Genomic DNA, 84083 nt, shown 5'->3' on the forward strand with positions numbered 1-84083 from the left:
GGGGGGCGGGGGGGGCGGGGGGGGGACGGGGCCGCCGCGGGCCCCCCCCCCCGGCGCCGCCCCCCGGCGGGGGGCGGCGAGCCACGCGAGCGTGGCCCAGGTGGCGAGCAGGAAGACGCCGCCCAGCGCACTCGCGGCCAGGACGATCCGCAGGAGCCGAGGGGCGGCGGAGAGGGTGCGCTCGTCGATCCGCCGGGACAGGGCGCGGTACCAGTACACGAGGTATCCGGTCATCCCGTTGGCGCGGACCTCGTCGCCGTGGCGGGAGTACGTGGCCCACCAGCGCATCATCGAACGGACATTGCGGTCACCGACGTTGAGGTAGTGCGTCTCGTAGTCGACGCGTGCCGAGAGCACCGCCCCGATGCCGGCCGGCACCACGGCGAGCAGGAGCAGCGGCAGCATCAGCGGATGCAGCGCCGTGATCACCCCGCTCGCGGCGAGCATCCGGATCATGGCGGACAGGAAGCGCTGGGCGTCCTGCACCATCAACCGGGTCCGGGTGACGCCGACTTCGGCCGCCTCCTGCCGGTCGGCGAACCCGTCCTCCGCGTACGCCGAGGACTCCACCCGGCACACGGCCTCGACCAGCGCGATATCGGCCTCGCTGGTCAGCAGCGGAGTGACCCGGCCATCCGCGTACGAGGACAGGGCGCCGCTGATCCGGCCGACCGCCGCGGCCGCGGTCACCGCGAGGAGCGCGGGCAGCGCGGCGTGCAGACGTTCGGACACGAGCCCCGTGCCGAGGACATGGCGCATCGCCTGAGCGGTGAACGCGAGCACCACCGCGGCCGAGACACCGGTCAGGACCTGGCTGAGGACGAGCAGCACCACACCGGTCCTGTCGACGGCCCAGGCGCTGCGCGCGGTGTGCCCGAGTACCGCGCGGAATCGAACGCGCTCGATTCCGGACTCCGTCGAGTCCTTGGCGGGCAAGGCCTCGAACGTGCGGGCGCCGCCGCACAGCCGTCCACGGTCGTGCGGACGTGGCCGAATCGCCGAGCCTTGAGACCCCTGTGACGGATGGGGTTTTCAACGGATGGTTTTCAACAGCCCGGTCGAGAGTTCACCCCACCCACCGATACCTCCGCTCCGGCCGCCCCGTCCCCCCGTACTTGAGGGTCACCTCCGCCCGGCCCGTATCCGTGAAGAACTCCAGGTAGCGGCGGGCGCTGACCCGGGACAGGGAGCCGGCCTGGGCGCATTCCGTGGCGGAGAGGCCCGACGGGTGGGTGCGCAGGACGCGTTCGACCAGTTCCGCGGTGTGGGCCGCGAGGCCCTTGGGGAGTTCGCGGGAGCCGGGCGGGCGGGTGCCGAAGATCTGGTCCACGTCCTCCTGACGGGCCTCGTCCAGGGTGTCGAGGCGGGTGCGCAGGGCCGCCACATGCCGCAACTGCTCCTGCAGCGCGGCCTGGTTGAAGGGCTTGATCAGATAGTGCAGGGCGCCGGCGCGCAGCGCGGAGCGGATCACCTCCGCGTCCCGCGCGGCCGTGATGAAGAGTGCGTCGACCGGGGGGCGGGAGGGGTCCTGTTCCTCCGCGGCGCGCAGCTCCCGTAGGACCGAAATGCCGTCCATGTCCGGCAAGTACACGTCCAGAAGGACCAGGTCGGGGCGCAGGCGCTCGGCCGCGCGCAGGGCGTCCGCGCCGTTGTGGGCGACTCCCACCACGGTGAAGCCCTCCATCGCGGCGACATGGCGGCCGTGCAGCTTGGCCACCATGAAGTCGTCGTCGACGACCAGGACCGTTGTCGTTGCGGGGGTCTGCGCACTCATCGGCGCAGGTTAAGCACGCGACCACAAGGACCACAACGTTCGTTGCTTGCGGAAGAGAGACAGCTTGTTAACGCGCAGGCAACATGTGGGCCACCTCACAAGGCTTTAACGCCCGCTTACACAACACCCGCTCACCAAACACCCACTGACACAACCGACAGGTGGTGGCACACGTGCGTCTGCGCACTCCCCTCGCCCTGCTCGGGGCCGCGCTCCTCGTCCTCGGGGCCCCGCCGCTGCTCTCGGCGGGCAGCGATGCCGACGACGGCACCAAGATCCCCAGGCTGCGCTTCATGGTCCCCAACACCCCGGGCGGCGGCTACGACGTCACCGCACGTACCGCCGCCAAGGACGCCGAGGACGCCGGACTCACGCACGGCATCGAGGTGTTCAACATGCCCGGCGCCGGCGGCACCGTGGGCCTCGCCCGGATCGCCGAGGACAAGGGCAACGGACGGCTCGCGATGTCCATGGGCCTCGGTGTGGTCGGCGCCGCGCGCTCCAACGACTCCCCGAAGACCCTCGCCGACACCACCCCGATCGCCCGGCTCACGGAGGAGCAGGACGTCGTGGTGGTCGCCGAGGACTCCCCGTACAAGACGATCGACGACCTGGTCGGCGCCTGGAAGAAGGACCCGGGCAAGCTCCCGGTCGGCGGCGGTTCGTCGCCGGGCGGGCCCGACCATCTCGCGCCCATGCTGATGGCGCGCGCCGCCGGGATCGCGCCCAAGGACGTCAACTACATCCCGTTCGACGGCGGCGGCGAGCTGCTCGCCTCGATCCTCGGCAACAAGGTCGCCTTCGGTGTCTCGGGCGTCGGCGAGTACCTGGATCAGATCAAGTCCGGTGAGCTGCGGCTGCTCGCCGTGACCGGACCCGAGCGGGTCCCGGGCCTCGACGGCCCCACGCTCATGGAGTCCGGATACGACGTGAACTTCACCAACTGGCGCGGCATCGTCGCCCCGCCCGGCCTCGACGAGGACGAACGGACCAAGCTCATCGAGTTCTTCGAGGAGCTCCATGACTCGCCGGAGTGGAAGAAGTCGCTCGAGACGAACGGCTGGACCGACGCCTTCGTGACGGGGGAGAAGTTCGGCGACTTCCTGGAGAGCGAGGACAAGCGCGTGGTGTCCGTACTGAAGGAGCTGGGGCTGTGACCGCCACCGTCGAACCTCCCAAGCCGGAGGAATCCCGCAAGTCCTGGCTGCGAGGGCTACGCGAGTATTCAGAACTCGGCGTCAGCGTCCTTCTGCTGGCGCTCGGCATCCTGGTCCTCACCGACGCGCTGACGATGGAGGTGGACATCGAGCAGCGCGGCCCGATCGGGCCGAAGACCGTGCCGATCGTGGTCGGCATCGGGCTGCTCGTGATCGCCGTCCTGCTCGCGATCGACGTGCTGCGCGGCGGCCGCGGCGAGGCCGAGGGCGGCGAGGACATCGACCTGTCCGAACCGGCCGACATGCGCACGGTGTTGCTGCTCAGCGGCGTCTTCCTCGGCTTCGCGGTCCTCATCGGCCCGCTCGGCTTCCCGATCGCGGGCGCGCTGCTCTTCTGGGGCGCAGCCTTCGCGCTCGGCTCACGGCGGCTCGACCGCGATCCGCTCATCGCGGCGGTGCTCTCCGTCGTCACGTACGCCGTCTTCAACAACCTGCTCGGGGTCCCGCTGCCCGGTGGCCCGCTGATCGGAGCGCTGTGACATGAACGCTCTCAACTCCCTGATGGACGGCTTCGGTACGGCACTGACGCCCATCAATCTGCTCTGGGCCGCGATAGGTGTGCTGCTCGGCACGGCGATCGGCGTGCTGCCCGGCATCGGCCCCGCGATGGCGGTGGCGCTGCTGCTTCCCGTGACGTACGGGCTCGACCCGACGGGCGCGTTCATCATGTTCGCGGGCATCTACTACGGGGCGATGTTCGGCGGTTCGACCACCTCGATCCTGCTCAACACCCCCGGTGAGAGTGCCGCCGTGGTGGCCGCCATCGAGGGCAATCCGATGGCCAAGTCCGGCCGGGGCGCGCAGGCGCTCGCGGCCGCGGCGATCGGGCACTTCGCGGGCGGCATGGTCGGCACGATCCTGCTCGTCGCGCTCGCGCCGAAGATCGCGGACCTCGCGGTGGACATCGGTGCGCCCGACTACTTCGCCATCATGGTGCTTGCGTTCATCGCGGTGACGAGCGTGCTCGGTTCGTCCCGTATCCGCGGGCTCGCCTCGCTGCTCATCGGTCTCACCATCGGCCTGGTCGGCCTCGACCAGATGACCGGCCAGCAGCGTCTGACCGGCGGCTCGCTGCAGCTCGCCGACGGCGTGGACGTGGTGATCGTCGCGGTCGGTCTCTTCGCGATCGGCGAGGCCCTGTGGGTGGCCGCCCATCTGCGCCGCGGCGGTGCCGAGGCGATTCCGGTCGGCCGGCCGTGGCTCGGCAAGGCGGACGTCAAGCGGTCCTGGAAGTCCTGGCTGCGCGGCCCGCTGATCGGCTTCCCGTTCGGCGCGATCCCGGCCGGCGGCGCGGAGATCCCGACGTTCCTCTCGTACGTCACCGAGAAGCGGCTGTCCAAGCACAAGGACGAGTTCGGCAAGGGCGCGATCGAAGGCGTCGCCGGCCCCGAGTCCGCGGCCTCCGCTTCGGCGGCGGGCACCCTGGTCTCGATGCTGACCCTCGGTCTGCCCACCACGGCGGTCGCGGCCGTGATGCTGGCCGCCTTCCAGCAGTACGGGATCCAGCCGGGCCCGCTCCTGTTCGACCGCGAACCGGAGCTGGTGTGGGGCCTGATCGCCTCCCTGTTCGTCGGCATGGTGCTGCTGCTCTGCCTCAACCTGCCGCTCGCCCCCCTGTGGGCCAAGCTGCTGCGCATCCCGCGCCCGTACCTCTACGCGGGGATCCTCTTCTTCGCGGGAGTCGGTGCGTACGCGGTGGCCGGTGAGGCGATCGACCTGGTGATCCTGCTGGCCATCGGCCTGCTGGGCTTCGGTATGCGCCGCTACGGGCTGCCGGTGCTGCCCGCGGTCATCGGTGTGATCCTCGGCCCGGCCGCCGAACAGCAGCTCCGCCGCGCGCTGCAGATCAGCGACGGCAGCGTGACAGGCCTGGTCGACACACCGTTCTCCGTCACGGTCTACGTGATCATCCTGCTGCTGCTCGCCTGGCCGCTCCTGAAGAAGCTGGTGCTCCGGAAGGGGCGCGGGCCCGCGCAGGACCGTGAGGATGCCGCGGTCTGAGCTGAGCTACGGGTCGGCCCTGTGGTGAGCTACGGATCCGACCTGAGCTGAGCCACGGGTTCGACCCGAGCTGATACGCGACGGGGTGCGAGGGCTGCTCAGTCCTCGCACCCCGTCGGCGTCTGTCTGGAGGCGCTCACCGGGCTCAGGCCTCGGGCCACCAGGTCTTGTGGATGTCCTCGCGCACTTCCGGACGCGGGCCCACCCTGCGCTGGGCTTCCTCGGAGCGCTCACGCTCACGGCGGATCGCGGGCTTCGGGATCGGCTTGCGGATCGTCTGGCGGCGCATGATGGCCTCCTAGCGTCGAGTCGCCCGGGTGCTGAGTACCGTTCGTTCACTCGGTTAGACCCGGGCGAGGAGCCTTTCTCATCGCCGCCCGGTTTGTCAGTGGTGCTTGTCACGCTCCTGACGGGTTTCTTCCCTCCTGGACCAGGGTTCGACCCTCATGTTTCAGCATGTGGGACGACGCGTGAATTCCTTGCGCCGCAAGGGCGTTGGAGCACGGCCTTTTGGCCAGGGGAATTGTCGGTGGCGGCTGCGACGATCCCGGTATGAGCGACGAACACACACCGGCCGCCACGGTCGGCTGGGACGCGGAGGCCGCGGCCTTCGATCCGGAACCCGACCACGGCCTGCACGACCCGGCGGTCCGCGCGGCCTGGCACGAGCGGCTCGCGTCCTGGCTGCCGCGCTCGGCATCCGACGTGCTCGACCTCGGCTGCGGTACGGGAAGCCTGGCGCTGCTCGCGCGGGAGCAGGGCCACCGGGTGGTGGGCGTGGATCTGTCGCCGCGCATGGTCGAGCTTGCCCGCACGAAGCTGGGGGCCGGGGCCGAGGTGCTGCTCGGCGACGCGGCCCGGCCACCGGTCGGTGCCAGGACCTTCGATGTCGTACTTGCCCGTCATGTGCTGTGGACGTTCCCGGACCCGTCGGCGGTTCTGGCGCACTGGTGCTCCTTGCTGCGGCCCGGCGGGCGTCTGGTCCTGGTCGAAGAGGGCCGGGGCGCGGAGGGACTGCCCGTCGAGGAGATCACCCGGGCCCTCGCCCCGCTCGTGACCCGCGTGCACACGGAGGACCTGTCGCCGGACGCACGCCTGTGGGGCCGGCCGGTCGACGGCCCGCGGTACGCCGTGGTGGCGCGACAGGGGCCGCCACGTCACCGTGAGGTCGTCGACGTCCATCTCCTCGTGCGGCGGGGCGACGAGGTGCTGCTCGCCCGGCGGGCCGGCACCGGCTATGCGGACGGACTGTGGAACCTGCCGTCCGGTCACGTCGAGGACGGTGAGGACGTCCGGGCCGCGGTCCTGCGCGAGGCGTACGAGGAGGTGGGCCTCCGACTGGAGCCGTCCGACGTACAGATGGCGTTGGTGATGCAGCACCGGGGTCCCGGCGGAGCCCCGCGCGTCGGCTGGTTCTTCGAGACGTCGGCCGGCGGCACCCCGGTCAACCGCGAACCGGACAAGTGCGACGCCCTCGCCTGGTATCCGCTGTCGGACCTGCCGGACGGCATGGTCGCGTACGCCCGCGCGGGAGTCGAGGCCCACCGCGCGGGGGAGCGCTTCGTCCTGCACTGGCACGAGGACGGTGACGCGATCGCGTACGAGAGCGATCGCGACCGGTCGGTGCCGCTGCCGCGCACGACCGGGGGACAGGTCCACCACATCGAGCTGTGGGTGCCGGATCTGGCCGCGGCCTCGGCATCCTGGGGCTGGCTGCTCGGCGAGCTGGGCTACTCCCCGTACCAGTCCTGGGAGTTGGGCCGCAGCTGGCGCCTCGGGGACACCTACGTGGTCGTCGAGCAGTCCGCGGACCTGTCCGGCAGCCGCCATCACCGCACCGCGCCCGGCCTGAACCACCTGGCGTTCCATGTACGGGACCGGGCAGCCCTCGACGCCCTGGTGGCGCGCGCCGCCTCCCACGGATGGTCCCTGCTGTACGCGGAGGACCATCCGTACGCGGGCGGTGAACAGCACTGCGCCGCGTACCTGGAGGACGGCCTCGGGTACGAGGTCGAGCTGGTGGCGCGCGACGGCGCGGGCGGGGCCGACGGAGTCCGCTGACGCGACAGCGTCAGCGAGCAGTGCCGCCGGCCCGCTGACGCCACGGCCTCAGTCGAGCAGCGTCGCCAACCCGCTGACCTGCGCGACCACTTCGAGCTCGTCCAGGGCGCGCACGGCCTCCGCCGCCGCCGCCGGATCGCGGTCCGTGAGGCCGCTCTCCTCGAACTCGTCCTCGTCCAGGCGCAGCACCGTCGAGCCGTCCGCCGAGACCCACAGGTCCAGGTCGAGGTCCTCGACGACGAGTTCGCCGGAGTCGAGGACCGCCGGGCGGGTCACGTCGCAGTACCAGCCCTTCAGCCAGCCCTGCGCCGTACGCACCTCCTTGACCGAGTACCAGCGGTTGCGCCAGTAGTGCTCGGTGAAGACATCACCCGGCTCGAAGCGTACGAAGCCGAAATCCCGCACCCCGTCGCTCGCCCACGGCGCACGGACCGTCACCTGCGTGCCGTCGTCCGCGAGCAGGAGCGCGGGGTAGCGGATCTTCGTACGGCCCGCCTTGGTCAGGTGGACCTTGAGCATGTCGTCCTTGAGGGGATCATCCGAGGTCGCGGACATAACGCACCTCCGTCGCGCAGATTTCGTAACCGAACCATTTGTTGACCGCCAGCATCGGGCCGTTGTCCGAGTCGTTGCCCGTGAACGCCTCGGTGTAGCCGGCCGCCCGGGCCCGGAGCAGCGAGTCGGTCTTGACGAGCTTCGCCAGGCCCCGGCCGCGGAACGCTCTTGCGGTGCCCGTCATCCCGGACCCGTAGCGCGTGCGGCCGTCCGTACGGGCCGCCGTGAACGCGGCCGGTGTCCCGTCGACCAGGGCCACCGTGCTCAGCTCGTGGTCGAGCAGCGGATGGCGCCAGGTCGAGTCCAGCCACTCCTCGAAGTCGTCGAGCTCGGCGTCGAGATCGCCGGGCTCGTCCGCCGTGCACTCCGCGTCGAGCTCGAACATCGGCCGCGGGTCGTCCGCCCAGGCCGACACCGGTACGAGCTCGACGTCCGCCGGGAGCTCCGGCTGCGGCGGCAGCGAGCCGTTCGCCAGGTCCAGGCGCAGAAAGTGCGCCGAGCGGCTGGCGCGATAACCGCGGCGCTCGGCGAAGGAACGGTTCGTCACCTCGTCGAGCACCCACGCATGGACCCTGTCGGCCCCGGCGCCCGCGACATACTCCTCCGCCGTACGCAGCACGAGGGCGCCCACCCCGTGCCCGCGGTGCTCCGGATGCACGTAGACATTCGCGAAGGCCTGCCCGGGAGTGCTTGCCTCGTGAGCGATCCCGGCCTCGGCTCGCGCCACGATCTCACCGCCCCGTTCGGCGACGAAGAGCTGATAGCGACTCGCGGGCACGGCGTGGGAGGTGTCCCACAGGGTCGCCTCGGGCGTGGTCACCATGAACGGGAGGGCGGCGCGGAGTACTTCGGCGGATGCCGAGGCGTCCTCGGGGCGGAAAGCACGGACGATGACGGTCATGGTCACGGACGTTACGTGGCACGCGGGAGGCGCGCCTCCCAATTACGGCGCGGTAGGTATACGGGACTTCGCCCTAGGTATGCGGAGCGTGGACCGCCGCAACGGGCCCCGTACCCGTACGGGGACGCGTCCTGCCTGCCACAATCGGGCCCGTGACTTTGAAGCTCCGTATCGACCAGGGCGCAGCCGAGGCGCCGTATGAGCAAGTGCGCGCCCAGATCTCCGCGCAGGCACGTTCGGGAGCGCTGCCGGTGGGCTACAAGCTGCCGACCGTACGCGGTCTCGCCGAGACGCTCTCCCTCGCCGCGAACACGGTCGCCAAGGCGTACAAGGCCCTCGAGGCCGATGGCGTGATCGAGACCCGCGGACGCAACGGCACCTTCGTCGCGGCCGCCGGCGGAGCGGCCGAGCAGAAGGCCGCCGAAGCGGCCGCCGCCTACGCGGCCCAGGCCCGACGGCTCGGACTCGACCGGGAGGCGGCGCTCGGGGCGGGCCAGGGCGCGGTGCGGGCGGCGGATTCCTGAGGTCTCCCCCCCTGCGGGACGTCCTTACAGGTACAGCCCCGCATCCGCCCCGCCCCGCGGCTCGGGCACCGAGGTCGGAGACACCCCGCGCCGCAGCGCGTACAGCTCGGCGAGCGTCGCGCCCTCGCGGCCGACGGCCGACGCGGCGTCCGGGAAGTCCGCACCCAGCCAGTCCAGGGACTCGCGCCGGGTCAGAGCGCCGACCTCGATCCGGGCGAGACAGCGGCCGGGCCGGACGACCGCCGGGTGCAGCCGCTCCAGGTCCTCGTTGGTGGTGACGCCGACGAGGACATTGCGGCCCTGGCCGAGCAGTCCGTCCGTGAGATTCAGCAGCCGGGACAGGGCCTGGCCCGCGGTGTGCTTGGCCTCGCCGCGGATCAGCTCGTCGCAGTCCTCGAGCAGCAGCAGCCGCCAGCGGCCCTTGCCCGCGCCGTCCTCCTCGCCGATCGCGATGTCCATCAGGTAGCCGACATCGTTGAACAGACGCTCGGGGTCGAGCACGCAGTCCACCTGGCACCAGTCCCGCCACGAGCGGGCGAGCGTGCGCAGCGCCGAGGTCTTGCCCGTACCGGGCGGACCGTGCAGGAGAAGCAGCCGGCCCGCGATGTCCTCGGGCGTGGTCTTCATCAGCCGGTCCATCGCATCGGACACCGAGGCCGTGTAGTTGGGCCGCACCTCGTCCCATGTACCGGCGGAGATCTGCCGCGTCGTGCGGTACGGGCCACGGCGGGGCGATACGTACCAGAAGCCCATCGTGACGTTGTCCGGCTGGGGTTCGGGCTCGTCCGCCGCGTCGTCGGTGACCTGCTTGAGGACACGTTCGGCGAGTTCGGCCGAGGTGGCGGTCACCGTCACGTCGGCGCCGCGGCTCCAGCGCGAGATGAGGAGCGTCCAGCCGTCGCCCTCCGCGAGGGTCGCCGAGCGGTCGTCGTCACGGACCGCGCGCAGCACCTTCGCGCCGGACGGCACCAGATCCAGGCCTGCCTTGACGCGCTCGATGGACACAGCGTGCGAGTACGGCTGCTCGCCCACGGCGAACCGGGCGAGGAACAGCGCGTCCACGACATCCGACGGTGAGTCGTTGTCGTCCATGTTCAGCCTGATCGGCAGGGCCTGCCGGGGGTCCTTTTCGGGCATGCGGTACATGATCCGTCACGAGGGGCCCCTGCGCACGGAATTTCCGGCGCCGTCCCACCGGCCCGGTGCTCTGAACGGGTGTGTTACACACCCGTGGCACCGGAGCCTGTCATTCCGTCAACCGGCCCGATTACCCTTGCCCGTTGATGGGACGTCATGGGTGGAAATCGGGGGCACGGCGGTGGCGGCTCACCGCGTTGCTCGGCGTGGGTCTGGCGGCACTGGCGCTGGTCCTGACGCTCAGCAACCTGCCCGACGGCAAGGGTTCGACCGCCGGTACGACGACCGACGGCGACAAGGTGTGGGGTTCTCCCACGATCCCCACCGAACGGCCCGAGGCCGAGCTCGGCTGGGGTTTCACGCACACCGAGCACAGCGCGGACGAGGGGGAGGACGGCGCGGTCGAGCGCGCCGAGAAGACCCTCACCGGACCGCGCCTGCCGCAGCTGCAGCACATCATGGGCTGGGGCTCGGACAACCCCGAACCCTCGCCGGGCCGTTACCGGTTCGGTGAGATGGACGCGCGCATGGACTTCATCCGCGCCACCGGCAGCACCCCCGTGGTGACCCTGTGCTGCGCCCCGGACTGGATGAAGGGCGGCAAGGCCGGTGTCGACAACACCGACTGGGACCGGCTCGAGACCCCGCCCGACCCCCGGCACTTCAAGGACTTCGCCAAGCTCGCCGCGACCGTGGCCAAGCGCTATCCGGATGTACGGCACTTCATCGTCTGGAACGAGTTCAAGGGGTTCTGGAACGACGCCGAGGAACGCTGGGACTACGAGGGCTACACCCAGCTGTACAACCTGGTGTACCGCGAGCTGAAGAAGGTCAACAAGGACATTCTCGTCGGTGGCCCGTACCTGGTGATGGACAGTCTCAACCCGCGCCAGAGCGAGAACGCCTCCGACGAGCTCAAGGGTGACTGGGGCAGCGCGGACCAGCGGGTGCTCGACGCCTTCGACTACTGGAACGAGCACAAGACCGGTGCCGACTTCGTGGTCGTGGACGGCTCCAGCTACACCGCCGACGACGAGCTGATCCCCGACGAGTTCGCCGCCACCGATAAGTTCACCGACGTGAGCGAGTGGGTGCGGGAGCGTTCCGACGGGCTGCCGCTGTGGTGGGCCGAGTACTACGTCGAGCCGGGCGACCACAACGACAACCGCGACGACTGGGCCGAGCCGCACCGCGTCGCCGTGCAGGCCGCCGGCCTGATCGCGATGGCGCGGGGCGGCACGACCACGGCGTTCTACTGGAACCCGCAAAAGCGCGGCAAGGACTGCGCCGGCTGTCTGTGGACCTCCACCGAACTGGACGACGGCGGCGCCGAGTTGCCGATGCTCGGCCTGCTCGAGCGCTTCCACAAGGAGTTCCCGCCCGGCACGTCGTACGAGGACGTCACCGTCTCGCCCGAGGGCTCGGCGGTCCGCGTCCTCGCCGACGACAAGGCGCTCCTGGTGGTGAACACCGTCGACCGCCCCACGCAGGTGACGGTCGCACAGCTGTGGCCACAGCTAGGGCCTGTCTCCTTGATCCCCGCGGGCGCGCGGGGGATCAAGGAGACAGGTCCTAGGCCAGCGTCAGGAACCGCTGCACCAGTGAGGCGAGCAGCACCGCGAGCAGCGGCAGCGAGAACCAGTACGTCGACTGCAGCCACTGCAGCTGCCGTACGCTCGGCGGCGACGCCACCCGTACCACCTCGCGGACAGCGAGCAGGGCGATCAGCGCGATCGCCGCGAGCGCACCCACCACCGACCAGGGCGTCCAGGTGACCTGGGGGCCGATCGGACCCGGATCCGCCTTCTTGACCTCGTCGTCCGGCTGCTGGCGCAGCGTGTACAGCGTGGCGTCCGCGTTGCTGTACGCGCGTTTCAGTTCGGGCCGGTCGTCGAGGTTGTGCATCAGTCGCTTGTCCCAGTTGCGGGGATAGCCGCCGTCCAGGTTGAGCGTGGTGGTCTGGCCGCGGTTCACCATCAGATACGAGTTGGGCCCGGCGTCCCTGAGCGACTTGATCAGCGAGCCCACGAGGACCGGGTCGAGCGGCGCGAGGGTGGGCTTGTACTCGACCTTCTCCATGTCCCGCTTGCCCCAAGGGGCCGCCGGCGTCACGTTGTTGACCTCGTCGTCGGTGAGCCAGAGCAGCCGTACCGTCGGATCCGAGTGGTCGTACACGTACTCCATCGCCGCGACCTCGCCCGGCCTGACCCGCTCGAAGGGCTCATTGCCCCAGCGGGCGATCAGGAACCCGCCGACCAGGAGCAGGCCCGCCATCAGGGCCGCGAGCGGCGCGAGCGAGACCCGGTCGCGGTCGCGTTCCTGCGCGGTGATGCCGGTGCGCGGGAACAGGGCGAGACCGGCGAGCAGCGCCGCACCCGGCAGCGCGAACATGAACACGCGCAGCGCCATCTCGCCGCCGTACGACTGCATGCCGAACCCGAGGAACGGCACGAAGGTCAGGATCACCAGCGAACGTTCCGCGTACTGGTATCCGCGCCGGCGCCACCAGCCCCATACGGCGAGCGCCATGACGAGGCCGGCCAGGCCCACCCGCGAGTAGAGGACGAGCTGATGGATCGAGCTGCCGCCCTCGATCCGCCCGCCGACGGACGAGGTGACATTGCCGCCCACGCCGCCGACGCCGCCGAACAGCTCCTCGAAGTGCCCCGACCAGTAGGGCTCGGCGAGGAAGCCGATCCAGACCACGACGAGGATGCCGAAGAGGATCGGCAGGCCGCGCAGCTCGGAGCGGCCGAAGACGACCAGGGCGGCGATCACCCCGAGCATCACGAACGGGGTGAGCTGATGCGCCGGCACCGTGGCCGCGAACAGCGCTATCAGGACGAGGACCAGCGTCGCCCGCTGCCCGCGCGTGGTCTCGAGCACCTCGGCCTCGCCGGGGCGCCGCTTGGCCCAGAGCACTCTCGGCGCGCGGAACCAGACCAGCAGGATCGCCACGAAGGCGATGTAGAGCAGATAAGTGAAGCCCTGGGGCGAGAAGTAGTCCTGGCCCACCCAGCCGCTGAGCACGAAGATCCACACGCCCGCCCACTTGGCCCGCCAGCTCGCCCGCATGGAGCGGATGAGCAGGAACATCGGGGCGAGATAGGCGAGTTGGACGACCATCGGCCACCAGCGGATGACCTCGCGCATATCGCTCACGCCGCAGGCCTCGGCGATGAACGTGGCCGCGGCGAAGAAGCCCGGCCAGCTCCAGCGCGCGTCGAGGTCGGGGACGGCGGAGCCGGTGCGGTCGATGTACTCCATGAAGCCCAGGTGCTGCCACGCCGTCGCGAACCGCGGCTCAGCCTCGATGACCGCGGGCAGTGCGTGCAGCGAGACGAGCGTGCCCAGCAACGCGAGGGTGAGCAGCAGCCGGTGCGGCCGCTCGTGCCAGAGCAGCGACGCGAAGGTGACCACGAGCAGCGCCGCGCCGAAGAGGGTCGCTGGCGGCAGCACGGAGATCAGCCCGAGCCCGTTCATGGCGTCGAGATCCGCGTCGTCCATGCCGAGTACCGGCACCCAGTACAGGCCGAGCGCGACGATCAGGAGCAGCCCGAGCCCGTACGAGCGGGAGACGGGTGCCGGCGCGGCCACGGCGCCGCGCGGCGGCTCGGGCGGCTCGGCGGCGGGGCTCGACGGCGTCAGCGCCCGCGCCCGCGGTACGGCCGAGGAACTCGCCACCACCGACGGGAACTTGGACCGCTGCTCCCGCGCCACCGGCGTCCGCTCGGCGCCCGGTTCCTCGCTCGCCTCCCGCGACGGCTCGGACGCGGCGGGGGGCGCCGCGGGCGGGGGTGGTGTGGGCGGCGGGGGGGGCGGGCGCGGGGGGGGGGCCGCCGGGGGCGGCCGCGGCCAGGTGGGGCGGTGGTCGCCGGGGTCGGACGGGGGCGTGGGCGGTGCGTCGCTGTCGCGCGGTGCGTCGTCGGGCTCGTCGTCCGCTCCGTCGCGGGGGTCGGCCGCCTCGTCGGTGGGCGGGGCGTCGGCAGGTGACGTGTCGACAGGCGAGGCGCCGGACGGCGGTTCGGTGGTGGGTGACGTGCCGGACGGCGGTTCGTCTGCGGGTGACGTGCTGGAAGACGCCCCGTCGGCAGGCGACTTGAGGGTCGGGGCCTCGTCGGCAGGTCGCTCGAAGGCGGTCCGGGGATCGGCGGGTCGCTTGTCCAGGGGCCGTTCGTCCGCGGGCTCATCCTTCGAGGACGCTTCCTTCGAGGCCGTCTCCTTCGAGGACGCCTCCTTCGAGACTGCTCCCTCCGAGGGCTTGGCGCCCTCGGACGCGTCGACTCGTACCGTGACGGCATTCCCATCCCGTACGGCCGGAACACTCCCACCTCGTACGGCTGGAACGTCCCCATCCCGTACGGCCGGAGCGTCCCCGTCCCGTACGGCCGGAACCTCCCCACCCCGTACGACCGGAGCGTCCACCACCGCGTCCTCGGCCATGTGCTCGTCCTCCGTCCGATCGGTCCCGGCCGGGGGTTCCTCCGTACCGCCCCCGTCACCGGCCACCGCCTTCGCCGCCCACGAGGGGCCGCCGCCCGCGTCCACGGGCGTGGGCCGCATGCGCTGATGCGGGGCGCGCGGTGCCTCGGGCACGACGATCGGCAGACCACCCGCGGGCGTCCCCGGGCCGGGACGTACGTCCGGGCGGCGGTCCAAGTGGTCGAAGTCCACCGGGAGTCCGAGCTGCAGTGTCTCCGCGTCGAGCGCCGCACGCAGCGCCCAGGTGGGCCGCCGCACCAGCGGGCCCAGCATCATCGTGGTCTCGCCGGACGGCGCACCGGCACCGGAGAGGTCACCGACGGCCGTCACCGGTTCGGGCGCCCGCACGGGCGGGGCGCCGCGCACGACCCCGTACAGCCTGACGGCGGAGATCGAACCGATCACCGCGAGGCTGCAGACTTCCGCGACACCGGCGCCGGTGAGCCCCATGCGCGGAAGGAGCACCAGCGTGACACCGAGCACCAGGACGCACAGCGCGCCCTGCAGATAGGCGAGTGGTGAGGTGCGGCTCTGGGCGCGCAGGACCGCGAAGTAGGTCTCGATGATCACGCGGAGCAGCGCACCGACCGCGAACCAGCGCAGTAGGGGAGTGGCCGCGTCGGCGTACCCGCTGCCGAAGACCGCCAGGATGTAGGGCGCCCCGAAGAACAGGATCGCGCAGACCGGCAGCATGATCCGCGCCATTCGCTTCAGCGCGGCACGGCAGTTGGCGGCCAGCTGGGTCGGATCATGGGCGCCCTCGACGGTCAGCGAGGCGCCCATGTTGATGGCGAGCAGATTGACTGTGCCGCCTATCGTCGTGGCGATGTAGAAGTACGCGTTGTCCGCCGAGCTGACCTGCGCCGCGACGATCACCGGGATCAGGTAGACGACAGCGAGCGAGAACAGCGAGCCGGTGTAGTCGCCGGCCAGGAAGCGCCCCATCTCGCGCAGCGACGGTGGCTGGACGGTGTCCTTGGTGGCCTGCGTGTGCTTGGGCACAAGGCGCCGGAACACCAGCCAGCCGAGCGGCAGCACCGACACCGCGATGGCCGCGACCCAGGAGACGAACACGCCGGCCGTCGGGATCGCCGCCGCGAACGCGACCAGGAGCACCAGCTTGACGATGGAGAACACGGTGTTGCCCACCGGCACCCACAGCGCACTGCGCAGCCCCGTGAGCACCCCGTCCTGCAGCGTGAGCAGCGACCACGCGACGACGGCGACCAGGAAGCCCAGACCCGGCCACGGCCCGTCGAGGAAGGCGAACGAGGGCCCCCACAGGTCGAGCGTCAGCAGGAAGATCCCCGCGGCGAACGCCACCGCCAGCGAACTGCCCGCGTACGTACGGAGGATGAGCTTGCCGGTCGTGCGGCCCGCGACCGGGATGAACCGCGCCATGGCTCCGGTGAGCGTGAGCGCGGCGAGTCCGGCGATCAGTTTCATCGCCGCGATCGCCGCCGAGCCCTGGCCGACCGCCGCGTCCGAGTAGTAGCGGGCGGCGGCCAGCCAGAAGCCCAGGCCGAGCACGGCGGAGATCCCGGTGTTCAGCATCAGCGCATAGGCGTTGCGGAACAGCGGACTGCCGCCGCCCGAGGGCAGCTTGAGTCTGCGCCCGTCGGGCTGCCGCGGTCGCCCGGGCGTCCGGTTCACCTCGGAGGCCGCCTGGGCGGTGGACGTGTCAGACACGGGTGAGGCCGGCCTTTCGGCGGAGCTTGCGGGTTCTTCGGACGAGGGCGTACCCCTTGGTCAACGCACGGTCCTTCGCGAAGGTCCGGGCCACACCCCGGCCCTCCACGGAGCGCGCGAATTCCTCGGCCGTGGTGCCGCGGCGCACGGTGAGCCGCCGCAGCGCGTACGGGCCCTGCGGGCGGCGCGCAAGGCGGTTGCCGACCGCGAGTGCCTGCCCGTAGCCGCTGGCGCGCACGAGCCTGCGTACCGCGGCATCCGAGTAGCCGTAGGGATACGCGAACGAGTCCGGCCTGCTGCCCGTCTCGTCGCCGACGATCTCGCGGCAGCGAAGCAGCTCGAACCGCAGGGCGTCCTCGGCCAGTTGGTCGAGCTGGGGATGGGTGTGGCTGTGCCCGCCTATCTCGATGCCCGCCTGCGCGAGGGCCCTGACCTGCTGCCAGTCCAGCATGGTGTCGAGCGCGCCGCCGGTGTCGTACGAGCCGCGCAGCCAGCCGGTCGTGACGAACACCGTGGCCGTGAAGTCATGCCGGGCCAGGACGGGCAACGCATGCCCGTGCACACCTGCGTAGCCGTCGTCGAAGGTGATGAGGACGGGTTTGGGCGGCAGCGGTTTCCCCTCGCGCCAGGCGAGGGCGAGCCGCGCCGTGCTGACGGGGGTGAAACCGCCTGCCGCCAGGACGTCCATCTGCTCCGCGAACGCCTCCGGTGCGACGGACAGATCGCGGGTCGCGGGCGCGGGTGCGTGCGCGACCGCGTGATACATCAGTATCGGTACAGCCTGGCTGTTCATCCCGCGGCCCCCTGACCGTCCGCGTCCCCACGTCTCATGCCGCGGCCTCCTCCCCGCCGCCGTCACGCGGCGTGGGCGTGGAGATCTCGGCCCCGCGGAAGGACCCTTCCCCAAGCTCTCGGCTTCGCTCGAGCAGGGGATACCCCATTCCCCTGCGGGCCCGAACGCTCCCGAGTACGTACCCACCGGCGGCCGCGGCCACTCCGGCCACAATCGCCCCCGCCCGCCCGGCGCCCCCGCGCCGGCCGAGCACCGCGTCGCGCAGCCCGCGCGCGACGCCCGCGGGCAGGACGCGGGTGGTGTAGCGACGCTCGGACTCGAGTCCCTTGTCGCTGCCCACACTTCGCGCCACCAGAGCTTTCGACAAGCCCTCCGCGTACGTACGGGTGCGGAAGTAGCCAAAGCGCTCGCGGACTTCGGGCACCCGGTGGTGGATCACCGCGCGGTCGTCGATGAGCAGCACGGCCTCGGGCATCGCCCGCGTGAGGCGGATGCACAGCTCCGTCTCCTCGCAGCCGAGCGGCCGTTTGTCGCCGTCGCGGCCGATGCCGGTCGCGAAACCGCCCGCGACCGAGAAGGCCTCCCGCCGGAACGAGGCATTGCCGCCCAGGACGTTGCGCACCCGCACCAGACCCTCGGGCAGCCCCTTGTACGTGCAGCCCACGACCCAGTCGAACTCGGCCGGAAACCAGTCGGGCCTGCGCCCCGACGCCCAGATGGGCATGGTGCGCCCGCCGACCGCCATCACGTCCGGATCGTCGTACGCCTCGGCGAAGTGCAGCAGCCACTCGCGCTCGGCCACCGCGTCGTCGTCGAGGAAGGCGATCACCTCGCCGTGCGACGCGGCGATGCCGGTGTTGCGGCCCGCGGACAGGCCGCGGGGGCCCGCGTTCGCGAGCACCCGCACCTCCACAGCGTCCTTGGGGGACTCCTTGTACTCCTTGGTGAGCCGGTCGAGGAGCGCCTCGTTGTGATCCACCACGAGAAGCGTCTCCAGGGCCGGCCTGGACTGCGCGCGCACCGAGGCGACCGCTGCGAGGATGTCCTCCCAGCGGTCCTCGGTGTATACGCAGATCACCACGGAGATGCGTGGTTCGCTCAAGACCGTTCGCCCTTCTCGGAGCGGTCACCGCCGTGCCCGCGCACCTCGTTCAGGCCGACGAACTGGGCTCGCCTGCGCCGCTGTTGGCGGTCGGCGCGCTCCTTGAGGATCACCTTGAGCACCCTGATGCCGTCACGGACGGCGCGCAGGTTGCTCGCGCCGTGGATCCGTACGTACTCGTGGCTGGGGATCTCCTGGACCTTCAGGCCCGCCTTGACGACCCGTATGTTCATCAGGGTCTCCACCTCGAAGCCGGTGCAGTCGAGGTCGATCTTGTCCAGGCAGTAGCGCCAGAAGGCGTTGTAGCCGTAGCAGAGATCGGTGTAGCGGGCGCCGAACTTGCGGTTGACCACCGCGCACAGCGCCCAGTTGCCGAGCTTGCGGATCGGCGTCATGTCGTCGGTGCCGCCGCCGTTGGCGAAGCGCGAGCCCTTGGCGAAGTCGGCTCCGGAGACGAGCGCGGAGACATAGGACAGGATCTCGTGGCCGTCGGCCGAACCGTCCGCGTCGACCATCACGATGATGTCGCCGGTGCAGGCCGCGAAGCCGGTGATGAGGGCATCCCCCTTGCCCTTGCCGCGCTGTGTGACGACCTTGACGTCCGGCCAGAGTTTCTGGGCCACGGCGACGGTGTCATCCGTGGAATTGCCGTCGACCAGAACCACTTCATGGATCCAGTCGGGCAGCGTTTCGAAGACGTACGGGAGATTCTCCGCCTCATTCATGGCGGGGATCACCACACTCACCGGCGGTGCTATCGCGAGGTGAGTGGAGACCGGACGGTACTGGTCGGGTATGCGTCCGGCCCTTGTCGAGTGGCCGTTCTCGGACGGCGCGATTAATGGATCGTCACCCGGTACTGCCGGGCGCAGAAATGCACTCATGAGTCAGGTCCCTCTCGTCCGGTGGACGGCCCGCCCCCGGGCAGTCCGGATGAGTTTCCGGTTCGAAAGGGGGGTTCTCATCGTGAGGCATGACGGATCGAGCTCCCGGCACACCGGATGAGCTGGCTTGTGCTGCCGCGCGGCGCGTGATTCGGCAGTGTTGCGTTCACCGAGCACGGCACCCCCCTACCGCGCCCCGTACCGGTACCCATCGCGGCCCCTGGCCCTCCCCTGGTGCCGTAGTGCGTGATGGTCCGATGCGGGTGGATGTAAGACGGTATTGATGTTTGGGTCTGTATGGCAAGACCTGGAACGTGGTCCTACATTTTTTCCACTATTGCCGGAGTTTTCCGCTCCGCCCCTGTGTGAGCTGCGATCGGAAGCGTCCGGCTCTTTTGAGCAATTTGTCGGCCGATTCGAACCATTCCGGCCGGCTGTGCACGGTGTTGCGCAGCGCGCGGACGGGGGCGCGGCGCGCCCGATGTCCGTACGCCACCGGGTGACGACGGGTCACCCAGCCCTCGGACACGGTGAGTTCCCGTGTCTTGAGGGAGTCCTTGTATTCCTTCTGGCCCCGCCCGAGGTCGAGATACGCGATCCCTTCGGCGGCCGCGGCCTCGGCCATCCGCAAATGCAGCAGTAGGCCGGGCGAGTACTTCGCGAAGTCCGGGTCGTACGCGGGGAACCAGCACGCGAGCACACGCTCGGAGCGCAGTCCGAAGTGCGCGGCGACGGGCCGGCCGGCCGCGTACAGCACGGAGAGCTGAGCGGCGAAGGCGGCGGAGCGGGTGTGGAAGAGCCGCTCGACGAGCTCGTTGATCCATGGCTTGGCGAAGCGGTCGCTGCGGCCAGTCCTGCGGTACTGCGCCGACTTCCACTCCTTGAGCGTGCGCAGCGCTGCGGGATCGCGCTCGTCGTGCACATAACGCACCGCGGGGTGGTCGCGGTCGAGCTTGCGGCCCTTGGCGAGCGTCCGGCCCGTGAACTTCGGCGAGCGAGACCGAAGTTCGGCCAGATACGCCTCGTACCCCTGGTCGATGTCCATCACCGGTGAGGCGAAGTACCCCGTTCGGGTCGCTTCGAACGCGGGCTGCGGCTCCACCAGGTGGTCGTACTCCCAGACCGACAGGGAGCAGGCCTTCAGCAACTCCTGGGCGTCCCAGGTGAATCCGGGTGCGTGCACCACGCCCTGGCAGTCGGAGAGCCCGAGGCCCACCGCGCGGCCCACGCCGGCGGCCGTCCTCTCGTACGGGAAGAAGGCGACGGGTTCACCGGCCTCACGGGCCACGGCGATACGCACCCCGCGTCGGGAACGGCCCACCGCGAGCGCGAAGTCGGGGGACAGGAACGGATTGCCCAGACCCGGCAGACCGTGCAGATGCGCCTTGGACTGCATCGCGGTCCATGCCGCCCGGTCGGCGCTGGTCAGTTCGCCGGGGCGGTACACGCTGATGTCCATTTCTGTGGATCCGCCCTACGTCTCGGAGCTCTTCGTCGTACGTCGCAGATGTACGGGGTGCTTCCGGGTGAGCAGTGCGATTGCCCCGATCACGAGGGACAGTCCGCACACCGCGACCATGCCGCCACGCACCGACCACATGTGCATGGCCAGCATCGCTTGTGCCACAAGGAGGTTGAGTGCCGCTCCACCCATAAGGGACGCCACGATGCGCCCCCACGGTTGCAGCCCGTTCAAAGCGAGGGCGATGGCTCCGGATGGGGCGCCGAGCAGCAGCGCGAGAGTGAGTGGTCCGCGTAACGGAGAGTCGAGATCGCCGAAGGCGAGAATCGCGCCGAACACCACCACCGCGGTGGCCGCGCCGGCGAACAGCAGGGCCAAGTCGCCCGAGCGCGGGCGCTCCTGGGCCGCTCTGCCGTCTCCTGATGAGTTGTCGCTGTCGTTACTGATCGTCTGCATTGGCGACTTTGCCCCCCAGCGCGCCGGATGCCGGGCTTCACTTTGGACCGCGTCCCGACGGCCCGTCAAGACAGCGCGGGAGGTTGTGGTCTGTCTGTGTGTGAACCTCTCTGCGCGGAAAATTCATGGCATGCACACTCCCCGTGACAAATGAGGGCTGGTACGACAGTTGTGGCAGAGATCCTGCTAAGGGAGGTTCCATGAGACCAGCCCGTATCACGGCCTATGTCACGTCACTCCTCCTCGCTCTCGGGCTCGCCCTCACCGGTGCGGGTCCCGCGGCCGGTGCACAGGCGGCGGCGGAGCACTACGTGGCCCTCGGCGACTCCTACTCCTCGGGTGTCGGGGCCGGCAGTTACGACAGCGCGAGCGGCAACTGCAAGCGCAGCACGCGCGCCTATCCGCGGCTGTGGGCGAACGAGAACGCCCCGGCTTCCTTCCACTTCGACGCATGTTCGGGCGCCACCACGGACAATGTCCTCAACTCGCAACTCGGCCACCTGAGTTCGACGACCACCCTCGTCTCGATCTCGATCGGCGGCAACGACGCGGGCTTCGCCGATGTGATGACCACCTGCGTCCTGCAGTCGGAGAGCTCCTGCATCAACCGCATCAACCAGGCCAAGGCGTACGTCGACACGACCCTGCCGGGCCGGCTCGACAGCACCTACAACGCCATCCGCTCCCGGGCGTCCGCGGCCCACGTCGTGGTGCTCGGCTATCCCCGCTTCTACAAGCTGGGCGGCTCCTGCCTCGCCGGTCTCACGGAGAACGAGCGGGCCGCCATCAACTCCGCCGCCGACCATCTGAACGCCGCCACCGCAAAGCGCGCCGCCGACCACGGCTTCACCTGGGCATCCGTGGTGCCCGCCTTCACCGGCCATGAGATCTGCTCCGGCAGTCCCTGGCTGCACAGCGTGAAGTGGACCAACATCGGCGAGTCCTACCACCCGACGGCCTCCGGGCAGTCGGGCGGCTATCTCCCCACGTTCAGGGCCGTCGCGTAAGGCCCGACCGCTGCTCAGCGTTGGGTGTGTACGTGCCCCCGCCGCCGCTGTCGGTCGGGGGCACGTCCTCGCACGTGATCGTGTACGAGACCGTGTCCGACTGCGCGGTCACGGGCTTACGGACTTCGACCTTGAGCGTCCCCTCGTAAGCGCCCTCGGAGGGGTGGGCCACCTCGACGTGGTTGATCTCCTGTGTCTTGGTGTCGGAGAACTCGAGGCTCTTCCAGCCGGCGTCCGTGGTGCCGCCGGGCTCGGCCACCCACCGGTATTGGACGGTCACGGGCACGCTGCCCACGGTGAACGTCGCGGTGAAGTGCGGATAGTCGGCGTCGGCCGGCGGACAGGTGCCGGTGTAGTCGTCGTTGGTGCGCTCCAGGGTCACGGTCACGGAGTGGTCGGGGGGCGGGGTGGTCGTCTTGTCGCCGCCACCGCCGCTGCCGTTGTCGCCCCCGTTGTCGCCCCCGTCGCCCCCGCCGGTGTCGTCGCTCGACGGCTCTTCGGTGCCGGGGCCGCCGCTGCCCGCACTGTCGGTGGAGCCTCCGTCGCTTCCCTGTGAGGTGCCGCCCTGCGAACCCCCGCTCGAACCCCCGCCGTTGTCCCGGTTCAGCAGGGTGTACGCGAGTCCGCCGAGCGCGAGCAGCAGCGCGGCGATCCCGGCCACCAGTACGAGGGCCGCGCGGCGCGGACGGCCGCCGGACGGGGCCGTGGTCATGCCGGCGCTCGTCGTGGCGGCGGAGGAGGCCAGCGGGACGGAGGCGTACGGAGTGGTCGGCTCGCGCAACGGCGGCGGGGGACTGGGCGCCGCGACCGTCGGCATGTACGGGATCTGGGAGCCCGTGGTGGGCCGGCCGCCGGCGCCGACGATCCGCAGATCCCGTTCCGCGTCGGCCGCGGAGAGCCGTTCGGCCGGATCCTTGCGGAGCAGTCCCTGGATGACCGGGGCCAGGGCTCCGGCCCGCCGAGGCGGCGGCAGCTCCTCGTCGACCACGGCACGCAGCGTCGACAGCGGGGTGTCCTGACGGAACGGCGAGTGGCCCTCCACGGCCGCGTACAGGAGCACGCCCAGGGACCAGAGGTCCGACTCGGGGCCCGGTGTGCGGCCCAACGCCCGTTCGGGCGCGAGGAATTCGGGCGAGCCGATCACTTCGCCGGTAATGGTGAGCGCGGAACTGCCCTCGACCATCGCGATACCGAAGTCGGTGAGGACCACCCGGCCGTCGTTGGAGAGCAGCACATTGCCGGGCTTCACATCGCGGTGCAGTACTCCCGCCTCGTGCGCGGCACGCAGCGCGCCGAGGATGTCGGCGCCGATGTGCGCGGCGCGCTGCGGCGGCATCGGGCCCTCGGCGTCCAGGACGTCGGAGAGCGAGAGCCCCCGGACCAGCTCCATCACGATCCAGGGGCGGTGGTCCTGCATCGCCACGTCATAGACGGTGACGACCCCGCGGTGCGAGATCCGGGCCGCGGCCCAGGCCTCGCGCTCGAGCCGCGCGTACATCCGCTCGACGTCCCGCGTGGGCAGTCCGGCGGGTGCGCGGACCTCCTTGACGGCCACCTCGCGGTGCAGCACCTCGTCGCGCGCCCGCCACACCGTGCCCATGCCGCCTTCGCCGAGCCGGCCGAGCAGCCGGTAGCGGCCGGCGATCAGCGGCTGTTCCCCTGCGCCGCCTGCTGTAGCGCCCGGCACATCACTCATGGGTGACCCCCCATCCGCAGCCGAGCCAATCCACCCCAAACTAGCTCAACCAAGCGCAGTTGCCGCCCCCTTGAGCATCAATCCACACACGAGGGCGAAGACCGGCAGACACTCATGAAGGCCGCACGGTGTGCGACGGCAGTGAGACGCCGCGCCCCGGAGCGCCGGTTCCGCGGCGAACGCGGGGGGCGACCGCGTGGGCGAACGCGAGGGCGACCGCGCCCCGGAGCGCAGCCGCCGCCCGCGCCGGTTCACGCGCCGCCGAGCCGGTCGAGCACCGCACGCGCGTGCCGCGCGCCGACCGGCGAGAACCCCGGATCCAGGTCCAGGGCCGCCGTCAGGGAGCGCCGGGCCTCGGCATCCTTGCCGAGCGCGGCCTCGATGACCCCGCGGTGGTAGCGCAGCTCCGCGTCGGGCAGTCCCGTGGCCGTGGCCCTGCGGGCGTGGGCAAGCGCCTCGTCCGAGCGGCCGTCGGCGTGCAGCGCCCACGCGAGAGCGTCCGCGGTGTGCACGGTGCGGCGGCGCTGCCACTCGGCGAGCGCCGCGGACACGGCCGCCTTCCCGTCGCCGCGGGCGGCGGCCATGTGCGCCGTTTCGAGGTCCATGTTCACCCCGCGCACACGCTCCTGCGCGACCTGCTCCGCGGCCAGCGCGTACTGTTCGCGCGCCGCCTCCTTGCGCCCGGTCACCTCGTACAGCTCCCCGAGCAGTTCCACCGCCCCGGTCAGCGGGGTCTTCCGTACGAGCTCGCGCAGATCCCGTACCGCGGCGTCGAGCTGGCCGAGTGCCGCCTTCGCCCGTGCCCGCCCCTCCAGGGCCGGCGGATGGCCGGGGGCGGCCGTGAGCGCGGTGGCGTAGTGGCGCAGGGCGGTGCGGTAGTCGCCCTGGTGGCGGGCGAGTTGGCCGAGCTCCGTCGCCACGTACGCGCGGTCCGCCGGTGAGGTCGCCGAGGCGAGCGCGCGGGTGAGGACTTCGCGTGCCCGCCCGGTCTCGCCGCGCAGTTCGAGGACGTACGCGTACCGCGTGAAGACCGGGATGCCGGGCTTGCGGGAGTCCGCCTCCCGCGCCGCCTTCCAGGCCGCCGGGTAGCGCCCGAGTTCGACGAGTGCGTCGATGTGCAGGGCCAGCGCCCGCTCGTTGTACGGATTGGCGGCCAGCGTCTCCCGTACGAGACGCAGGGCGCCCGTGAAGTCATGGCGTGCGGCCGCGAGAGCCGCCTGGCCGGCGAGGGCCACGTCATAGCCGGGCCGCAGTTCGAGGGAGCGGGCCAGGGCCTGTTGGGCGAGCGGGTAGCGGGTCGGGTCGCCCTTGACGCGGGCCTGTTCCACGTAGCCCGTGCCGAGCGCGGCCCAGCCGGCGAAGTCCTTGGGCTGCGTGGCCAGTTGGGCCTTGAGCGCGGTCACGGACCGGTCGAGGTCGTCCCCGCCGAGCCGTGCCGGATCCGCCACCGCTGTCCGCGCGGGCGCGGGGGACGGTGAGGAGTCGACGGTCAGCGAGCCGACCGTGAGGGCGCAGGCGAGCACGACCACCGCGCCCACCGACTTGCCGAACTTACTGGGAGCCATGGCCCCGTCCCTTCAGGAAAGACAGTGGTGGGCGTGGCCCGCTCGGGGGGAGCACGAGCGGGCCACGCCGGTCGAGGAGGGGGCAGATCACCCCGCGGCGCATCCGCCACCAGGCGAGCCCGAGCCCGACGAGCAGCACACCCGCACCAGCCGCGGCGGCCGAGGCGATGAGCACCGCAGAGTCGTCGCCGCCGGCCGAACCGGCCGGTGTCGTCCCGCCGTTTAGGGCGGTGCGCGGCGAGGAGCCGGCGCTCTTGTCGGCCGTGTCTCCGCGCGAGCCCGAGGTGGGCAGCGCCACGTACGGGAAGGAGTCGCCGAACTTCATGTCGTTGGCGTCGACCGCGTCGCCCAGATCGTTCTTCTGGCCGACCAGTTCGCCCTCGACGACCTGCAGCGAGATGTCCACCACGTCGTCGGCGAGCCGACGCCCGTTGGGGTAGCCCGCGTTGTCGCCGTCGAGCACCCCGAGCCGCTTGGGATCGGCGGACGGCGGGATCGAGGTGTTGAGGCGCAGGGCTTCGGCGGGCCGCACGTTCGGCGGCATGTTGAGGCCCTTGACGCCGGTCAGGAACACCGACACCAGGTCGTTGCGGGGCTCGGCCGGAGCCTTGATCTTGTAGATCGACTCGATCAGCCCGGGCAGTTCGGGCTTGGTGACGTATGGCAGGAAGTCCGCGTCGTTCCAGGGCGAGGACGCGTTGAACTTGTCCTTGTCCTTCATCGGCACGACGACCTCGTTGACCAGCGGCATCCCGAGCCGGGACACCTGGGTCCACTTGCCGCTCGCGTTCTTTCGGCTGGTCGTCGACCACACCGAGACCACCGGCTGCTTCTTGGACCGCACGAGCTTCGCGGTCGGCACCTGCAGGGCGACCGTGTTGACGTTGTAGCCCTTGAGCGTGTCCCGGCCGACCTCCGAGAGATCACCGCCGTACAGGAGGTCGAAGACCCTCAGGTCCAGGAAGAACGGGTCGTCCGCCTGGCCCACGTACGAGGTCGATCCGTCGCCGAGCTGCCGGGTCGCCTGGTCGCGCAGCTTCTTGTAGTTCGGCATCGACGCCTTGCCGACGTTCGACGGCGCGATCGGCAGATCGTCCGCGATCTTCGTCGTCGACACGATCTTCTGCTTGTCCAGCTTCAGTACGTCGATGTCGTACGTCTGGTTCACGTTCAGGTCGGGATCGTCGAGCGAGGTCACCGGGCCCGTGTTGTACAGGAAGGTGTCGCCGTTCCTGATCTTGGTGTTGAAGGTCCAGCGGTACAGCAGATCGCCCTGTGCGTCGCCGTCGCTGTCTATGTGGATGTCGTAGCGGCCGTCCTCGGGGAACGGGTAGAAGTTCGGGCCGCCCGCGGGCTCCTCGAACGGCACCCAGTTCGCCACGAGCGTGGTGGTGTCCGGCCTGTCGGGGCTCACGAACGCGTACACGTCCGTGTTGTCGTACTCGGGCTGCCCCGAGATCAGCGGCGCCTCACGGTGGCTGGAGGCCCGGGCCTGCCCCGGTTCGAGCAGGCTCACACCGGCGGCCGCGAGTCCCCCGGCCGCCAACGCACCACAGAGCAGAGCGGCCAGGGACCTGGGCCCCGGCACGCTCCCGGTGAGTGCTGTCATCGCGTCCGTCCTCTTGGTCGGGCCCCGTGCCGAGCGGTGCGGGGCGTTCCGTCGGAGGCCATTCGGGGCCCGGGGCGCGGCGGATTGGCCCGGGACACATCCGTGACAAAACCGGGCGGCGCCCGAGGGAGGAGGTGGAAGTCCCTGCGCGGGAAAGCCATCCGCTCCCCGCCCGGTGACGAATCAGCGGGACGGGACGACGCCGGACGAGGCCTGGGGGAGCACATGGCGACGAGCACGCGAGGCAGGGACCGCATGGGGGCGGACGCGTTGCTGCCGAAGGTGGCGCAGGGCGACCAGGCAGCTTTCGAGGACCTGTACGGCCTGGTGTCGGGCCAGGTCTACGGCCTCGTGCGGCGGGTGCTGCGCGACCCGGCCCAGTCCGAGGAGGTGGCTCAGGAGGTGCTGCTCGAACTGTGGCGCAGCGCCGGGCGGTTCGATCCCGAGCGGGGCAGCGCACTCGCCTGGATCCTCACCCTCGCCCATCGCCGCGCCGTCGACCGGGTGCGTGCCGCACGGGCAGCGAGCGACCGCGAGGAGCGGGTGGCCCGCCGTGCGCAGACGCCCGCGTTCGACCACGTCGCCGAAGAGGTCGAGGCCGGTCTCGAACGCGAGTGGGTACGCCGCTGCCTCGACCGGCTGACCGCACTGCAGCGCCAGTCCGTGACGCTCGCCTACTACGACGGCTATACGTACCGCGAGGTCGCCCACCGTCTGTCCGTGCCGCTGGGCACGGTGAAGACCCGTATGCGGGACGGGCTGACGCGGCTGCGGGAGTGCCTGGGCGGAGACGTCGCATGAACCTGTTCGCCGGGCCGCGTTCGCTGGCCGGCCCCTACGCCCTGGACGCGCTGGACGGCCGCGAACTGCGCCGGTTCGAGCGTCATCTGGCCCGCTGCGCCGCCTGCCGGGAGCAGGTGCGCGCCCTGCGGACGGACACGCTCCGGCTCGCCCGGGCCGCCTCGGGCACGGCTCCGGAAGGAATGCGGGACCGGGTCCTGACCGCCGTACGCACCATGGAACAGGAACCTTCGCCGCAGCGGCCCGCACCGCGGTTCACCCTGCGCCCGGCACCCGTCGCCGCCGCGGCCGCGACGCTCGCCCTGATCGCCGCCGCTCTGCTGGGAGTCCAGCTCACTCGCACACAGGAGCGCCTCGACCGCGAACAGGCGCAGGCGCGTGCGATCGCACAGGTACTTGCGGCGCCGGATGCCCGTACGACGGGTGAACGATTTCCGGACGGCAGCGCGGTCGCGGTCGTGTCCTCACCGGAGCTCGGCCGGGCGGTGGTGACCGTCAGCGGACTCGGCGCACCACCACGTGGCAAAGATCACCAACTGTGGCTGACGGGAGCGGGAAACCCCCGGTCACTGGGGCTGCTCGACGGCGACGAACCCCTGGTCGCAAGGGACTTCCAAGGCCGTGCCACCGCACTCGCGGTCACCACCGAACCCGACGGCGGATCCTCTGTGCCGACCGGCAGGACGCTCGTGCAACTCGCCCTGGAATCAGACGTATTCGGGGAGTAATCGTCAACCTCCTTATCGTGCAGGTGAATCATGCGACCGGGATACACGAGTGTCATGAGGGGGCGATAGGGTTAACCTGCCCGGGCCGGGTGCCCTCGTATGGGTGGGGAGTGACATGGAACAGATAACAGTGCGCAGCAGGGCGCGAGTCCCTGCCATCACGTGTGGGAGCAGCGCGACCAGCTCGCGCCTCGACCGCCATCTCGCCGTGCTGGGCGGTCCCGCCGTCCCGCAGCGTGAGGTGGCCGAGGCGACGTCGCTGATGCGTGAGCTCACCTCGCGTGAGGTGCCGCGCGAGCGATCGAGCCGGGGTGCCAGGGTGCGCCGTGTCTCGCTGTTCGCGCCGCTGCGCAGGCTGACCCGCTCGCTCTTCGGCGGCCACTGAGCCGGCGGGCGTCCGGCGCGATCCGTCCCCGGGCTCTTGGAGCGGGGATGCCCACTGCCCGCGTCCGCGCGGGCAGTAGTCCACCTTTCGGCGCGGACCTGAGGTCCGTGCACTCGGCACGGGCCCCGGTCCGTGCACCGGCCCGCGCTCAGGCGATCACACCCTCCCGGCGCAGCGCTGCGATCTCGGCGTCCGACTTCCCCACGGCACGCAGCAGCGCCTCGGTGTGCTCCCCGAGCGCGGGCACGTCACCCAGCGCGGCCTGTGACCCCGGCAGGGTGATGGGCGGCAGCAGGGTCCGCAACGGCCCCACCGGTGACCCCACCTCCCGCCAGCGGTCACGTGCCGCGGGCTGCGGGTGCTCCGCCACCTCGGCGACGTCCCGCAGCCGCGCGCAGGCGATTCCCGCCGCATCGAGCCGCGCGATCGCCTCGTCCGCCGTCAGCTTCCCCAGCGCCTCGCCCACGAGCGCGTCCGTAGCGCCGCGGCGCGCGGTCCGCTCCGCATTCGTCGCGTACGCCGGATCGGTGCCCAGCTCCGGCTGGCGCAGGACCTGTTCGGCGAGGCGCCGCCACTCCCGGTCGTTCTGCACCGAGAGCAGCACGCGGGCGCCGTCCGCCGTCGGATAGGCGTCGTACGGAGCGATGACGGCGTGTGCGAGGCCCGTGCGCGCCGGGGGCGTGCCGCCGTGCATCGTGTGATGCAGCGGATGCCCCATCCACTCCGCGAGCGCCTCCAGCATCGAGATCTCCACCGGACCCCCACGCCCCGTGGTGCCCCGCCGCACCAAGGCGGCGAGCACACCCGAGAACGCGTACATGCCGGCCGCGATATCGGCCGCCGGAATCCCCGACTTGACGGGCTGCTCCGGGGTGCCGGTGACCGAGACGAGACCGGCCTCGCACTGGACGAGCATGTCGTACGCGCGCTTGTCCGCGTACGGGCCGCCGGCGCCGTATCCCGAGATGTCCACCGCGATCAGGCGGGGGTGCCCGGCGCAGAGCGCCGCCGCGTCGAGGCCGAGCCGGGCCGCCGCGCCCTGGGCGAGGTTCTGCACGAACACATCGGCCCCGGCCACGAGTCGGCGTACGACGGCGAGGCCGCGCGGGTCCTTGAGGTTCACCGCGAGGGACTCCTTGCCGCGGTTGGCCCACACGAAATGCGAGGCGAGACCGTGCGCGGCGGTGTCGTAACCGCGGGCGAAATCGCCGCCGTCGGGCCGCTCGACCTTGATCACGCGGGCGCCCAGGTCGGCGAGCTGACGGGTGGCGAAGGGGGCGGCGACGGCCTGTTCGACGGCGACGACCGTGATGCCGTCCAGGGGGAGGGGTGCGGCCTCGGGTCCAGGCGCGTTCAAGGGCGGGGATGCGGAGAACATGAGGCCGATCCTGAACCCCGCGTAACACCTTTGTCATCCAAGGATGTTGACGAGGCAACCTTTCGGGTCCATGGTCCTAGCTGATCACTTGCCTGTTACACCCATCCTCGTCCCCCGGAGGTACGCGTGTGTGACCTGCACGACCAGCATGAGCACGAGACCCTGGCCGGAACCGGCCAGCCCGTCCTCAGCCGCAGAAGGATCATGCAGCTGCTCGGCGCCGCGGGCGTGACGGCCGCCGCGATGACCGCCGAGGCGGACCCGGCGATGGCCGCGGCCGACAGCGGCCCGGCCGAAGCCGCCGCGTACACGGCACCCGACGGCCTGGCCGAGGACAGCCCCGCGAAGCAGGCGGCGCTCGACTGGATCGACGCCAACGCCTCCCGTGTCACCGGACTCAACTCCGAGATCTGGGAGAACGCGGAGCTGTCCCTGCGTGAATGGAAGTCCTCGCTCGCGCAGGCCGAGTTCCTCGAACGCGCCGGATTCGAGGTCGAGTTCGGCACCGCGGGTTTCCCCACGGCGTTCACCGCGACCTTCCGGCAGGGCAAGGGCGGTCCGGTGCTCGGCTTCAGCGGCGAGTACGACGCGCTGCCCGGACTGTCGCAGAAGAAGGGTGTCGGCCACCATGACCCCCTGGAGTACATCCACGACCCGTTCGCGCCCACTTACGGGCCCGGCCACGGCTGTGGGCACAGCGCGCTCGGCACGGCCGCAGCGGCCGCCGCGGCCGCGGTCGCCCGGGCCGCGCGGGAGCAGAAGGTGCCGGTCACGGTGAAGTTCTTCGGCTCGACCGCCGAGGAGACGCTGATCGGCAAGACGTACGCGGTCAGCAAGGGGGTGTACGAGGGCCTCGACGCCTTCCTCGACTGGCACCCCTCGACCGCCAACGCCACCGGCTGGGGCACGACCACCGCGATGACCGCGGTCACCTTCACCTTCCTCGGTGTCGCGGGCCATGGCGGCACCCCGCTCGGCAACAAGTCCGCGCTCGACGCGGCCGTGATGATGGCAACGATGTCCGAGTTCCTGCGCGAGGAGAACCTCGCGCCCAGTGGCCGGCTGCACTGGGTGATCAACAACGGTGGTGACATCCCCAATGTCACCCCGGAGATCGCCGAGATCTCCTACTACGTACGCGAAGGCAGCCCCGCGCGGGTCCAGGTGCTGCTCGACAAGGTGATCGCGGTGGCCGAGGCGGCCGCGAAGGCCTCACAGACCAAGGTCCAGCACAAGATCACCTCGGCCTGCTGGAACCAGCTCCCCAACAAGGCGTTCGCGGAACTGCTGCACGAGAACATGCGGCAGATCGGCCCGCCGGAGTTCGGCGCGGACGCGCACAAGCTGGCCAAGGAGCTGCAGGAGTCGCTCGGACTGCCCGCGAAGGGCATGCACGCCGAGATCGCCGAACTGACCCCGCCCAACCCGGTGTTCATGGGCGGCGGGTCCACCGATGTCGCCGATATCAGCTGGAACGTGCCGACCGTGTCGATGGGCGCCGCCCTCGCCCCGATCGGCACCAAGATGCACACCTGGTCCACGGCGTCCTGCGCGGCCGCGGCGCCCGGACAGGCGGCGGTCGTCGCCGCGGCCAAGTACCTGGCGGCCACCGCGGTCGATCTGGTCACGCAGCCGGAACGCCTCAAGGCGGTCAAGGACGAGTTCGCCGAGCGCACCGAGGGCGTCAAGTGGAAGACGGCGCTGCCGGACGGCTATGAGCCGCCGATGTACGAGCCGCCGTCCTGGTTCCTCAAGCGCACCGGCCAGAAGTGGCCGCCGTCGAACATCACCTGGCCGCCGAAGCGGGTGGTCTCGCAGGAGAAGTTCGCGTCGCTCGGCCCTGAGCCGGCGCCGCAGAAGTAGCGCGTCGGGGGCGGGGCGTGCGATGCGCCCCGCCCTGGTCGTGCCGGCCCTGGTCGTCCCCGCCCCGGTCGTGCCGGCCCTGGTCGTCCCCGCCCCGATCGTGCCGGCACTGATCGTCCCCGCCCCGGTCGTCCCAGCCCTCGGCGGCCTAGGGTGGCCCACGTGTCCGAGTCCGCCGCCTCCGTGCTGCTGCCCGTGAACGCCACGCTCGGCGTCGTACTCGCCGTCCTGCTCATGGTGGCCGTCGCGGTCGCCGCGTACGCGCGGCTCTCGCCGGACGACAGCCGGATCCGGGCACGGGAGATCGCCGTCGCCGGGGTGCGGGCGACCGTTCAACTGGCGGCCGTCTCGCTGCTCATCGGCTGGGTGGTGCGGTCGGTGCCGCTGCTGCTCGCCTTCGTTGTGCTGATGTTCTCGGTGGCGGTACGCACGGCGGGGCGCCGTATCACCGACAACTCCACGTGGTGGTGGGCGGCCGCCCCGATCGCGGCCGGTGTCGTGCCGGTCGTCGTGGCCCTGCTGCTGACCGGACTCGTCCCGCTCAAGGGCATCGCCCTGATCCCCATCACGGGCATCCTCATCGGCGGCGCGCTCACCGCCACGGTGCTCGGCGGCCGCCGTGCCCTGGACGAACTCCACACCCCCCGCGGCGAGGTGGAGGCCGCCATGGCCCTGGGCATGCCCCACGCCGCCGCCCGCCTCGCGAACGCCCGCCCCGCCGCCCCCGACGCCCTGCTGCCCGGGCTCGACCAGACCCGCACCGTCGGCCTGGTCACCCTGCCCGGCGCGTTCGTCGGGATGCTGCTCGGTGGTGCGTCACCGGTCCAGGCGGGGGCGGTGCAGCTGTTCGTCCTGGTCGCGCTGCTCGCCGTACAGGCGGTGGCGGTGGCGGTGGTGCTCGACCTGGTGGCGCGGGCGAAGCTGCACCGGGACGACGACACCCGCGAAGGCCTGTCCGGCGGATCGGACGGAGTCTAGGCCGGACTACGCCAACGAGCGGGTGAGCCAGACCAGTTCGCCGGCCTTCTCCTCCGTGACCACGCGGTCGCGCTCGAAGTCGAGCTTCTCCAGGACGCGCAGCGAGGGTGTGTTCCAGGTGGCGACCGTCGACCAGAGCCGCTTCCGGCCGGTCGCGACGGCGGCGTCGAGCACCGCGCGGGCCGCCTCGGTGGCGTAGCCGTTGCCGTGCACGCGCTGGAACAACTCGTAGGCGATTTCCGGCTCTTCGAGAGTGGAGCGGCCGATGATCAGTCCGCAGTAGCCGATGAAGTCGCCCTCCTCGCGCCGCTGGATGGGCAGCAGGGCGATCCCCGTGGTCCGCGTCGCGGTCAGCATGTCCACGATGTCGCTGCGGACGGACTCCACCGTGAGCGTCTTCCCCGTGCCGCGCTCCGCGACGAGCGCCCGGAGCTCGTCGGCGTCCGACTCGTGCCAAGGCCGCAGGAGCAGCCGTTCGGTCTCCAGGTGGTACGGCATCGCCTCGTACGTCGTCATGCGCCCACTGTGCCCCACGGGTCCGGCCCCCTGCCCCGCGGGTCCGCCCCTCTCCCAGGGGCCCGGCGCCGCTCAGAGCAGGGCGAACTGACCGCCCGGGCCCTCCTCGTGGTGGTCGAGTACGGAGGCCGGGCGGCGGGACGTCTCGGGGACGGGCAGTACTCCGGCCTTGCGCAGGGCCCTCGCACCGAGCGGGGCCGCCTCGGTGGCCGCCGCCAACTCGTCCTGCCGGGAGCGCAGTTCGGCGAGCAGGGCGAGGACCGTGATCAGTTCGAGCAGCTCCGAGGTGCGTTCCTGCGGCCACGCGCGCGGCCCGATCGCCTCGAGCTCCCCGGGCTCGGCGGTCCGCGTGCGGCGCGCGAACCACAGCTCGAGCACCCGGACACCGCTGACGTGGAAATCCCAGGCCTGAGCCGGTACGGGGGAGATCCGGCCGTCCCCGATGTGCAGGGCCTCCTCGTCGCGGTCGTAGAGCAGCTCGGCGGGACGGGGCGGGAGTGCGGCGCGGACGTAGGGGCGGCGGCCGCCCGGCAGCTTGGGGCGCTCGCCGGTGCGCAGGTGGAGCCAGAGGATGCGGTGGCCGAGCTCGACGCCATGGGCCCAGATGTCCGGGTCTGCGGGCAGCGGGATCCGGACGCCGTCGGAGCCGCTGCGGCCGGTGGCCAGGGCCCAGGTCAGCAGGTGCTCGGGGAGGATGTCGCGGCCGTACTGCCGCTCCAGGAACGCGCCGAGTCCGGGGGCGAGGTTGGGCTCGTTGCCGCCGGGCCGTCGGTAGAGGGGCAGGATGCGGCCCGGGCGTCCGGCCGGTGAACGGCCGTCCGGTATCAGGGCAGTTGCGAGCAGTGCGGGACCGCTGCTGTCGGGGACGTACCCCTGCTCGACGAGGAACAGCTGCTCCGGGCCGGCCACGCGCCACACTTCGGGCCGCGCCACGTCGATGAGCCGGTGGTCGGCGATCAGCCACTGTTCGTCGAACGGCCCGTGCAGCACCTGCACGGGCTCAGGACAGGGGCCGGACGCGGTGGCGAGCGGTCCGGTGCCCGCGGGGTGGCCGGGGAGCTGGGCGACGGTGGTGCGCAACGTGCGCGACCGGCTCGGCTTGAACAGCGCCTCGCGCGCGGCGCCTTCGGCCCGTACGAACGCCTCCCAGCGCGCTTTCAGGGACGACGCGTCGGGCGCCAGCGGCCAGCCGCGGCCGATGCGCAGGGGCGCGACGGACCAGGGCATGAGGTCCTTGAGCAGCGGCGCTTCTTCTTGCGTCACGGTCAGCATCGTACTCAGGGGCGATCCGCCGGGGCCCGGCGTCCTAGTGGGCGTCCAAGGTCACGGTGAACGAGAAACGGTCGCCGCGGTACAGGATCCGCGCCACGTCCAACGCGCAGCCCTCCTCGTCGAAGGTGACCCCCGTGTAGTGCAGGATCGGGCTGAGCAGCGGGACTTCGAGGAGACGGGCCGTCTCCGGGTCGGCGAGGCGGGCCTCGACCGTGTCGGTGATCCGGCTGATCCGGACGCCCACGCCGTCGCGCAGCACCTTGGTCATCGGCCAGCGCAGCAGGTCGTCCGGATCGATCCGCTCGGCAAGCTCGGGGCGGACGAAGTTGCGCGCGTGATTGGTCGGTTCGCCCGTGGACTCGTCGCTGCGCAGCCGGTGATACGTGGCGACCTCGGTGAAGTCCGGGAAGAACTCGGCGAGTTCGCGGTCCACGGGCGCCTTGCCGTGGTCGAGCAGCCGGGTGGTCATCCCCGACTGCTGCGCCACGATCGCGTCCACCGAGCCGAGCAGCCGCACCGGCGCACTGCGCGTGGCGCTCGGCTCGATGAACGTGCCGCGCCGCCGGTGCCGGCTGATCAGGCCCTCGTCCTCGAGCTCCTTGAGCGCCTGCCGCATCGTCAGCACGCTCACGCCGTAGTGCAGCGCGAGCTGCTCCTCGGTCGGCAGGCGCAGCGGCGCCTCCGGGGAGCGGCCCAGTATCGAGGCCCGCAGGGACTGCGAGACCTGATACCAGAGCGGCAGCTTGCGGTTCAGGACGATCGAGTCCGGGGCGAAAGCGGTCACTGGCTACTCCGATCCGGTCGCGGCTGCGTCAATGCCGACAAGGAGACGTAGGGCTCTTACGGCCTGAAGTGCCGTTCGAGACCCTGCCACACATCGTCGTAGGACGTCTGCAGATGGTCGGCGCCTTGCGCCTGCCCGGTGAGCGTCACCGGCCAGCGCGTCTCGAACATGAACGCAAGCCCGTCGTCGATCTTCTGCGGCTTCAGCTCCGCCGCCGAGGCCTTCTCGAAGGTCTCCCGGTCGGGCCCGTGCGCGGACATCATGTTGTGCAGCGAACCGCCGCCCGGCACGAAGCCCTCGGCCTTCGCGTCGTACGCGCCCTCGATCAGGCCCATGTACTCGCTCATCACATTGCGGTGGAAGTACGGCGGCCGGAACGTGTCCTCGCCCACCAGCCAGCGCGGCGCGAAGACCACGAAGTCGACGCCCGCGAGTCCCGGGGTGTCGGTGGGCGAGGTGAGCACCGTGAAGATCGACGGGTCGGGGTGATCGTAGGAGATCGTGCCGATGACGTTGAAGCGGCGCAGGTCGTAGACGTACGGGACGTGGTTGCCGTGCCAGGCGACGACATCGAGCGGCGAGTGGTCGTAGGTGGCCGTCCAGAGGTTGCCGCAGTACTTGTTGATCACCTCGACGGGGCCTTCGACATCCTCGTACGCGGCCGTCGGTGCCTGGAAGTCACGGGCGTTGGCGAGACCGTTGGCGCCGATCGGGCCGAGGTCGGGCAGCTGGAACGGGGCGCCGTAGTTCTCGCAGACGTAGCCGCGGACGGCGTCGGCGAGCGGTTCCACGCGGAAGCGGACCCCGCGGGGGATCAGCGCCACATGGCCGGGCTCGGCGTGCAGCAGCCCGAATTCGGTACGGATCAGGAGGCCGCCCTGCTCGGGCACGATCAGGAGCTCGCCGTCGGCGCTGCTGAACACCCGCCGCCGCATGGCGGAGTTGGCGTGGTAGAGGTGCACCGCCATACCCGTGCGCTGGGTGGCATCACCGTTGCCGCCGAGGGTCCACAGGCCGGCGACGAAGTCGGTGCCGGGTGCCGGGTCGGGCAGCGGGTTCCAGCGCAGCCGGTTCGGGTCGGGCGTCGTGTCGGTGAAGGGCGCGGTGCGGATCGCGCCGTTGTCGGTGCGCGTGAAGGCGGGGTGCGCGGCCGAAGGGTGGATGCGGTACAGCCACGAGCGGCGGCTGTGCGCCCTCGGCTCGGTGAACGCGCTGCCGCTGAGCTGCTCCGCGTACAGACCGAGCGGTGCGCGCTGCGGTGAGTTGCGGCCGACGGGCAGCGCACCCGGCACCGCCTCGGAGCTGTGCTCATTGCCGAAGCCGGTGAGATACGTGAGCTCCTGGGCGGTCTTCCTCGCCTGCTCGATGCCGTTCATGGTGGCGCTCCCGGTGCCTGAAGGAATCCTATGGTCCACCGTAGGATTCCCGAGGGGGTGCGTCAACGCCAGGAGCGACGAAGAGGAGCTTCTGGAAACCCCGGTAGCCGAGCACTCGAGCGCAGAAAGTTACGGCACGAGGGGCTCCGAAAAGGTGAACAATCCTCTACTCTCACGCGCATGCCATGGACCCGAAGGCTCCTTGCCGTCCTTGTAGCGCTCTGCGCAGCGCTTGTCATAGCCCCCGTCGCCCAGGCGCACGAGGAGCGGCCGGTGACGTTCCCGGACGGTTCGGGCAGCGTGCCCACGTATCGCGACGGGCCGCCGGACCTGCTGGTCTGCAAGGAGGACAGGGCGGACTTCGAGCGCCGGATATCCGGGTTCCCCGCCGAGCTGCGCAAGGAGAACCTCGACCTCTTCGAGAAGTGCCGCAAGAGCGGCTTCCGGCATCTGCAGGAGGCGGTGGACGCCGTCGACGAGCCCGGCATGAACATCGCGATCCTGCCCGGCCTGTACGAGGAGGAGCCCTCGCAGCCGAAGCCCACGGGCGCGTGCACCGGACTCAAGGCCAAGGACTCCGCGCTGGGCTACCAGATCCTGTCGTTCGCGCAGCAGAAGCAGTGCCCGCACAACCAGAACCTCGTCGCGATCATGGGCAAGAAGGACCTGCAGATCGAGGGCACGGGCGCCTCACGGCTCGACGTGGTGATCGACGCCAAGTACGGGAAGCTGAACGCGATCCGGGCGGACGAAAGCGACGGCATCTACTTCAGGAACTTCACCGCCCAGCGCACCACCTTCAACTCCCTCTACGTCCTGGCCGGCGACGGCTTCGTCATCGACGACGTACTGACCCGCTGGAACGACGAGTACGGCTTCCTCACCTTCGCCAGCGACCACGGGCTCTACAAGAACTGCGAGTCGTACGGGAACGGCGACTCCGGCATCTACCCGGGCAGCGCCTCCGACATCAACAATGAGCGCGGCTACGACGTCCCGCGCTACTCCATCGAGATCACCGGCTGCCGCAGCCACCACAACATGGTCGGCTACAGCGGCACCGCGGGCGACTCGGTCTACGTGCACGACAACGAGTTCGACCACAACATGGGCGGCGCGTCCATGGACTCCGCCTTCCCCGGCCACCCCGGACTGCCGCAGAACCACGCCCGGTTCGAGCGCAACGACATCCACGACAACAACGCCGACTACTACAAGTACATCGCCGACGGCACCTGCGCGAAGGCTCCCGTGGACCGCGGCTACGAGGACGGGGTGGTCTGCCCGCAGATCTCGATGCCGCCCGGCACCGGCATCATCACCGCCGGCGGCAACTGGAACCTTTACGAGAACAACTGGGTGTACGGGCATGACCGTGCCGCCTTCTTCCTGAGCGCCGTGCCCGCGTTCATCCGAGGCGAGTCGGCCTGGTCGAAGCAGGCGGACACCTCACACCACAACCGGTACGCGGGCAACAGGCTCGGGGTGGACAAGCAGGGCAAGGCCCGGCCCAACGCCACCGACGTGTGGTGGGACGGGCAGGGCGAGGGCAACTGCTGGCAGGGCTCGGCGGGCGCGTCCACGCCTCGGGCGCTGCCGGAGTGCGGGTCCTCGCGCGGGGATGTGTCCGGCGGTGCGGACCGGCTCGCGGGCGAACCGACCAAGCTGGCGGCCCTGCTGGTGTGCGCCGACTACGACGCGCGGGCCGCGCGGCTTCCCGCGGGCTGCGACTGGTACGGGGCGACGGGGATCGAACGGATCGAGGTCCAGGTCGCGTTGGGGATCGCGGCCGTCCTGACCTTGGTCGGGGGCGTGCTGTGGTGGCGCAGGCTGCGCACCCATCGGTGGGCGACGGTGGCCTGCGCGGCGGGTCTTGTCGGGCTCGCGCTGGACGTGGCCGGTGCCACGAAGGGCCTGCAGGCCGGGTATCTGCCCGCCGTGGCACTGCTGTTGACCGGTGCCTGGTGGGTCGGAGCCGGTGTGGTGCTGCGCGGGGAGCGGCCGTGGTTCGGCTGGGTGACGGTGGCCCTCGGCGTGCTCACGCTGCTCGATGCCTTCGACAAGGCGGTGGTGATGCTGCCGTGGATCCCGCTGGGCCCGGCCTGGATCCGGGGGCTGCTCGGTGTGGTGTGGGTGATCTGGGCCGTGGTCGTGGCGGCTTCGCGTACGGGGGAGGCCCCTGCCGCCGCGGGGGCGGACCAGGAGGAGGCGCCGCCGGCGGGGGCTGTGGCGGAGGTGCCGGCGTGAGGGGTGTTGGTGTGGGGGGGGTCGGTGTCGGGGATGCCGGCGTGAGGGCGCTCGGTGTCGGGGGTGCTGGGGCGAGGGATGTGGGCGTGAGTGGTGCCGGCGTCAGGGGTGCCGGGGCGAGGGATGTGGGCGTGAGCGGTGCCGGCGTCAGGGGTGCCGGGGTCGGGGGTCCCGGGGTCAGCGGTGCCGGGGCGCGGATAGTCCGCCGAAGTGCGGGGGCGGTCGCCGTGGCGCTGCTGCTCGTCGGTGTCGCGACAGGCTGCAGCGACCGCCCCACCACGCACCACAAGCCCGGCACCAGCCACGAGGAGGCGAGCGGTTCGACCGGCCGGCTGCTCGACCGCGAGGACGAGTCGGGGCACCGCTACCGGCAGGTGGACGCCGCGGACGCGCCATCCGTGGAGCTGGCGGTCCGCCCGGACTCCGTGGACGGCTGGAACGTCCGACTCTCCGTCCACGCCTTCCGGTTCACGCCCGACAGCGTGGGCGGGGGAGCACTGCCGGGCCGTGGCCACGCCCATCTGTATCTGGGCGACCGCAAGATCGCCCGGGTGTACGGCGAGTGGTACCACCTGCCCGCATCCGCCGTCCCCAAGGGCGCCCACACGCTCACCGCCCGCCTGTACGCGGACGACCACACCGTCTGGGCCGTCGACGGAAAGCCGGTCGAGTCGACGGTGGAGCTGTCGCAGGCGGGACGGGGGAGCGGGCACGGCCATGACGGGGGCGGCTCGGGCGACGACTCCTCGGCCGGACCGGACGACAAGGGCGGCACGGACGCACCGGACAAGAGCGGCACGGACGCGCCGGACGAGGGCAGCGTCGACCGCACCGTCACGATCACCGTCGACGGCAAGAACGTCGAACCCCCGCCCGGACGCGTCGAGTTGAAGAAGGGCCAGCGCATCCGCCTCTCGGTGACGAGCGACCGCGCCGACACCCTCCATGTCCACGGCTACGACAAGGAGGCCGACCTGCCGGCGGGCCGCGCGGGCACGCTGACGCTCACGCTGGACCGCACCGGCCTCTTCGAGGTCGAGACCCACGGCTCGGGCCTCGTCCTCACGCAACTCGTGGTGCGGTGAAAGGCGTTGACCCTGAACACCGTGAGCACCCTGAACACGCTGCGCTCCGTGCGGGACCTGCCTACGGTGCGGGACGTGCCGACGGTGCGCGACCTGCCCATCGCGCCCGACCTGCCCACCGTGCGCGACCTGCTCGCCGCGCCCGACCTGCCGGGCGTGCGCGACCTGCACGCGCTGTCCGCCCCTGAGGCCGGGGCGCCGGCCCTGCACGCCATCGCCCCGACGGACACCCCCGCCCCGGGACCCTCCGCCCTCACCCAGCTCGCCCATGGCATCGGCTCCCAGCACGACCTGCCCATCTCCCCCTTCTATGCCTACGCCGGTGCCTTCGCCGCCCTGTTGGTCTCCTTCCTCGCGCTGGGTCTCCTCTGGTCCACCTCCCGTTTCCGCGGCGACCGCTCCGGACTCGCGCTGCCCCGCCCGGTGCAGCGCCTGGCCGACGCGCGGACGACCCGCCGCGTCCTGCGCGCGATCGGCCTCGCGTCAGCCCTGTTCGTCCTCGCCCATCTCCTCTTCGGCCCTGACGACCCCGAACGCAATCCGGCACCCGGCGCCGTCCACGTCCTGTTCTGGGTCGGACTCGTCCCCGCATCCCTTCTCTTCGGCCCCGTCTGGCGCCTCCTGAATCCGCTGCGCACCCTGCACGCCGCAGGCTGCCGCGCCCTGCGGCGCGACCCGGCGGCAGGCCGCCCGCTCCCGCCGTGGCTCGGCATGTGGCCCGCCGCGGCCGGCCTCTTCGCGTACACCTGGCTCGAACTCGCCTCCCCGGACCCGGCCTCCCGTACCGCCCTGCTCGTCTTCCTCCTGACCTACGCGGCCGTCCACCTCGCCGCCGCGGCGTACTTCGGTGCGCGCTGGTTCACCCAGGGCGACGCCTTCGAGGCGTACTCGACCCTGTTCGCCCGGCTCTCCCTCATCGGCCGCCGCCGCGACGGACGCCTCGCACTCCGCAACCCCTTCCACGGCCTCGACGCGACCCCGCCCGTCCCGGGGCTCGTCGCCACCGTGTGCGTCATGCTCGGCTCCACCGCCTACGACGGCTACTCGGACTCCCCGTCCTGGATCACCACCCTCCAGACCTCCTCCCTCGGCCGCACCACCACCGCCACGCTCGGACTGCTCGGCGCCGTCGCCCTGGTCGCCGTCCTCTACTCCCTGTGCGCGGGCGCCACCCGCGCCTTCGCCCGCCGCCCGGCCGCCGCGGGGACCACTACCGAGCCCGCCCCAAGAGCCACCGCCCCCACCACCCCGAAAGCTCCTGCCCCCACCGCCCCCAAAGCCCTCGCCGACACCACCCGAAGAACCCCCGTCACCCCAGCCCCACTCCCACCGCCGCACCCCCGGGCCGCCTTCGCCCACTCACTGATCCCGATCGCCCTCGGCTACCTCATCGCCCACTACTTCACCCTCTTCGTGACGGAAGGACCACGCACAGTTATCGTGGCATCCGGCACTGACAATCCCGTCCCGCCCGAACCGCTCCTGGGCCCGGGAGGTACCGCCGCGCTTCAGGTCATCGCGATCATCGCGGGACATGTCCTGGGCGTCGTGGCCGCCCACGACCGCGCCGTCCGGCTGCTGCCGCCCGAGAAGGCGATCGCGGGCCAACTGCCCCTGTTCGCCCTGATGATCGCGTACACCTTGGGTGGTCTCGGACTGCTCATAGCCTGAGTTCCGGACCGACGGCCGGGCAACGGACCCGGACCGAGCGCCGGCAGAGAAGGGCCGCACCTGCATCATGGACCCCGTGACCACGACGCCTTCGCTTACGGATCAGTCGGCCGGCGCCCTGCGCCGCGTGCCCGTGCAGGAGCGCAGTGCCGAACGGCTCGGCCGGATACTCGACGCGTGCGCCGCGCTGCTCGACGAGGTCGGCTACGACGGGCTGACGACGCGCGCCGTGGCGGACCGCGCAGGGGTGCCGATCGGCTCGGTGTACCGCTTCTTCGGCAACAAGCGGGCCCTGGCCGACGCCCTCGCCCTGCGCAACCTCGACCTGTACGCCGACCGCACCGCGGCCCGGCTCGCCGCGCTCACGGCGCCCGACTGGCCGGCCGCCGTGAATGCCGCACTGGACGAGTACCTGGCGATGAAGCGCACCGTCCCGGGCTTCGCCCTTGTCGACTTCGGCGTCCCGTCGGGCGGCGCGGACGCCAATCACCAGGTCGCCGGCCGCCTCGGCGGGGTCCTCGCAGGCCACCTCGGCAAACCGCTCGACGACGACGTACGGCGTGCGCTGCTCGTCGCCGTCGAGGCCGCCGACGCCCTGCTCCAACTCGCCTTCCGTACCGAGCCGTCGGGGGACGAGGACCTGATCGCGGAAACCCGCAAGCTCCTCCACCGCTACCTGGCGCCGACCTTCGACTGAGCCGCCGCCCCGAAGCCCGCCACCCCCCACCGCCCGCGACCGCCCGAGCCACCCACCCGAAGCCCCTCGGCCACCCCTCCGCACAACCGGATCCAGCGCACCCCCTCCCCACCGTGCGTACCGGTCGGTATGCTCGCCGGGTATGCGCGACCCGCCGCGCACCCGCGCACGACGACCGCCGCCCCGGGAGGGCCCGTGTCCGCCATCAGTGACGCCCGCGCCGCACAGTCCGCCACGGACAAGACCCGTACCGCTCTGCGTATTTGTCCGCTCTGCGAAGCCACCTGCGGCCTGACCCTCACCATCGAGGGCACCCGTGTCACCGGCGCCCGCGGCGATCAGGACGATGTGTTCAGCAAAGGGTTCATCTGCCCCAAGGGAGCCTCCTTCGGCGAGCTCGACGCCGACCCCGACCGGCTGCGCACCCCGCTCGTCCGCAAGGACGGCCGGCTCCAAGAGGCAAGCTGGGACGAGGCGTTCGACGTGATCGCCGAGCGGCTGCGGCCGATCGTCGAAGCCCATGGACCGGACGCGCTCGGCATCATGCTCGGCAACCCCAATGTGCACACCATGGCCGGCGGCCTGTATCCGCGTCTGCTGATCTCCCCGCTCAGGATCCGCAAGGTGTTCAGCGCCAGCACCCTCGACCAGATGCCCAAGCACGTCTCCAGCGGACTGCTCTTCGGTGACCCTTTCGCGATCCCGGTGCCCGACCTCGACCACACCGACCATCTCCTGCTGATCGGGGCCAACCCGCTGGAGTCCAACGGCAGTCTGTGCACCGCCGCCGACTTCCCCGGCAAGCTCAAGGAGCTCAAGAAGCGCGGCGGCACCCTGACCGTCGTCGACCCGCGCCGCACCCGCACCGCCCGGATGGCCACGCGGCACCTAGCGGTACGTCCGGGCAGCGACGGTCTGCTGCTCGGGGCCCTCGCGTACACCTTGTTCGAGGAGGGCATCGTCGAGCTCGGTGACCTCGGGGCGTATGTGGCAGGGGTGGATCAAGTCCGTGAGGCGCTCGGTCAGTTCACTCCCGAGGCCGTGGCGGACGCCTGCGACATCCCGGCCGAGGAGATCCGTACCGTCGCCCGTGAACTCGCCGGAGCCCAGACCGCCGCCGTCTACGGCCGGATCGGCGCCAGCACCGTCGAGTTCGGCACCCTCACCAGCTGGCTCGTCGATGTGCTCAATGTGCTGACCGGCAACCTCGACCGCCCCGGCGGCGCGCTCTTCCCGCTCTCCGCCACCGACAAGGCGCCCCGGCCCGCAGCCCCCGGCAAGGGCTTCGCGCTCGGCCGCTGGAAGAGCAGGGTCTCCGGACACCCGGAGGCCAAGGGCGAGTTGCCGGCCGCCGCGCTCGCCGAGGAGATCGACACCCCGGGCGATGACCGGATCAGGGCCGTGTTCACCATCGCCGCCAACCCGGTCCTGTCCGCACCGGACGGCAACCGGCTCGACCAGGCGCTCGAGAGCCTCGACTTCATGGTCAGCGTCGATCCGTATCTCAACGAGACCTCGCGCCACGCGGACGTCGTGCTGCCCCCGCCGCCGCCCGCGCAGAGCGCGCACTTCGACTTCGCGTTCAATGCCCTCGCCGTACGCAACCAGGTGCGCTACACCCGCGCCGCCGTACCCCTGGAAGAGGGCCTGCTCCAGGAGAGCGAGATCCTCTCCCGCCTCATCCTGGCCGCGACCGGTATGCACGGCATGCCCGCGGAAACCGTCGACCGGATGGTCATCGAGAGCACCCTCGGCAAGGCCGTGGCCGACCCGCTCCAGCAGGTCCACGGACGCGACCCGAAGGAGCTCGCAGAGGAGCTCACCGGCGACAGCACCGTCGAGCAGCGGCTCGACATGATGCTGCGCCTCGGCCCGTACGGCGACGGCTTCGGTGCCCACCCCGAAGGCCTCACGCTCGCCAGGCTGCTCGCCCATCCGCACGGCATCGACCTCGGCCCGCTGCAACCGCGGATCCCGCAGCTCCTGAGGACCCGCAGCGGCAAGGTCGAGCTGCTGCCCGAGCCGATCGCCGAGCACCTCCCGCGGCTCGCGGCGGCGATGGACCGTACGCACGACGGCCTCGTCCTCATCGGCCGCCGCCATCTGCGTTCCAACAACAGCTGGATGCACAACGTCCGCACCCTCGCCGGCGGCTCCAACCGCTGCACCCTCCAGATGCACCCCGACGACGCCCGCCGCCTCGGCCTCACCGACGGCGAGCAGGCGCGTGTGAAGGGCGACGGCGGCGAGATCGAGGTGCCGGTGGAGATCACCGACACCGTACGGACCGGAGTGGTGAGCCTGCCGCACGGCTGGGGCCACGACCGGCCCGGCACCCGGATGTCCGTCGCGCACGCCAGCCCGGGCGCCAACTACAACCAGCTGCTCGACGGCACCCGGCTCGACGTGCTCTCCGGGACGGCGGTGCAGAACGGTGTGCCCGTCCAGGTCGCGCCCGTGAGTACGACGTGAGCCGCCCTCTGTGCGCACAACAGTCTGACGCAACGCTGTGACCTGGAGTTTTGCGCTTATTGCTCACGCGTCAACATCTTGTTAACGCAAGTTCGCGGCACCTAACGTCGTCCGGACCGCCGCCTCTGGTGGAAGTTCAAGGGCGAACGTTAGGTGTCCATATGCTGACCATCCTCGGCTTCGCCATGATCGCGACCTTCCTGGTCCTGATCATGCTGAAGAAGATGTCGCCGATCGCGGCGCTGGTCCTCATCCCCGCGCTCTTCTGCGTATTCGTCGGGAAGGGAGCCCATCTCGGGGACTACGTCCTCGAAGGCGTCACCAGCCTCGCGCCCACCGCGGCGATGCTGATGTTCGCGATCGTCTACTTCGGCGTGATGATCGACGTCGGCCTCTTCGACCCGATCGTCCGGGGCATCCTGCGCTTCTGCAAGGCCGACCCGATGCGCATCGTCGTCGGTACGGCGGTGCTCGCCGCGATCGTCTCGCTCGACGGCGACGGCTCGACCACGTTCATGATCACGGTCTCGGCCATGTACCCGCTGTACAAGCGCCTCGGCATGAGCCTGGTCGTGATGACCGGTGTGGCCGCCACCGCCAACGGCGTGATGAACACGCTGCCCTGGGGCGGTCCGACCGCCCGCGCCGCGACCGCGCTCAAGCTGGACGCGTCCGACATCTTCGTGCCGATGATCCCGGCGCTCGCGGTCGGTCTGCTCGCCGTCTTCCTCCTCTCGTACGTGCTCGGCCTGCGCGAGCGCAAGCGCCTCGGTGTGCTGACGCTCGACGACGTCCTGGAGAAGGAGCCCGAGCCGGAGACGGTGCTCGTCGGTGCGGGCGGCGGCAAGGGCGACACCAAGGTGTCGGTCGGCAAGGCCACCGGCGGCGCGGGTTCGGGTACGGACGCCTCCGCCGCGGACGTCTCTTCTTCCGACGAGTCCGGCGAGTCCGACGAGTCCGAAGAGGACGACTTCCAGGGCCTCGACCCCGACCGCGACACCCTGCGCCCCAAGCTGTACTGGTTCAACGCGGGCCTCACCGTCGCGCTGCTCGCCGCCATGATCATGGAGCTGCTGCCGATCCCGGTCCTGTTCCTGCTCGGCGCGGCCCTGGCCCTCACGGTCAACTTCCCGCACATGCCCGACCAGAAGGCCCGGATCGCCGCCCACGCGGACAACGTCCTCAACGTCTCCGGCATGGTCTTCGCCGCCGCCGTCTTCACCGGTGTCCTCCAGGGCACGGGCATGGTCGACAGCATGGCGCGCTGGCTGGTCGACACCATCCCGGCCGGCATGGGCCCGCACATGGGCCTGGTCACCGGACTGCTCAGCCTCCCGCTGACGTACTTCATGTCCAACGACGGCTTCTACTTCGGCGTCCTGCCGGTTCTCGCCGAGGCCGGCGCCGCCCACGGTGTCTCACCGCTGGAGATCGCCCGCGCCTCGCTCGCCGGCCAGGCCCTGCACATGTCCAGCCCGCTTGTGCCCGCGGTGTACGTGCTCGTCGGCATGGCCAAGGTCGAGTTCGGCGACCACACCCGCTTCACCGTGAAGTGGGCGGCGCTCACCTCGCTTGTGGTGCTGTTCTCCGGAATCCTCTTCGGGATCATCTGACCCGATGGCCGACCACATACGGCCCGGCAGGGGCTGGCTGCTCCGTCTCGTCATCGCCTTCGGCTTCGCGCAGGCGGCGGTGTCGATGGCGCGACCGGCCGTCTCCTACCGGGCCCTCGGCCTTGGCGCCGACGAACGCGCGATCGGTGTGATCGCCGGTGTGTACGCGCTGCTCCCGCTGTTCGCCGCCGTACCGCTCGGCCGCCGCACCGACCACGGACGGTGCGCGCCCCTGCTGCCCGTCGGCGTCGTCCTGATCGCGGGCGGCTGCGCGCTGAGCGGCACGGCGAACTCCCTGGCGGCGATGGCGGCCTGGAGCGGCGTGATGGGTCTCGGACATCTCGCCTTCGTCATCGGCGCCCAGTCGATCGTGGCCCGCCAGTCCGCACCCGCCGAACAGGACCGCAATTTCGGCCACTTCACCATCGGCGCCTCGCTCGGCCAGCTGATCGGTCCGGTCGCCGCGGGCGCCCTTGTCACGGGCGGCTCGAACGGCGATGCCATGGCCCGTACGAGCGCACTGGCCCTGCTCGTCTCGGCGGGCGTGGCCGTGGTCTCGTTCGTGTCCCTGTGGCGTATCGAGCACCACACGCCGGCGAAGAAGCCGGCCAAGGACGCGAGGGTCCCGGTCCACCGCATCCTGCGGACGCGCGGTGTGCCCGCCGGCATCCTGATCAGCCTGGCCGTGCTCTCGGCCACCGACATCCTCACCGCGTATCTGCCGGTGATCGGCGAACACCGGGGCATCGCACCCTCGCTGATCGGACTGCTGCTCAGCCTGCGCGCGGCCGCCACCATCGCCTGCCGTCTGGTGATGACCCCGATGATCCGGCTGATCGGCCGCACCGCTCTCCTGGTGTCGACCTGTCTGCTCGCCGGTTTGCTCTGCGCCGGAATCGCCCTGCCCGTACCGGTCTGGGCCCTTGCCGTCATGCTCGCCGTCCTGGGCTTCTGTCTCGGCGTCGGCCAGCCGCTGTCGATGACCACCGTCGTCCAGGCCGCCCCCGCCGAAGCCCGCTCCACCGCCCTCGCCCTGCGCCTGACCGGCAACCGGCTCGGCCAGGTCGCGACCCCCGCGTCGGCCGGGCTGATTGCGGGCGCGGCGGGGATCGGCGCTCCTTTCGTCATGCTTGGCGTGCTTCTGGTGGGTGCGGCGGCACTTGGGCTGCGTCGTCCGGGGCCATCCCCTTCGTCGCCGCCATCCCCTTCCCGGGCCGCATCAACTACCGTCACGGACCGGGACGTCCGGACCCCCCTGGCGCGCGAAAACTAACAGCGCTAGTTTGGGGCCTTGTGCAGGCCTGGGCCTGCGCGGCCCTCGTACGGGCACGTCGTACGAGCGGTCCGGAAGCGACCCGTACGCGGGGTGCGTACGCCGGCGTAAGTCAGGGAGGTCGAGGCATGAAGCCGCACGAGGGGCTCTACATCAACGGCGCGTGGACGCCCGGGGCATCCGCGGAGACCATCGAGGTGGTCAACCCGGCCGACGAGCAGGTGATCGGCCATGTCGCCGCGGCCGGTCCGCAGGACGTGGACGCGGCGGTACGCGCCGCCCGCGCCGCGCTGCCGGGCTGGGCCGCGACACCGCCGGCCGAACGCGCCGCGAAGCTCACCGCCTTGCGGGACGCGCTCGCCGCGCGCCACGAGGAGATCGCCGAGACCGTCACCGCCGAACTCGGCGCCCCGCTCGCCTTCGCCAAGGCGGTGCACGCGGGTCTGCCGATCGCGGTCGCCGGTACGTATGCCGAGCTGGCCGCCGCGTACGCCTTCGAGGAGAAGCTCGGCAACTCGACCGTGCTGCACGAGCCGGTCGGCGTCGTGGGCGCGATCACACCCTGGAACTACCCGCTGCACCAGATCGTCGCCAAGGTCGCGCCCGCGCTCGCCGCCGGCTGCACCGTCGTGCTCAAGCCCGCCGAGGACACGCCGCTCGTCGCGCAGCTCTTCGCCGACGCCGTGCACGAAGCGGGCGTGCCCGCCGGTGTGTTCAACCTGGTGACGGGCCTCGGCCCGGTCGCCGGGCAGGCGCTCGCCGAGCATCCCGATGTCGACCTGGTCTCCTTCACCGGTTCCACCGCCGTCGGCAAGCAGATCGGCGCCACCGCGGGCTCCGCGATCAAGCGCGTCGCCCTGGAGCTCGGCGGCAAGTCCGCCAACGTGATCCTGCCGAGCGCGGATCTGGGCAAGGCGGTCAACGTCGGCGTCGCCAACGTGATGTCCAACTCCGGGCAGACCTGCAGCGCCTGGACCCGGATGCTGGTCCACACCGACCAGTACGACGAGGCCGTCCAGCTGGCCGCGGCGGCCGCCGCCAAGTACGTGGCAGGCGATCCGCACGACGAGACCAGCCGCCTCGGCCCGGTCGTCAACGCCAAGCAGCACGCCCGCGTCCGCGGCTACATCACGCGCGGCATCGAGGAGGGCGCCCGGATCGTCGCCGGCGGCCCCGAGGCCCCGCACCCCACCGGCTACTACGTCAGCCCCACGATCTTCGCCGACGTCCGCCCCGAGATGACCATCGCGCAGGAGGAGATCTTCGGCCCGGTGATCTCGATCATCCGGTACGAGGACGAGGCGGACGCGCTGCGTATCGCCAACGGCACGGTGTACGGGCTCGCGGGTGCCGTCTGGGCCGGCGACAGGGACGAGGCCGTGGCCTTCGCGCGCCGCATGGACACCGGGCAGGTCGACATCAACGGCGGGAAGTTCAACCCGCTCGCCCCGTTCGGCGGTTACAAGCAGTCCGGGGTCGGCCGTGAGCTCGGGCCGCACGGTCTGACCGAGTATCTGCAGACGAAGTCGCTGCAGTTCTGAGCCCTTCCGTCCGGCAGGCGGCTCGCGAAGCGCATTCCCCTCGCGAGCCGCTGCCCGCTCCCTTCGCACGTCATATGTCAGGAGTACGCACCGTGGTCCGCGCCGCCGTTCTGCCCGCCGTGGGCTCCCCGCTGGAGCTCGTCGAGATCGATCTGCCCGAGCCGGGCCCCGGGCAGGTGCGGGTCAAGCTCGCCGCCGCCGGGGTCTGTCACTCGGACCTGTCCCTGTCCAACGGCACCATGAAGGTGCCCACGCCCTGCGTTCTCGGCCACGAGGGAGCGGGCACGGTGCTCGCGGTCGGCGAGGGCGTGGACCATATCGCCGTCGGCGAAGCGGTGGTGCTCAACTGGGCCCCGTCCTGCGGCAGCTGCCACCACTGCACCATCGGCGAGGTCTGGCTCTGCGTGAGCGCGTTGGCCGGCGCGGCGAACGTCTACGCCCGTACCGCCGACGGCCAGGACCTCCACCCGGGCCTGAACGTCGCCGCGTTCGCCGAGGAGACGGTGGTCGCCGCGAACTGTGTGCTGCCGGTCCCGGACGGCGTCCCGCTCACCGACGCCGCGCTGCTCGGCTGCGCCGTGCTCACCGGCTACGGAGCGGTGCACCATTCGGCGCGTGTACGTGAGGGGGAGTCCGTGGCCGTCTACGGCGTCGGCGGCGTGGGTCTGGCCACGCTGCAGGCCGCCCGTATCGCCGGCGCCGGGACGATCGTCGCGGTGGATGTCTCCCCGGCGAAGGAGGAGCTGGCCCGCGCGGCCGGAGCCACCGAGTTCGTGCTCGCCTCCGACACCACGGCCAAGGACATCCGCAAGCTGACCGGGGGCCGGGGCGCGGACGTCGCCGTCGAGTGTGTCGGACGCGCCGACACCATCCGTACGGCCTGGGAGTCCACCCGCCGCGGCGGCCGCACCACGGTCGTCGGCATCGGCGGCAAGGACCAGCAAGTGACCTTCAACGCCCTGGAGTTGTTCCACTGGGGCCGCACGCTGGCCGGCTGCGTCTACGGCAACTGCGACCCGGTGGCCGATCTGCCGGTCCTCGCCGAGCACATCCGCGCCGGCCGCCTCGACCTGTCGGCACTGGTCACCGAGCACATCGGACTCGACGGCATCCCGGCCGCCTTCGAGAACATGATCGCGGGCAAGGGCGGCCGGGCGCTGGTCGTCTTCTAGAAGGCGTCTTCCCCGCGGTCGTCTTCCCGCGGTCGTCTTCTAGCGGGACTTCGCGGAGTCGGCCGGGTCCACCACAGGGCCCGGCTCCTGCGCGGTCGCCACCACGCGCGAGCGCCCCTTCGAGCGGGAAACCCCCACGCCCGCAAGGCAGATGGCGCCGCCGAGCAGCGTCAGCCATCCCGGCACCTCGTCGAGCGCCAGCCACGACATGAGGACCACGATCGCGGGCACGGCGTACGTGGTGGCGCCCATCTTTCCCGCGGTCGTACGGGCCAGGGCGTAGGCCCAGGTGGTGAAGGCGAGCGCGGTCGGGAAGATGCCCAGGTAGACCATGTTGAGGGTCGCGGACACCGGTGCGTCGCCCAGCTCGGACAGCAGCACCCCGCTGAACGGCAGACAGGCCACCGCACCGATCAGGCACCCGAACGTCGTGACCTGCAGGGGACTCGCGTGCTTCAGCGCGGGCTTCTGCGCGACCACACCACCGGCGTACGAGACGGCGGCGAGCAGACAGAGCAGCACGCCGAGCAGCGACGCGCTGCCGTCGCCGGACATCGACAGACCGACCACTGCCGCGCCCAGGAACGACACCGCCATCCCCGCGAGCAGCCGCTTGGGCAGGCCCTCCTTGAGCAGCCAGCCGGCCAGCAGCGCCATCACGAGCGGGCCGACGTTCACGACCAGGGCCGCCGTGCCCGCATCGACCTTCTGCTCACCCCAGTTGAGCACCACCATGTACAGGCCGAACCAGAGCAGCCCGGAGATCGCGATCCCGGGCCAGGCGGCCCTGGGCGGCAGCCCTTCGCGCCGTATCAGCAGGAACGCGCCGAGCGTCACCGCGCCCGCGAGCAGCCGGCCGAGCGCGAGCGCGCCCGGTGAATAGGCCTCGCCCGCGCTGCGGATGGAGACGAAGGCGGAGGCCCACAGCACGACCGTGATGCTCGCGGCGCCGAGCGCGAGCAGTTCGGAGCGGCGGGACACGGGTGGAGAGGTTGTCATGGAGCGGACCTTACGCGGGCGGCTGTTCGGCGCCCACCGAATTGACGCCCGGCGTCAATCGGGCGGCTCGGGGGGCCCTGAGCTGTCGTTCCGCAGCGCCCTGAGCTGTCGTTTCACAGTGCCCTGAGCTGTCGCTTCACAGCGCCCTGAACTGCTGCTCCAGACCGTCGAGCAGCGCCGTGAGCCCCGTCTCGAAGGCCCGCTCGTCCACCTTCTCCTGCCGGTCCGCGAGCAGGTGCGCCTGCCCGAGATGCGGATAGTCCGCGGGGTCGTACGCGGTCTCGTCGTCCACGAAGCCGCCCGCGAACGAGCCGAGCGCCGAGCCCATGATGAAGTACCGCATCAGCGCGCCGATCGAGGTGGCCTGCGCGGGCGGCCAGCCCGCCGCGGTCATCGCGCCGAACACCGCGTCGGCGACCTTCAGACCCGAGGGCCTGCGCCCCGGCCCGCGGGCGAGCACCGGAACGATATGCGGGTGGTCCCGCAGCGCCGACCGGTAGGACACCGCCCAGTCGTGCAGCGCGTCCCGCCACGGCCGCCCGTCCTCGAACATCGACAGATCGACCTGGGCGCTCACCGAGTCCGCGACCGCCTCCAGGATCTGGTCCTTCGTACGGAAGTGGTTGTAGAGCGACGGTCCGCTCACTCCGAGCTCCGCCGCGAGCCGCCGCGTGGAGACGGCCGCGAGCCCTTCGGCGTCGACCAGCGCACGCGCGGTCTCGACGATGCGGTCGGTGCTCAGGAGGGGCTTGCGCGGTCGGGCCATGCGGCACATAGTAGGGCCCTGAAGCCGAAAACTAGCAGTGGTAATTAAACGTAGTGGGGTGGGCGCCGATGAACCTGGAACTGAGCGACGAGCAGACGGCCGTACGCGAACTCGCCCGTGACTTCACGGCCCGCGAGATCACGCCGCACGTCACCGGGTGGGACCGCGCCGAACAGGTCGACCGGGCGATCGTGAAGAAGCTCGGCGAGGTCGGCTTCCTCGGGCTCACCATCGACGAGCAGTACGGCGGCAGCGGTGGCGACCACCTCGCGTACTGCCTCGTCACCGAAGAGCTCGGCCGCGGCGACTCCTCGGTGCGCGGCATCGTCTCCGTCTCGCTCGGCCTCGTCGCCAAGACGATCGCCGCCTGGGGGGACGAGGAACAGAAGCGGCAGTGGCTGCCCGGCCTCACTTCAGGTGTGTACGTCGGGTGCTTCGGCCTCACCGAACCCGGCACGGGCTCCGACGCGGGCAACCTCATCACCAAGGCGGTACGCGACGGCGACACGTACGTCGTCAACGGCACCAAAATGTTCATCACCAACGGCACCTGGGCCGATGTCGTGCTGCTCTTCGCGCGCACGAACGACGAGCCCGGCCACAAGGGCGTCTCCGCCTTCCTGGTCCCCGCCGACAGCCCCGGCCTCACCCGCCGCGAGATCCACGGCAAGCTCGGTCTGCGCGGTCAGGCGACCGCGGAACTCGTCCTCGAAGACGTCCGCGTCCCCGCCTCGGCGATGCTCGGCCCCGAGGGCAAGGGCTTCTCGGTCGCGATGTCCGCGCTCGCCAAGGGCCGGATGTCGGTCGCCGCCGGCTGTGTCGGGATCGCCCAGGCGGCGCTGGACGCCGCCGTCGCGTACGCGGGGGAGCGGGAGCAGTTCGGCGCCCCGATCGCCCGTCATCAGCTGGTCCAGGAGCTGATCAGCGATATCGCCGTGGACGTGGACGCGGCCCGGCTGCTGACCTGGCGGGTCGCGGATCTCATCGACCGCGGGCTGCCGTTCACCACCGAGTCGTCCAAGGCCAAGCTGTTCGCTTCGGAGGCGGCGGTGCGCGCGGCCAACAACTGCCTCCAGGTGTTCGGCGGTTATGGCTATATCGATGAATACCCCGCCGGAAAGCTACTGCGGGACGCCCGCGTCATGACGCTCTACGAAGGCACCTCACAGATACAGAAGTTGCTCATCGGGCGTGCGCTGACGGGAGTTTCGGCGTTCTGAGTACCACGTGAGTATCCGTACGGATGTGGCCTGGCTCACGACGCCTCACCCTGTGGCGTATGACTGACGCGCCGATCAAGCAGCAGACCACCACCGGCTTCTACGGGATGGCCATCGCCTCGTTCTCGATCGCCCTCGGCTCCGTGGGTATCGCGCTCCTCTATATGGACGTCGATGTCTGGATCCGGGCCTTCATGGCGATCTCGGTCCTGTATCTGACGACCTCCGCGATCACGCTCTCGAAGGTCGTACGCGACCGGCAGGAGGCCGGGCAGATCGTCAGCCGGGTGGACCAGGCCCGGATGGAGAAGATCCTCGCGGAGCACGACCCCTTCCGTACCCCTTGAGCGGTATGCCGTGCGGCAGCCACTAAGCGCTTGCTCACCGGTCGGGGTATGGTGTTCGCCCGATGACCGGAAGGGGCGAGTGATGACCGCGACCGAGGAGACCCAGGACGTGCCCTGGGGTGACGTCACCCCGGATGCCGCCCGGCGGCTGATGGTCGCGGCGGTCGAGGCCTTCGCCGAGCGCGGGTACCACGCGACGACCACGCGGGACATCGCGGGACGCGCGGGGATGAGCCCTGCCGCGCTCTACATCCACTACAAGACCAAGGAAGAGCTGCTCCACAAGATCAGCACCCTCGGTCACACCAAGGCCGTGAACATCCTCGCCAGCGCCGCCGACGCGGACGGCACCGCCGCCGAGCGGCTCGCGCAGGCCGTGCGCTCCTTCGTGATCTGGCACGCCGGCCACCACACCACCGCACGCGTCGTCCAGTACGAGCTCGACGCGCTCGACGCGGAGCACCGCGCCGAGGTCGTGCAGCTGCGCCGGCAGTGCGACGCGGCCGTACGGCGGATCCTTGACGACGGCGTGAAGTCCGGCGAGTTCGAGGTCCCGGACATCCCCGGTGCCACCCTCGCGGTGCTCTCGCTCTGCATCGACGTGGCCCGCTGGTTCAACGTCCAGGGGCGCCGGACCCCCGACGAGGTCGGCGCGTCCTACGCCGACCTCGTGCTGCGGATGGTGGGGGCGCGGCCCCGCTCGTAGCGCTCCTGGGCGTCTCTAGAAGTAGAAGCGGGAGACGGACTCGGCCACGCAGGCCGGCTTCCCGCCGTCCTCGCGCTCGACGGTCACCGCCGTCGTCAACTGCACACCGCCGTCAGGGGTGTCGGCCACCTCCTTGATCACCGCGGTGGCGCGCACCCGCGAGCCGACCGGGACGGGGGAGGGGAAGCGCACCTTGTTGGTGCCGTAGTTGATGCCCATCTTCACGTTCTCGACGCGCATGATCTGCGGGACGAGCGTGGGCAGCAGCGACAGCGTCAGGTAGCCGTGCGCGATCGTCGTGCCGAACGGGCCCGCGGCCGCCTTCTCGGCGTCGACGTGGATCCACTGGTGGTCGCCGGTGGCCTCCGCGAAGAGATCGATCCGCTTCTGGTCGACCTCGAGCCACTCACCTCCGCCGAGCTCCTCGCCGATCGCCGCACGCAGCTCCTCGGCCGACCTGAAGATCCTGGGCTCTGCCATGTCCTCTGCCTCCACTCGTTGTCTAAGCGCTTGCTCAGCATGGTCGTCCGCCCGCGCCCATGTCAACGGAACGACAGGCGCCATGCCCGGCGCGGAGCGGGTGCGGCTCAGCACGTAGGGTCCAGGGCGTGCCGCAGATTCCCGAGAAGGTCCATGAACTCACCGTCGGCCAGCTGTCCGCGCGCAGCGGCGCGGCCGTGTCGGCCCTGCACTTCTACGAGTCCAAGGGCCTGATCAGCAGTCGCCGCACCTCCGGCAATCAGCGCCGCTACAGCCGCGACGCCCTGCGCCGGGTCGCCTTCGTCCGCGCCGCGCAGCGCGTCGGCATCCCGCTCGCCACCATCCGCGACGCGCTCGCCGAGCTCCCCGAGGAGCGCACCCCGAACCGCGAGGACTGGACCCGCCTCTCGCAGGCCTGGCGCAAGGAGCTGGACGAGCGCATCAAGCAGCTCGGCCGGCTGCGCGACCATCTGACCGACTGCATCGGCTGCGGCTGCCTGTCCCTGGAGACCTGCGTCCTGTCCAACCCCGACGACGTCTTCGGCGAACGTCTGACGGGATCGCGCCTGCTGGCCGAGAAGAGGACGTCGTAGTACGGAGTTCGGAGGCGCGCCGCATGTGGCGCGCCCCCGAACCGCCTCACTCGTACTCGGTACCGCCCTTGCGGGTCAGATAGGCGGGGCTCACGGCCTTCGCGATGGCCCGCGAGCCGAGCACGTCACTGCGCCGCTCTACCGCGGGCCGGACCACGACGCCCTCCCGCAGATGCAGCTCACGACCCGAGACCGTCTCGCGCCCGGAGGCGTACGCGAAGACCAACTCCTCGTCGTACGGGCCCTCATGGAGCGTCGGCACCAGCGGCAGCCGCCCCTCGAGCAGCTCGGCGAGCTCCGCCGGGTGCAGCCACCGCACCTGCCCGCCGACCTCCACGGACACGTCGAACACCGCGTAACCGAGCGACTCGCGCCGCCCGTCCGCGCCGTACGTCAGGTCCTGTACGCCGGCCCCGTACACCTCGGCGAACAGTCCGACCCTGCGGGCGTCGAGGCGCTCGGCGAGGAACGCGGCGACCGTCGGGACGTCGAAGGCGCGCACCGCCCGCCAGTACAGATTGCGCGGGTCCTCCTTCAGGGCCAGGTATTTGCCGCCGAAGCCCTTGGAGGTGACCTGCACCTGGCCGCTGTCGGCGAAGTACGTGACCAGGCAGGCGGTTCCGTGCAGCTTCTCGGTGAGGACGACCTGCTCACCGGGCTCGAAGATCCCCGGATAGCGCTGGAGGTTCTCGATGTCGACCCAGGGGAGCAGTTCGGGTGCGGCCTCGACCTCGCCGCTCATCGTGGTGGGCACCTCGGGCACCCACTTGGTGATGCCGAGCCTCTCCGCGAAGTCGGTGCCGTCCGCGGCGGCCTGTGCCAGGTCGACGTCGGCCAGTGCGGCGGGCCGGCAGACCAGGCCCTGCGACAGCTCGCCCCGCAGCCGGATCGCCTTGACGCGGTTGGCCTTCGACCCCGCGAGCCGGCCGGTGAGTCCCAGCTCCTCGATCAACTCCCCGGGCAGGACGGCCTGTTCCGGGATGTAGACGGCGTGCTCACCACTGCGGTACGCGCCCTTGGCGACGACGGCCCGGTACAGGCCCACCTGGGCCAGTTCGAGGGCGTCGGCCCCGGGATGCTCGTGAACGGTCAGCTCTTCGGCGGTGACGCGCAGCGTCGACATGGCGGGACTCCTGGTGCGTTCAGCTCGGTTTCATCGCCTCCTACTGTCCGCGGGCCAATCCCGTGGAGCGAGCGGATTTCGCTCTGGTAGCGTCACGCTCTTCGCCCGGCGCGACCGGTCGCGGAGTCCTGATGGGGGCTGTCATGCCTTCTGCTGCGCTGGAAGCGGCTGTCGACCGGGTGCGGGTGGTGTTCGCGGGGGCTTCGAGCCCCGGCGAGGTGGGCTGCTCGCTGTGCCATCCGCCGGAGTGGACTGCCTTGTTGCGGGCGCCGGATGTGCCGATGCCGGTGGAAGCCGTCGATCTGTACGCCGGTGAGGCGAGCGATCACTTCGACGATTTCGAGGCGAGTCTGCGCCGGCTGCTGCCCGAGCTGACACGGCAGTTGGCGAGCGGAGTCAGCGGGACGCCCGGCGGCTACGGAGGGGTGCAGATCGTCGGGTACGTCGACTGGGGCAAGCGGCCCGACCACGAGCGCGAGGCCGTTCTCGGCTTCTTCGAGGCCTGGTGGCTGGACACCCTGCGCTCGCCGCGGCCCCTCTACTCGGTCGACGACGTGTTCCAGACCTGCGTGACCGCGACGCGCACCCTCACGCCGTACCTCGAGGCCTGGTCGGCGCAGGAGCCCGGCGGAACCGCGGACGCTCACCTGCGCGAGTTCGTGGACCACCACCATCTCGACCTCGTCAACGAGGACGACCACATGATCCGGTGGCGGGTGGGCTTCGACCGTCCCGAGCCCATGGCGGAGATCGTCTCGTGGGTCAGGGAGCACGTGATCGAGCGAATCCGTACGCAGGATACGGACACGGACACGGACACGGACGCCGACCCCGACCTCCTGGACCGGCTGGAGCTCCTGCGGCTGCCGGTGGAGGAGCGGTGGGGGATCTACGAGGCCAGGTTCCTGGCCTGAGCCACCAACGCGGCGTTGTCGGCGGCCAACTGCCCGTCCGGCAGCCGGAGCGTGTCCTCAAGCCCGACCCGCGTAGCCAACCCCCGCTCCAGCGCCAGCCGCAGCACCGGCCAGGCCCCGCCCTCCTCACCGTGAAGGAGCACCGGGCGGCCGTGCGCCGTGCCGATCTCGTCGAGCAGGGCGGCCGCCGACGCGCGGGCCGTATCGGCCGAGGTGTCCGTCACCTCGGCGAGGACGCGCAACACCCGGGGCGCCAACGGGGATTCAAGGAAGCGGCGCGGACCGTCCGTGCCCGACCACAACCCGGCCTCCACCCCCACACCCCGTTCGAGCAGCGCCGCCGCGACCGGCTCCGCCCCCGGCTCGTGCCAGTTGACCGAGGCATGGTCCGGCAGGACCGTCCACGAGCGGATCTGCTCCACGCGTACGTCCGGGTCCGGTTCGGCCCAGGCGCCCGTCGTCACCCCGACGGGAACACCGACCAGCGACCGTACGGCCTGAAGGGTCGCCGCGACCGCGCGCGGCGAGAGGGTGTCCTGTCCGCAGGGCGTCTTGGGATGGACATGCACATCCCCGGCCCCGGCGGCGACCGCGCGCGCCGCCGAACGGGCCATGTCCTGCGGTGACATCGGGATGGCCGCACCGTCGGCCGTGCCGCGTGCGCCGTTGAGACAGACCTGGATCCACACCATGCCGTCGATGGTGCCAGCCGTCACCGACAGAGCAGGGAACTCTCCCGGGGGCGCGGCTTCATCGGCGCACCCCCGTCACTCCGGTCACCCCCGTCACCCCGTCGTCCCGTCCCCCTCAAGCCGACAAGGTTCCCCGGGTCGGCAGAGCCCCTCAGGCCGACAGGGCCGATGCCGCCGCCATCCCCGCGGCCGCCAGCAACGCCGGCTGCCTGCCGCGCGCCCGTATCCGCATCAACGCCTCGGCCGTGAGCACCGGGCGCGGCACCACGATGCCGCAGTGCTCGCAGAGGGGGCCCGAGAAGGGCTCGTGGGTGAGTTCGTGTTCCCAGGCGATGTCCGTGGAATCGCACACCGGGCAGAGATCGCCGGGGTCGCGCTCCAGGGCGGTGATCAGCCGCCGCAGCACCGCGTCCAGCGGTGCGGAGGGGTGGACCGAAGGGTCGTCGCACCACGCTATGCCGTGGCCGCCCCAGGTCAGCCGGTGCCAGTCGTCGATCACTCCGGGCCGGCGCAGCCCGTCGTGCTTCTCCTGCTTGCGCCGGGCGGCGAAGTCACGCTCGTAGGCGAGCCAGACGGCCCGGGCTTCTTCGAGTTCGTCGAGCGCGGCCTCGAGCCGCGCCGGATCAGGGGACCGGTCCTCCGGGCCGAAGCCGGCCCGCGTGCACAGATGGTCCCAGGTCGCACGGTGGCCGTAGGGGGCGAACCGTTCGAGGCATTTGCGCAGTGAATAGCGGCGCAGTGCCAGGTCGTTGTGAGGGTCACGCACCTGTCTCGCGAGGCTACGGAATCCGGCCATCGCCATGCACCTCCGTCGCTGGTACTCGGACGTTGCGGGTTGGACGTAACGGGTCGTGATTCGGCTCCCTCCAGCTCCATCCGATTTCCGATGGGCCCCATCACTGCTGTGTGCGGGGCCGCCGGTGCCTGCGGGTGTGGTGAGTTGGCAAAGGTGACGCATGTTCACCTTCTGCCGGGCTCCTACCGTCGGTAACCTCCGGTGACCGCACTCGCGGGGTGCTTCACTTCTAGCCAGGAGGAGCAGGTATGCGACAGCGCATCCCCCGGTTCAGAGTCCGCAGCAGAACCTCCGAGCCCGCCCGCGCCGCAGGCGTCCTCGCCGCGACGGCCGCCCTCGCCGCAGGGCTCCTGATGCCCCTCCCGCAGGCCGCGGCAGCCGCCGAGCCGCCCGCCGACCACTGCGGCGACCAGTGCAGCGACATCCTGCCGCCGGGTGCGAACGGTTCCGCGACGCTCGTGGAAATCCTCGGCCACCGCCTTCTCGGTACGAAACCGGCGCACAGCGACGACCAGCTGGCCCCCTACGACGCCCTGTCCTCGGGCTACGGGTCCCTGACCGACGCCGGCCTAAACAGCTACTTCCAGGACGCGTCCTTCGGCGTCCCCGCCGGCCAGGTCGCCTCCGTCACCCGCCCGCGCGGCGACGTGACGATCACACGCGACAAGAAGAACGGCGTCCCGCACATCAAGGGAACCACGCGCTACGGCACCGAGTTCGGCGCGGGGTACGCCGCCGGCCAGGACCGGCTCTGGCTGATCGACCTGTTCCGCCACATCGGCCGCGGCGAGCTCACCCCGTTCGCGGGCGGCGCGCCCGCCAACCAGGGCCTGGAGCAGAGCTTCTGGCCGCAGGCCCCGTACACCGAGGAGGACCTTCAGGCGCAGGTCGACTACATCCTCACCAAGCAGGGCGCGCGCGGGAAGCAGGCCATGGAGGACGCGCAGGCCTACGTCGACGGCCTCAACGCCTATCGGGTTCAGGCCAAGAAGGGCCGGTACTTCCCCGGCGAGTACGTGCTCACGGGCAAGGTCGACGCGATCACCAATATCGGTGAGATCCAGCCGTTCAAGGTGACCGACCTCATCGCCCTCGCCTCCGTCGTCGGCGGCCTCTTCGGCGGAGGCGGCGGGGGAGAGGTGGAGTCCGCGCTGTCGCTGCTCGCCGCGCAGAAGAAGTACGGCGTCGAGGAGGGCACCAAGGTCTGGGAGTCCTTCCGCCAGCGCAACGATCCCGAGACCGTGCGGACGATCCACGACGGCAGCAGCTTCCCGTACGCCGAGAAGCCCGCGAAGCCGCGCGGGATGGCGATGCCCGACGCGGGCACGGTCGAGCGCGAGCCGCTGATCTTCGACCGTACGGGCGCGGCCGCGCAGAAGACCCCGGCGAAGGACCCGGTCAGGGCTTCGGCCGAGTTGCGCAAGCTGCAAGGGATGCACGACGACGGGGTGCTGCCCGAGGACCTGTTCAGCGCCAAGAAGGGCATGTCCAACGCGCTGCTCGTCTCCGGCGAGCACACCGCGAGCGGCAACCCGGTGGCCGTGTTCGGGCCGCAGACCGGGTACTTCGCGCCGCAGCTGCTGATGATGCAGGAACTGGACGGCCCCGGCATCAAGGCCCGCGGCGTCTCCTTCGCGGGCGTCGGCATGTACATCCAGCTGGGCCGCGGCGTCGACTACTCCTGGTCGGCCACTTCAGCGGGCCAGGACATCACCGACACGTACGCGGTCGAACTCTGTGAGCCGAACGGAGCCGCGCCGACCAGGCAGTCCACGCACTACCGCTACAAGGGCGCGTGCGTCCCGATGGAGAAACTGGAGAAGCGCAACGCCTGGAAGCCGAGCCTCGCCGACTCCACCGCCGCCGGTTCGTACCGTCTGCAGGTCTTCCGTACGCACTACGGCATCGTCACGCATCGCGCGCTGAGCGACGGCGAACCGATCGCGTACACCTCGCTGCGCTCCACCTACCGTCACGAGGCCGACTCCATCATCGGCTTCCAGATGTTCAACGATCCGGGCTACGTGAAGGACGCCGAGTCCTTCCAGCGGGCCGCCGACCACATCGGCTACGCCTTCAACTGGTTCTACGCCGACTCCCGGGACATCGCGTACTACAACAGCGGCTCCAACCCGGTGCGCGCCGAGGGCGTGGACGCCTCCTTCCCGGTCCGTGCCGAGGACGCGTACGCCTGGAAGGACTTCGATCCCGCGGGGAACACCGCCGCGTACACGCCGATGAACGAGCATCCGCAGTCGGTGAACCAGGACTACTACATCTCCTGGAACAACAAACAGGCCGACGACTACAGCGCCGCCGACTTCAGCTTCGGAGCCGTGCACCGCGGCGACCTCCTCGACGACCGCGTCAAGGAGCTGATCGGGGACGGCAAGGTCACCCGCGCCTCCCTGACGCAGGCCATGGCCGAGGCGGCGGTCGCGGATCTGCGGGGCGAGCAGGTGCTGCCGGAGCTCCTGAAGGTGATCAGGTCCCAGCCGGTCACCGATCCGCACCTCGCGACGGCCGTACAGCAGTTGGAGGCCTGGCAGAAGGCGGGCACGCTGCGCAACCAGACCGCGGCGGGCTCCAGGACGTACGCCCACACCGACGCCGTCCGGATCATGGACGCGTGGTGGCCGCTCCTGGTGGAGGCCGCCTTCAAGCCCGGCCTCGGCGACGAGCTGTACACGGCGCTGACCGGGCAGCTCGGCGTCGACGAAGCACCTTCGGCGGCGCACGGACCGACCGGCGCGCATGCCGGTTCGGCCTTCCAGCGCGGCTGGTGGGGCTATGTCGACAAGGATCTACGCGCGGTACTCGGCCAGGAGGTGAAGGGCCCTCTCGCCCGAACGTACTGCGGCGGAGGCGAACTCACCGCCTGCCGGGACGCGTTGCTCGCCACGCTCGTCCAGGCGGCCGCCGAGCCGGCCACCGCGGTCTACCCCGGTGACGAGCACTGCAAGGCCGGCGACCAGTGGTGCGCGGACGCGATCGTGCACCGTGCGGTCGGCGGGATCACCCACCAGCCGATCCAGTGGCAGAACAGGCCCACGTACCAGCAGGTGGTGGAGTTCCCCTCCCACAGGTGAGCTCCGTGGGGCGGTGGGCCGCCGCTATGCGCGGATACGGCCCGCCGCCAGCACCACCTGCGCCAACTCCTTGTGCAGAATGTCGCTGTGGGCCCCCGACGGGGGTCCGCCGCGGCGCACCTTGGCGGCCGCGTCGACGTTCACACAGCCGTCCTTCGGCAGCCCGCCGGCGAGGGCCTGGGCGAGCGTGAGGCGCTTGGTCCCGTCGACGCCCTTGATCCCGCCGTAGCCGAGCGCTCCCCACTTGGGGTCGTCGCCGAGCAGACCCGTCGAGTCGCCGGCCAGCCGCGAGGCCAGCGGATAGAACACCTTCAGCGCCGCGTCGTGCTCCGAGTGGCAGCACACCAGCGGTCCGTCGATCCGCCGCTCCTGCCCCCGCAGCACACCACCGCCCGCCTGATGGGGCAGCCGCGGGGCGAAGGCGTGGTGCGAGAAGGCGCCCTGCAGCAAGGTCACCGACTTCACGTTCGTCACGCTCTTCGGAAGACCGCGCAGCGCGAAGGAGACAAGGCGCGCACCGAAGCTGTGCCCGACGAGGTGGATCCTCAGGTCCGGGTTCCGCTCGGCCAGTTCTCCGAGCGCGGGCCCGAGCCCCAGCTGTCCCACCGTGCCCGCGCGTCGCTTCATCGCGTAGTACGTGCCCTGCCGCAGCAGCTCCTTGCCGCCGTCCCACAGCCGGTCGAGGCCGATGCCGAACGCACCCTCGCGCGCGCGCGACGGCACGGCGCCCAGCTCCTCGAGGGCGTCGGTGAACGCCCGGCAGACGGTGGCGGGGTCGTCGAAGAGCATCGCCGGATCGGTGCTGCCAGGCGCGGCGTCCTCGGCCTCTATGTCCTGGGCGAAGGAGGCCGGCGCACCGCGCGGCGGAACCTCCGCCAACTTCCGTACGAACAGCCCGAACTCATCGAACGCGGCATGGTTGGTGGGCTGTTCGGCGAGCATCCGGGCCAGCCGGTCCACGACGTCCGCACGGTCCGGGAACGCCGTGCGCAGCGCCTGCCGGGTCGCCTCGTCGAGCTCGGGGCGCAGCGCCGGGCCGACGGCATCCACGGGCCCGGCGGCGCCCCGCGGGGCGGAATCGGGGAGGGGGTCGTGGGGGGAACCCATCGCCGGCCACAGCACCCCCACGTATCCCGTGGTCCCCGGGGGGTCGAGCGCGGCGAACGGTGCGAAGAACCGGTCGTAGAACGTGGTGGCCATCGACCGGTCGTTGTTCCACCCGTGCGCGAACACCACCAGATCCCGGACGCGCAGCGCCCGCACCGCCGCCAACTGCCCGGCCTGGACGTCCCCGTCCGCGTCGAAGGTGAGCTCCCGGTACGGTGCGACGCTGAACTCCGGCATGACCGGCCTCCGTTCACGGACCCTGGCACAAGGGGTGCGCCCAGCATCGCGCCGGGGTCCGTGCACGACCAGCCTTCTGCCGCCGTATCAGCGATACGCGAGGTACGTCCGCATCAGTGATACGTGAGGCAGCTCGGCGTCAGCGATACGCGAGGTACTTCCGGCGTACGGCGCGGAAGGCGTTCAGCTCGTCCTGCCAGCCGCCGACGACCTCGTCCACCCCGGCCCCGGCGTCGATCATGGTGCGGACCTGGGTGGAACCGGTGAGCTTGTCGATCCAGTTGTCCGGCCGCCAGGCGAAGCCGCTCCAGGTCCGCTTGGCGGTGATCAGGAGTCCGATGCCGGTACGGACCGGATCGAAGTCCTCGCGGTCGTGCACATGGACCTGGACCCCGCCGACGGTCTTGCCCTGGAACTTGGAGAAGGTGGGCGCGAAGTACGCCTCGCGGAAGTGGACACCGGCCAGGCCGAGTTCATTGGCGGCCGCGGCCCACTGGCGCCCGATCCCCTCGGCGCCGAGCAGTTCGAACGGCCGGGTCGTGCCGCGGCCCTCGGACAGATTGGTGCCCTCGAACAGACAGGTCCCGGAGTACACCAGCGCCGTCTCGGGCGTGGGCATGTTCGGGCTCGGCGGCACCCACGGCAGCCCCGACGCGTCGTAGAAGTCATCGCGCCGCCACCCGGACATGAGCACGGTCTCCAGCGGAACGGGCGTGCTCAGGTACTCGCCGTTGAACAGCCGGGCCAGCTCGGCGACGGTCATGCCGTGCGCCTGCGAGATCGGCTCGCGTCCGACGAACGTCGCGAACTCCTTGTGCAGGATGGGCCCCAGGGCCGCGCGCCCCGTGACGGGGTTCGGGCGGTCGAGCACGACGAAGCGCTTGCCGGCCAGGGCGGCGGCCTGCATGCAGTCGAAGAGCGTCCAGATGTACGTGTAGAAACGGGCGCCGACGTCCTGGATGTCGAAGACGACGGTGTCCACGGTCGACTGCGTGAAGATGTCGGCCAACGGCTGACCGCTCTTCTGGTACGTGTCGTACACGGGCAGTCCGGTCGCGGGGTCCTCGTAGTACCCCTCGGACCCGCCGGCCTGCGCGGTGCCCCGGAACCCGTGCTCGGGGCCGAAGACGGCGACGAGGTCGACGCGGTCGTCGGCGTGCATCACGTCGACGATGTGGCGTACGTCGCGGGTGATGCCGGTGGGGTTGGTGACGATGCCGACGCGCTCGCCGTCGAGCTGGGCGTAGCCGTTTGCGGCGAGGCGCTCGAATCCGGTGCGGAGCTTTCTGCCGCGGGTCGGGTCGGCGGCGGTTGCGGCGGCCGCGGTGGAGCCGGTAACGGCGGTGGCCGCGGTCGTGGTGGTGGCTGCGGCGAGCAGCGCCCGTCTGGACAGGTGCGTCATGGTGCCTCCGTGGGTGCGGGATGTACGCCTGCGGCGCCTCCTTCCCCACCCCGCCCCTTCCCGAAACCGGGGGCTTCGCCCCCGGACCCCTTTGTCCTCAATCGCCGGACGGGCTGAAATTCAGCCCCAGTTTCGGGAAGGGGCGGGGTGGGGGAGATCAAGCCCTTCCCGGGCGCCATACCGACTGGTTAGTCTGCTGCCAGAACCCCCGCCGGACCGGACGGAGCCCAAAGACGTGCACACCGTGCAGAACAAGGCAGTTGTAGTCACCGGAGCCGGCGGCGGCATAGGCGCCGCTCTCGCCCGCCGCTTCGCGGCCGAGGGCGCGAAGGTGGTCGTCAACGACATCGACGTCGCCAAGGCGAAGACGATCGCGGACGAGATCGGCGGCATCGCGGTACCCGGCGACGCCTCGGCGATCGTCGAGGAGGCCCGCGACGCCCTGAACGGCACCGTCGACATCTACTGCGCCAACGCCGGCCTCGCCAGCGGCGGCACCGAAGCCGCCGACGAACAGGTCTGGGCCCGCGCCTGGGACGTCAACGTCATGGCCCACGTCCGCGCCGCCCACAGCCTGCTCCCCGCCTGGCTGGAGCGCGGCGAGGGCCGGTTCGTCTCCACCGTCTCCGCCGCCGGCCTGCTCACCATGGTCGGCGCCGCCCCGTACAGCGTGACCAAGCACGGCGCGTACGCCTTCGCCGAGTGGCTCTCGCTCACGTACCGCCACCGGGGGATCAAGGTGCACGCGATCTGCCCCCAGGGTGTGCGCACCGACATGCTCACCGCGGCCGGATCCGCCGGTGACCTGGTGCTCGCGCCCACGGCGATCGAGCCCGAGGCCGTCGCCGACGCGCTGATCCAGGGGATGGACGAGGACCGTTTCCTGATCCTTCCGCACCCCGAGGTCGCCGAGTACTACCGTGTGCGGGCCGCCGAGCCCGACCGCTGGCTGGCCGGCATGAACCATCTGCAGCAGAAGTGGGAGGGCGGCACCAAGTGACGCAGAGCCAGCCGCATCAGCCGCATCAGCAGAGCGAGCCGAACCAGCCGAACCAGCCGCATCAGCCGCATCAGCAGAGCGAGCCGAACCAGCCGAACCACGTGACGTACGCCGACAAGCCCTGGCTGGCCCGGCTCAGCGACGCCCAGCGTGCCTCCATCACGCCGCCGCCCTCCGTCGTGCACGCCTTCCACGCCGCCGCGGCCAAGGCCCCCGACCGCACCGCCCTCGCTTACTTCGACGGCCGCCTCAGCTACGCGGAGGTCGACGCGCTCTCCGACGCGGTGGCCGGCCATCTCGCCGAGCGTGGCGTCGCCGACGGCGACCGCGTCGCGCTGATGCTGCAGAACTCCCCGCACTTCGTGCTCGCCCTGCTCGGCGCCTGGAAGGCCGGCGCGACCGTCGTGCCGGTCAACCCCATGTACAAGTCGGGCGAAGTGCGCCATGTCCTCCACGACGCCCAGGTCGGCACGCTGATCTGCTCGGACCGCGCCTGGGAGGGGTATCTGCGCGAGGCGGCCGCCGATTCCCCGGTCCGGATCGTCCTGACCGCCTGCGAGCTGGATCTGCAGTCCCGCGACGACGAGCGGGTGCTGAACTTCGAACGGGTGCCGCGGGCCGACGACGCGGAGGACCTGATCACCGTCGCCCGCGGCGGCGCCAAGGCCCCGCGCGTGCCCCAACGTGCCGCCGACGACCTGGCGTTGATCAGCTACACCTCCGGCACCAGCGGGCAGCCCAAGGGCGCCATGAACCTGCACGGCAACATCACGTACAACGGCGAGCGGCAGCGCTCCGGGCATCCCCTCGCCGAGGGCTCCGTGTACTTCGCGCTCGCCCCGCTGTTCCACATCACCGGCATGGTCTGCCAGCTCGCCGCCTGCATCGCCAACGCGGGCACCCTCGTGCTCGCCTACCGCTTCCACCCGGGCGTCGTGCTCGACGCGTTCGCCGAGCACAAGCCCGCGTACACGGTCGGCCCGTCCACGGCGTTCATGGCGCTCGCCGCCACCCCGGGCGTCACGCGCGAGCACTTCGACTCGTTCCAGGTGATCTCCTCGGGCGGAGCGCCCGTGCCGCCCGCGCTCGTCGAGAAGTTCCGTACGGAGTTCGGTCCTTATATCCGCAACGGATACGGCCTCACCGAATGCACCGCCCCCTGCGCCTCCGTACCCCCGCAACACGAGGCACCGGTCGACCCCGGGTCCGGCACCCTGTCCGTCGGCGTCCCCGGGCCCGACACCGTCGTGCGGATCCTGGACGAGGCCGGCCGGGAGGTGCCGTTCGGCGAACAGGGCGAGATCGTGGTGCGCGGACCGCAGGTCGTGCCCGGGTACTGGGGCCGCCCGGACGCCACCGCCGCGTCCTTCCCGGACGGGGAGCTGCGCACCGGCGACATCGGGTTCATGGACGCGGACGGCTGGCTCTACGTCGTCGACCGCAAGAAGGACATGATCAACGCGTCCGGGTTCAAGGTCTGGCCCCGTGAGGTCGAGGACGTCCTCTACACCCACCCCGCCGTCCGCGAGGCCGCTGTCGTCGGGGTTCCGGACAGCTATCGGGGCGAGAGCGTCAAGGCGTACGTCAGCCTGCGTCCCGGCGCCGGTACGGACCCCGCCGAGATCGTCGCGTACAGCAAGGAGAGACTGGCCGCGTACAAGTACCCGCGCAGCGTGGAGATCCTGCCGGAGCTGCCGAAGACGACCAGTGGGAAGATCCTGCGGAGGGAACTGCGCGACCGTGCGCGGTGAGACCGAGGCGGACGAGCCGGGCAAGGGCGCGGCGCGCGACGGGAGAAGGAGCGGAAGGCAGGTGGCGACAGTGCCAAAGACGACGGAGCAGACCACCACACCCGTCCCGCAGCGGCTGCTCGCCGCCGCCACCCGGCTCTTCGCGGAGCAGGGGTACGACCGCACCTCGGTACAGGAGATCGTGGAGGCGGCGGGCGTCACCAAGGGCGCGCTGTACCACTACTTCGGGTCCAAGGACGATCTGCTGCACGAGATCTACGCCCGGGTGCTGCGCGTGCAGCAGGAGCGACTCGACGCCTTCGCCGAGGCGGACGAACCGGTCGAGAAGCGGCTGCGGGACGCGGCGGCCGACGTCGTGGTCACCTCGATCGCGAACCTCGACGACAGCCAGATCTTCTTCCGTTCCATGCACCAGCTGAGCCCGGAGAAGAACAAGCAGGTACGGGCCGAGCGCCGGCGCTATCACGAGCGGTTCCGGGCGCTGGTCGAGGAGGGGCAGGCCTCAGGGGTGTTCTCCTCGGCGACGCCCGCGGACCTGGTGGTCGACTACCACTTCGGGTCCGTGCACCACCTGTCGACCTGGTACCGGCCGAACGGGCCGCTGACCCCGCAGCAGGTCGCCGACCATCTGGCCGACCTCCTGCTGCGGGCCCTGCGTCCGTGAGGTGCCGGGGCCGGGAGGTCAGCCCAGCGGGATGACCTTGCGGCCCCAGGTCTCGTTCGTCAGCACGCCGAACGAGGTGTACCAGGCGGCCGCCGCGCACAGCAGGCCGAGGAAGCCGCCGGTGTGCGCGAGCCCCGTGGACTCGGTGAGGTCGCCGAGCGCCAGGAACAGGAACGTCAGGCTGAGCGTGACGAAGACGACCCTGTGCGCCACGTCGAGCTTCATCGCGGCCACGGTCATGTACAGCGTGAAGACGAACCACGCGATCAGGTAGAGCCCGGTCGCCAGGTGCGCGTCCGCGGCCGGCAGACCCGGCACGACGAACTTCACGTACGCCGCGAAGGACATCCAGAACGCGCCGTACGAGAGGAATGCCGTGGTGGCGAAGGTGTTGCCGCGGCGGAACTCGAAGAGCCCGGCGACGAACTGCGCGAGACCGCCGTAGAACAGCGCGAGCGGCAGGACCACGGCGCTGAGGGCGGCGTTCGAGATCAGCCCGGAGTTGAACATGCTGAGCACGAACGTGGTCAGGGCGAAGGCCGCGAGACCGAGCGGGCCGGGGTTGGCGAGCTTCGGCGCCGCGGGTGCGGCGGCCGTGGCGGGCGCCGCGGCAGGCACCGTCGCGGAGACGGAAGGCGCTTCGGCGGAGGCGGTGGGCGCATCAAGAAGGGCGCTGGACATGGCAGTGGGGACACTTTCACTCGACGACCTTCCAACGCTACGTGCGCGGCCCGCCGCGCCCCGGACGCGAAGGACCCCGCCCCCCCGGGCTTGAGTCCCAGGGAGGCGGGGCGAAAGTCCCGCCGTTCCGCATGCTCAGAGGTACTTCTTCAGCTCCCGCCGCGCCAGCGAGCGCTGGTGCACCTCGTCCGGACCGTCCGCGATCATCAGCGTCCGCGCCCCCGCGTACAGCTCGGCGAGCGGGAAGTCCTGGCTGACGCCGCCCGCGCCGTACAGCTGGATCGCGCGGTCGAGGATGCCGACGACCGTACGCGGCGTCGCGATCTTGATGGACTGGATCTCGGTGTGCGCGCCCTTGTTCCCGACGGTGTCCATCAGCCACGCGGTCTTCAGGACGAGCAGCCGCAGCTGCTCGACGGCGACGCGGGCGTCCGCGATCCACTCGTGGATCACGCCCTGCTGGGCGAGCGGCTTGCCGAAGGCCGTACGCGAGAGGGCACGCTTGCACATCAGCTCGATGGCGGCCTCCGCCATGCCGATGAGGCGCATGCAGTGGTGGATACGGCCCGGGCCGAGCCGCGCCTGGGCGATGGCGAAGCCGCCGCCCTCCTCGCCGATCAGATTGCTCGCCGGGACGCGGACGTTGTCGAAGACGACCTCGGCGTGCCCGCCGTGCCAGTGGTCCTCGTAGCCGAACACCTGCATGGCGCGGCGGACTTCGAGACCCGGGGTGTCCCGCGGGACCAGGATCATGGACTGCTGGCGGCGGATGTCCTCGCCGTCCGGGTCGGTCTTGCCCATCACGATGAAGATCTGGCAAGCGGGGTTCATCGCCCCGGAGATGTACCACTTGCGGCCGTTGATGACGTACTCGTCCGTGCCATCGGAGGCGCGCTCGATGCGCGTCTCGATGTTCGTGGCGTCCGACGAGGCCACCTCGGGCTCGGTCATCGCGAAGGCCGAGCGGATCTCACCGGCGAGCAGCGGCTCGAGCCACTGCTTCTTCTGCTCGTCGCTGCCGAACTGGTAGAGCACCTCCATGTTGCCCGTGTCGGGCGCCGCGCAGTTCAGGGCGGTCGGTGCCAAGTGCGGTGCGCGGCCGGTGATTTCGGCGAGCGGGGCGTACTGGAGGTTGGTCAGGCCCGCGCCGTACGCGGCATCGGGCAGGAAGAGGTTCCACAGCCCCTGCCGCTTGGCCTCGGCCTTGACCTCCTCGACGACCGGCGGCACCTCCCACGGCGAGGAGAGGCCGGCGGCCTGCTCATGCATCACCTTCTGTGCCGGGTACACGTGCTCGTCCATGAACGCGAGCAGCTTGGTGCGCAGCTCCTCGGTGCGGGCGTCGAATGCGAAGTCCATGCGGAATCAGCCTTCCTGAAGGGTGGTCAGGCCGTGCTCGATGAAGACGGGGACGAGTTCGCCGATCCGGTCGAAACCGGAGCCGACGGTCTGGCCGAGGGTGTAGCGGTAGTGGATGCCCTCGAGGATCACCGCGAGCTTGAACCAGGCGAACGCGGTGTACCACGACACCGCCGACACATCGCGGCCCGAGCGCCCGGCGTACCGCTCGATCAGCTCCTGCGGCGTGGGGTGCCCGGCGGCCGCGGCGGTGGTGCTGATGGGGGAGTCCTCGAGGGTGAGCCGCACGCTGTACATCACGAGCAGCCCGAGGTCGGTGAGCGGATCACCGAGCGTGGACATCTCCCAGTCCAGGACGGCCTTGATCTGGTCGTCCTCGCCGAGCAGCACGTTGTCGAGGCGGTAGTCGCCGTGGATGACGGTCGCCGCGGGGGAGGTGGGCAGTGAGCGCCCGAGCGCCGCGTGCAGCTCGTCGATGCCGGCGAGGTCGCGGTTGCGTGAGGCGTCCAACTGCTTGCCCCAGCGCCGCAGTTGCCGGTCGAGGAAGCCCTCGGGCCGGCCGAAGTCCCCGAGCCCGACGGACTCGGGATCCACCGCGTGCAGGTCGACCAGCGTGTCCACCAGAGAGAAGACGGCGGCCCGGGTCCGCTCGGGGCCGAGCGGCGCGAGCTCGGCGTCGGTGCGATAGGGGGTGCCGGACACGAACTCCATCACATAGAACGGCGCCCCGATCACCTCCTCGTCCTCGCACAGCAGCACCGTCTTCGGTACGGGCACGCTGGTCGGGTGCAGCGCCTTGATCACCCGGTGCTCGCGCTTCATGTCGTGCGCGGTGGCCAGCACGTGCCCGAGCGGCGGCCGCCGCACCACCCAGCGCGAGGTGCCGTCCGTGATGTCATACGTGAGGTTCGACCGGCCGCCCTCGATATGCCGCCCCTGGAGCGGACCTTGTACGAGACCGGGTATTTCTTGGCCGAGATGGTCACGCAGCCGGTCCAGATCGAGACCTGGCAGCTGGTCTGAGCTCATGCGTCGCTCCTCGTGATGGACTGGAAAGAATGATGCCGACCAGTCGGTATGTAGTCCAGTGCGTGGGCGGGACGTGATCGGTCTCTCGGGGGGATGCGCCGGGAATGCCCCGTATTTACATCGGCTTTCAGGTGCGGCAGGCGCGAGGAGTGGCTCGTCGCGGACGATGCAGCGGACGATAAATCGGATGCCCCCGGCAGGCCGCACCTGCTGTGCTGGACTCCATGTCCGCGTCTGCCTTGCCTCCGCCCACGCCGCCCCGGCCGTACCGCTGGGTGCTGTCGTCGTACGGCGGCGAACGGCCGGACCGGACCGGTGAGGTGCCCCGGCCGCCGGCCCATGCGGGGGACGGAACCTTCGGCGCGGACTATCTCGACGCGCTGATCGACTGCACCGCGAAGGTGCTCGCCCGCTCGGGCGGCGCGGACCTGTGCTTCTTCGGGCGCTCCCTCGACGGGATGTACGACCTGCTGAGCGGGGCGCTGGAGCCGGGCGGCCGGGGCGGACGGATCGATCGTCTGCCGTTGTCGTGCCGGCACAGCAGGCGCTGGAGTCCGGCCCAGCGCCTGCGCTTCCGCGAGCATCTGGCGGCCGTGGGGCTCGCCCCGCACGCACTGGCCCGCCGCAAGCGCCCGCTCGCCCTCGTGGACGTCGTGTCCGAGGGCGGCAGCTTCACCACCTTGCACGAGGAGCTCGCCCGCTGGATCGAGGAGAGCCGCGAGCCCTGGCCCGTGATCCGGCGCAAACTCCGGTATGTGGGCGTGACCGTGCGGGGCAAGTCCAGCCCGAACCATGACCGTTGGCAGCAGGGACTCGACTGGGTGCGCACCCTGCCGGCCGGGCATGTCGTCAACGTCTCCCTGGACCCGTACATCTGGAGTGAGCTCGCCGACCACGAGCCGAAGCTGACCCGATGGTTCCCGCCCGAACGATGGCTGCGGGACGAGTGCACCGCAGTGGCCCGACATCCGCACGTCGCACCGGCGCTCGCCCGCGCCCGCGCGCTGGTCGAAGCGGGCCGCAGCCGTGAGGTGCGCGCGGAGCTCGTACGGCTGATGGCGCGTGATCCCGGGTTCGCCACACGCGAAGTACGGGCCCTCGCAGGGGCCTTGCGCGGCTGACCGTACGGCGGTCAGCGGACGACCGCCGCCGAGAACAGCGTGAAGGCCAGCACACACCCCGCCGCGCCCCACGCCACGCGCACGGGGAGCACTCCCGGGCGCGGCACGCTCAGGGAGCGGATGCGGTGGTGGGCCAGGGCGACGAACACGAGCCACAGCGCCAGGGAGGCCGCGACCGCGAGCAGTCCGAGCGGGGTCGGGCCGCCCTGCAAGGCCTGTTTGCCGGCGAGAACCGCCGCGACCGTGCACGACAAGGTCGTACGGCGCCAGGCGAGCCGGGTGCGTTCCGGCTGCAGTCCGGGGTCGCGGACCGCCTCGGTCACTGTTCCGCCCAGCCGAAGAGCACCACCACGACCATGATCAGCGCGACCACGCCGACCGCGAGGCTCAGCAGGGCGGGGAAGCGCGTCACCGGCAGATCCTCGCCGCGGCGCATCGCGAGCTCGCAGCGCACCCAGTGGTTCACGGCCCGCAGCGCGCACATCGCGCCCACCGCGAGCAGCGCGAGCGACAGACCGATGCGCCAGGCCCAGCGCAGGTCCGGCAGGAACTGGTCGACCGCGAAGCCGCCGCCGACCAGCGCGAGTGCGGTGCGCACCCAGGCGAGGAAGGTCCGCTCGTTGGCGAGCGAGAAGCGGTAGTCGGGCGTCTCGCCCTCCTCCCGTACGCGGGCGGGGGCGAACCACAGCCGCAGCGAGGAGAAGAACCCGTTCACGGCCGAGCACCGTCCCGGAGCCGCGCGTACGCGGCGAGCCCGTCCGGAGTCCACTGCCACTCGTCGAGCCGCTGCTCCAGTTCCTCGGGGGTGAGGAAGGTGTGCCAGGCGACTTCGGACTCCTGCGGCCGTACCGGCAGCTCGCAGCGCACCTCGTACACCACGGACCACCAGGAGCCGCTGTCCCCTTGGTAGAGGAACTTGAACAGCGGGGCCGGCTGCGCGAGGCCCGTGACGCCCAGCTCCTCCTCGGCTTCCCGCAGCGCCGCCTGGTCGTAGGACTCGCCGGCGCCGACGACTCCGCCCACGAACATGTCGTGGAAGGAGGGAAAGACGGCCTTCGTCGCCGTGCGGCGGTGCACGAAGATCCGGTCCTCGGCGTCGCGCACCAGGATGAAGGCGCAGCGGTGGCGCAGGCCTTCGCGGTACGCGACGGGGCGTGGGGACTGGCCGATGACGCGGTCCTGTTCATCGACGATGTCGATGATCTCGTCGCTGCTCATACGCGCCATCCAACCGCAGGTCGGCTATGCCTGCCCCACCGCCCCCGCGAGCACCGGCTCCCGCCCGACGGCCCCCGTGGGCATCGACGGATGACGGCACAGGAACACGATTCCGCCGACGATCGCGGCAAGACCCGCCGCCTGCCAGGCCAGTGCGCCCGCGTCCGTCCGCAGCCGGTCCCCGAGGAAGCCGACCCCGCAGACGATCCCCGCGAGCGGCTGCGCGGCCGTGAGCGCGGGCAGCGAGCTGCGCAGCGGCGCCATCTCGAAGGCGCTCTGGACGAGGAGGAGGCCGGCGAGGCCGAGGACGAGAACGCCGTACGGCTGCCACGCGGTGAGCAGTCCGGGCAGTCCCTGTTCGCTCACCCGTTGGCCGCTGATCCGGGTGAGCGCGTCCTGCAGCCCGTACAGGAGACCACCCGCGGCGCCGAGGAGAGCCGGGCCGATGCCCAGGCGGAAGCGGCGGGCGAACGCGGTCAGGACCAGCGCCGTGCCGAGCACCGCGCCCACCACCAGCCAGTGCCGCAGCGGCGCGACCGTCGCGTCCGAGCCCTGGGGATGTCCGGCGATCAGGAAGGCGCTCACCCCGCCCGCGAGCAGCAGCAGGCCGCCCCAGCCCTGCCGGCCGAGCGGCTGGCCGGTGCGCCATCGCACCAGGGCTATCGCGAACAGCAGATGCGTGGCGAGCAGCGGCTCGACCAGGGACATCTCGCCCAGGGACAGCGCCACCGCACCGAGGGCGGTGCCGCCCGACATCAGCGCGATACCGGCCAGCCAGCGCGGCATCCGTACGAGGTCGAGCAGGAGCCGCGGGGAGAGGAAGTCACCGAGAGGAGCGCGCCGGGCGGCGCTCTGCTGCAGCACGAAGCCGAAACCCAGAGAGCAGGCAGCACCCAGCGCGAAGAGTAAGACGGGGAGCGTCAAAGGGGACCTCAAGAGCGGTCGTACGTGGGGGACTTGGGCGACCTTAGCCGGATGCCTCCCTTGATCGCCTCCCCCCGGCGCCTTCTGTGGGCGGTCGCACACGGCGGTCCGCTGTCGCCCACGGCCATCACCAGGGCTTCGCACACGGTTGACGGAACCCGCGCTGGTACCGAGGATCTGAACCGACCGGTAACCATGCGCGTGACACCTTGCGCGTGCACTGACTGAAACGGACGGCGACGATGGCGTACGACGCAGATGTGATCGTGATCGGAGCAGGCCTTGCCGGTCTGGTGGCCACCGCCGAGCTCGTCGACGCCGGGCGCAAGGTGATCCTGCTCGACCAGGAGCCCGAGCAGTCCATCGGCGGTCAGGCGCACTGGTCGTTCGGCGGCCTCTTCTTCGTGGACTCGCCCGAGCAGCGCCGTCTGCGGATCAAGGACAGCCACGATCTCGCGCTGCAGGACTGGATGGGCACGGCGGGCTTCGACCGCGACGAGGACCACTGGCCGCGCAAATGGGCCGAGGCGTACGTGGACTTCGCCGCAGGCGAGAAGCGCTCCTGGCTGTACGGGCAGGGCGTCCGTTTCTTCCCGGTCGTGGGCTGGGCCGAGCGCGGCGGTTACGACGCCACCGGTCACGGCAACTCCGTGCCGCGCTTCCACATCACCTGGGGCACGGGCCCCGGTCTGGTCGCGCCTTTCGAGCGGCGGGTACGGGAAGGCGTGGCGCGCGGTCTGGTCGAGCTGAAGTTCCGCCACCGGGTGACCGGTCTTTCCCGCAGCGCCGGTTCGGTCGACACCGTCAGCGGCGAGATCCTCGAAGCGTCCTCGATCGAGCGCGGCCAGGAGTCGAGCCGCACGGCCACCGGCACGTTCGAGCTCAAGGCCCAGGCGGTGATCGTCACTTCGGGCGGGATCGGCGGCAACCACGATCTCGTCCGCAAGGCCTGGCCCGCCCGCCTCGGCACCGCCCCCGAGAAGCTGCTCTCGGGCGTGCCCGCGCACGTGGACGGACTGATGCTCGGCATCACCGGGGAGGCCGGCGGCCGCCTCATCAACGGCGACCGGATGTGGCACTACACCGAGGGCATCGAGAACTGGAACCCGATCTGGAAGCGGCACGGCATCCGCATCCTGCCCGGCCCGTCATCGCTCTGGCTTGACGCCCGCGGCAAGCGCCTGCCGGTGCCGCTCTTCCCGGGCTTCGACACGCTCGGCACCCTCGAGCACATCATGAAGACCGGCCACGACTACACGTGGTTCGTGCTCAACCAGCGGATCATCGGCAAGGAGTTCACGCTCTCGGGATCCGAGCAGAACCCCGATCTCACCGGCAAGTCGGTGCGCGGCGTGATCGACCGGGCGCGCGCGGACGTGCCGGGCCCGGTCAAGGCGTTCATGGACCAAGGAGCCGACTTCATCGTCGAGAACGATCTCCCCTCCCTCGTACGGCGGATGAACGCCCTGACGAAGGACGACCTGATCGACGAGGCGGAGCTGCGCCGCGAGATCACCGCGCGCGACCGGGAGATCGTCAACCCGTTCACCAAGGACCTGCAGATCACCGCGATCCGCGGCTCGCGCAAGTTCCTCGGCGACAAGCTGATCCGCACCGTCGCCCCGCACCGCATCCTCGACCCGAAGGCGGGCCCACTGGTCGCCGTCCGCCTCAACATCCTGACCCGCAAGTCGCTCGGCGGTCTCGAGACGGACCTGTCGTCGCGGGTCCTGACCGAGGGCGGCGAGGCGCTGCCCGGTGTGTACGCGGCAGGTGAGGCGGCCGGGTTCGGCGGCGGCGGCGTGCACGGCTACCGGTCCCTCGAAGGCACGTTCCTCGGCGGCTGCATCTTCTCGGGGCGCGCGGCGGGACGTGCGGCGGCGAAGGCCGTCGGCTAGCCGACGGCCCTTCTCGTACGACGTCTGGAGCGATCCTTCTCGTACGCGTCTAGAGCGACCCGCCTGTCGGCTTCGGCCCGGGCGGGTCGACCCGTTCCACGACACGGAAGCGCTGGGCGACGACCGGTGTGGTGTCGTCCACCGTGAACTCCGGGTCGCCCAGCGCCTCCCGCATCTCGGCGCCGTGCCAGAACTTCTCGTGCACGGCCCGCCATTCGGCGACGGTCCGGTACCCCTCGCCCTCGTCGCTCGCGTGCTGCTGATCCACCTCGGCGAGCGGCAGCACCCGTACCTCGGTCAGCTCGATCACGGCGACGACGCGTTCGTCCGAGTCCACGACCGCACCGCGCTCGCCCGCTGTGGGCAACGGGTCGCCCCAGTGCTCGTAGTCGATGACGAGCCCGGTCGTGGAGGTCTTCTCCCCGGCGAGCACCGCGGCGACCAACTGGTCGCGCAGCGGCCCCGGAAAGGCGAACTCGAAGGTCTTCATGTCCTCGGGGTACGGCATGAGCGCAGCGTAGAGGCGGAGAGTGCGCGCAGGCGCGTCGATTATGACGAATCGCGGACGGAGGGGCCGTGGCCCCTTCACTCCGCGCATCCCAGGTGCTCGAATCGTGGGGTGAACTCCCCCTCGCCCCACGAAGAGCCGGCCGACGGCCGGGGCACCCCTGCCGGACGGCGGCTCGTGCTCGGCATGCTCGGGCTCGGCGCCGCCGGTATCGCCGCCGCCCCCGTACTGCAGCGCGGCGTCGAGGCGGTGGCCGCGAAGGACCCCACGGGCCTGACCGACGTGCTGCCCGCGGGCGGCGGCTTCCGCTACTACTCGGTGGTCGCCTCCGTGCCGCGCAAGAACGAGGACACCTACCGCCTCACCGTCGACGGACTCGTCGAGCACAAGGCGACGTACACCCTCGGCGAACTCCGCGCGCTCCCGCAGACCCGGATCGTCCGCGACGTCCAGTGCGTCACGGGCTGGCGCGTACCCGACACACCCTTCCAAGGCGTGCTGCTCTCCGCACTGTTGGACGCCGCGGGGGTCCGCCCGGAAGGCCGCGCCATCCGTTTCGAGTGCTTCGACGGCGCGTACAGCGAAAGCCTCACCCTGCGGCAGGCGCGGCGCAAAGACGTGCTCGTCGCCCACCGCATGCGGGACAAGGACCTCTCCCACGCGCACGGCGGTCCGGTCCGTCTCTATGTGGCGCCCATGTACTTCTACAAGTCGGCCAAGTGGCTCTCCCGGATCACCGTCACCGACAAGGTCATCCCCGGTTACTGGGAGGAGCGAGGCTATGACATCGACGCCTGGGTCGGCCGGTCCAACGGCCGCGACGACAACCCCACGGTCTGAACTCCCGGCGCGGGTACGGAGGTTCAGCCGGGGCGAGCGCTGGATCCACCGCACTTCGGCAGTCCTGATGACCGTCTGCCTCGTCTCCGCCGCCTGCCTCTACCTGCCCTCCCTGGCTCAACTCGTGGGCCGCCGCCACCTGGTGGTGACGATCCACGAGTGGTCCGGCATCCTGCTGCCCGCCCCGTTCCTCATCGGCCTCGTCTCCCGCGCCTTCCGCGCGGACCTGCGCCGCCTCAACCGCTTCGGCGCCCATGACAGGCAGTGGTGGCGTGCCGCGCTGCGCCGCGAGAAGGGGCCGCGGCCGGCCGGCAAGTTCAACGCCGGCCAGAAGTCGTACGCGGCGTGGATCGCCGGGGCGACCCTGGTGATGCTCGGGACGGGCCTGATCATGTGGTTCACGCACCTCACGCCGCTGACCTGGCGCACGGGCTCGACCTTCGTCCACGACTGGCTCGCCCTCGCGGTCTCGGTCGTCCTGGCCGGCCACATCGGCAAGGCCCTCGCGGACCCGGAGTCCCGGCGCGGCCTGCGTACGGGATCGGTGGACCGCGCGTGGGCGGAACGCGAACACTCCTTGTGGAGGCCCTGAAGCGAGCGCGGGCGGTCCGGTGCGAAGGCCCTGAAGTGAGCGTGGGGCAGTCCTCCGCCTCGCGGACGAACCGGGCTTCCACGCCGTCTACGCGGCGGACGAGACCTGGCACAAGGACATGCGGCTCCTGTTCGCCGCGGCCGCTCGTGAGACCAGCCGCATCCGCCCGGGCCCGAGCCTGTCCTCGGTCGTGCTGCGCGAGCCCACGCTCATCGCCCAGGCGCTGGCCACGCTCGACGAACTCTCCGGCGGACGCGCCGAGGCGTCCTGTCGAGCGGCAACTTCGGACTGCTCGCGCAGTACGGCATCGACTGGACCCGGCAGAAGCCGCTCTCGCGCACCAAGGAAGCGCGGCATGTGATCCGCACGCTCCTCGATGAGGGGACCATCACCTACGACGGTGAATTCTTCTCGTACGAGGGCCTGTTCACGTTCGCGCGCCCGGTACAGGAGCGGGTGCCGCTGAAGCGGGGAGCGATGTGCGGCCCCAAGTCCTTCGAGGCGGCAGGCGAATGGTCGGACGGCTGACATCACGCGCTCAGCTGCACCGGCGAGGCGTACGGCTACGCGGTCGGGCATCTGCGGATCGGTGCCGAGCGGGCGGGCGAGGACTGGCGGAGGCCCGGCATCGGCGCCGGGGTGGTGTTCGCGACCGGGCCCGACTCGGCGAAGGCGAAGGAGGCGGCGCGCTCCATGGTCGGGATCTGCGCCTCGTCGATGCCCGAGGAGCAGCTGCGGCGCAACGGCGTGGAGCCGGCCGAACTCAAGCCGGTGACCGACGCGATCGCGGCCGGGGACCTGGCCCGCGGGGATGCAGCTGACCTCGCCGGAGACCGCCGAGAAGCTGTCCGTCGCGGGTGCGCCCGAGGAGTGCCTGGAGAAGACCCGGCGCGAGATCGGACCGAGCGGTGTGAACCAGATGATCTGCGCCGTCACCGACCGGGCGCTGGTCCGCGCCTTCACCGGCCGGGACCTGCCGGGAGCCGTGGACGTGGACACCCAACTGCGCCTGATCCACGAGGAGATCATGCCCGCGTGGGGACGCCAGGGCTGATCCGCGAGGCAGCGCCTAGGGCAGGGCGAGCGGGGTGTTGCCGGTGAGGGCGTCGAGTACGGCCCAGTCGCACTCGACCGGGTAGCCGTCCAGGTCTTCGAGCAGCGCGTAGGGGTCGAAGTCGTCCGCTGCTTCGTCCCGGGGCGGGCGGGTGGCGAGGAGGGGATCCTCTTCGGGCGCCCGTCCGGCCGTCACCCGCTCCGCCTCGCGCCGGCAGCGCCCGGTGTCGGCGTCGATCGCCTCGTTGCAGGACGCGTCCACGGAGAACGAGGTGGCGACCAGGGTGCCTTCGAGCCGCGCCCGGGCCGCTCGGACCGAGGCGTCCCACCGGGCCTCCTGCAGCAGCTCGATCTCTTCGGCGCACTGCCCCGCGCTGCGCTGTTCGATGTGCTGAGGGTTGCGGTCCAAGTGGTTCGGACCGGCGTACGCGGCGAGGGCCACCGCCGCGATCAGGACGAGACGCGAAGCGCGCCGCCGCACAGCGGTCCCCCTTCGCGTCCGGCCGGCCGGGGCGGGCCGCCCGGCAGTGGCACACCTTAGCGATCACCGGGTGGCGTGCCGCCCAGGGGGTCGGGGGCGCTCAGAGCTTGCGCAGCTTCGCGGCGGCTTGTGCCGCGATCTCCTCGGGCGTCGGCGTCACGTCGACCACGACGCCCGCCTCGTCGGCGCCCAGCTCCTCCAGCGCCTCGAACTGCGAAGCGATCAGCGAGGCCGGCATGAAGTGGCCCTCGCGCGCCGACTGCCGTGCGGTGATCAGTTCGCGCGAGCCCGACAGATGCAGGAACACGAGCCCGGGCGCGGCCGCCCGCAGCCGGTCCCGGTACACGCGCTTCAAGGCCGAACAGCTCACGACCCCGCCGAGCCCCACCCGCGAAGCCGCCCACGCACCGAGCGAGTCGAGCCACGGCCACCGGTCCTCATCGGTGAGCGGCGTGCCGGAGCGCATCTTCTCGATGTTGGCCGGCGAGTGGAACTCGTCCGCCTCCGCGTACGGCACCCCCAGCTCAGCGGCCAGCAGACGACCGACCGTGGTCTTGCCCGTTCCGGACACACCCATGATCACCACGACCTGATCGGAGCCCACAGCCGCTCACCCTCCTCGGTGTTCGTGCACGTCACGTTCATGATGCCGGACGGGTCGGGCGGGAAAGTCACGGGGCGAGACGGCCGCCGCCCGTGCGTCAGGCGAGAAACTCACCGTCCACATAGACCCACGCACCGTCCAGCCGCACGAACCGGCTGCGCTCATGCAGTTCACCGGGTGCGCCCGCGTCGGTGTAGCGGGCCAGGAAGGTCACGGTGCCGGTGGCATGGAACGCCGTGCCCTCGGTCGTGGCCTCGATCGTCAGGCCCGCCCACCGCATCCCGGAGTCGAAGCCCACGCCCGGCGGCCTCGTGTCCGGGTGCCAGGTCCGCAGGAGATACGCCTCATCCCGTACGACGAAGGCCGCGTACCGGGAACGCATCAGCTCCTCGGGCGTCGCGGCCCGGGCCGTCCCGGAGTGGAGGCGGCCGCAGCACTCCCCGTAGGGGACACCCTGACCGCACGGGCAGGGTGTCGTCGCGGTGACGGCGGATGCCGGGGTGCGCTGGGCGGCAGTGGCCTGAGCGCGGCGATTGGGGCGTCGTGACATGGGCGCCATTGTCCCCCGGGCCCTGTCCACCGGGCCCCACCCACCCCAGCCGCCCCCGTTCGATTCAGGTGCGGCGTACATCTATCACCTGTGGATCTACATCAGGTGGAGGGAACGACCCCGTTCTCTACACCCAGCGCAGTACACAGGTCCAGCCCCAGGGGCTGAGTGAATCACCGATTCCGGCGTTGACGATGGATGGGTACACCGGACAGAACTTCCTGCTTTCTCCCGTCTGCCCGGTCTTCGTCCTGCCCGTAACTCGACGGAAGCTTGGTCTCAGGTGGCTACGTTCCTTTATCGACTCGGCCGAGGCGCGTTCCGACGCCGCGGTCTGGTCGCCCTTCTGTGGGTGGCCATACTCGTGGGCATAGGCGGCGCCTCTTCGGTCGCGCCGGCCGCGCCCGAAGACTCCTTCTCCATGCCCGGAACCGAGTCCCAGAAGGCCTTCGACCTGCTGGCCGAGCGCTTCCCGGGCCAGGCCTCCGACGGTGCCACGGCCCGTGTGGTGATCAAGGCCCCCGAGGGCGAGAAGCTCACCGAAGGCCCCGGCAAGGCGCACGTCGACGCCCTGCTCAAGGATCTCGGCGACAACCCGCAGGTCAAGGAGGTCGCCGACCCCTTCAAGGCCAACGCCGTCAGCAAGGACGGCTCGACCGCGTACGCCTCCGTGTCGTACTCGGTCAACGCGCAGGAGCTGACCGACAAGGCTCGTGAGGCGCTCACCAAGACCACCGACGAAGCCCGCAGCGACGGCTACACCATCGAGACCGGCGGCGACGCCGTCCAGGCCGAGCCCGAGATGGGCGGCACCGCCGAGCTGATCGGCATGGGCGTCGCGCTCGTCGTCCTGGTCCTGACCTTCGGCTCGCTGGTCGCGGCCGGCATGCCGCTGCTGTCCGCCATCATCGGCGTCGGGATCGGCGTCTCCGGTATCGCGGCGCTCGGGTCCCTGCTCGGCCTGTCCGCCACCACCGGCACGCTCGCCACGATGATCGGTCTCGCGGTCGCCATCGACTACGCGCTGTTCATCATCGCCCGCTACCGGGCCGAGGTCGCCGAAGGCCGTTCGTACGAGGAAGCCGCGGGCCGCGCCGTCGGCACCGCCGGTTCCGCCGTGGTGTTCGCCGGACTCACCGTGATCGTCGCCCTCTCGGGCCTGGCGGTCGTCAACATCCCGATCCTCACCAAGATGGGTCTGGCCGCGGCGGCCACCGTGGCCGTCGCCGTCCTCATCGCGCTCACCCTCACCCCGGCGCTGCTCGCCTTCGCCGGCAAGAAGGCGCTCAGCCGCAAGGACCGCAAGGCCCTCAAGACCGGCACCGAGCCGAAGAACGCAGGCAAGACCAAGCTCGGCACCCGCTGGGCCCACTTCGTGCTGCGCCGCCCGGTGACCGTGCTGATCACCGCGGTGCTCGGCCTCGGCGTCATCGCCCTGCCGGCCACGAGCCTCGAGCTCGGCCTGCCGGACGAGGGCACCGCCGCGCCCGACTCCACGCAGCGCAAGGCGTACGACATCCTGTCGGACTCCTTCGGCGCCGGATTCAACGGTCCGCTGAACGTCGTCGTCGATGCCAAGGGCGTCGCCGACCCGCAGGCCGCCGCCGACGCGGTGGGCAAGAAGATCACCGACCAGGGCGATGCGGCCGCCGTCACCCCGGCCGTGTTCAACAAGGCCGGCGACACCGCCACCATGATCGTCGTACCCAAGACCGGCCCGAGCGACCCGGCCACCGAGACGCTGGTCCGCGACTTGCGGGACCTCGCGGGTGACATGAAGACCGAGACCGGCGCCACCGTTCTCGTCACCGGCATGACCGCGATGACGATCGATTTCTCGCAGACGCTCAACGACGCGCTGCTGCCGTACCTCGGCATCATCGTCGGCCTGGCGGTCATCCTGCTGATGCTGGTGTTCCGCTCGGTCCTCGTCCCGCTGAAGGCCGCGCTGGGCTTCCTGCTCTCCGTCATGGCCGCCCTCGGCTCGCTGGTCGCGGTCTTCCAGTGGGGCTGGCTCGCCGACGTCTTCGGCGTGGACCAGCCGGGTCCGATCATGTCGATGATGCCGATCTTCATGATCGGTGTGGTCTTCGGTCTGGCCATGGACTACGAGGTCTTCCTGGTGACCCGGATGCGTGAGGCCTACGTGCACGGCGCCACGCCCGCCGAGGCCATCACCAAGGGCTTCACCCTGGGCGGCCGGGTGGTCGCCGCGGCCGCGGTCATCATGATCAGCGTGTTCTCCGGCTTCATCCTGGAGAACGACGACATGGTCAAGACGATGGGCTTCGGCCTGGCGATCGCTGTCCTCTTCGACGCCTTCGTGGTCCGCATGGCCATCGTGCCCGCGGTCCTGGCGCTGCTCGGCCACAAGGCCTGGTGGCTGCCGAAGTGGCTGAACCGCATCCTGCCGAACGTCGACGTCGAGGGCGAGAAACTGCACAAGCAGCTCGGTGACACCTCGGTGCCGGCGCAGGAGCAGCGCGAGCCCGAGCCCGCCGGAGTCTGATCCGTCGGTGGCGCAAGGGGGGGGCGGCCCGGGGGGTGCCGGCCCGGCGCCCCCCCCTCTGTG

At 71.0% G+C, this 84083-nt stretch carries 72 protein-coding genes and 3 pseudogenes; 36 read left to right on the forward strand and 39 right to left on the reverse strand.

The genetic code is table 11. The annotated features are described in order from the left end of the window. Together JAO81_RS07430 and JAO81_RS07435 are read right to left on the reverse strand one after the other, a co-directional pair. Positions 1–936 (reverse strand): annotated as a pseudogene (locus JAO81_RS07430) (ABC transporter ATP-binding protein); the annotation flags it as partial. Positions 937–1066: 130 nt separating this feature from the next. After that, a complete protein-coding gene (locus JAO81_RS07435) occupies positions 1067–1774 on the reverse strand; it encodes a response regulator (RefSeq protein WP_199546977.1) in 708 nt (235 codons plus the stop codon). A gap of 173 nt (positions 1775–1947) precedes the next feature. Here JAO81_RS07435 and JAO81_RS07440 point away from each other — a divergent pair, with 173 nt between their 5' ends. Genes JAO81_RS07440 through JAO81_RS07450 form a run of 3 tightly spaced genes read left to right on the forward strand, consistent with a single transcriptional unit; the run spans position 1948 to position 4992 of the window. Continuing rightward, positions 1948–2931, forward strand: coding sequence for a tripartite tricarboxylate transporter substrate binding protein (locus JAO81_RS07440; RefSeq protein WP_199546978.1), 984 nt, complete (start codon positions 1948–1950; stop codon positions 2929–2931). Then, positions 2928–3470, forward strand: coding sequence for a tripartite tricarboxylate transporter TctB family protein (locus JAO81_RS07445; RefSeq protein WP_199546979.1), 543 nt, complete (start codon positions 2928–2930; stop codon positions 3468–3470). Before JAO81_RS07440 ends, JAO81_RS07445 begins: the two co-directional genes overlap by 4 nt. Position 3471: 1 nt before the next feature. Beyond that, on the forward strand, positions 3472–4992 hold the full coding sequence (locus JAO81_RS07450) for a tripartite tricarboxylate transporter permease (protein WP_199546980.1): 1521 nt from the start codon (positions 3472–3474) through the stop codon (positions 4990–4992). A 145-nt stretch (positions 4993–5137) separates the two neighbouring features. On the opposite strand, the gene JAO81_RS07455 is transcribed toward JAO81_RS07450, so the two are convergent. Then, positions 5138–5281 (reverse strand): hypothetical protein, encoded by a 144-nt coding sequence (locus tag JAO81_RS07455; RefSeq protein ID WP_165336057.1) that lies wholly within the window; start codon positions 5279–5281, stop codon positions 5138–5140. Between the two features lie 263 nt (positions 5282–5544). On the opposite strand from JAO81_RS07455, the gene JAO81_RS07460 reads away from it, so the two are divergent. Then, positions 5545–7053: a trifunctional class I SAM-dependent methyltransferase/NUDIX hydrolase/VOC family protein gene (locus tag JAO81_RS07460; RefSeq protein WP_199546981.1), complete on the forward strand. Its 1509-nt coding sequence runs from the start codon at positions 5545–5547 to the stop codon at positions 7051–7053. 48 nt (positions 7054–7101) lie between these two features. Here the strand turns inward: JAO81_RS07460 and JAO81_RS07465 are convergent, their stop codons facing one another. Continuing rightward, a complete protein-coding gene (locus JAO81_RS07465) occupies positions 7102–7608 on the reverse strand; it encodes a DUF402 domain-containing protein (protein WP_199546982.1) in 507 nt (168 codons plus the stop codon). Then, entirely contained in the window at positions 7589–8509 is a 921-nt protein-coding gene (locus JAO81_RS07470; RefSeq protein WP_199546983.1) for a GNAT family N-acetyltransferase, read from the reverse strand. The genes JAO81_RS07465 and JAO81_RS07470 overlap by 20 nt, the downstream gene beginning before the upstream one ends. Before the next feature lie 152 nt (positions 8510–8661). On the opposite strand from JAO81_RS07470, the gene JAO81_RS07475 reads away from it, so the two are divergent. Next, positions 8662–9033, forward strand: a complete 372-nt coding sequence (locus JAO81_RS07475; protein WP_199546984.1) for a GntR family transcriptional regulator — start codon at positions 8662–8664, stop codon at positions 9031–9033. 24 nt (positions 9034–9057) lie between these two features. On the opposite strand, the gene JAO81_RS07480 is transcribed toward JAO81_RS07475, so the two are convergent. Further along, positions 9058–10170, reverse strand: a complete 1113-nt coding sequence (locus JAO81_RS07480; protein WP_199546985.1) for a DUF5925 domain-containing protein — start codon at positions 10168–10170, stop codon at positions 9058–9060. A gap of 146 nt (positions 10171–10316) precedes the next feature. Here JAO81_RS07480 and JAO81_RS07485 point away from each other — a divergent pair. Next, positions 10317–11669 (forward strand): annotated as a pseudogene (locus tag JAO81_RS07485) (xylan 1,4-beta-xylosidase); the annotation flags it as partial. Between the two features lie 73 nt (positions 11670–11742). Here the strand turns inward: JAO81_RS07485 and JAO81_RS07490 are convergent. From JAO81_RS07490 to JAO81_RS07515, 6 genes are all read right to left on the reverse strand, one after another. Next, positions 11743–16341 carry a polysaccharide biosynthesis C-terminal domain-containing protein gene (locus JAO81_RS07490; RefSeq protein WP_374194267.1) on the reverse strand — a complete coding sequence of 1533 codons (4599 nt, stop codon included), beginning with the start codon at positions 16339–16341 and terminating at the stop codon, positions 11743–11745. After that, the gene (locus JAO81_RS07495) at positions 16334–17134 is read right to left on the reverse strand and encodes a polysaccharide deacetylase family protein (RefSeq protein WP_199546986.1); all 801 of its coding nucleotides are present in this window, start codon (positions 17132–17134) and stop codon (positions 16334–16336) included. Before JAO81_RS07495 ends, JAO81_RS07490 begins: the two co-directional genes overlap by 8 nt. Positions 17135–17168: 34 nt before the next feature. Next, complete coding sequence (locus tag JAO81_RS07500) at positions 17169–18236, reverse strand: glycosyltransferase family 2 protein (RefSeq protein WP_199546987.1); 1068 nt, start codon at positions 18234–18236, stop codon at positions 17169–17171. After that, positions 18233–19120, reverse strand: coding sequence for a glycosyltransferase family 2 protein (locus JAO81_RS07505; protein ID WP_267912985.1), 888 nt, complete (start codon positions 19118–19120; stop codon positions 18233–18235). The genes JAO81_RS07500 and JAO81_RS07505 overlap by 4 nt, the downstream gene beginning before the upstream one ends. Positions 19121–19454: 334 nt before the next feature. After that, positions 19455–20579 (reverse strand): GNAT family N-acetyltransferase, encoded by a 1125-nt coding sequence (locus tag JAO81_RS07510; RefSeq protein WP_199546988.1) that lies wholly within the window; start codon positions 20577–20579, stop codon positions 19455–19457. Between the two features lie 15 nt (positions 20580–20594). Beyond that, positions 20595–21038, reverse strand: coding sequence for a hypothetical protein (locus tag JAO81_RS07515; protein WP_199546989.1), 444 nt, complete (start codon positions 21036–21038; stop codon positions 20595–20597). A 200-nt stretch (positions 21039–21238) separates the two neighbouring features. On the opposite strand from JAO81_RS07515, the gene JAO81_RS07520 reads away from it, so the two are divergent. Continuing rightward, a complete protein-coding gene (locus JAO81_RS07520) occupies positions 21239–22045 on the forward strand; it encodes an SGNH/GDSL hydrolase family protein (protein WP_199546990.1) in 807 nt (268 codons plus the stop codon). On the opposite strand, the gene JAO81_RS07525 is transcribed toward JAO81_RS07520, so the two are convergent. The 3 genes from JAO81_RS07525 to JAO81_RS07535 form a co-directional block, all read right to left on the reverse strand. After that, positions 22029–23741 carry a serine/threonine-protein kinase gene (locus tag JAO81_RS07525; protein WP_199546991.1) on the reverse strand — a complete coding sequence of 571 codons (1713 nt, stop codon included), beginning with the start codon at positions 23739–23741 and terminating at the stop codon, positions 22029–22031. The two genes, JAO81_RS07520 and JAO81_RS07525, sit on opposite strands and share 17 nt — an antisense overlap. 251 nt (positions 23742–23992) lie before the next feature. Beyond that, positions 23993–25306, reverse strand: coding sequence for a tetratricopeptide repeat protein (locus JAO81_RS07530; RefSeq protein WP_199546992.1), 1314 nt, complete (start codon positions 25304–25306; stop codon positions 23993–23995). Beyond that, on the reverse strand, positions 25293–26915 hold the full coding sequence (locus tag JAO81_RS07535; protein WP_199546993.1) for a DUF4331 domain-containing protein: 1623 nt from the start codon (positions 26913–26915) through the stop codon (positions 25293–25295). Before JAO81_RS07535 ends, JAO81_RS07530 begins: the two co-directional genes overlap by 14 nt. A gap of 225 nt (positions 26916–27140) precedes the next feature. Between JAO81_RS07535 and JAO81_RS07540 the strand changes: the two genes are divergently transcribed. The 3 genes from JAO81_RS07540 to JAO81_RS07550 all read left to right on the forward strand — a co-directional run bounded on the left by JAO81_RS07540 (position 27141) and on the right by JAO81_RS07550 (position 28829). Next, entirely contained in the window at positions 27141–27716 is a 576-nt protein-coding gene (locus JAO81_RS07540) for a sigma-70 family RNA polymerase sigma factor (RefSeq protein ID WP_199546994.1), read from the forward strand. Continuing rightward, positions 27713–28444, forward strand: a complete 732-nt coding sequence (locus JAO81_RS07545) for an anti-sigma factor domain-containing protein (protein ID WP_199546995.1) — start codon at positions 27713–27715, stop codon at positions 28442–28444. Before JAO81_RS07540 ends, JAO81_RS07545 begins: the two co-directional genes overlap by 4 nt. Positions 28445–28559: 115 nt before the next feature. After that, positions 28560–28829 carry a hypothetical protein gene (locus JAO81_RS07550; RefSeq protein WP_199546996.1) on the forward strand — a complete coding sequence of 90 codons (270 nt, stop codon included), beginning with the start codon at positions 28560–28562 and terminating at the stop codon, positions 28827–28829. A gap of 148 nt (positions 28830–28977) precedes the next feature. Here the strand turns inward: JAO81_RS07550 and JAO81_RS07555 are convergent, their stop codons facing one another. Beyond that, positions 28978–30207, reverse strand: a complete 1230-nt coding sequence (locus JAO81_RS07555) for a CaiB/BaiF CoA-transferase family protein (RefSeq protein WP_199546997.1) — start codon at positions 30205–30207, stop codon at positions 28978–28980. Between the two features lie 126 nt (positions 30208–30333). Here JAO81_RS07555 and JAO81_RS07560 point away from each other — a divergent pair, with 126 nt between their 5' ends. Beyond that, positions 30334–32070, forward strand: coding sequence for an amidohydrolase (locus JAO81_RS07560; RefSeq protein ID WP_307813215.1), 1737 nt, complete (start codon positions 30334–30336; stop codon positions 32068–32070). Positions 32071–32253: 183 nt separating this feature from the next. Beyond that, positions 32254–33048 (forward strand): ABC transporter permease, encoded by a 795-nt coding sequence (locus JAO81_RS07565; RefSeq protein ID WP_199547048.1) that lies wholly within the window; start codon positions 32254–32256, stop codon positions 33046–33048. Positions 33049–33054: 6 nt separating this feature from the next. Here JAO81_RS07565 and JAO81_RS07570 read toward each other — a convergent pair whose 3' ends face one another. From JAO81_RS07570 to hmgA, 4 genes are all read right to left on the reverse strand, one after another. After that, entirely contained in the window at positions 33055–33564 is a 510-nt protein-coding gene (locus JAO81_RS07570; protein WP_199546998.1) for a GNAT family N-acetyltransferase, read from the reverse strand. A 72-nt stretch (positions 33565–33636) separates the two neighbouring features. Then, the gene (locus tag JAO81_RS07575; protein WP_199546999.1) at positions 33637–34836 is read right to left on the reverse strand and encodes a type ISP restriction/modification enzyme; all 1200 of its coding nucleotides are present in this window, start codon (positions 34834–34836) and stop codon (positions 33637–33639) included. A gap of 34 nt (positions 34837–34870) precedes the next feature. Then, positions 34871–35620 (reverse strand): GntR family transcriptional regulator, encoded by a 750-nt coding sequence (locus JAO81_RS07580; RefSeq protein ID WP_199547000.1) that lies wholly within the window; start codon positions 35618–35620, stop codon positions 34871–34873. 56 nt (positions 35621–35676) lie between these two features. Next, complete coding sequence (gene hmgA, locus JAO81_RS07585) at positions 35677–36996, reverse strand: homogentisate 1,2-dioxygenase (protein WP_199547001.1); 1320 nt, start codon at positions 36994–36996, stop codon at positions 35677–35679. Positions 36997–37176: 180 nt separating this feature from the next. Here hmgA and JAO81_RS07590 point away from each other — a divergent pair, with 180 nt between their 5' ends. The 9 genes from JAO81_RS07590 (at position 37177) to JAO81_RS07630 (ending at position 50767) form a co-directional block, all read left to right on the forward strand. Next, the gene (locus tag JAO81_RS07590) at positions 37177–39243 is read left to right on the forward strand and encodes a right-handed parallel beta-helix repeat-containing protein (RefSeq protein WP_199547002.1); all 2067 of its coding nucleotides are present in this window, start codon (positions 37177–37179) and stop codon (positions 39241–39243) included. A 227-nt stretch (positions 39244–39470) separates the two neighbouring features. Further along, positions 39471–40328, forward strand: a complete 858-nt coding sequence (locus JAO81_RS07595; RefSeq protein WP_307813217.1) for a hypothetical protein — start codon at positions 39471–39473, stop codon at positions 40326–40328. Positions 40329–40541: 213 nt separating this feature from the next. Next, a complete protein-coding gene (locus JAO81_RS07600; protein ID WP_199547050.1) occupies positions 40542–41999 on the forward strand; it encodes a hypothetical protein in 1458 nt (485 codons plus the stop codon). Positions 42000–42066: 67 nt separating this feature from the next. Then, positions 42067–42696 carry a TetR/AcrR family transcriptional regulator gene (locus tag JAO81_RS07605; RefSeq protein ID WP_199547003.1) on the forward strand — a complete coding sequence of 210 codons (630 nt, stop codon included), beginning with the start codon at positions 42067–42069 and terminating at the stop codon, positions 42694–42696. A 129-nt stretch (positions 42697–42825) separates the two neighbouring features. Next, positions 42826–45168 carry a molybdopterin oxidoreductase family protein gene (locus JAO81_RS07610; protein ID WP_199547004.1) on the forward strand — a complete coding sequence of 781 codons (2343 nt, stop codon included), beginning with the start codon at positions 42826–42828 and terminating at the stop codon, positions 45166–45168. A gap of 161 nt (positions 45169–45329) precedes the next feature. After that, positions 45330–46781 (forward strand): citrate:proton symporter, encoded by a 1452-nt coding sequence (locus JAO81_RS07615; protein ID WP_199547005.1) that lies wholly within the window; start codon positions 45330–45332, stop codon positions 46779–46781. Between the two features lie 4 nt (positions 46782–46785). Then, the gene (locus tag JAO81_RS07620) at positions 46786–48054 is read left to right on the forward strand and encodes an MFS transporter (protein WP_199547006.1); all 1269 of its coding nucleotides are present in this window, start codon (positions 46786–46788) and stop codon (positions 48052–48054) included. Between the two features lie 128 nt (positions 48055–48182). Beyond that, positions 48183–49595, forward strand: coding sequence for an aldehyde dehydrogenase family protein (locus JAO81_RS07625; protein WP_199547007.1), 1413 nt, complete (start codon positions 48183–48185; stop codon positions 49593–49595). A 92-nt stretch (positions 49596–49687) separates the two neighbouring features. After that, entirely contained in the window at positions 49688–50767 is a 1080-nt protein-coding gene (locus JAO81_RS07630) for a Zn-dependent alcohol dehydrogenase (RefSeq protein WP_199547008.1), read from the forward strand. A 39-nt stretch (positions 50768–50806) separates the two neighbouring features. Here JAO81_RS07630 and JAO81_RS07635 read toward each other — a convergent pair whose 3' ends face one another. Continuing rightward, entirely contained in the window at positions 50807–51766 is a 960-nt protein-coding gene (locus JAO81_RS07635) for a DMT family transporter (RefSeq protein WP_199547009.1), read from the reverse strand. A gap of 136 nt (positions 51767–51902) precedes the next feature. Continuing rightward, positions 51903–52532, reverse strand: a complete 630-nt coding sequence (locus tag JAO81_RS07640; protein WP_199547010.1) for a TetR/AcrR family transcriptional regulator — start codon at positions 52530–52532, stop codon at positions 51903–51905. 68 nt (positions 52533–52600) lie between these two features. On the opposite strand from JAO81_RS07640, the gene JAO81_RS07645 reads away from it, so the two are divergent. The 3 genes from JAO81_RS07645 (at position 52601) to JAO81_RS07655 (ending at position 54805) form a co-directional block, all read left to right on the forward strand. Then, the gene (locus JAO81_RS07645; RefSeq protein WP_199547011.1) at positions 52601–53752 is read left to right on the forward strand and encodes an acyl-CoA dehydrogenase family protein; all 1152 of its coding nucleotides are present in this window, start codon (positions 52601–52603) and stop codon (positions 53750–53752) included. 59 nt (positions 53753–53811) lie between these two features. Further along, a complete protein-coding gene (locus JAO81_RS07650; RefSeq protein WP_199547012.1) occupies positions 53812–54099 on the forward strand; it encodes a YiaA/YiaB family inner membrane protein in 288 nt (95 codons plus the stop codon). A gap of 82 nt (positions 54100–54181) precedes the next feature. Next, positions 54182–54805, forward strand: a complete 624-nt coding sequence (locus JAO81_RS07655) for a TetR/AcrR family transcriptional regulator (RefSeq protein ID WP_199547013.1) — start codon at positions 54182–54184, stop codon at positions 54803–54805. A gap of 15 nt (positions 54806–54820) precedes the next feature. Here the strand turns inward: JAO81_RS07655 and JAO81_RS07660 are convergent, their stop codons facing one another. Continuing rightward, complete coding sequence (locus JAO81_RS07660; RefSeq protein WP_199547014.1) at positions 54821–55285, reverse strand: MaoC family dehydratase; 465 nt, start codon at positions 55283–55285, stop codon at positions 54821–54823. Between the two features lie 128 nt (positions 55286–55413). Here JAO81_RS07660 and soxR point away from each other — a divergent pair, with 128 nt between their 5' ends. Then, positions 55414–55878, forward strand: coding sequence for a redox-sensitive transcriptional activator SoxR (gene soxR, locus JAO81_RS07665; RefSeq protein ID WP_199547015.1), 465 nt, complete (start codon positions 55414–55416; stop codon positions 55876–55878). Positions 55879–55924: 46 nt separating this feature from the next. Here the strand turns inward: soxR and JAO81_RS07670 are convergent, their stop codons facing one another. Further along, a complete protein-coding gene (locus JAO81_RS07670; protein WP_199547016.1) occupies positions 55925–57001 on the reverse strand; it encodes an RNA ligase (ATP) in 1077 nt (358 codons plus the stop codon). Positions 57002–57144: 143 nt separating this feature from the next. Between JAO81_RS07670 and JAO81_RS07675 the strand changes: the two genes are divergently transcribed. After that, the gene (locus JAO81_RS07675; protein WP_199547017.1) at positions 57145–57915 is read left to right on the forward strand and encodes a hypothetical protein; all 771 of its coding nucleotides are present in this window, start codon (positions 57145–57147) and stop codon (positions 57913–57915) included. Here JAO81_RS07675 and JAO81_RS07680 read toward each other — a convergent pair. Both JAO81_RS07680 and JAO81_RS07685 read right to left on the reverse strand, forming a co-directional pair. After that, positions 57891–58607: a 3-keto-5-aminohexanoate cleavage protein gene (locus JAO81_RS07680; protein ID WP_199547051.1), complete on the reverse strand. Its 717-nt coding sequence runs from the start codon at positions 58605–58607 to the stop codon at positions 57891–57893. The two genes, JAO81_RS07675 and JAO81_RS07680, sit on opposite strands and share 25 nt — an antisense overlap. Before the next feature lie 151 nt (positions 58608–58758). Continuing rightward, positions 58759–59403, reverse strand: coding sequence for a hypothetical protein (locus JAO81_RS07685; RefSeq protein ID WP_199547018.1), 645 nt, complete (start codon positions 59401–59403; stop codon positions 58759–58761). A gap of 248 nt (positions 59404–59651) precedes the next feature. Between JAO81_RS07685 and JAO81_RS07690 the strand changes: the two genes are divergently transcribed. Continuing rightward, a complete protein-coding gene (locus JAO81_RS07690; RefSeq protein ID WP_199547019.1) occupies positions 59652–62492 on the forward strand; it encodes a penicillin acylase family protein in 2841 nt (946 codons plus the stop codon). Between the two features lie 24 nt (positions 62493–62516). Here the strand turns inward: JAO81_RS07690 and JAO81_RS07695 are convergent, their stop codons facing one another. Both JAO81_RS07695 and JAO81_RS07700 read right to left on the reverse strand, forming a co-directional pair. Next, positions 62517–63836 (reverse strand): serine-threonine protein kinase, encoded by a 1320-nt coding sequence (locus JAO81_RS07695; RefSeq protein WP_199547020.1) that lies wholly within the window; start codon positions 63834–63836, stop codon positions 62517–62519. A 139-nt stretch (positions 63837–63975) separates the two neighbouring features. Continuing rightward, positions 63976–65238 carry an exo-beta-N-acetylmuramidase NamZ domain-containing protein gene (locus tag JAO81_RS07700; RefSeq protein ID WP_199547021.1) on the reverse strand — a complete coding sequence of 421 codons (1263 nt, stop codon included), beginning with the start codon at positions 65236–65238 and terminating at the stop codon, positions 63976–63978. 244 nt (positions 65239–65482) lie between these two features. On the opposite strand from JAO81_RS07700, the gene JAO81_RS07705 reads away from it, so the two are divergent. The 3 genes from JAO81_RS07705 to JAO81_RS07715 all read left to right on the forward strand — a co-directional run bounded on the left by JAO81_RS07705 (position 65483) and on the right by JAO81_RS07715 (position 68653). Beyond that, a complete protein-coding gene (locus JAO81_RS07705) occupies positions 65483–66238 on the forward strand; it encodes an SDR family oxidoreductase (protein WP_199547052.1) in 756 nt (251 codons plus the stop codon). Between the two features lie 101 nt (positions 66239–66339). Continuing rightward, on the forward strand, positions 66340–67989 hold the full coding sequence (locus tag JAO81_RS07710; protein ID WP_199547054.1) for an AMP-binding protein: 1650 nt from the start codon (positions 66340–66342) through the stop codon (positions 67987–67989). A 61-nt stretch (positions 67990–68050) separates the two neighbouring features. Further along, entirely contained in the window at positions 68051–68653 is a 603-nt protein-coding gene (locus JAO81_RS07715) for a TetR/AcrR family transcriptional regulator (RefSeq protein WP_374194268.1), read from the forward strand. An 18-nt stretch (positions 68654–68671) separates the two neighbouring features. On the opposite strand, the gene JAO81_RS07720 is transcribed toward JAO81_RS07715, so the two are convergent. The 3 genes from JAO81_RS07720 to JAO81_RS07730 form a co-directional block, all read right to left on the reverse strand. Further along, positions 68672–69334 (reverse strand): acetate uptake transporter, encoded by a 663-nt coding sequence (locus JAO81_RS07720; RefSeq protein WP_199547022.1) that lies wholly within the window; start codon positions 69332–69334, stop codon positions 68672–68674. A 135-nt stretch (positions 69335–69469) separates the two neighbouring features. Beyond that, positions 69470–70693: an acyl-CoA dehydrogenase family protein gene (locus JAO81_RS07725; RefSeq protein WP_199547023.1), complete on the reverse strand. Its 1224-nt coding sequence runs from the start codon at positions 70691–70693 to the stop codon at positions 69470–69472. Between the two features lie 6 nt (positions 70694–70699). Beyond that, the gene (locus JAO81_RS07730) at positions 70700–71722 is read right to left on the reverse strand and encodes a phosphotransferase family protein (protein WP_199547024.1); all 1023 of its coding nucleotides are present in this window, start codon (positions 71720–71722) and stop codon (positions 70700–70702) included. Between the two features lie 224 nt (positions 71723–71946). Between JAO81_RS07730 and JAO81_RS07735 the strand changes: the two genes are divergently transcribed. Further along, positions 71947–72843 carry a hypothetical protein gene (locus JAO81_RS07735; protein WP_199547025.1) on the forward strand — a complete coding sequence of 299 codons (897 nt, stop codon included), beginning with the start codon at positions 71947–71949 and terminating at the stop codon, positions 72841–72843. Between the two features lie 11 nt (positions 72844–72854). Here the strand turns inward: JAO81_RS07735 and JAO81_RS07740 are convergent, their stop codons facing one another. From JAO81_RS07740 to JAO81_RS07755, 4 genes are read right to left on the reverse strand one after another with little or no spacing between them, the layout of a single operon-like run. Continuing rightward, the gene (locus JAO81_RS07740) at positions 72855–73166 is read right to left on the reverse strand and encodes a DUF202 domain-containing protein (RefSeq protein ID WP_199547026.1); all 312 of its coding nucleotides are present in this window, start codon (positions 73164–73166) and stop codon (positions 72855–72857) included. Then, positions 73163–73558, reverse strand: a complete 396-nt coding sequence (locus tag JAO81_RS07745; RefSeq protein WP_199547027.1) for a DUF202 domain-containing protein — start codon at positions 73556–73558, stop codon at positions 73163–73165. The genes JAO81_RS07740 and JAO81_RS07745 overlap by 4 nt, the downstream gene beginning before the upstream one ends. Then, positions 73555–74070, reverse strand: a complete 516-nt coding sequence (locus tag JAO81_RS07750) for an NUDIX hydrolase (RefSeq protein ID WP_199547028.1) — start codon at positions 74068–74070, stop codon at positions 73555–73557. The genes JAO81_RS07745 and JAO81_RS07750 overlap by 4 nt, the downstream gene beginning before the upstream one ends. Before the next feature lie 15 nt (positions 74071–74085). Then, positions 74086–74985, reverse strand: a complete 900-nt coding sequence (locus tag JAO81_RS07755) for a DMT family transporter (RefSeq protein ID WP_199547029.1) — start codon at positions 74983–74985, stop codon at positions 74086–74088. 242 nt (positions 74986–75227) lie between these two features. Between JAO81_RS07755 and JAO81_RS07760 the strand changes: the two genes are divergently transcribed. Continuing rightward, the gene (locus tag JAO81_RS07760) at positions 75228–76883 is read left to right on the forward strand and encodes an FAD-binding dehydrogenase (protein ID WP_199547030.1); all 1656 of its coding nucleotides are present in this window, start codon (positions 75228–75230) and stop codon (positions 76881–76883) included. Positions 76884–76932: 49 nt separating this feature from the next. Here JAO81_RS07760 and JAO81_RS07765 read toward each other — a convergent pair whose 3' ends face one another. Beyond that, complete coding sequence (locus JAO81_RS07765) at positions 76933–77391, reverse strand: ASCH domain-containing protein (RefSeq protein WP_199547031.1); 459 nt, start codon at positions 77389–77391, stop codon at positions 76933–76935. Between the two features lie 186 nt (positions 77392–77577). Between JAO81_RS07765 and JAO81_RS07770 the strand changes: the two genes are divergently transcribed. The 3 genes and pseudogenes from JAO81_RS07770 to JAO81_RS07780 form a co-directional block, all read left to right on the forward strand. Further along, positions 77578–78231 carry a molybdopterin-dependent oxidoreductase gene (locus JAO81_RS07770; protein ID WP_199547055.1) on the forward strand — a complete coding sequence of 218 codons (654 nt, stop codon included), beginning with the start codon at positions 77578–77580 and terminating at the stop codon, positions 78229–78231. Beyond that, on the forward strand, positions 78173–78823 hold the full coding sequence (locus tag JAO81_RS07775) for a cytochrome b/b6 domain-containing protein (protein ID WP_199547032.1): 651 nt from the start codon (positions 78173–78175) through the stop codon (positions 78821–78823). Before JAO81_RS07770 ends, JAO81_RS07775 begins: the two co-directional genes overlap by 59 nt. Before the next feature lie 52 nt (positions 78824–78875). Further along, positions 78876–79877 (forward strand): annotated as a pseudogene (locus tag JAO81_RS07780) (LLM class flavin-dependent oxidoreductase); the annotation flags it as partial. 15 nt (positions 79878–79892) lie between these two features. On the opposite strand, the gene JAO81_RS07785 reads toward JAO81_RS07780, so the two are convergent. From JAO81_RS07785 to JAO81_RS07795, 3 genes are all read right to left on the reverse strand, one after another. Further along, complete coding sequence (locus JAO81_RS07785; protein WP_199547033.1) at positions 79893–80357, reverse strand: hypothetical protein; 465 nt, start codon at positions 80355–80357, stop codon at positions 79893–79895. A gap of 100 nt (positions 80358–80457) precedes the next feature. Beyond that, the gene (locus tag JAO81_RS07790) at positions 80458–80934 is read right to left on the reverse strand and encodes a gluconokinase (protein ID WP_199547056.1); all 477 of its coding nucleotides are present in this window, start codon (positions 80932–80934) and stop codon (positions 80458–80460) included. Between the two features lie 124 nt (positions 80935–81058). Continuing rightward, positions 81059–81511, reverse strand: coding sequence for a YchJ family protein (locus JAO81_RS07795; RefSeq protein WP_199547034.1), 453 nt, complete (start codon positions 81509–81511; stop codon positions 81059–81061). A gap of 283 nt (positions 81512–81794) precedes the next feature. Between JAO81_RS07795 and JAO81_RS07800 the strand changes: the two genes are divergently transcribed. Continuing rightward, a complete protein-coding gene (locus tag JAO81_RS07800; RefSeq protein WP_199547035.1) occupies positions 81795–84020 on the forward strand; it encodes an MMPL family transporter in 2226 nt (741 codons plus the stop codon). Positions 84021–84083 lie beyond the last annotated feature (63 nt).

It is taken from the genome of Streptomyces sp. N35 (assembly GCF_016464295.1).
In the GTDB taxonomy this organism is placed as follows: domain Bacteria; phylum Actinomycetota; class Actinomycetes; order Streptomycetales; family Streptomycetaceae; genus Streptomyces.

Bases quoted from the DNA above. Each gene is read 5' to 3' on its own strand.
- JAO81_RS07795 (WP_199547034.1), bottom strand. From the start codon at position 81,511: ATGTCACGACGCCCCAATCGCCGCGCTCAGGCCACTGCCGCCCAGCGC.
- JAO81_RS07470 (WP_199546983.1), bottom strand. From the start codon at position 8,509: ATGACCGTCATCGTCCGTGCTTTCCGCCCCGAGGACGCCTCGGCATCC.
- JAO81_RS07575 (WP_199546999.1), bottom strand. From the start codon at position 34,836: ATGCTGACCGTGACGCAAGAAGAAGCGCCGCTGCTCAAGGACCTCATG.
- JAO81_RS07640 (WP_199547010.1), bottom strand. From the start codon at position 52,532: ATGGCCCGACCGCGCAAGCCCCTCCTGAGCACCGACCGCATCGTCGAG.
- JAO81_RS07645 (WP_199547011.1), top strand. From the start codon at position 52,601: ATGAACCTGGAACTGAGCGACGAGCAGACGGCCGTACGCGAACTCGCC.
- JAO81_RS07775 (WP_199547032.1), top strand. From the start codon at position 78,173: ATGACATCGACGCCTGGGTCGGCCGGTCCAACGGCCGCGACGACAACC.
- JAO81_RS07525 (WP_199546991.1), bottom strand. From the start codon at position 23,741: ATGAGTGATGTGCCGGGCGCTACAGCAGGCGGCGCAGGGGAACAGCCG.
- JAO81_RS07700 (WP_199547021.1), bottom strand. From the start codon at position 65,238: ATGACGCACCTGTCCAGACGGGCGCTGCTCGCCGCAGCCACCACCACG.
- JAO81_RS07515 (WP_199546989.1), bottom strand. From the start codon at position 21,038: ATGCAGACGATCAGTAACGACAGCGACAACTCATCAGGAGACGGCAGA.
- JAO81_RS07660 (WP_199547014.1), bottom strand. From the start codon at position 55,285: ATGGCAGAGCCCAGGATCTTCAGGTCGGCCGAGGAGCTGCGTGCGGCG.
- JAO81_RS07695 (WP_199547020.1), bottom strand. From the start codon at position 63,836: ATGCCGGAGTTCAGCGTCGCACCGTACCGGGAGCTCACCTTCGACGCG.
- JAO81_RS07610 (WP_199547004.1), top strand. From the start codon at position 42,826: ATGCTCGCCGGGTATGCGCGACCCGCCGCGCACCCGCGCACGACGACC.
- JAO81_RS07545 (WP_199546995.1), top strand. From the start codon at position 27,713: ATGAACCTGTTCGCCGGGCCGCGTTCGCTGGCCGGCCCCTACGCCCTG.
- JAO81_RS07635 (WP_199547009.1), bottom strand. From the start codon at position 51,766: ATGACAACCTCTCCACCCGTGTCCCGCCGCTCCGAACTGCTCGCGCTC.
- JAO81_RS07790 (WP_199547056.1), bottom strand. From the start codon at position 80,934: ATGGGTGTGTCCGGAACGGGCAAGACCACGGTCGGTCGTCTGCTGGCC.
- JAO81_RS07655 (WP_199547013.1), top strand. From the start codon at position 54,182: ATGACCGCGACCGAGGAGACCCAGGACGTGCCCTGGGGTGACGTCACC.
- JAO81_RS07480 (WP_199546985.1), bottom strand. From the start codon at position 10,170: ATGCCCGAAAAGGACCCCCGGCAGGCCCTGCCGATCAGGCTGAACATG.
- JAO81_RS07675 (WP_199547017.1), top strand. From the start codon at position 57,145: ATGCCTTCTGCTGCGCTGGAAGCGGCTGTCGACCGGGTGCGGGTGGTG.
- JAO81_RS07550 (WP_199546996.1), top strand. From the start codon at position 28,560: ATGGAACAGATAACAGTGCGCAGCAGGGCGCGAGTCCCTGCCATCACG.
- JAO81_RS07520 (WP_199546990.1), top strand. From the start codon at position 21,239: ATGAGACCAGCCCGTATCACGGCCTATGTCACGTCACTCCTCCTCGCT.
- JAO81_RS07690 (WP_199547019.1), top strand. From the start codon at position 59,652: ATGCGACAGCGCATCCCCCGGTTCAGAGTCCGCAGCAGAACCTCCGAG.
- JAO81_RS07535 (WP_199546993.1), bottom strand. From the start codon at position 26,915: ATGACAGCACTCACCGGGAGCGTGCCGGGGCCCAGGTCCCTGGCCGCT.
- JAO81_RS07570 (WP_199546998.1), bottom strand. From the start codon at position 33,564: ATGACGACGTACGAGGCGATGCCGTACCACCTGGAGACCGAACGGCTG.
- JAO81_RS07625 (WP_199547007.1), top strand. From the start codon at position 48,183: ATGAAGCCGCACGAGGGGCTCTACATCAACGGCGCGTGGACGCCCGGG.
- JAO81_RS07460 (WP_199546981.1), top strand. From the start codon at position 5,545: ATGAGCGACGAACACACACCGGCCGCCACGGTCGGCTGGGACGCGGAG.
- JAO81_RS07495 (WP_199546986.1), bottom strand. From the start codon at position 17,134: ATGAACAGCCAGGCTGTACCGATACTGATGTATCACGCGGTCGCGCAC.
- JAO81_RS07615 (WP_199547005.1), top strand. From the start codon at position 45,330: ATGCTGACCATCCTCGGCTTCGCCATGATCGCGACCTTCCTGGTCCTG.
- JAO81_RS07505 (WP_267912985.1), bottom strand. From the start codon at position 19,120: ATGAGTGCATTTCTGCGCCCGGCAGTACCGGGTGACGATCCATTAATC.
- JAO81_RS07765 (WP_199547031.1), bottom strand. From the start codon at position 77,391: ATGCCGTACCCCGAGGACATGAAGACCTTCGAGTTCGCCTTTCCGGGG.
- JAO81_RS07510 (WP_199546988.1), bottom strand. From the start codon at position 20,579: ATGGACATCAGCGTGTACCGCCCCGGCGAACTGACCAGCGCCGACCGG.
- JAO81_RS07555 (WP_199546997.1), bottom strand. From the start codon at position 30,207: ATGTTCTCCGCATCCCCGCCCTTGAACGCGCCTGGACCCGAGGCCGCA.
- JAO81_RS07435 (WP_199546977.1), bottom strand. From the start codon at position 1,774: ATGAGTGCGCAGACCCCCGCAACGACAACGGTCCTGGTCGTCGACGAC.
- JAO81_RS07455 (WP_165336057.1), bottom strand. From the start codon at position 5,281: ATGCGCCGCCAGACGATCCGCAAGCCGATCCCGAAGCCCGCGATCCGC.
- JAO81_RS07465 (WP_199546982.1), bottom strand. From the start codon at position 7,608: ATGTCCGCGACCTCGGATGATCCCCTCAAGGACGACATGCTCAAGGTC.
- JAO81_RS07605 (WP_199547003.1), top strand. From the start codon at position 42,067: ATGGACCCCGTGACCACGACGCCTTCGCTTACGGATCAGTCGGCCGGC.
- JAO81_RS07670 (WP_199547016.1), bottom strand. From the start codon at position 57,001: ATGTCGACGCTGCGCGTCACCGCCGAAGAGCTGACCGTTCACGAGCAT.
- JAO81_RS07750 (WP_199547028.1), bottom strand. From the start codon at position 74,070: ATGGCGCGTATGAGCAGCGACGAGATCATCGACATCGTCGATGAACAG.
- JAO81_RS07680 (WP_199547051.1), bottom strand. From the start codon at position 58,607: ATGGTGTGGATCCAGGTCTGTCTCAACGGCGCACGCGGCACGGCCGAC.
- JAO81_RS07540 (WP_199546994.1), top strand. From the start codon at position 27,141: ATGGCGACGAGCACGCGAGGCAGGGACCGCATGGGGGCGGACGCGTTG.
- JAO81_RS07530 (WP_199546992.1), bottom strand. From the start codon at position 25,306: ATGGCTCCCAGTAAGTTCGGCAAGTCGGTGGGCGCGGTGGTCGTGCTC.
- JAO81_RS07735 (WP_199547025.1), top strand. From the start codon at position 71,947: ATGTCCGCGTCTGCCTTGCCTCCGCCCACGCCGCCCCGGCCGTACCGC.
- JAO81_RS07650 (WP_199547012.1), top strand. From the start codon at position 53,812: ATGACTGACGCGCCGATCAAGCAGCAGACCACCACCGGCTTCTACGGG.
- JAO81_RS07730 (WP_199547024.1), bottom strand. From the start codon at position 71,722: ATGAGCTCAGACCAGCTGCCAGGTCTCGATCTGGACCGGCTGCGTGAC.
- JAO81_RS07770 (WP_199547055.1), top strand. From the start codon at position 77,578: ATGCTCGGGCTCGGCGCCGCCGGTATCGCCGCCGCCCCCGTACTGCAG.
- hmgA (WP_199547001.1), bottom strand. From the start codon at position 36,996: ATGAACGGCATCGAGCAGGCGAGGAAGACCGCCCAGGAGCTCACGTAT.
- JAO81_RS07725 (WP_199547023.1), bottom strand. From the start codon at position 70,693: ATGGACTTCGCATTCGACGCCCGCACCGAGGAGCTGCGCACCAAGCTG.
- JAO81_RS07620 (WP_199547006.1), top strand. From the start codon at position 46,786: ATGGCCGACCACATACGGCCCGGCAGGGGCTGGCTGCTCCGTCTCGTC.
- JAO81_RS07685 (WP_199547018.1), bottom strand. From the start codon at position 59,403: ATGGCCGGATTCCGTAGCCTCGCGAGACAGGTGCGTGACCCTCACAAC.
- JAO81_RS07590 (WP_199547002.1), top strand. From the start codon at position 37,177: ATGCCATGGACCCGAAGGCTCCTTGCCGTCCTTGTAGCGCTCTGCGCA.
- JAO81_RS07720 (WP_199547022.1), bottom strand. From the start codon at position 69,334: ATGTCCAGCGCCCTTCTTGATGCGCCCACCGCCTCCGCCGAAGCGCCT.
- JAO81_RS07450 (WP_199546980.1), top strand. From the start codon at position 3,472: ATGAACGCTCTCAACTCCCTGATGGACGGCTTCGGTACGGCACTGACG.
- JAO81_RS07760 (WP_199547030.1), top strand. From the start codon at position 75,228: ATGGCGTACGACGCAGATGTGATCGTGATCGGAGCAGGCCTTGCCGGT.